This window comes from Pseudodonghicola sp., from assembly GCF_048268305.1.
Classification (GTDB): Bacteria; Pseudomonadota; Alphaproteobacteria; order Rhodobacterales; family Rhodobacteraceae; genus Pseudodonghicola.
This window is the reverse complement of record NZ_JBLWVT010000004.1, coordinates 166352-276010: the sequence shown is the minus strand read 5'-3', so window position 1 is coordinate 276010 and position 109659 is coordinate 166352. Positions and strand designations below refer to the sequence as shown.

Genomic DNA, 109659 nt, shown 5'->3' with positions numbered 1-109659 from the left:
TGGCGCCGCCCTCGAAGCCGAAGAAGGCCGACCGCGCCGAGGCGATCGTGACCGAATTCTACGACGCCGTGCTGGTCCATTCCGACGCCGCCGCCACCACGCTCGACCGAAGCTGGCCGGTGACGCCGGCGCTGGCGGCGAAACTGCGCTATACCGGCTATGTCGCGCCGCCCGCGCCGCTGCCCCATCCGGAGGGTGCAGGCACGGGGGAAATCCTGATCAGCGCCGGCGGTGGCGCGGTGGGCGATCCGATCTTTCACGCGGCGCTCGCCGCGGCGCGGCTGACCCCCGATCTGACCTGGCGCCTGCTGGTCGGCGGCCAGGATCCCGCGCGCCTCGCCGCCTTGCGGGCCAAGGCCCCGGCCAATGCAAGGGTTGAACCGGCGCGCCCCGATTTCCGCCAGATGTTGCTGCTGGCAGCGGCCTCGGTCAGCATGTGCGGCTATAACACCGCGATGGATCTGCTGCAGGCCGGAACGCCTTCGGTGCTGATCCCCTTCGACGCCGGCAAGGAGGTCGAACAGGGGCTCAGGGCCGCAAGCCTCGCCACCCTGCCCGGTGTTGCGGTGCTGCCCGCCGCCGAGCTGACGCCCGCGCGCCTGGCCGACACGCTCGCCACCGTCATCGCCGCCGGTCCGCGCCGCGACGCCGCGCTGCAATTTGACGGCGCCGCCCGATCCGTGGCACTCGCCCATCAGATGGCAAAGGCAAGCGCATGACCCCGGACTGGACCCCGCTCGATCAGGAACTCGACCGTTGGCGCGATCAGGGGCTGACCCTGCCGCTCTGGTGGCGCGACGACGACGCCATCGCCCCCACGCCGCAGCTCGACCAGCTCGCAGCCCTCGCGGCAGAGGTTGGCCTGCCGGTCCACCTCGCCGTGATCCCGGCCCGCGTCAGCCCGGCGCTGGCACAGGGTCTGCCGCCGCAGCTGGTCCCCGTGGTCCATGGCTGGGCGCATCAGAACCACGCCCCCGCGGGCGAGAAAAAGGCCGAATTCGGCGCCCACCGCCCGCTGTCCGACATGGCAATCGAGGCGCGCGACGGGCTCACCCGGCTGCAAGCCCTCTTCGGTCCCACCCTGCGGCCCCTCTTCGTGCCGCCCTGGAACCGCATCGCCCCCGAGATGACCGCAACCCTGCCGGCGCTCGGCTACCCTGTGATCTCCACCTTCACCCCGCGCAAGGCGCCCTTCGCCGCCCCGGGGCTCAGCCAGATCAACACTCATCTCGACCCGATCGACTGGCGCGGCAGCCGCTCGCTCGCCGCGCCAGAGCGGCTGATCGACCAGATCGCCCGCCAGCTTGCCGACCGCCGCGAGGGCCGCGCCGACGCGGCCGAGCCTTACGGAATTCTCACCCATCATCTGGTCCATGATACGGCCATCTGGGACTTCACCGCCGCGCTGCTGGCGCGACTGATGCAAGGACCGATCAGCCGCTGGACCGCCCCCAAAGACCCGGAGACCGAAGAATGAGCCGACTGGATTCCATGCTGCGCCGCCTTGCCGCGCAACGCGACGGGTTGAACTGGGCCGCCGAACAGATCGGCCCCCTGCCCGGCGATGTGGTCGATCTCGGCCTCGGCAACGGGCGCACCTATGATCACCTGCGCGAAATCCTGCCCGACCGCCGCATCTGGGTGGTCGACCGGGTGCTGCAATGTCACCCCTCCTGCACCCCGCCCGAGGCGGACTTCCTGCAGGGCGAGGCCGAACCGATGCTGCGCAAGCTCGTCGAGAGCGGCCACAAGATCGCGCTGGCGCATTACGACTTCGGCTTCGGCATCAAGGAAAAGGACGTGGCCGAGGCGGCGCGGCTGTCGCCGCTGATCGCGCAGATCATGACCCCCGGCGGGCTGATCGTCTCGGGCCAGCCGCTGGTGGGCTTCGATCCGCTTCAGGGCCCCGAAACCATCGCGCCCGATCGCTACATGTTCTATCGCGCCTGATCCCGAGCGTCGAACAGGCGGGGCGGTCAACAGGCTCCCCCCGCCCCTGCCTTTTTCTAGCTCAAAATATCCCCGCCGGAGGCACGCGCCCCGAAAGGGGCGCGTTCAGGTCACGCCACCCGACGCCCCTGCACCCAGACCGATTGCAGCGCCGGCACCTCGCCGCGCAGGCGGAAGCGGATCAGATCGGCCCGCTTGCCCTCCACCAGCTCGCCACGATCGTCCAGCCCGGCGGCCGCCGCTGGGGTGCGCGTCACCGTCGCGATCCCACGCGCCAGATCGCCCCAAAGGCTCCCCAACCGCACGGCAGACAGCAGCAGCGCCGCCGGCACGTAATCCGACGACACGATGTCCAGCAGCCCAAGCTCGGCCAGCTCGGCAGCCGCGACATTGCCGGAATGCGACCCGCCGCGCACCAGGTTCGGCGCCCCCATGATCACCTTGATACCGTGCTCATGGCAGGCCCGCGCCGCCTCCACCGTGGTGGGGAATTCCGCCAGACGGATACCATAGGAGGCCGAGGTCGCCACCTGCTCGGCCGTGGTGTCGTCGTGGCTCGCCAGCACCGCGCCGAACCGCGCCGCCTCGGCCACGACACCCTGCTCATGCGCCTCGCCCAGACGGTCGCGCAGCGCCTTGAGCTGGGCGACATGCTGAAGGAAGTCGTCATCGCTCATCGCGTGCTTGCCCTTCATGTATTGTTCCAGCTTGGAGATATCGCGGAACTGCCGCTGCCCCGGCGTGTGGTCCATCAGGCTGACCAGACGCACCCTGTCCGCCTCGCCGAATTCGGCCAACTCCTCCAGCAGGGTTTCCGAACAGACCTCGGAACGCAGGTGCAGAAAATGGCTGATCTTCAGCATATCGGCGGCGCGCAGCTCCATCAGCTCGGTCGCCAGCTGCCGGGCGTATTTCAGATAGCGCCCCTTGCCGTTGGGGATCGAGCCCACCCGCATCGCGTCAAAGACCGTGGTGATGCCGGTGCCGGCCAGTTCGGCATCATGCGCCAGCATCGCCGCCGCATGCGGCCAGTCGACCTTGGGGCGCGGCTGGATATGGCGTTCCAGGTTGTCGGTGTGCAGCTCGATCAAGCCGGGGGCGAGATAGTCGCCACCGCAATCCACCGCACCCGCGGGCACTGACGCACCGCTGTCGATGGCGGCGATCCGGCCATCGACCAGTTTCACGCTGCCCTGCACCACTTCGTCGGGCAGAACCAGCAAGGCATTGGCAAGATGTAATTCTTCTGTCATCTGATCATCGCATTCTCTGGGGACAGGACTGCCAGCCGAGGCCGACATGGAATTCAAACGTTACGCCATCTATTACGCTCCGCCCGCCGCGGCGGATTGGAGCCGCTTCGCCACCCGATGGCTGGGCTGGGATATGGAGACGGGCGCCGAGGCGGCGCATCCGCAGGTGGCGGGCCTGCCGCTGCCGGTGGCCGAAATCACCGCGACGCCGCGCAAATACGGGCTGCATGCCACCATCAAGCCGCCGTTCCGTCTGGCCGGGGGCATGACCCGCGCAGGGCTGGAAACCGCCTGCGCCGATCTCTGCGCCACCCTGGCGCCGCTGGATTTCGACGGGCTGGCGCTGTCGCGACTGGGCCGGTTCCTGGCGCTGCGCCCCACCGGCGATCAGATCGCGCTGAGCACCTTGGCCGCCCGCGCGGTCGAAGCGCTCGACCCCTTCCGCGCGCCGGCGCCCGAGGCGGAACTGGCCCGCCGCCGTGCCGCCGGCCTCAGCCCGGCGCAGGAAGACAACCTGCTGCGCTGGGGCTATCCTTATGTGATGGAGGAGTTCCGCTTTCACATCACCCTGACCGGCAAGCTCTCCAAGGATGATCTGCCGGCGGTCGAGGATGCGCTCGCGCGCGATCTGGGCCCGCTGCTGCCCATGCCCTTCGCGATCCCCGATCTGGCCCTGATGGGCGAGGATGACAGCGGCCGCTTCCATCTGATCCACCGCTACGCGCTCTCTGGCTGAAGCAGGGCCAGGGCGGCGGTGACCGTCGCCTCCAGCGCGCCGCTGTTGTCCAGCGTGATGACGCGCGGCAGCCCCCCGGGCAGCGGTGCCGCCGCCCGGGTCAGCCGGCGGGCGCGATCCTCGGCATCCTCGCGGCCACGCGCGGCCAGGCGCCGCGCCAAGACCTCGGGATCGGCGGTCAGCGACAGCACGATCAGCCCGGGAAACCGCGCCTGCGCCCCGGTCAGAACCCCACGCGACAGGTTCACCAGCACCCCACGCGCCCCGGCGCGCAAGGCTTCGATCTCTGCCGGGATGCCATAGGCCAGCCCATGGGCGCGCCAGCTCAGCGCGAAACCACCCGCCGCCTCCATCCGTTCGAAGGCCTCGAGAGCCACCCCGGTAAAGGCCTCGCCGCCCGCCTCCTCCGGTCGGGTGATCACCCGCCGCTGGATGCGATAGCCCGCCTCTCGCGCGACAAGCGCCTCCATCACGCTGTCCTTGCCGACCCCGGAGGGGCCGACGACCGCGATCACCGGCGCCGGGGCGAGCGTGTCGCTCATGCCGCCACCTTAGGGGTGAAGCCCGAGACATCGACCGCCCGGTCACAGACCCGCGCCCGCGCCTCGGCATCGTGGAAAATGCCGACAATGGCGGCGCCGCGCGCCTTGGCGGCCTCGATCAGCTCCAGCACCACTTCGCGGTTGACCGGGTCGAGGCTGGCGGTCGGCTCGTCCAGCAGCATCGCCGGATATTCATGCGCGAAGCCGCGCGCGATATTGACCCGCTGCTGCTCGCCGCCCGAAAAGGTCGTGGGGCTGAGCGCCCACAGCCGTTCGGGGATGTTCAGACGCGCCAAAAGCTCCGCCGCCCGCGCCCGCGCGCGATCCTCGGCCACCCCCAGCGCCAGCAGCGGTTCGGCCACCACATCCAGCGTCGGCACCCGCGGCACCACCCGCAGGAACTGGCTGACATAGCCCAAGACCTCGCGCCGCAGCTGGATGATCTCGCGCGGCTCGGCCCGGGCGACATCGACGCCACCCACCAGAATCTGCCCCTGGTTGGCACGGTAATTGCCATAGATCATCCGCATCAGGGTCGACTTCCCCGCCCCCGAGGCGCCGGTCAGCGCCACGCAGTCTCCGGGCAGAACCTCCAGCGCCGCGCCCTCCATCACCGGGATCACCGCGCTGCCCTGATTGTGCAGCACGAAACTCTTGCCGACGCCGGACAGCGCGATCATCGGGCTCTTCTTCTCTGCAAAAATACTCATCTCTCGCGCCTCACACCTGCAATACCGAGGAAACCAGAAGCTGCGTATAGGCATGCTGGGGATCGTCCAGCACCTGATCGGTCAGCCCGGTTTCCACGACATGCCCATCCTTCATCACCATGAGCCGGTCGGCCAGCAGCCGCACCACGGCGAGATCATGGGTGACGATCAGCGCGCTCAGCCCCATCTGCCGCACCAGCCCGCGCAGCAGATCCAGCAGCCGCGCCTGAACGCTCACATCCAGCCCGCCGGTGGGTTCGTCCATGAACACCAGCCGCGGATCGGTCACCAGATTGCGGGCGATCTGCAGCCGCTGCTGCATGCCGCCCGAAAAAGCGCTGGGGCGATCGTCCACCCGGGTCTCGGAAATCTCCACCCGGTCGAGCCAGTCGACGGCGCGGGCGCGGATATCGCCGTAATGCCGCGCACCGACCGCCATCAGCCGTTCGCCGATATTGCCGCCGGCACTCACGTTCATCCTGAGCCCGTCGCGGGCGTGCTGATGCACAAAGGCCCAGTCGGTGCGCCCCAGCATCCGCCGCGCCGGCTCCGACATGGTCACCGTATCGACCGGCCCGTCAGCGCGGGTGTCGAAGATCACCTGCCCCCGATCCGGCGCGATGTGCCCCGCCAGACAGTTCAGCAGCGTCGACTTGCCCGAGCCGCTTTCGCCGACGATCCCCATCACCTCGCCGGGATAGAGATCAAAGCTCACATCGGCGCAGCCGATGCGGGCGCCGTACATCTTGGCCACATCACGGACCTGCAACAAGGGCGTCATTCGAGTTCCTCCCCGACCATGGGGTTAGCGCCAAGAGTTTTCGAAAACTCTTGGCAAAATTCTTCGAAGAATTTTGCGTCTCCGCTCATGCCGCCGTCTCCACGCCCAGCCGGCCGACATGACCCGCCTCGCGGCGGCAACGGCAATAATCGGTGTCCGAACAGACGAACATCCGGTTGCCGGCGTCGTCCAGGATCACCTCGTCGAGATAGCTGTCCTCGGCGCCGCAAAGATCGCAGGCATGATCCGCCTTGGTCGCCTCGAAGGGGTAATCCTCGAAATCGAGGCTCACCACCCGGGTATGGGGCGGCACCGCATAGATGCGCTGTTCCCGCCCGGCGCCGAACAGTTGGATCGCCGCCATTTCCAGCTTCGGGTTATCGAACTTCGGGATCGGCGAGGGGTCCATCACATAGCGGTCGGCCACCTTCACCGGATAGGCATAGGCGGTCGCGATCGCCCCGTGCTGGCTGATGTCCTCATAGAGCTTTACATGCATCAGCCCGTATTCTTCCAGGCTGTGCATCTTGCGCGTCTCGGTCTCGCGCGGTTCCAGGAACCTCAGCGGCTCCGGGATCGGCACCTGATAGACCAGGATCTGATCCTCGGTCAGCTCGGCCTCGGGGATGCGGTGGCGGGTCTGGATGACGCTGGCCTTGCCAGTCTCCTCGGTCACCGCGACGCCGGCGGTCTTCTCGAAGAACTTGCGGATCGACACCGCGTTGGTGGTGTCGTCCGAACCCTGGTCGATCACCTTGAAGCAATCCTCGGGCGTCAGCACGGCGGCCGAAACCTGCACGCCGCCGGTGCCCCAGCCATAGGGCATCGGCATCTCGCGCGAGGCGAAGGGCACCTGATACCCTGGCACCGCCAACCCTTTCAGGATCGCGCGGCGGATCATCCGCTTGGTCTGCTCGTCCAGATAGGCGAAGTTGTAAGCTTGATCAGTCATAGAAATCCCCTCTCGACGAGGTCGCGTTCCAGCTCGTCCGCAGTGGTGAAATGATGCGCCGCCATCCCGACGGCGCGGGCGGCCTCGACATTGCGCGGGCTGTCGTCGATGAACAGGCAGTCCTCCGGCGCATAGCCATTGCGCGCGAGGAAGGTGTTGAAAATGCCGTGCTCGGGCTTTGCCACGCGCTCGACGCCGCTGATCACCACATCGCCGAACCGTGGCATGAACCCGTGCATTTCGGCGACCAGTTCAACCGTTCGTTCCGAAGCATTGGTGATCGCGAAAAGCGGCGTGCCGGCGGTGTGCAGCCGTTCCAACAGCGCGATGGTGCCGGCGATCGGCTCGCGATGCGCCGCGGCCAGCCCCTCGGCATAGGCGGCAAAGACATGCCCCTGCTCCGGATGCGCGGCGCGACCGGCGGCGACCCCGTCTTCCCAGCTGCGGCCACGGTCCTGTTCAAGGTTCCAGCCGGCGAAGTCGATCTCCGCCAGCACCCGGGCCATCTCCTCGGGGCTGTCGAACAGATGGCTCAGCGCCGCCTCGGGCTGCCAGCGGATCAGAACGTTGCCCAGATCGAAAACGACCGCCTTCATTCCGCCGCCTCGCGATGCTCTTCCACCCCGACCTCGCGGCGCAGCTTGCGCACCAACTCCATCTCGGACTGGAAATCGACGTAATGCGGCAGCTTGATGTGTTCCAGAAAGCCGCTGGCCTGGATGTTGTCGGAATGGCTCAGGACGAATTCCTCGTCCTGCGCGGCGGCGCCGAGGAAATCCTCGCCCAGCTCGCGCCAGCGCAGCGCCCGGTCGACCAGCGCCATCGAGATCGCCTTGCGTTCGGTCTGGCCGAAGACCAGCCCATAGCCGCGGGTGAACTGCGGCGGCTCGGTCTTCGATCCCTTGAACTGGTTCACCGTCTCGCATTCGGTCAGCTCGACCTCGCCGATCTCGATGGCGAAGCCCAGCTCGGGAATGTCCAGCTCGACCGCCACGGTGCCGATCCTGAGTTCGCCGACAAAGGCGTGGTTGCGGGCATAGCCGCGCTGGGTCGAATAGGCCATGCTCAGCACGAACCCCTCGTCGCCCCGCGTCAGCGATTGCAGCCGGATGTCGCGGCCGGCGGGAAAGGACAGCGGTTGCCGGGTCAGATCGCCCGGCGTCGCATCACTGTCCGGCTCCCGCTGGATGATATCCTCGCCCTGCAGGAATTCGGTGATATGCGGCGTCGCCTCGGTCCGCGGTTCGGCCCGGGGCGCCTCTTCCACCTCACCCTCGGCGGCCAGTTTGAAATCCAGCAGACGGTGAGTGTAATCGAAGGTCGGCCCCAGCACCTGGCCGCCCGGGGCATCCTTGAAGGTCGCCGAAATCCGCCGGTCGCAAGCCATCTTGCCGGTCTCGACCGGGCGGGTGGCGCCAAAGCGCGGCAGGGTGGTGCGATAGGCCCGGATCAGGAAGATCGCCTCGATCAGATCGCCGCGCGCCTGCTTGATCGCCAGCGCCGCCAGATCGGGATCGTAGAGCGAGCCTTCAGCCATCACCCGGTTCACCGCCAGGCTGAGCTGTTCGCGGATCTGGGCCACCGACAGTTCGGCGACCGAAGTGTCGCCGCGCCGTTCTTCCGCCAGCCAGGCGTGGGCATTCTCGATGGCGCGTTCGCCGCCCTTGACTGCAACATACATCGTTCAGCCCTCCGCCACTTGGGTGCTGCGCGGCAGCGCCGCCACACGGCCGCCGCAGGTAAAGAAGAAATCGAGCCCCAGGGGATAGAGCATCGCATTGCCCTGAAAGGCCGCGAGGTCAGGCAGTGACAGATGCGCGACCTCCTTGATCCCCGGGCCGCGCAGGGCGGCGCCCGCAGGGTCCAGCGCCGCCATCTCGACGATCAGCGTGGCGGAGCGGTCGGGATATTCCCCCTCGCCGATCCGGAAGCGGTCGATCGGCTGCAGATCATCCCAGGCGCCCACCGCGAAATCGGCCTCGGGGGCGGCAACCACCGGCGCGCCGGTGTGGAAGGCCAGCCAGCCGCGCACCTCTGCGGTATCGCAGGGACCGGCGAGGTAGACCCCCGTTTCCGGATCGCAGAGCGTCAGCAGCAGCGTGCCGGCCGCAGCCGACAGCGGCGCCGGCGGCACCGCGGTATCAAGCGCGCGAATCTCGCCTGGTTTCGCCATCACATTCATCGCCGCGCGAAAGGCGCGGGCGGCCTCGATCGCCGGATCGGCAAAACCGCCGCCAAAGGCGGTCTGTGCGGGTGCAGCCATCAATCCTCTCCCCGGACCATCGTGAAGAAATCCACCTTGGTGGCGGCCGATTTGGCGGCGCGGTCGCGCTTGGCCTCGGCCATCCCCTCGGCCAGCGGGTCAAGCACGGCGGCACGCAGCCCACCCGCCGCCGGCGTCTGCATCAGCGCGTCGATCAGCGCCGCGACCTCGGCCTTGGCCTTGTCGCGCCCCTGCACATAGGCATGTCCCACCGTGCCGTCCGCCAGCGCCAGTGAACAGCGGGTCACCGTCATCTCGCCCAGGTTGAACGGCGCGCCGGTCCCGCCCATGCGACCACGCACCATCACCGCGCCGACCTCGGGCCGCCGCAGCCAATCGAAGACGGGCCGCTGCCCATGGGCCTGCCACAGCTCTTTCAGCCGCGCCTCCGGCGCCTTGGACAGAAGCCCCATCCAGCCGCGCCGCGCTTCGGTCGCAGCCCCGTTTTTTTCATCATTCGCCATGAAAGCCTCTTGGCCCGGTTGTCTATCTGAACTATACAACTATACAAATATTAGACGTCGCCGCGCCAAGGCGCAATTCCTTCCATCATGAAGATTTGGTGACATGGCTCGCACCCCCCTGTGGAAATCCATCGCCCTCGCCCTGACCGCCGATATCGCCGAGGCGCGCTATCAGACCGGCGATCAGCTCCCGACCGAGGCGCAGCTTGCGGCGAAATTCGGCGTCAACCGCCACACCGTGCGCCGGGCCTTGGCCGAGATGGCCGACCAAGGGCTGGTGCACGCCCGTCGTGGCGCCGGCGTCTTCGTCGCCGCCCGCCCCACCGACTACCCGATCGGAAGGCGTGTGCGCTTTCACCAAAGCGTCGCCGCCAGCGGCCAGACGCCTACCAAGAGGTTGCTCGCGCTCGACACCCGCGCCGCCGATGCGCGCGAGGCCGAGGCGCTGGGGCTGCCCGCGGGCGCCCCGGTGCTGGTCTATGATGGGCTGTCTCTGGCCGATGGTGCCCCGATCGCCCTGTTTCGCAGCACCTTCCCGGCCGGGCGCTTCCCCGAGCTGCGCGCGGCGCTCAGCGAGACCCGCTCGGTCACCCAGGCGCTCGGGCGCTGCGGGCTGGCCGATTACACCCGTGCCACCACCAGGATCACCGCCAAGCTCGCCAATGCCACCCAGGCGCTGCACCTCAGGATCGCCGAGGGCGCGCCGATCCTGCGCACCGTCGGCATCAATATCGACGCCGAGGGCGCGCCGGTGGAATATGGCCGCACCTGGTTCGCCGGCGACCGGGTGACCCTGACGGTCGACGGGGTCTGAGACCGCCTCAGCCCTCGTATCTCTCCAGGAAAGCCTCGGCGCTGAGCCGGCGGAAATCCTCCAGCGTTTCGCGCAGCCGGTCGTGATCCCAATCCCACCAGGCCAGCGCGATCAGCCGCTCGGCGATCTCCGGCGGCTGGCGACGGCGCAGCGGCTGCGCCGGGATCCCGGTCACGATGGTATAGGGCTCCACGTCCTTGGTCACCACAGCGCCGGAGGCGATGACAGCGCCATGGCCAATGGTCACCTCGGGCTTGATCTGGGCGCCATGGCCGATCCAGGTGTCATGGCCGATATGGGCCACCCGCGCCGCGCGGGCGGCGAACCAGTCGGCGTCATGCTCGGCATCGGGCCAGTAATCGGCCGAGCGATACATGAAATGATGCAGGCTCGCCCGGTCCAGCGGGTGATCGGTGGCACCGATCCGCACGGCACTGGCGATATTGGCGAATTTGCCCACCTGCGCATTGGCGATATCGCAATCACGGTCGCAATAGGAATAATCCCCGATCGCCGAATTCGACACCCGCGTGCGGGCGCCGATCTCGACGAAACGGCCCAGATCGCTGTTGGAAATCACGCAATCCTCGTTCACCAGGGGTCCCCTGGCGCTCAGCTTCGGCCCAACCATGGCCTGTCCCTTCTTTTCTGTCCAAATGTTCCCGCCCGAGGCGGAACCGGGCGGCTCAGTGGCCGCCCTCGTCTCCTGCGATCAGCTTGCGCCGCACCCAGCCCGAAAACCAGTCCATCGCCATGACCATCAGCACGATCAGCACGATGTAATAGCTGACCTCCTCCCAGTCCTTCTGGGTGATGATTGCCTGGGTCAGCAGCAGACCGATCCCGCCGCCGGTGATGGCGCCGATGATGGTGGCGCTGCGGGTGTTCGATTCGAGGAAATAGAGAAGCTGGCTCAGCAGCACCGGGGTGATCTGCGGGATCACCCCGAAGCGATAGCGCTGCGCCGGCTTGGCCCCGGTCGAGGTGACCCCCTCGATCTGCTTCTCGTCGACATTCTCCAGCGTTTCCGAGAAGATCTTGCCGAAAGTGCCGCTGTCGGTCACCAGAATGGCAAGCGCACCGGTCAGCGGCCCTGGTCCGAAGGCGCGGGCCAAGACGATGGTCCAGATCAGCCCGTCGACTCCGCGCACGAAATCGAACAGCCGCCGCATCGCGAAGCGTACCCCGCGCAGCGGGGTGAAATTCCGCGCCGCCAGAAAGGCCAGCGGCAGCGCCACCACGGCAGCGCCGAAGGTGCCGAGAAAGGCCATCAGGATGGTCTCGAACAGTGCCCAGGCGACCTCGCTGTGGTGCCACATGTTATTATGCCAGAAGTCGTTCCAGATCGCCCCGGCCTGGCCATGCAGCGCACGGTTCAGCAGCGTCAGCGGCCCCATGCCGTAATAGGGGCTGTCGAGGGTGAACCAGAACAGCTCCCAGCCGGTGGAATAGCGGAACACCTCGGCCTTGGTGCGGGTGACGTTCAGCCGGCCCGCGTCGGTGGTCACCGCCAGGCGGCTTTTCGACGAGCTGATCCAGGCGGGCACCGGCCCGGCGGGCAGCGTGGTCTCCACCCCGCCGGCGCGGCTGGTGACCACATGGATGGTGCCATAGCCCGGCACGTCATATTCGACCACATTGCCAGGCAGGAAGCGCACCTCGTTTCCATGCCCCAGTTCGATCACCGAGGTGCCCCCGGGTTCCCCCAGCGCCACCCAGTCGGGCGACATGCCGGCGGGATAGGTGCCCTTGCGCTCTCCCTCGATGGCGATGGTGACGGCGCCATCGCGGCTATCGCGGGTCACATGGGTCTTGTAGCTGTAGCTGTCGGCGACCAGCGTCTTGGCGTGGTCCAGACTGGCGCGACCATAGAGCCCCGGCACGTCGAAGGCGAAGAAGACATAGATCAGATAGGCCAGCACCAGCGCCGGTAGGCCGAAGTTCAGCAGACGCTTGCGCTGGAACAGCCGGTCGGCCTGCGCCTTCAGCGCCGCGGTGCCATGGGCGCCGCCCAGATCGGTGGAAAAGGTGCTCATGCCCGGGCTCCATGGGTCAGCCGGTCGCGGAAGGATCCGGAAAGCTGGTCGACCAGCACGATGGTCAGGAACAGCAGGATGAAGATCGCGGCCGCCTCGTCATATCGCCCCTGCCCCCAGGACATGGCGTTGCGCAGGTCGTAGCCGATGCCGCCGGCGCCGACGAAGCCGAGGATGGCCGAGGCGCGGATATTGATCTCGAAGCGCAGCAGCGCATAGCTGACATAGTTCGGCCCGACCTGCGGGATCACCCCCAGGATCATCCGCTGCGCCCAGTTGGCGCCGACCGACTGCAACCCCTCGACCGGCTTCAGCGAGGCGTTCTCGTTCACCTCTGAAAACATCTTGCCAAGCGCGCCGACGGTATGCAGCGCGATGGCGATCATCGCCGGCACCGGCCCGCCGCCAAGGATGAAGATCAAGACCAGCGCGATCACGATCTCGGGGATGGCGCGCAGGATGTCCATCAACCGGCGAAACACCGGGATCAGCACCGGCCAGCGCGCCAAGCCGCGGGTCGACAGCAGCGACAGGAAAAGCCCGCCGATCGCCCCCAGCAGGGTCGAGGCGGCGGCGATGTTCAGCGTCTCGACCAGCGAGGGGAAGAAATGCACCAGATTGGCCGGCAGGCGAGAGGCCTTCTCGATCGCCTCGCTCAGCACCTCGGCCGGATAGTCGAAGACATGGGTGAACCCGTCGCGAAAACTGCCGGCATTGCGCATATCGGCGGTACGGAAGCCCGCCGCCATCAGCGCCACGAAAAGCGCCAGCAACATGCCGCCATAGACCCGCTTGCGCCGCGTCAGCGCGGCATAGGAATGCCGGATGTCATCAAGTCGGGCAGCGTCTGCGGAGGTCTCGGCCATGAAGGTCTTCCTTTCGGGCGAACGGGGCCCGGCCAAGGCCGGACCCCGTCGGATCGCGTCAAACAGATCAGTTGGATTGCAGCTTGCGCGCTTCGATGATGCTCAGATAGGCGTCATGGGTGATCGGATCGAAGCTCTTGGCCTCGCCCGAGGCGACGCCGTAGAAGCATTCCTTGTCCTTCTGGTCCAGCGTGTCCATCAGCGCGGTCATCTTCGCCTTGACCTCGGCCGGCAGCGCCTTGCGCAGCACCAGCGGGCCTTCCGGGATCGGCTTGGACTTCCAGATTTCGACCAGTTCGTTCATGTCGACCAGACCGGCATCGACCGCCTTGCGCAGCGCGCCCGAGTTATAGCCGTCTTCCCAGGCGCCCAGGCCGTCGGCCCAGGTCACGCCGGCGTCGATATCGCCGTTATAGACCGCAACGATGGTCTGCTCGTGGCCACCGGTGAACTTCACCTCGCCGAAGTACTTGCCGGACTCCATGGTGATGTCTTTGCTGATCTGCGGGATCTCGATCGAGGGGATCAGATAGCCCGAGGTCGAGTTCGGATCACCGAAACCGAAGGATTTGCCTTTCAGATCGGTGATCGAGGTGATGCCGCTGTCCTTGCGGGCGAAACCGATCGAGTAATAGCCGAAGCTGCCATCGGTGTTGACCTTGACCAGAACCGGCTCGACCGCCTCAGGGTCCGACAGATAGGTCTTGGCATAGCCCGAGGCGCCGAGGATCGCCATGTCGATGGTGCCGCCCAGCAGGCCCTGGATCACGCCGTTATAGTCGGCGGGCGCGAACAGCTTGGCCGGAACGCCGAGGGTTTCCTCGGTGTACTTGCGCAGGCATTCGTTGCTGTTCATGCGGTCCTGGGCGTTTTCGCCGCCGAGGATACCGATGCGGAATTCGGTGATGCTGTCTTGGGCCAGGACCGGGGCGGCCAGGGCGGTGGAGGCCACGAGGGCGGCAAGCAGGGTCTTCATTGTCAGTCTCTCCTGGGTTTCATCCGCCCCCGCACCCACGCGCCGGGGCATGAAGGGCTAGTGGATCAGAGCAGCGCCTCGCTCCGCATCATCTGCGGGGCATGCGCCATGGCATCGAGGGTTTCGATTGCGGTCGAGGTGGCGGCCTCGGAGAATTCCGCGCCGGCACCGTAGATTTCGCGCGCCACACCGGAGGTGAGCTGTTCCGGCAGACCGTCAAAGACGATGCGACCGTCGCGCATGCCGACCACCCGGTCGCAATAGCGCCGCGCGGTGTCCAGCGTGTGCAGGTTGGCGATGACGGTGCGGCCGTCTTCCTCATGGATGCGGCGCAGCGCCTCCATCACCGTCTGGGCATTCATCGGATCAAGCGAGGCGATCGGTTCGTCGGCCAGGATGATCTTGGGATCCTGCATCAGGGCGCGGGCGATGGCGACGCGCTGCTGCTGGCCACCCGACAGCGCCTCGGCCCGCTTGGGGGCGTGCTCGGCGATGCCGAGACGGTCGAGAATGTCGATGGCGCGATGGATGTCCTCCATCGGGAAGAGGTTGAACATCGTGGCAAAGGTCGAGCGGCGGTTCAACGTGCCGTGCAGCACGTTCGACACCACGTCCATCCGCGGCACCAGATTGAACTGCTGGAAGATCATCGCGCATTCGGATTGCCAGGCCCGCTTGGCCTTGCCGGTCAGCCGGGTGACGTCGCGCCCCTCGAAGACGATGCGCCCCTCGGTCGCGTCGGCCAGACGGTTGATCATCCTGAGCAAGGTCGACTTTCCGGCCCCCGACCGACCGATGATCCCGATCATCATCGGCTTGTCGATATCCAGATTGGCCGTCTCCACAGCCGTATTCGCGCCGAAGCGCTTAGTCAGTTTCTCGATGCGCAGCACAAGCGACCCCTATCCGTGTCCGCGCCGTGCTACTCCCGCTGTCCAAACGAGATGTGTCAGGGGAATGAAACTTTTGTAACGCGCCCGGCGCCGGGCCGGCGGCGATTTTCCCTAGGCGCGGCGGTCTCCCGCGCCTATATGCGGGGCAGACAATCCGGAGACACTGCCATGTCCTTTGACCGCACCATCAAGATCGCGCCCTCGATCCTCTCGGCCGATTTCGCCAACTTCGGCCAGGAAATCCAGGCGATCGAGGCGCAGGGCGCCGATTGGGTCCATGTCGACGTGATGGACGGGCACTTCGTGCCGAACCTCACCTTCGGCCCGGCCATGTGCAAGGCGATCCGGCCGCATATCAAGACGGTGATGGATGTGCATCTGATGATCGCGCCGGTCGATCCCTATATCGAGGCCTTCGCCGAGGCCGGCGCCGATGTGATCACCGCCCATATCGAGGCCGGCCCGCATATCCACCGCACCCTGCAGGCGATCCGCGCCAATGGCGCCAAGGCCGGGGTAGCGCTGAACCCTGGTACCCCGGCCTCGGCGGTGGAATATCTGCTGGATATGGTCGATCTGATCTGCGTGATGACGGTGAACCCCGGCTTCGGCGGGCAGAAGTTCATCCACTCGCAAGTGGAGAAGGTCAAGGAACTGAGCCGGATGATCGGATCGCGCCCGATCCATATCGAGATCGACGGCGGCATCGACCCGACCACCGCACCGCTGATGGCCGACGCCGGCGCCGATGTGCTGGTGGCGGGCTCTGCGGTGTTCAAGGGCGGCTCGGTCAGCGCGCCGGAAGTCTACGGCCAGAACATCCGCGCCATCCGCGAGGCGGCGAGCGGCGTTTACGCCTGAGCCGGCAAGAGGGGGCTCTGCCCCCGCCGCGCTGCGCGCGCCTCCCCCGGGATATTTGCAGCTAGAAAAAGGCAGTGGTCGTCATGACCACGCGGGGGCGCGTTTTTCCAGGAAAGCGGCGATGCCCTCGGCGGCGTCGGCACTGCCGGTGGCCCGGCCCATGGCATCGCGTTCGATATCGAGCTGCTCGGCTTCGGTGCTGTCATAGGCGCGCGCGACCATGGCGCGGATGATGCCCTGGGTGCTGCGCGGGCCCTTCGCCAGCACGTCGGCCAGCTCCATCGCGCCGGCCTCGGCACCGCCCTTGGGGGTGACCAGGTTGATCGCCCCCAGCGCCGCCATGCGGTCGGCGGTGACCGGGCGGCCCAGCAGGCAGATCTCCATCGCCAGGGGACGCGGCAGGATGCGCGCCAATGCGGCGGTCAGCCCGCCGTCGGGCACCAGCCCGGCCTTGACATAGGCGGCGGTGAACTTGGCATCCTCGGCCGCCACGATCATGTCGCAGGCCAGCGCGATGGAAAGGCCGGCACCCGCCGCGCCGCCTTCGATGGCGGCGATCACCGGCACCGGGCAGGCGCGAATCGCGCGGATGCGGGCGTGCAGCCGGTCGATCTGGGCGCGGCGTTCATCCTCGGCCATGCTCTGACGGGTGATCAGCACATTGAGATCGCCGCCGGCGCAGAAGAAGTCGCCCTCGGAACTCAGGATCACCGCCTTGATGCGCGGGGCGATGGCGCGCTCCGCCGCCTCGGTGATCGCCTCGAGGAACTCCGGCGTCAGCGCGCCGCGGCGGGCGGCGTTGCCGTTGACGACGACCAGCCGGTCGCCCCGATCATCGATACGTGTCATGGTCATCCTTTCCCGCTCATGCGCGGATACAGCGGAACACGCCCGAGGCGGTGGCCAGCAGGGTGCCGTCCTGGTCCAGAAGCTGGGCGCTGGCGAAGACCACCTTGCGGCCACCGCCGGTGACATGGCCGACCGCCGTGACCCGACGACCGCCGCGCGCCGGCGCGACGTAATTGGTATTGAGCGACACCGTCGCCACATTCGGCAATACCGGCCCGTCGCTGGCGCGGGAGACGGCGAAGCCGCTGGCGGCATCCAGCATCATCGCGACGATGCCGCCGTGCAGGCTGCCGTGGCGGTTCAGATGCCGATCGTCGATATCGAGGATGACCCGACCGGCGCCATCGGCGCCGGTCAGATCGAGGTGATAGCCGATCAGCGCCTGCGCCCCGCTGCCGTTCCGCTCCACCTCTTCGGCGGAGACGGGGGCGACGGGCGCGCGGTCAGGCTGCGGCGCTGAGGGCAATGAACCGCTCCAGATGATAATCGGTATCGCCGAAGCGATGGTCGGTCATCACGATGCGTTTGGCGATATGGGCCAGTTCATATTCCTGGGTCATGGCGATACCGCCATGCATCTGGATCGCCTCTTCGGCGACCAGACGGCCGGCACGGCCGATCAGGTTGCGCGTCGCCGCGATCTGGCGATCGCGTTCGCTCACCGGGTCGGCCAGGTGGCCGGCGGCATTGATCACCGCCGAACGGGCCTGTTCCAGTTCGATCAGCAGGTCGGAGAACCGATGCTGCAGCGCCTGGAACGTGCCGATCGGCCGGCCGAACTGCTGACGGGTCATCAGATAGCCGCGGGTCAGCTCGGTCGCGGTGACCATGGCGCCGAGCGCCTCGGCGGCAAGCGCCACATTGGCGGCGGCGACCGCATCGGAGATGGCGGCATAGCCCGCCCCCGCCGCGCCCAGACGGGCGGAGGCCGGCAGGCGCACCTCGTCCAGCGTCACCTCGGCGGCACGACCGCCGGCGAAGAGCGGATAGCCACGCAGGGTAACCCCCGAGGTGCCGGCCGGCACCAGGAAGAGGGAAATCCCCGCCTCGTCATCCACCGCGCCGCTTTCGCGGGCAGAGACGATCAGGTAACCGGCGGCTTCGGCATTGGCGACCACGGCCTTGCGGCCGGTCAGCAGGATGTCGTTGCCATCGGTCTTGGCGGTGGTGGCGACGCGGTTCAGGTCATAGCGGCTGGTCGGCTCGCCATGGGCGAAGGCCAGATGCAGGGCGCCGCCGATCACCTCTTCGATCAGCGCCTTCTGGCTGCCGTCGCCAAGCGCCGAGAGCAGCCGGCCACCAAGGACGGCGGTTTCCAGCATCGGTTCGACCACGCCGGCGCGGCCGAGTTCCTCGAACACCGTGGTGATGTCGAAACCGGCGCCGCCGAAGCCGCCTTCCTCTTCGGTGAAAAGCGCCCCGATCACGCCCAGTTCGGCGAGACCGGCCCAGATATCCGCGCTCATCCCCTCATCCGAGTCGAGGATCTTGTTGCGGGCGGCGGTGGTGTATTTGTCGGACAGATAACGGCGCAGGGTGTCCTGCAGCATCTGCCGTTCTTCGGTCAGGTTGAAATCCATTATCCTCAGCCTCCCATCTTCACTTTGGCGATGATGCCGCGCTGGATCTCGTTCGAGCCGCCGAAGATCGACAGTTTGCGGTTGTTGAAATAGTCCGCCGCTGTCGGCCCGGCATAGTCGGGACCGACCGGATCGTTGTTGCCTGCCAGAACCTCCGACGGGAAGGGCAGCGCATAGGGGCCCACGGCGCGGCGGGTCAGATCGTTGATCTCCTGCCGGATGATGGTGCCCTTGACCTTGAGCATCGAGCTTTCCACCCCCGGCGCCTGACCGGCGGCGGCCTGGGAGATGATCCGCAGGTTGGTGGTGGACATCGCCATCAGGTCGATTTCGACCTTGGCGATGCGGGCGGCGAAATGCGGATCCTCGATCAGCGGGCGGCCGCCCGACATCTCGACCTTGGCGATCCGCTTCAGCGCGTCGAGCCCGGCGCGCGAGAAACCGACGCCGGCGATATTGGTGCGCTCATGCGTCAGCAGGTACTTGGCGTAGGTCCAGCCCTTGTTCTCTTCACCGACCAGGTTCTCGGCAGGCACCTTGACGTTGTCGAAGAAGACCTCGTTCACCTCGGGCGTGCCGTCGAGCAGGATGATCGGGCGCACCTCGATGCCCGGCGTGTCCATGTCGATCAGCAGGAAGGAGATGCCCTCTTGCTGTTTCACGTCCGGGTTGGTGCGCACCAGGCAGAAGATCATGTTGGCGTGCTGGCCCAGCGTGGTCCAGGTCTTCTGGCCGTTGACGATGTAATGATCCCCCTCGCGCACCGCGCGGGTCTTGAGGCTGGCCAGATCCGAGCCGGCGCCCGGTTCGGAATAGCCCTGGCACCACCAGTCGTCACCATTCAGGATGCGCGGCAGGTAATAATCCTTCTGCGCCTGATTGCCGAATTTCATCAGCACCGGGGCCAGCATCGACAGGCCGAAGGGCACGATGCGCGGGGCATTCGCCTGCGCGGCCTCTTCTTCGAAGATATGGCGCTGCACCGCGTTCCATTCGGCGCCGCCGTATTCCTTCGGCCAGTTCGCCGCCAGCCAGCCGCGCCCGTTCAGAATCGCGTGCCACTGTTCGATATCGGCCTTGCCGAGTTCGGCGCCGGAGCGGACCTTGTCGGACAGATCCTTGGGAAGCTCGTCGCGCAGGAAGGCGCGAACCTCTTCCCGAAAGGCCTGCTCCTCGGGGGAGTAGCTCAGATCCATTTAGAAGAACCTCCTTAGTAAATCTCGAACAGGCCGGCTGCACCCATGCCGCCGCCGATGCACATGGTGACGACGCCCAGCTTGGCACCGCGCCGCTTGCCTTCGCGCAGGATATGGCCAATCTGGCGTGCCCCGGTCATGCCGAAGGGATGGCCGATGGCGATGGAGCCGCCGTTGACGTTGCATTTCTCGTCGTCGATACCGAGACGATCGCGGCAATAGAGCGCCTGGGAGGCGAAGGCCTCGTTCAGCTCCCAAATGTCGATGTCGTCGACGGTGAGCCCGTGACGTTCCAGCAGACGCGGCACGGCGAAGACCGGGCCGATGCCCATCTCGTCGGGCTCGCAACCGGCGACGGCAAAGCCCTTGAAGGCGCCCATCGGCTCAAGCCCGCGCTTCTCGGCCTCCTTGGCCTCCATCAGCACCACGGCGGCGGCGCCGTCGGACAGCTGGCTGGCGTTGCCGGCGGTGATGAAATGGCCCGCGCCCCGCACCGGTTCCAGCCCGGCCAGGCCTTCCAGCGTGGTGGTCGGACGGTTGCATTCGTCGCGGTCGACGGTGACCTCCTTGAAGGACACCTCGCCGGTCTCCTTGTCCTTGACCGCCATCATCGCCTGCATCGGCACGATCTCGTCATCGAAGTATCCGGCCTGCTGCGCGGCGGCGATCCGCTGCTGGCTGCGCAGACCGTAAGCGTCCTGCGCCTCGCGGCTGATGCCATAGCGGGCGGCGACGATATCGGCGGTCTCGATCATCGTCATATAGATCGCGGGCTTGTGCTCCTTGATCCAGGCCTCATGCGCCGGGCGGGCATGCGGCTGCACCATCGAGATGCTTTCCACCCCGCCGGCGACCATCGGGCCGGTATCGCCGGCGACGATGGCATTGGCGGCAAGCGCGACCGTCTGCAGCCCGGAGGAGCAGAAGCGGTTCACCGTCATCCCCGAAACCGTCACCGGCAGGCCGGCGCGGATGGCGATCTGGCGGGCGATATTGCTGCCGGTCTCGGCCTCGGGCGTGCCGCAGCCCATGATGCAATCCTCGATCTCCGACCCGTCAAGGCCGGCACGGGCGACGGCGGCCTGAACCGCATGGCCGCCCATGGTGGCGCCGTGGGTCGCGTTGAACGACCCACGGAAGGATTTGGCCAGCCCGGTGCGGGCCGCCGATACGATCACTGCTTGTTTCATCGGGACTTCTCCTCCTCAGTCCGATATGTCCGTCTTCGCTCTTCAGTCCTTGTTCAGGTCGTCGAAATTGCGACCCTCGGTGACGAGCTGCTCCAGAAGCGGCGCGGGCGCCCAGAAGTAAGGATCGTCCTCGGCCCAGGATTTGATGTCGTCCAGCAGCGCCGGCAGGCCCTGCATGTCGGCCCATTTCAGCGGGCCGCCGCGATAGCGCGGGAAGCCGTAGCCATAGAGCAGCGTCACATCGACATCGAGCGGCCGTTTCGCGATCCCCTCGCCCACCACCTTGGCGGCCTCGTTCACCATCGCGGCCATATAGCGGCGGATGATCTCCTCATCGGTGAAGGCGCGGGCGGTGATGCCCTGGGCGGCGCGGTCGGCCTCGATCAGCGGCATGACCTCGGGGTTCGGCACCCGGGATTTCGGCCCGGCCGAATAGTCGTAATAGCCCATGCCGGTCTTCTGGCCGAAATGCCCGTCTTCACACAGCTTGTCGGCATAGGTGAAATCGCGCGCCCGGGGGTCGACGCCCTCGGCCCGCTTGCGCTTGCGCACGGCCCAGCCGATATCGAGCCCGGCAAGGTCGGCCACCGCATAGGGGCCCATGGCGAAACCGAAATCCTCCAGCGCCTTGTCGATCTGATAGGGCGAGGCGCCGTCGAGGATCATGTAATCGGCGCAGGTGCGATAGGTGCTCAGGATCCGGTTGCCGATGAAGCCGTCGCAGACGCCGGCGCGCACCGAAACCTTGCCCATCTTGCCGCCCAGCGCGAAGCCGGTGGCGACCACATCCGGCGCGGTCTTGTCGGCGACCACGATCTCAAGCAGCTTCATCACATGCGCGGGCGAGAAGAAATGCAGCCCGATCACATCCGCCGGACGCGAGGTGACGGCGGCGATTTCGTTCACATTGAGATAGGAGGTGTTCGAGGCCAGCACCGCGCCCGGCTTGCAGATGGCGTCGAGCTTGGTGAAGACCTCCTTCTTCACGCTCATCTCTTCGAAGACCGCCTCGATCACCAGATCGGCGTCTTTCAGCGCCTCGTAATCGATGGCGAGCGTCAGCGCCTTTTCGGTCAGCTCCTCGAATTTCTCAGGGGAAATCTTGCCGCGTTTCAGCGCGCCCTGCAGGTTGCCGGCGATGCGGCCCTTGGCCGCCTCGGCAGCCTTGGGGCTCATCTCGATCAGGGTCACCTTCAGGCCCGACAGCAGCGCCGAGGTGGCGATGCCCGCGCCCATGGTGCCGCCACCGATCACGCCGATGGCGTTCAGCGGACGCGGCGCGACGCCTTCCAGCTCGGGCAGCTTGCCCACGGCGCGTTCGGCGAAGAAGGCGTGGATCAGCCCCTGGCGCTGATCGGTGTTCATCAGCTGGCCAAACAGCTCGCGCTCGCGCTTCATGCCCTCGGCAAAGGGCAGCTCGCAGCAGGCCTGGATGCCACGAACGGCGACCGCCGGGGCCAGCAGACCGCGGCCCTTCTTCAGGACGGCATCATAGAGCGCGTCGAAATCGACCGGCGCGGGGGCCGGCATCTCGCTAACCGGGCGACGCGGGGCATTGGCGTCGATCAGCTCCTGGGCATAGGCCAGACCGATCTCGCGCGGCTCGCCATCCGCGATCTTGTCGAGAATGCCCAGCTCCAGCGCCTCCTTGGCGCCGACCTGGCGGCCCGAGGTGATCACGTCGAGCGATTTGTCGATACCGATCAGACGCGGCAGGCGCTGGGTGCCGCCGGCGCCCGGCATGACGCCGATCAGAACCTCGGGCAGGCCCATGCGCGCCTTCGGCACGGCGATCCGGTAATGCGAGGCCAGCGCGATTTCCAGCCCGCCGCCCAGCGCGGTGCCGTGCAGGGCGGAAACGACGATCAGCGGCGAGGCTTCGATGCGGGTGCAGACGTCCGGCAGGAAAGGGCCGACCGGCGGCTTGCCGAATTCGCGGATGTCGGCACCGGCGAAGAAGGTGCGGCCTTCGCCATAGATCAGCACCGCCTTGGCGCCTTCCTTCTCGGCGCGCTCGATGCCCTCCACCAGGCCCTGGCGCACCGCCAGCCCCAGCGCGTTCACCGGCGGGTTGTTCGCCGCCAGAACCGCAATATCCCCAATTTTCTCATATACGATGGCTTCGGTCATCCGGCCTACCCCTCTGTCTGTCCGGTCAGGCCCTGGCTTGGACCTTGTACCGGTAAAGCTCCCAGTCTATCGGGGTTCTAATGGCCAGAACGGGTCAGGCGCAAACCTGCAAAGCGCAACATTGCGTCATTTCGGCTGCGTCTCCGGCGGTCTCCTCCCACGCGGCAATCGCGCCCGGCCAATATCCCCCTCAAGATTTCGCTGTGCGGAATGAAATTCCGCCAGGCTGGCGCACGATAGGCGCAAGCCGCAAGGAAGATCAAGAGCCAAGCCTCAGGACGCAAGATTATTACGGCAGAGCGGTAAAACCGGCGGAAACCGCGCGAAAGAAAGCCGCGACGCGGCACAGGCTTGCCGCGCCGACGCCGACGCGCTGCATAGGAAACAGGCGTCAGGGGCGTGGAATCACCCCGGCCTCGACCCAGGCATCGAAGAGCGCGAGGGTACGGGCGCAGAATTCGGCATCGTTGATATGGGCCGCCATCGGCTCAAGCCGGGCATTGGGTGGACAGGCCAACTCCATCGCCTCGCAAAAGGCGGCGAGCCCTTCGGCATCATGCAGATCGGCGCCGGGACGGTCCCATTCGTTGCAGCCCCCCTTGGGCAGCAGGATGACGACCGGGGCGGTGGCCGCCGCCAACTTGTCGCAGATCGCCCGCGCCACCCGGCGCCGCTCCTCCGCCGTCAGCACCGCCGAGGTCAGCAACCGATTATGGGCATGGGTGGGCCGGCCCGCCAACGCCGGGGGCGTGGCTTGCCAGCCGACGAAATCGACCAGATCATAGCAGCCCGGCGCGACGATCTGCGGGATGCCGGCGCGGCCGGCATTGGTCATCCGATCCTCGCCCGCGCTCAAGCCGCCGAAAAGGTGGTTCGAAACCTCCTGCGGGGCGAAATCCAGCACAGCGGCAAAGGCGCCCTCGGCCGCCAGCGATTCGAAGGCCCGCCCGCCCATGCCGGTGGCGTGGAACACCGCGACCTCGTAGCCGCGCCTCTCCAGCTCCGGTTTCAGCGTCACCATATAGCGCAACACCGTCTTGCCGAAGGAGGTCATGCCGATCAGCGGCCGGTCCCGCGTCGGTCTCTCCACCGCCCGCGCCGCTCCCAGCACCGCGCCGGCGGCCTGGCTGAGCGAGGCCTTGCAGACCGAGTTCAGCCCATAGAGCCCGCCGGCCCAGAGGATCATCTGCACATCCGCCGGGATCCGTTCGGGCGGCATCAGGGGCGAGAAGGAAACGGTCGAGACGATGTATTTCGGCACCCCCAAAGGCAGCGCGGCGCACAGATCCAGCGCCAGATCGGTGCCCATGGTGCCACCCAGCACGATCACCCCGTCGATCCGGCCATCGTCATAGAGCCGGCGCGCCAGGGCGGCGGCACCGCGCGCCATGATCTGCATGGCGATATTCTCGTCGCCGCTGTCGATCGCCATCCGAATGGAACTGCCGCCCGCCTCGGCCACCTGATGTTTGGTCAGATCGGTGGGTTGCGACGGATCGCCCAGCACCGAGACGTCCATGGTCAGCACCCCGCCGCCCTGCGCCCGGATGCGGGCGCAGAGGTAATTCAGTTCCTCCTCCTTGGTGTCGAAGGTGCCGGTGACGAGGATGGTCTTGTCGGTCATGGCGCGGTCCTCGGTCACAGCTGGATCCAGGCGGTTTTCAGATCGACGTATTTGTCGAGCGCATGCAGCGATTTGTCATGGCCGTTGCCGGACTGTTTGACGCCTCCGAGCGGCACCGTCATGTCGGCGCCGCCATAGGTGTTCACATGGACGACGCCGGCCCGGATGCCCGCCACCATCCGATGCGCCCGGCTGAGGTTGCCGGTCCAGACCGCCGCCGCCAGCCCGAAGTCGGTGGCATTGGCCAGCGCCAGCGCCTCGGCCTCGGTGTCGAAGGGGGTGACGGCCAGCACCGGCCCGAAGACCTCCCTCTGGAACAGCGTCGCCTCCGGCGTCACCCCGGTGACGATGGTGGGCGCCATATAGGTGCCGCCGGTTTCCTCAAGAATGCGGGCGCCGCCGGTCACGATCTGGCCGCCCTCGGCCATGGCCGTCTCCATGAACGACAGGTTGCGGGCCAGTTGGTCTTCGGAATTCACCGCGCCGACATGGGTGTTCAGATCGAGCGGATCGCCGACCCTGAGCGCCTCGGCCTCCGCCTGGAGAAGCGCCACGAACTCATCATGCACCGACCGTTCCACCAACAGACGCGAACCCGCCACGCAGACCTGGCCGGAGTTGCGGAAGATGCCGCTGGCCGAAACCTTCGCCGCCCGTTGCAGATCGGGGGCGTCGGCAAAGACGATATTGGGGGATTTGCCGCCAAGCTCCAGATAGACCCGCTTGAGGTTCGAGGCGGCAGAGGCCTGCAAGAGCCGCCGTCCGGTGGTGCCGGAGCCGGTGAAGGCCAGCACATCGACATCCATCGCATGGGCCAACGCCGAACCGGTCTCAACCCCGGTGCCGGTGACCACGTTCAGCACCCCGTCGGGCAAACCGCAGTCGGAACAGATCTCGGCCAGCCGCAGCAGGGTGAGCGAGGCGGTCTCGGCCGGTTTCAGCACCACCGAATTGCCCATGGCAAGCGCGGGGGCCAGTTTCCAGGCACCGATCATCAGCGGGAAGTTCCAGGGCACGATGGCGCCCACCACCCCCACCGGCATCCGGTGCACCAGCCCCAGCACGTCGGGCGCGGTCGGCGCGATCTCTCCGCCCACCTTGTCGAGCGCCTCGGCGTAATAGCGGAAGGTGCCCGCGGCGCTGCCCGGCTCGGCCTTGTAGGCCATGTTGAATTCGGTGCCGTTGTCGCGGATGCCGAGCACCGCCAGTTCCAGCGCCTCCGCCTCGATCCGGTCGGCGATGGCATGCAGCACGGTCTTGCGCGCGGCGGGCGCCAGACGCGACCAGCGACCATCCTCGAAGGCGCGGCGCGCCGAGGCGACAGCGCGGTCGACATCCGCAGCGCTCGCCCCTTCAAGGGTGGTCAGAACAGACCCGTCAATCGGCGAAACCACTCCAACCGGCGCGCCCGAACCAGCTTGCCACGTTCCGTCAAGAAAGAGCTTCTGCGGCGCAACAGCATGGCGCCGAAGCTTGTCGATCTGCGTTTGAATTGCCATTCGGCCTCCTTCACCTCGCGGCGCTCCAGCCAGATCCGGCGGACATGCATCACGAGGACTGCGACGATGATGAGAAACAGGATGAACGACACCGGACGGTCGATCATATCGAGCGGGGATTTCACCCGCGCCATGCCGGCGCGCAGCTTGACCTCCATGATGCCGCCCAGGACCATGCCCAGGATGATCGGCACGCTGGGCAGCGACAGCCGCTTGAGCACATAGCCCACCAGCCCGAAGACCGCCGCCAGCACGCAGTCGGTGGCGGAGTTGCGCAGCGAATAGACGCCGACGAAGCTGAGCGCGAGGATGCAGACCCCGAGGAACCGGTTGGGGATCTTGACGACCTGGATCAGCGACCTGGTGGCGAACAGAAGGAAGATCAGCACCAGCACATTGAGGATCAGAAGCGCCATATAGAGCGCCACGACGAAATCCATGTCGTTCTGGAACAGCGCCGGCCCCGGCACCACGTTGTGCACGTAAAAGACGCTGAGCATCATCGCCGTCAGCGCCTCGCCGGGGATGCCGAGCGCCAGCAGCGGCACCATGGCCGCCGCCGGCACCGCGTTGTTCGAGGTTTCCGCCGCGATCAGCCCCTCGGACGACCCGCGCCCGAAGTCCTGCGGCCGCTTCGAGGTGCGCTGCGCATAGGTATAGGACATGAATTGCGCGGTGAATTCGCCGACGCCAGGGATCATCCCCATCAGCACGCCGAAGCTGGCCGAAACGGTGGCGACGCGCGGATGCCGCGCCAATTCGCGCAGCCCCTGGAACAGCCCGCCGCCCCTGAGCTTGGTGGTGCGGATCTTCTCGTCCTCGGTGGTCAGCAGAACGAAGGCCTGGCTCAGCGCGAAGAGTCCCAGAACCACCACGATCAGATTGATGCCACTCTGCAGGAAGGGCTGATCGAAGGTGTAGCGCTGCGAATATTTCACCGGCTCCATGCCGATGGTCTGCAGGAAGATGCCGAAACAGGCCAGGGCGCCGGCGATCAGCGACTGGCCCCGGTGCGCCACGACGACCAGAACGATGCCCAGAAGCGCGGCCAGAAAGATCTCGCGGCTGCCGAACATCGGCGCCACCTTGGCCAGCACCGGGGCGAAGAGGATGAGGCAGAGCACCGAGAAGATGCCGCCGAAGAACGACGACGAATAGGCCAGGCTCAGCGCCCGCTTCGGCTCCCCCCGCGAGGTCATGGGATAGCCGTCGTAGGTGGTCAGCGCATTGACCGCAGTGCCCGGCGTATTGATCAGGATGGCGGGGATCGAGCCGCCGTACATCGAGCTGCCGTAGATGCCCAGAAGCACCGTCAGCCCGACGATCGGATCCATCGAGAAGGTGGCGGGCAGCAGGATGGCGATCGCCACCGCGGGACCGACGCCCGGGATGGCGCCGATCAGCACGCCGCCGACCGAGCCGACCAGCAGCGCCAGAGCCACGTCCCAGCGCATCAGGATGTCGAGTGCGGAAAGAAAGATGTCCATCAGAGATACAGGATGAAGAAGCCGCGCAGCGCGCCGGGAAGGTATTCGTAGATCATGCCGCCGGGGATCTTGACCGAAAGGAAGGTCTTGAACAGCACCACCACCGCCACCGCGAAGACCACGCTGGACCACAGGATCAACCGGCTGCGATAGCCCATGCGCCAGGTCAGCGCCGGCATGAAGATCAGCGTCGCCAGCAGATAGCCGATCACCGGCACCAGCAGCACATAGGCCATGAACCAGACGGCGTATTCCAGCACCTCGGCCCAGCGTCTCAACTCGACCCGGTCGCTGGAGGTGAACCGCTTCCACGGCAGGTGATACAGGTGCAGCCCGCCCAGAACCGCCATGCCGCCCAGCCCCACCGCCGGCCAGAACCTGGGCTGGGCGAAGAATTTGGTCTTGGCCGCCCAGACCGTCTGGTGACCGATCTGCGACAGCAGCAGGATCGACAGCGCCACGAAGACCAGCGCAAAGACCAACTGCCCCCGGCGCGGCGCGGCGAAACGGCGTTCGCGTTCAGTTGTCATGCGGATTGCCCCCGAAGAAACAGGGCCGGAGCGATGTGCCCCGGCCCCTGCCCGATCAATTCAGCAGCTCGCCAATGCGGGCCACGGTGTCGATATCCTTGGCGATGCGCGCCTCGCTCTCCTTGGCGTCCTGCCAATAGACCAGCGCGCCGGTCTCCTTGGCGACGGCCTGGGCGCGATCGCTCAGCATCGACGTCTTGGCCACCGCGATGATCTTGTCGCGCACGTCCTGCGGAGTGTCCTTGGTGACGAAAAGCCCATTCCACAGCGCGATGTCGAGGCTGGGCTCAAGCTCGCCGATGGTGGGCGTGTCGGGGATCAGAGGAATGCGTTGATCGGTGATCGAGACCAGCACCTTGACGCTGTCGAGGCAGGGCAGGATCAGTTGCAGCGTGGTGTTGATCACATCGGCATCTCCGCTCGCCAGCGTGTTGCAATCGAGCGCGTCGAAGGCGGCGTCAGAGGCGAATTCGAAGCCGGCGGTCTTGGCGAAGGCCTTGGTCACCTGCGTCGGCGTCAGCACGTCACCGAAATGGCCCAGCGCCACATCGTGATCCTTGGCATAGGCCGCCAGCTCTTCCATCGTCGAATAGGGCGCGTCGCCGCTGGTGGCGATCACGAAGGGATAGGTCAGAAAGATCCCCAGCGGATCGAATTTGGCGGGCGTCAGCGGCGGGATGTCGATCTGATGGCCAACCACCGGCACACCGATCACGAAGGAGCCGATGGTATAGCCATCCGCCGGGGCATTGGCGACCTCGATGGCGCCCGGAAAGGGGCCACCACCACCGCCCGGCTTGTTCACCACCGCCGCGGCGACGCCGTATGCCTTCTGGAAGTCCTCGGCGATCATCCGGGTCAGCACGTCTTCCAGATCGCCCGGCGGCCAGGGCACGATGAAATTGACGGGCTTTTCCGGATAGTCGGCCAGGGCCGCACCGGCCGTCGTCACGGCCACCGCAGCCGCGCCGATCAGGGCGTGGGTGAGTTTCATTCTGGACCTCCTTGTCGATCGGTTCATTATTCGAACCATTGGTTTGATTTAGATTGACAGCCCGTCTGCCGATCTGTCAAGAAAATTGCCGAATACCCCGCAGCGGATCGCCCAGCCGCCACGCCGCACGACCGGGGACGAAACAGGAAGACCCCATGGGAACAGTCACCAAAGCCTTGTCTCTGCTGACATTTTTCAACCAGACCCGAACCGAGATCGGGCTGAGCGATCTGACGCGGCTATCGGGGCTGAACAAGGCCACCGCCTATCGCCTGATGAGCGAGTTGCAGGAGGCGGGATTCGTCGAACAGGCCGGACCGGAGCGCGCCTATCGGCTGGGGCCGGAGGTTCTGCGCCTGGCCGCGCTGCGCGAGGTAGCGGTGCCGATTCTGAGCGTCTCGCGGCAGATGCTCGACAGGCTGAGCGCGGCGACCGGAGAGACCACCCATGTCTCGCTCGCCAAGGACGAGGTGCTGAACACCATCGCCCATGCCTATAGCCCGCGCCACGCCACCAAGGTGATGATGGAGGATGCCGAGGTCGTCACCTATCACGGCACCGCCTCCGGGCTGGCGGTGCTGGCCTTCGCCGATCCCGCCTTTGTCGACCGGGTTCTGGCCCGCCCGTTGGTTGCCCATACCGCCGACACGCTGACCGATCCCAAGGCGATCCGGACGCAGCTTGCGGCGATCCGCGCCGAGGGCATCGCGGAATCCATCGGCGGGTTCGAGGCCGATGTCCATTCCCATGCCGCCCCGATCTTCGGCCCCGATGGCAGGCCGCTGGGCGCCATCGCCGTCGCCGCCCCGGTCACCCGGATGACAGCGCAGGCCCGCGCCCTGATCCGGGCCGAACTGCGCCGCGCCGCGCTTGATCTGACGCAAGGCATCGGCGGGCTCTGCCCGGCCGATTACCCCCGGCAGGTGGCCGCATGAACCGCGCGCTGATCCTCGACTTCGGCGGCGTGATCACCCGCACGTTGTTCGAAACCCATGCGCTGAGCGAAGCGGCACTCGGGCTGGCCCCCGGCACGCTGACCTGGCAGGGGCCCTTCGCGCCCGAGACCGATGCGCTCTGGCGCGAGATGCAGGCGGGCGCGATCACCGAACGCGATTACTGGCAGGCCCGCGCGGCCGAGGTGGGCCGGCTGGTGGGAAAGGACTGGACCGAGATGAGCCAGTTCGTTCGCGCCGCCCGTGGCGCCGATCCCGAGGCGGTGATCCGCCCGGAATTCCGCGCCGCCATCGCGACGGTCAAGGCGGCGGGGCTGGGGCTTGCCATCCTGTCGAACGAGCTTGATCTGTTCTATGGCGCCGATTTTCGCGACCGGCTGCCGTTTCTGGCCGATTTCGACGTCATCGTCGACGCCACCCATACCGGCATCCTCAAGCCCGATCCGCGCGCCTATGCCGCCTGTCTCGACCAACTGGGCCTGCCCGCCGCGGCCTGCGTCTTCGTCGACGATCAGCGCCGCAATATCGCCGGCGCCGCGGCGGTCGGCCTGCCGCATGTCCATTTCGACGTCGCCGATCCGGCGACGAGCTATTCCCAGGCCCTGCAGATGCTCGGCCTCAGCAAGGAGCTGTGTTGATGAAAGACGCCAATTTCCTGAAAGAGCATAACGCCCGGTCGCTGTGGCATCCGATGGCGCATCCCGCCGACAGCCTGAAGAACCCGCCGACCATCGTCACCGGCGGCACCGGCGTGCGGATCACCGATGTCGACGGGCATGAGGTGGTCGATGGTGTCGGCGGGCTGTGGAACGTGAACCTCGGTTTCTCCTGCCAGCCGGTGAAGGATGCGATCACCGCCCAGCTCGACACCCTGCCCTATTATTCGATCTTTCGCGGCACCACCAATGATGCGGTGATCCAACTGTCGGAAGAGCTGCGCGATTTCTTCGCCCCCGACGGGCTGAGCCGCGCCTTCTATACCTCGGGCGGCGGCGATTCCGTCGAAACCGCGCTGCGGCTGGCGCGGCAGTATCACAAGATCCGGGGCGAGGCCGGGCGGATCAAGTACCTGTCGCTGAAGAAGGGTTATCACGGCACCCATTTCGGTGCCGCCTCGGTCAACGGCAACCAGAACTTCCGCGCGCCCTACGAGCCGCTGTTGCCCGGCTGTTTCCACATCCCGGCGCCCTATACCTATCGCAACCCGTTCAACGAAAGCGACCCGGCGAAGCTCGCGCAGCTCTGCCTTGCCGCGCTCGAGGACGAGATCGCCTTTCAGGGCGCGAACACCATCGCCGCCTTCATCATGGAACCTGTGCTGGGCGCCGGCGGGGTGATCCCGCCACATGAGAGCTTCATGCCGGGCGTGCGCGAGATCTGTTCGAAACACGGCATCCTGCTGATCGCCGACGAGGTGATCACCGCCTTCGGCCGCACCGGCTCCTGGACCGGGTCACGGCACTGGGGCGTGCGGCCCGACATGATGACCACGGCGAAGGCGATCACCAACGGCTATTTCCCCTTCGGCGCGGTGATGATCGCCGACCATGTGGCCGAGGTCTTCGAGACGGACGAGACCGGCCGCGCGTCGATCGGCCATGGCTATACCTATTCCGGCCACCCGGTGGGGGCGGCGGCGGCGCTGGCCTGTCTGGCCGAGACCAAGCGGCTCGATGTGGCGCAGAACGCGGCGGCGCGGGGTACCCAGATCCATCAGGGCCTGCTGGCGCTACAGGAGAAATACGACATCGTCGGCGACGTGCGCGGCGGCCACGGCCTGATGAGCGCGCTGGAGCTGGTCAGCGACCGCGCCAAGAAGACCCCGATCGCAAAGCCCGCGATCAACACCGTGCAGGAGGTCGCCTATGCGGCGGGCGCCATGGTGCGGGTCTCGGGCCCCAATGTCATCCTGTCGCCGGCCCTGGTGATCAGCGAAGCCGATATCGACGTGATCCTTGCCGCGCTCGACAAGGGGCTGGCGGCGGCGAGCTGAACCGCAGAGCAAGGCCCGCCTGTCGGCGGGCCGATGCGCCCGTTCCGGGCGCTGCCTCCGGCGGGGATATTTTCAGCTAGAAAAAGGCCCGGGCGCGCGGATTACGCCGCCGGGGCCGTTTCGCGCACGCAGGTCCAGACCGTGCGGGTGGACTTGTCGGCCACCCGTTCGAAGCCGGCCTCGCGCAGGACATTCTTGCATTCACGCATCCCGCTGACGCCATAGGCGTTGGGGTGGAATTCCAGCACCATGGCGCGGAACGGGCTGAGATCGGCATGCAGCAGGATATCGCGTTCGCCGCCCTCGATATCCATCACCAGGACCGTCGGCTTCAGATCGGCGCAGACCTCCTGGAAACTGGCGGTGGGCACTTCGACGGCACGGGTTTCGCGATTCTCCGGCTCGATCAGCGAGGAGCCGAGATAGCTGCTGTGAATATGAAAGGTCATGCTTTCGGGCCGCTCGGGCGCGCTGACCAGCACCTTGTTGTGCACCGAGATCCGATCGCCCAGCCCATTGGCGGCATAGAGCGCCTCGATCGCCGGGATCAGTTCGGGATTGGCCTCGAACGAGCGCACCAGGCGCGGTTTCGCATTGGCGGCGATCACCGCGCCGACCAGACCGATACCGGCGCCGATTTCCAGCACCACGTCGTCTTCGCCCACCACATGCAGGGCGCCGGCCATCTCCAGCCCCTCGTATTCGGCGGCATTGATCCGCTCGATCCGCTTGTCGTGCAGAAAGCGCGAGGCGGGCACTTTGACGCCAAGGCATTCGGCGGCGATATCGGGAATTTCAGTCTGCTGGGTCATGGGTTTACCACGGATCTCTCGTTACGCTCGGCGCATCCTGCGGGGCGGCGTGGGCGAAGGCAAGCCGGCAGCCACCGCTTTGCGTCCGAAAGCGCCTCAGTTGCATCACCCGCGACGGCTCAAATCTCCTCCGGCACCTCGAGCACCAGACCGTCCAACCGGGCGGCGGCGATGATCTGGCAGCTGAGCCGGCTGGAGGGGCGGCGCTCCCCCGCCACCATGTCGAGCATCACATCCTCGGTCTCGCCCGGGCCGCCGACGCGATCCGCCCAGTCTTCGGCCACGAAGACATGGCAGGTCGCGCAGCTGAGGCAGCCGCCGCATTCGCCGATCACCCCGGGCACGGAATTGGCGACGGCCGCCTCCATCAGGTTCAGCCCCTCGACCACCTCGGCGGCGATCTCTCCGCCGCCGGGCAGTTTCCAGATCACGTGCATCGCCGCCCCCTCAGATGAAATAGACGTAGAAATCGCGCAGCGCGTCGCCTTCGAGATCGCGGGTCTTGCGCGCCTCCTTCCGCTTCATGAAGACGTGGTTGGCGACCAGATCGGCACCGACCGCCGCCGTCAGCGCGACGTCCTTCTCGAGATCATCCACCGCGCCCTTCAGGTCGTTGGCGGCGCCGTCCCTGGCATCGGTCCTCTCGAACCCGTCGCCAGTTTCCATCGGTGGCAGGGCATAGCCGGTCTTCACCCCCAGAAGCGCGGCCTGCAACACGGCGGCGACGGCGGTATAGGGGTTGGCGCTGGCGTCCGCCATCCGGTGTTCCAGCCGCGCCTTCGACCCGCCTTCCGAAGAAATCCGGGTGGTCACGTTGCGATGATCGCCGCCCCAGTTCCTCCAATAGCCCGACAGCGACCCGGGCTGTAGCCTGAGATAGGAATTCGCGGTGGGGGCGATCAGCCCGGCCAACCCCTTGTGATGATGCAACAGCCCGGCCAGACAGTTCTTCGCCAGATCGTTCATATGCTCCGGCCCGCCCTTGGGCCCGGAGGAAAGCGCGTTGCCCCCCGCGTCATCCGCGAAGGAGAAATTGATGTGCATCCCCGACCCGCCGGCCTCGGCGATCGGCTTCGGCATGAAGGTCAGCACCACGCCATATTCCAGCGCCACCTCGCGCGCCATCAGGCGGAAGAGGACGATATCGTCGACCGCCTTGACCGCATCATCGAAGGTCAGCGTATATTCGAATTGCGGCGCGTCGAATTCCGCCGTGACCATGTCGAGCGAGAAGCCCAGACGATCGGCCATTTCCCAGATGCGGTCGTTGAACCGCAGCGGATCGGCGAAGGGGCCGGTGCCATAGACCACCCCGCCGGGGGTATCATAGGGTTCCAGCCGCCCGGCCTCATCCCCCTGCAGCGCATAGGCCTCAAGCTCGATCCCGACCTTGGGTTTCAACCCGATCTCGCCCCAGGCGGCGACGGCGCGTTTCAGCGCCCCACGGGGGCAGAGCGGTAGCGGTTCGCCGGCATCGTCATAGAGATCGCCCAGCACGATCTGGGTATTCTCGTCCCAACTGTCGCGGATGTCGTCATGGCGCCATTTCAGCTCCATGTCCGGCAGGCCCTGATAGACCATGGCGCCCGGCGCATTCAGCAGATCGCGGTCGTAATGGGTGCCGAAGACCGACCGGCAGAACCGGGTGCCGTCGTCGCCGATCTTGGACTGCGGCAGATACTTGCCGCGCATGATGCTGAGGTGATCGCAGAACAGGGCGCGCAGGCGGGGTTTCATCGGGCTCTCCTCAGGCCGGGGTGACGGTGACGGGCAATTCCTTGATCCCGCCGACGAAGTTCGACCGCAGGAACCTGTGCGGGCCTGCAGGTTCGATGGATTTCAACCGTCTGGCAAGCTCCTGGAACAGGACGCGCACCTCGAGCCGCGCCAGCCACATGCCGAGGCAGACATGCGGCCCACCCTGACCGAAGCTCATGTGCCGGTTGGGGGTGCGGAAAAGGTTCACCCGGAACGGATCATCGAACACCCTGTCGTCGCGATTGGCCGAGGCGAACCAATAGAGCACCTTGTCGCCCGCCTTGATGGTCTTGCCGTGCATCTCGTAATCACTGAGCGCGGTGCGGCGGAAATAGAGCGCCGGAGTGGCCCAGCGGATGATCTCGTCCGGCGCGGTGTCCCAGATGTCGCCGCCCGCCTGCATCTGGCCCAGAAGCTCGGGCTGATGGCAGAGCGCCTGAATGCCGGCGGCGATGGAATAGCGGGTGGTATCATTGCCGGCGGCCACCAGCAGGCAGAAGAAATTGCGAAACTCTGTCTCCGAGATCACCGAGCCGTCCTTCGCCGGCTGGCGGATCAGATGCAGCACCCTCTCGCTCTCGCCCGAGGCCGCCCTGGCTGCCATCAGATCCTTGGCATAGGCATAAAGCTCGGCCCCGGCAGGCGAATTGAACGGCATCATGCGGAATGCGTCGGTGTCCATCCTGTCGAGGACATGGGTGGTGAAATCGGGATCGGTATTGGCGATCAGCGCGTCGCCCTTTTCGACCAGCCAGGGCAGGTCCGCCTCGGGCAGGCCCAGCACCCGGCCCAACATCCGCATCGGCAGTTGCCGGGCGATGTCGCGGGTGGCGTCGAACGTCCCCTGCTCCAGCGCGGTGTCGAGGATCTCGTCGCAGAGCGCGCGGATATCCTCCTCGTATTGCGCCATGACCGGGCGCGAGAAGGCCCGCATCAGCAGCATGCGGGTCTGGCTGTGTTCCGGCGGATCGGTTTCCTGAAAGGTGCGACGGGCGAGGTATTCCTCATAGCTCTGATCCTCCATCCGGATACCGCGGGCCGAAGAGAACACGGCGGTGTTCTTGTTCATCTCGGCGATATCGGCGTGGCGGGTGACCGACCAGAAATCCTGCCCGTCCTTATATTCGGTCCAGTGCAGCGGATCGTCGCGCCGCAGGCGAGCAAAGGTAGTGTGCGGCGCCCCTTCGGCAAAGCTGTCGTGGCTGGTCAGATCGGCAAATCCGTCGTCGGTCGGCGTCCAGAGGGTCATCGGGGCTTTCCTGCGTCAGCGTCATATGTATATTATGAGGCTTCATAAATATGTAAACAAGAATTCCGGCGGGCGCCCATGCATCTGGCCATTCTGATGACGAACACGGATGAAAGCGCATTTGCCAGGCGCCACCCGGACGATGGCACGAAATTCACCGACCTGATCCACCTGGTGCGCCCAGGCTGGCGGACGACGGTGTTTCCGGTCAAGGACGGTGTCTTTCCCGAACAGATCGACCGCTTCGACGGGGCGCTGATCACCGGCAGCCCGGCCTCGACCCGCTCGGGCGCCGGCTGGACCTTGCGGCTGTTCGAGCTGATCCGGGACATGGCGACGCGCCGGCAACCGCTGGTGGGGATCTGCTTCGGCCATCAGGCGATCGCCCTGGCCCTGGGCGGTGCGGTCGGCGACAACCCCGGCGGCTGGGCGCATGGGCTGCTGCACGTCCGGATGCTGACCCGCCCCGACTGGGCCCGCGACCTGCCCGATGTGGTGCGGCTCTACGGCAGCCACAGCGAACAGGTAATCCGCGCCCCCGAGGGCGCCACCGTCCTTGCCTGCTCGGAAGGCTGCCCGATCGCCGGCCTCGCGCTGGGGCGCCACATCTACACCACCCAGCACCATCCGGAGATGGACCGCGAGTTCATCACCGACCTGACCGGCGAGATGGCCACAGAGCTGGGCCCCGACGTCACCGCCCGCGCGCTGGCCTCGCTCTCGGACCCTGCCGACACGGGCGCCTTCGCCGAGAGCATCGCGCGCTTCTTCGAAGGGGACCGCGCCCCTCAAGCCTGACAATCCCGACGGCCTTGCGCCCGCCGGGATGCCTGCGGCGCCCGTATTTGGAACGAGAAGAAGATGGGGGCGCCCCTGCTTCTTCTCGTTCCAAATACGGAAATCCGACAGATGCCCCAGGCGATGCGTCCGACAGTCGGGCGCTATCCCAGCACCACCAGCAGATCCATCACCGTGGCCTGATCGAATTCCATATGGGCGACCATCGCGGCCTCGGCCCTGTCGCGATCATGCGCCACGATCAGATCGGCGATCTCGCGGTGCTCCCGCGCCGAGGCGGCGATGGCACCGGGATAGCGGTATTGCGCCCGGTAATAGGCCATCAGCTTGCGCGCGTTGGTCTTGATCATCTCGACCAGGAAGGGGTTGCCCGAGGCCAGCGCCACCGCCTCGTGGAAGTGCAGGTTGAGCTGGTAGTAGCCATCCGGATCGCCATCGCCCTTGGCGAGGGCATGGGCCTCGCAGGCCCGTACCGCCGCGTCCAGCCTCGCGGCCTGGTCCGGCGTGCGCCGCCGCGCGGCGAGCCCGGCCGCCTGCCCCTCCAGCCGGACATGCACCTCGAGGATGCCGAGGAACTCCTCCAGCGTCGGCTTGAACAGCACCGCCCCCTTGCGCGGCAACCGGCGGATCAGCCCGGCGGTCTCAAGCTGGATGAAGGCCTCGCGCACCGGGGTGCGCGACACCGCATGCGTCTGCATCAGCGGCGCCTCTTCCAGCACGTCGCCGGGATTCAGCCGTCCGGCGTCGATATCCGCCAGAATCGCGCTGACGATTTGATCCGTCTGTCCCGCCATGCCTGCCCCGGTTGCTGCCGCGCCAAGGTAAGGCCCCGGCGCCGGCTGTGCAATCCGGGCGCATGGCCCCGCCGGGGCGGCGGTGCTAGCATCGCGGCCGACAGACAGAGGAGAGTTGCCATGGCCACCGTCAATTTGCTGAGCGATACCGAGGCCGCGCCCGAGGCGCGCGCCGTCTTCGACGAGATCCGCGCCGCCCGCGGCACCGATTACGTCAACAACTTCTGGCGGGCGCTGGCGCACGACCCCGCGCTTCTGCGCGCCACCTGGGACCGGCTGAAGGTGGTGATGGGGCCGGGGACGCTCGATCCGGTGGTCAAGGAAATGCTCTATGTCGCGGTCTCGATCGCCAATGGCTGTGAATATTGCGTCCATTCCCACAGCGCCGCCGCGCGCGCCAAGGGGATGACCGCGGAGATGTATGGCGAGCTGCTCGCCGTGGTCGGAATGGCGAGCCAGACCAATGCCCTGGCCACCGGGCTGCAGGTGCCGGTCGATCCGCAATTCCGCGCCGACTGAGACCCGGGGCGAGCGCGGGCCCCGGTCCGCGCCCGCCCTGCCCGCCCCGCACCAGTCACAGGCCAGTCATGCGCCCGGCGCAGACGGGATATGCCCTGGCCCCTCTGGCACATGATGCATGCGCAGCATAATTGATGATGCAACCGCAGAAACATCAGCCCATGAGGAGGTGCCAAATGGCCCATTCGACCACGCCGGCGGCCCTGTCCGCCCCCTTCCCCAGCCTCTATTCCATCCTGACCGAACTGTTCGGCAGCAGCGCCGAGACCCCGTCGCAAAGCCGTCAGGTTATCGAGATTTCCAAGCTCAGCGACGCCGAACTGGCCGATCGCGGGCTGAAACGGGCCGATATCGCCCGTTTCGTCATGCATGACTCGCTCTGGGCCTGAACCGGCCCAAGCGCGATTTCAGACGTCTCCCCTCGGCTTTGCCCGAATTGACCTGGCCCTGCCCCTCGGCGGGGCCTTTTTCCGTTCAAACATGCCGCGTCGATGCTGCATTGCAGAAACCGCAAGGCGGGCATGCGGGATTCCCCCCTACTCACGTCAGCACTATTGACCAAATATCAGGGCAAGGGAGCACCAATTCTGTAACGACTTTACGAGGGTCAAAAATGGCACATACGACCAGCCAACCGTCCGCCGGTTTCTCGATCTCGCGCCCCTTCGTGGCCTTTGGCCATGGGCTGTGGGCCTGGATGGAGCGCATCGCCGAAGCCAATTCGCGCCAGGATCAGATCAAGTATCTGCAATCGCTGAGCGACGCCGAACTGGCGCAACGCGGTATCAAGCGTGACCGCATCGTCTATCACGTCTTCGCCGACCGGATCGCCATCTGATCCGCCGGGCGGCCATCCGATATCGGACCAGGGCGCCTGAACGCGCCCGGTCCCGACCTTGACTAGCCGCCGATCAGGCGTCGCAGGACCGGTTCCAACTGGCTGCGGCGGGCCGGATCGGCGATCTGCTCTTGCAGAATCCGCTGCGCCTGCGGCCAGTCCCTGATCGCCGCGCGGGTCAAAGCGGCCAGCAGATCGGGCCAGGCCGGATCGCTGCAGGACGTGTTCGTCGCATCGGGCACCACCCAGACCACACCATCCCCCGCCCCGCCCAGCGTCTCGGCAAGACCGCAACGCCGCGAGGGCGGCGCATCGCGCCGGATCAGCGTGGCGATGTCGGTCAAGGCCGGCGCGCCGATCTGCGGGCGCAGCGGATCCCGCCCCCACCCCGAGATGTCGATACTGTCGACCCCGCCCTGGGTCAGCGTCACCGTGCCCCCGTCACCCGCGCGCAGCGCATCACCGTAAAGCTCCCGCGCGACCGACAGAGTCCGCGCCTGATCCGAGGCATAGAGCGTCAGCCGCAGCGCCAACGGGCGGATCTGGGGGGCGATTTCCTGAAACAGGCCGGCATCGACATCCGGGGCGGCCAGGATGATCTGACCGAAAAGCGGCCCCTGCCCCGGGTGCCCCGCCTGCATCAGCATCAGCGCCGCGAGCAGCGGGCGGGCGCCAAGCCCCTCGGCCAGCAGATGGATGCGACGAGCGCCGGCCCGCTGCCGCAGCGCCTCCAGAAACCGCGCCAGACGCGGACCGCTGAGATCGGCCGCCGCGGTGTCGCCGATGTAATCCACCACCGAACCGCCCGAAGCCCAGGAATAGAGCACCGGAAGCCCGTCGAAGCGCAGCGCGACGGCCAGGCCGGCGGCGCGGCGGGTGGCCTCTTCGAATCCCATGCCGGCGCCATGGACATAGACCAGCAGCTCGGGCGCTGCGCGACTGGCCAGGGCGCGGTCCAGCCTTGCGTAAAAGCCCGCCTCGGCCAGCGGATCGACCCGGCGCAAGACCGCATGGCCAAGCCCCACCGGATCGGGCAGCGACACCTCGGCCCTGCCGAACTCCGGATCACCGCGACCACCGCCATAGAAGCTTTGCGGCAGCCCCTCGTCATTGCGGGCGCGGTCAGTGGCAAAGAAGAGCGTCGCCTTCTGCAGCGCCGGCACCTGTGGCGGGGCCGGCAGATCAGGCGACCGACCGCCCAGCCCCGTCGCCACCCGGGCAAGCGCCGCGAGCGCCGGGGCGGTTTCCCCGGCACTGAGGCCGCTGGCCTGCTGTTCGCCCAGAAGGCTGAGCAGACTTTCGCGCGCCGCCTCGAGCTGGTCGGTATCCTCAAGCAGCGCCGCCGCCTGGGCATAGAGCGGGATCGGATCGCGGCCGACCTCCACCCGCAGCGCGGCGGCGAAATCGGCGAGCTGCGCCTTGACCTGCGCCGCCTGTGCCGCGCTGCCCCCTTCGATCATCAGATCGGCGGCCAGGGCATAGAGGTCGAAGATCACCCGCGCGTCGACGGCATCGTCCTTTTGCAGCACCGCCAACAGCGCCGCGATGCGATCAAGCGCCGCGTCGGGGTCGTTGGCGATATTGTAGCGCAGCGTGGCGAACCCCGGATCCGCCGGCAGCGTGGGCGCCTCATTGGCTGCCGCCTGCGGCGCAGCCTCTTCGGCGCGCGGGACGGTAGCGACCGCAAAGGTCAAAAACGCCGCCAGCGCCGCCCGGATCATGGTCTTTCCAGCCATCGTCACACCGTTTCACCACCCACCCGGACCCTCCGGGCCATTCGCTCCGATCTAGGCCCTTCGGAGGGGAATTGCATCAGCCCCCATGCAGTCGCGCATGGCTTTCATCTTGCCGAACCTCGCCGAAGGCCGCACAACTGACGCGGACCGGTCGAGGAGGAGCGGGCATGCGTTACCAGAATTCCAAAATGAATGGATTCTCGTTACATTTCTCTTGCTCCGAATCGCGTCAGGCCGTAATACCCGACCAATCGGTCGTCTTATGAATATGGAATGACTGGAGAGAAGAACGAATGGACGCCTTCATCTGCGATGCCCAGCGCACCCCGATCGGCCGTTACGGCGGGGCCCTGTCCCAGGTCCGCGCCGACGATCTGGCCGCGATCCCGATTGCCGCGCTGATGGCGCGCAACCCGCAGGTGGATTGGGCAAGCCTGGATGACGTGATCTTCGGCGACGCCAACCAGGCGGGCGAAGACAACCGCAACGTCGGCCGCATGGCCGCCCTGCTGGCCGGTCTGCCGGTCGAGGTGCCGGGGAGCACGATCAACCGCCTTTGCGCCTCTGGCATGGATGCCGTGGGCGCCGCCGCCCGGGCGATCCGCGCCGGCGATTACGACATGGCGATTGCCGGCGGCGTCGAAAGCATGTCGCGCGCGCCCTTCGTGATGCCGAAGGCGACCAGCGCCTTTTCGCGGTCGAACGCGGTCTATGACACCACCATCGGCTGGCGCTTCGTCAATCCCAAGATGAAGGCGCAATATGGCGTCGATTCGATGCCGGAGACCGCCGACAACGTCGCCGCCGACTATGACGTCAACCGCGCCGACCAGGATGCTTTCGCCGCCCGCAGCCAGGCCCGCTGGGCTGCGGCGCAGGCCGCCGGTGTGTTCAAGGAGGAGATCACACCGGTCGTTATTCCCCAGCGCAAGGGCGATCCGGTGACCGTCGATACCGACGAACACCCGCGCCCCGGCACCACCGCCGAACAGCTGGCCAAGCTGAAGGGCGTCAACGGCCCCGATCTGACGGTCACCGCCGGCAATGCCTCGGGCGTCAACGACGGCGCTGCGGCGCTTTTGCTGGCGAATGAGGCGGCGGCGGCCAAGAATGGCCTGACCCCGATCGCCCGCGTGGTGGCGATGTCCGCCGCCGGCGTCGCGCCGCGCGTCATGGGCATCGGCCCGGTGCCCGCGACCCGCAAGGTTCTGGCGCGCGCAGGGCTCACCATCGACCAGATGGATGTGATCGAACTGAACGAAGCCTTCGCCAGCCAGGGTCTTGCCACCCTGCGCGAACTGGGTGTGGCGGATGATGCCCCCCACGTGAACCCCAATGGCGGCGCGATCGCCATCGGCCACCCGCTCGGCATGTCGGGCGCGCGGCTGGTGATGACGGCGGCCTATCAGCTCCAACGCACCGGCGGGCGCTATGCGCTGTGCACCATGTGCGTGGGGGTTGGTCAGGGGGCTGCCCTGATAATCGAACGCGTCTGAGGAGAGACGCCCCAAACGGGAGGACTGCGACATGTATGCCCAGATGATCAAGACCGCCGGAACCGGCGTCAAATCCCCCGAGGAAATGACCGAGGAGGAGCGCCGGTTCCAGGCCCGCGTCGATGCGAACGAGAAGATCGAGCCCAAGGACTGGATGCCCGAGGACTATCGCAAGACGCTGATCCGTCAAATCGGGCAACATGCGCATTCCGAGATCGTCGGCCAGTTGCCGGAAGGCAACTGGATCACCCGCGCCCCTACGCTGGAGCGCAAGGCGATCCTGCTGGCCAAGGTCCAGGATGAGGCCGGCCACGGCCTCTACCTCTATTGCGCCGCCGAAACGCTGGGGGTCAGCCGCGACGAGCTGACCGAACAGCTTTTGTCGGGCAAGATGAAATACAGCTCCATCTTCAACTATCCGACGCTGACCTGGGCCGACATGGGCGCCGTGGGCTGGCTGGTCGATGGCGCCGCCATCATGAACCAGGTGCCGTTGCAGCGGACATCCTTTGGCCCCTACTCCCGCGCGATGATCCGCATCTGCAAGGAGGAAAGCTTTCACCAGCGGCAGGGCTACGACATCATGATGAAGATGGCGCAGGGCACCCCGGCGCAGAAGAAGATGGCGCAGGATGCGCTCAATCGCTTCTGGTATCCCTCGCTGATGATGTTCGGGCCCTCCGACAAGGACTCGGTCCATTCCACCCAGTCGATGGCCTGGAAGATCAAGATGAACACCAACGACGAGCTGCGCCAGAAGTTCGTCGACCAGACCGTGCCGCAGGCGGAATATCTGGGCCTGACCGTTCCCGACGAACACCTGACCTGGAACGAGGAGCGCGGGCATTACGATTTCTCGGAACCCGACTGGTCCGAATTCTATGACGTGCTGAAGGGCAATGGCCCCTGCAACACCGACCGGCTGACCGCCCGGCGCGAGGCCTGGGCCGAAGGCCAATGGGTGCGCGACGCCATGCTGGCCCATGCCCGCAAGAAAGCGGCCGCGAAGGTCGCGGCGGAATAATCCGGTGACGGGCCATCCGGCCCAACCCTGAGCCATCACCCGGCGCCTGCGCGCGTCCGGGGCTAGGAGGAGTTTGACCCATGAAAAACGAATGGCCCCTTTGGGAAGTCTTCATTCGCGGCCAGCACGGCATGAGCCACCGCCATGTCGGCAGCCTGCACGCGCCCGACGCCGAAATGGCGATCAAGAACGCCCGTGACGTCTATACCCGCCGCAATGAGGGCGTGAGCATCTGGGTGGTCGAGGCGCGCCATATCGCGGCCTCCTCGCCCAGCGACAAGGGCCCGCTCTACGAGCCGAGCGAGTCGAAGGTCTATCGCCACCCGACCTTCTTCGACATCCCCGACGAAGTGGGGGCGATGTGATGACGCGGGACGAGGCCTTTTTCGAATTTCTCTGCCGGATGGGGGACAATACCCTGATCCTCGGCCATCGGGTCAGCGAATGGTGCGGTCACGCGCCGGTCCTGGAGGAGGACATCGCGCTGGCCAATACCGCGCTCGACCTGATCGGCCAGACCCAGCTCTGGCTCGGGCTCGCCGGTGAGATCGAGGGAGAGGCGCGCGACGCCGACAAGCTCGCCTTTCACCGCGACGCCTGGGATTTCCGCAACCTGCTGCTGGTCGAGATGCCGAACGGCGATTTCGGCCGCACCCTGATGCGGCAGTTCCTGTTCGACGCCTGGCACACGATCCTGCTGGGCCGGCTGATGAAATCCTCGGACACCCGCGTCGCAGAGATCGCCGAGAAGGCCAGCAAGGAGGCCGCCTATCACCTGGAACGCTCTGCCGACACCGTGGTGTCGCTGGGCGACGGGACCGAGGAGAGCCATGCCCGCATGCAGGCGGCGCTGGATTACCTTTGGCCTTACGTGGGCGAGATGTTCGTGGTCGACGCGGTGGATCAGGCGATGGCGGAAGAGGGCATCGCCCCCGATCCGGCCAGCCTGCGCGCGGAATACGACGCGCTGGTGGGTCGCGTGCTGGAGGAGGCGACGCTCACCATTCCCGACAGCCGTTTCGCCCATAAGGGCGGCCGCGACGGGCGGATGCACAGCGAACATCTGGGCCATCTGCTGACCCAGATGCAGTGGTTGCAGCGCGCCTATCCCAACGCCCGCTGGTAACGCCGGTTCATTCGGAACACTCTGCGCCCCGCACCAAGGCGGGGGCGGAAACGGCAGGTGGGGCAAAGGCCCCGCCGCAGGAGGAGACCCCCATGCGCCAAACGCAGGACCGCCCCAGCGTTCAGCAGATCTGGGACTGGCTGGGCCAGGTGCCCGACCCCGAGATCCCGGTGATCTCGCTGACCGATCTGGGCATCATCCGCGACGTGGACTGGCAGGGTGACACGCTGGTCGTCACCGTCACGCCCACCTATTCCGGTTGCCCGGCGACCACGATCATCAACCTCGACATCGAAACCGCCCTGCGCGGCCACGGGATCGAGAAGATCGAGCTGAAACGCCAGCTCTCCCCCGCCTGGACCACCGATTGGCTGACCGAGGCGGGCCGTGCCAAGCTGGAGGCATACGGCATCGCCCCGCCCCAGCCCGCCGGCGGCCCTGACCGCTGCCCGCATTGCGGATCGACCCATGTGGAGAAGGTCAGCCAGTTCGGCTCGACCCCCTGCAAGGCGACCTGGCGCTGCCGGGACTGCCTGGAACCCTTCGACTATTTCAAGTGCATCTGAGGAGAAGCAGATGGCGCGTTTCCACGACCTGACCGTCACCGATATTCACAAGACCATCCGCGATGCGGTGGTCGTCACGCTGAAACCGCAGGCCGGCGACGAGGCCGCCTTTGACTTCATCCAGGGCCAATATCTGACCTTCCGCCACGATTTCGACGGCGAGGAATTGCGGCGCAGCTATTCCATCTGCGCCGGCAAGGACGAAGGCGTTCTGCAGGTCGGCATCAAGCGGGTCGACGGCGGCGCCTTTTCGACCTGGGCCAATGAGGATCTGAAGGTCGGCGACATGCTGCAAGCGATGTCGCCGATGGGCAGCTTCCACACCCCCTTGGACGCAGGCGCCGGGCGGCAGTACCTGGGCTTCGCCGGCGGCTCCGGCATCACGCCGGTGCTGTCGATCCTGAAAACCGTGCTGGCGCGCGAACCGAAATCCGCCTTCACGCTGGTCTATGCCAACAAGGGCGTGAACACGATCATGTTCCGCGAGGAGCTGGAGGATCTGAAGAACCTCTACATGGGGCGGCTGAACGTCATTCATGTCCTCGAGAGCGACGCGCAGGAGATCGACCTCTTCACCGGGCGGGTGACGCAGGAGAAATGCGGCGAGCTGTTCAAGCACTGGATCGATATCGAGAATGTGGATACCGCCTTTATCTGCGGGCCGGAGCCGATGATGCTGGGCATCGCCGCGGCGCTGCGCGACCACGGGCTGAGCGACGCGCAGATCAAGTTCGAGCTGTTCGCCTCGGCCCAGCCGGGCCGGCTGGCGCGCAAGGCCGTCAGCAAGGACGCCGCCAACAGCGCCAATCAGACCACGGCGGCGATCACGCTGGACGGCGCCACCCAGACGGTGACCATGAGCAAGGACACCTCGATCCTCGACGCCGCGCTGCAGAACGCGATGGACGCCCCCTATGCCTGCAAGGCCGGGGTCTGCTCCACCTGCCGCTGCCGGGTGCTGGAGGGCGAGGTGGAGATGATCGCCAACCACGCGCTGGAAGATTACGAGGTTGAGAAGGGCTATGTCCTGTCCTGCCAATCCTACCCGCTGACCGACCGCGTCGTGGTCGATTACGACCAGTAACCCCACCCTGAGGGAGGAAAGACCATGACCGAAGACATGCGGATCGAGGATTACCTGGCCCAAGGCGGGGTGCTGAGCAATCCCACCAATGTGCCGCCGCGCTATCGCGCCGAGCTGATGAAGCTGATGGCAAGCTTTGTCGACAGCGAGTTGGCGGGGGCCGCCGGCTTCGCCGACATCATCAACCAGGGCCCCGGCATCAAGGAACGGATCGCGGCGGCCAAGATCGTGCTGGAAAAGACCGATCATGCCGACAAGGTGCTGCGGATCATGGGCGATTTCGGCGCCGATACCGACCGTTACGCCACCCATCACCCCTGGACCGCAAGGTTGGCGCGCGAGGCCGACATCGGCGCGACGCGCGGCGAACACGACATGCGGCTGGCGGTCTTCAACTATCCGCTGATGGGCTGGACCGATGCGGTCACCATGAACCTGCTGATGGGCCGCGCCGCCTGTGTGCAGATGACGGATTTCGCGCTGGTCTCCTATCAGCCGCTGGCCGAGGCCTTCCGCGCCATCGCTCCGATCGAGGCGCGCCATGCCGAGCTGGCCGAGGAAGGGATCGCCAAGCTGATCGCCAATGGCGAGACCCCGGCGATCGAGGCGAGCCTGGCCTATTGGTGGCCCCGCGTCGCGGCCAGCTTCGGCGCCACCGCCTCGGCCAAGGCCGACAGCCTCAAGGCGATGGGGCTGCGCCATATCCCCAATGCCGAGCTGAAAACGCGCTGGGAGGCCGAGACCCGCACCGTGCTGGCCCGGCTGGGGCTGAACGCACCGGCCTGAATGACGGGCAACCGACACGATGACGCCCGGCCCCAATGCGATAGCGGAGGCCGGGCGAGCGATCCCCCTTGCCCCCGCCCCGCTGGCTTCTAAGGTTCCCCCGAACCAGACCACAGGCGAGGGCCATTCCCATGATCATCAGCACCCCCCATAGCTATTCCGACGGCGACACCCAGTTCATCGGCCGGCTCGTCTATGACGAGGACGGCAGCGGCCAGCGGCCCGGCATTCTGGTCATCCCCGCCTTCGGGGGTCTTGGAAATTTCGAAATCGAACGCGCCGAAGAGCTTGCCGCGCTTGGCTATATCGTGCTGGCGGTGGACTATTACGGCGAGGGCGCCCAGGCCAGCGGACCGGAGCAGGCAAGCGAGTGGATGCGAGCGCTGAACGCCGACCGGCCGCTGATCGCCCAGCGCATCACCGCCGCCTTTGACGAGATCAGGAGCCTGCCGATGGTCGATCCGGCCCGGATCGGCTGCATGGGCTATTGCTTCGGCGGCAAGATCAGCCTCGATCTGGCCCGCACCGGTGCCGATCTTTGCGCCGCCGTATCGCTGCACGGGTTGTTCGACGCGCCGCCGATGCCGCGCCAAAAGATGAAGGCCGCAGTGCTGGCCTGCCACGGCTGGGACGATCCGCTGGCCACGCCCGAGGCGGTGGTGACCTTCGCCGCCGAGATGACCGAGATTTGCCCCGACTGGCAATTGCTGGCCTTCGGCCACACCGGCCACGCCTTCACCAATCCGGCCGCCAATGCCCCCGGCATGGCCTTCAGCGAGGCCGCAAACCGCCGGTCGTGGGAAAACCTGACCCGCTTCTTCGCCGACAAGCTGGGCAAGTGATCTGGCGGGCATGAAAAAGGCGGCTCCGGGATCCGGGGCCGCCTGATGAATGATCGGAAGAACCGGATCAGCCGAGGATTTCGGCGGTCAGTTGCTCAAGGCTCTTGCTGGCGATGTCCAGCATCTCCTTCACCTCAGCCTCGGTGATGATCATCGGCGGGCAGAAGGCCAGCGCGTCGCCCATGGCGCGGGAGATCAGGCCGTTTTCCAGCATATAGCCCGCCATCTTGGCGCCAAGCTGGCCGGCGGGGATCTCCATGCCCTCGGGCGCGACCAGTTCCAAAGCGGCGATCAGGCCAACGCCGCGGGATTCGCCCACCAGCGGGCTGCCGGTCAGATCGTCCAGCCCCTTGCGCATGATCGCCCCCATGGCGGCGGCATTGCCGACCAGGTCACGTTCTTCGATGATCTTGAGGTTTTCCAGCGCGATGGCGGCCCCAACCGGGTGCGCGGCGCCGGTATAGCCATGCCCCAGCACGCCGATCTTGTCGCTTTCGTCCGCGATCGGCTGATAGACGCGATCGTTCATCATGAAGGCCGAGAACGGGAAATAGGACGAGGTGATCTGCTTGGACATGGTCATGATGTCCGGCTTGATCCCAAAGGTTTCAGAGCCGAACATCTTGCCGGTCCGGCCGAAACCGCAGATCACCTCGTCGGCGATCAGCAGGATGTCGTATTTCGCCAGAACCTCCTGGATCTTCTCCCAATAGGTCGCCGGCGGCACCACGACGCCACCCGCGCCCATCACCGGCTCGCCGATGAAGGCGGCGACGGTATCGGGACCTTCGGCCAGGATCATCGCCTCCAGATCGGCGGCACAGCGGCTGGCGAACTGTTCCTCGGTCTCGCCCTCCTGACCCTCTTTCCAGTAGTGCGGGCAGGTGGTGTGCAGGATGCCCGGGAACGGCAGGTCAAAGGACCGGTGGTTGTTCACCAGACCGGTCAGCGAGGCCGACAGCGCGGTCACGCCGTGATAGCCGCGGTTGCGCGAGATGATCTTTTTCTTCTTGGGCAGACCCAGCGCGTTCGACCGATACCAGATCAGCTTGACGATAGTGTCATTGGCTTCCGAGCCCGAGTTGGTGAAGAACACCTTGCTCATCGGCACCGGCGCCATGCTGACCAGCTTTTCGGCCAGGTCGATGACCGGCCCGTGCGAGCGGGCGCTGAAGTTGTGATAATAGGGCAGCTTGCTCATCTGCGCGGCGGCCACATCGACCAGACGCTTTTCGTTGAAACCGACGCCAACGCTCCACAGACCGGCCATGCCCTCGATATAGGTCTTGCCGTTGTTGTCGGTGACGCGAATGCCTTCACCGCTCTCCAGAACCAGGGGGCCGTCCTTTTCCAGCGCACGCGCATTGGTATAGCTGTGCATGTGATAGGCGGCGTCGCGCGCTTCGGGCGAATTCGGTCTGAGGGTCATGGGGGGAGCCTTTCTTCAAGCTTTGTGCGGGCCTCACGGGTCCGGTCGGAATCGACCGTTTCGGTCTGGAATAGACGATACGCACTCTGCGTCAAAAAAAGCGAGAGGGAACCAGCCATTCGCCCGGTTCCCGCCCTGAACTTTATATCAAATTGCCCGATGCGCAGCCACCCGGCGCCACCCCAAGGAGCGTTTGCCGGATCAGAGCCCGGGCACCCCCCGCAATGTCAGGTTACAGACCAGGTCGGCGTAATCGTCCCTTTCATGTGCTTCAGCCCCGGAATTCCACATGAAATACCAGTTCAGCATGCCATAGACCGACATCGTGGCCCCCCGCAGTTTCCCCGGGTGGGCAGCGAAAACCTCCGGTGCAAGGTCATGCAGACATTGCCCCATGAATTTGACCATATCCCGCTGATAGGCGCGCATCTGGTCCTGCTGATCCTCTGGCAGCGCCGACAGGGCGCTGATCTGGACCTGATGTTCGTGATCGGCCCCCTGATAGGCGCGCAGGATCTCTCTCAGCACCCGCCGCAGCCTGTCGGCGGGGCTCAGCCCCTCGGTATCGACGGCGAGAATGCGATCCCTGAGACTGGAGAGATAGCTGTCCAGAATGTCGTAAAGGATCGCATCCTTGCTGTCATAGTAGTGATAGATATTGGCCTTGGAGATGCCGCATTCCTTCGCCAGCTTGGTCATCGACGCGCGGTCGAAGCCCTCCTCGGCAAAGACCTTGGCGGCCGCCGTCAGGATCTGGGCGCGTTTGTGATCGTGGTCTTTGGCGATGGTCCGGGCCAAGGGTCACTCCTTCGGGCGATTATCGACGACCCGTACCGCTTTCCCCTGGGATCGTTCAACCTCGCCCGGGTCAAGCACGTCGATTTCGGTGGAAATCCCGACCACGTCCTTGATCCGTTTGTAGAGCATGCGGGCGGCGGCGGTTTTCGACATCTCGTCGGTGCTGTCCGCCGAGGCCTCGACAAAGACCCGCATCGCATCCATCCGGCCGGAGCGGTAGAGTTCGATCTGGAAGTGGTTGGACAGCCCGCCGGTGGCGATCACCTGCTCCTCGATCTGGGTGGGAAAGACGTTGACGCCGCGCAGGATCATCATGTCATCCGACCGGCCGGTGATCTTGGCCATGCGCCGCATCGACCGCGCGGTGCCCGGCAGCAGCCGGGTCAGGTCGCGGGTGCGATAGCGAATCATCGGCAGGCCTTCCTTGGTCAGCGTGGTGAAGACCAGCTCGCCCATCTCGCCGTCCGCCACCGGCTCGCCGGTCTCGGGGTTGATGATCTCGGGATAGAAGTGATCCTCCCAGATCACCGGGCCATCCTTGGTCTCGACGCATTCATTGGCAACACCCGGCCCCATGATCTCGGACAGGCCATAGATATCGACCGCATGCATGTCGAAGGCCTCCTCGACCTCCTTGCGCATGGCGTCGGTCCAGGGTTCGGCGCCGAAGACACCGACCGAGAGCGAGCTTTCGCGCGGATCGAGCCCGACCTTGTGGAACTGCTCGAGGATATTGAGCATGTAGGAGGGTGTCACCATGATGCCGTCGGGCCGGAAGTCATTGATCAGGCTCACCTGCTTTTCGGTCTGCCCGCCGCTCATCGGCACCACGGTGGCCCCGAGCCGTTCGATGCCGTAATGCGCCCCGAGCCCGCCGGTGAACAGCCCATAGCCATAGGCGTTATGCACCACATTGCCGCGCCGGAGTCCCGAGGCGCGCAGGCTGCGCGCCACCAGATCGGCCCAATTGTCGATATCGCGCTGGGTATAGCCCACCACCGTCGGCTTGCCCGTGGTGCCGGACGAAGCGTGCAACCGCACGATCTGCTCCCGCGGCACCGCGAAGAGGCCGAAGGGATAGTTGTCGCGCAGGTCGTTCTTGTAGGTGAAAGGGAACTTGGCCAGATCGGAGAGCTGCTTCAGATCGTCCGGGTGCACCCCGGCGGCATCGAAGCGGGCGCGATACATCGGCACATTGTCATAAGCATGGCGCAGCGACCATTTCAGCCGCTCGAGCTGCAACGCCTCGATTTCATCGCGCGAGGCGATTTCGATCGGGTCCAGATCGGCTTTGTTGGGGGTTAGATCCTTCATGGCATCCTCCTCGCCTGAAATCTTGTCTTGCTGTCCCGCCGGCTCCTCTGCCGGCGGGGCGGTCAGCTCTCGGCGTCCTCGTCGAAAAGCTGACCCTTGATCGCGCGCGAGATGCCGCGGAATTCGGCGATCACCTGCCCGGTCTGGGTGGCGACCCTCACGTCATAGATGCCGCTGCGACCGGTCTGGCTGATCTCGGTCGCGGTGGCGGTCAACCGATCGCCCAGCCGTCCGGGGGCGAGAAAGCTGATCAGGTTGTGCTGCGCCACGGTCGACTGGTTGCGACTGTTGCAGGCATAGGCAAAGGCGGTGTCGGCCAGCATGAAGGTGACACCGCCATGGCAGATGCTGTGACCGTTGCAATGGTGTGCCTCGACCGTCAGCGACAGGCTGGCGCGGCCCTCTCCAACCTGGTCGATCTCCATCCCGGCCCAGCGGGCGGCATGGTCGTTCTCCCACATCGCGGCGGCAGAGCGTTTGGCGCGATCCTCGGGCGTCATGGTCATTCCCCCCGGAAGACGGGCGCGCGTTTTTCCAGAAACGCGGCGACCCCCTCGGCGTAATCGGCGCTTTCGCCGCAGGTCTTCATCGCGTCGGCCTCAAGCTCAAGATGCTGGCTCAGCGTGTCGACCGCGGCGGCCTGGATGCACTGCTTGGTCAGGCCCAGCCCCAGCGTCGGACCATTGGCGAAGCGCTCGGCCAGCGCGCGGGCCTCTGCCATCAGCTGATCGTCAGGCAGCGCCTTCCAGATCAGCCCCCAATCCTCGGCCTTCTGTGCGCTCAGCGGCTGGGCGGTAAAGGCCAGCCCCTTGGCGCGCGCCTCGCCCAGCAGACGGGGCAGATGCCAGCTTCCGCCGGTATCGGGGATCAGCCCGACCTTGGAAAAGGACTGGATGAACTTGGCGCTTTCTGCGGCCAGCACCATGTCGCAGGCCAATGCCAGATTGGCACCGGCACCGGCGGCGACACCGTTGACCGCACAGATCACCGGGAAATTCAGCGACCGGATCAGATTGACCAGCGGCGCATAGAAGGTCCTCACGGTATGGCCCAGATCGGGCGACCCATCCATCTTGCGCGGATCGCGGTCGCCCAGATCCTGGCCAGCGCAAAATCCGCGCCCTGCCCCGGTCAGCAGCACCGCCCGCTTGCCACCGTCCCGCGCAGATTCCAGCGCGGCGCGCAGGGCATGGTGCATCTCTTCGGTAAAGCTGTTCAGCCGCTCCGGCCGGTTCAGCGTGATCTCGACCCAAGCGCCGTGATCCGTGGTCAGAATCGTGTCTGACATCCTCTCCTCGCCCTTTATTTCTCCCGAAGCGCGAACCACCCGAACCGGATGCGGCGCTTCTCCCCGGACAAATTCCTTGCATAAACCGACCGGACGGTCAATATATTGAATCGAGGGATCGCCGCCTTGTGAAGCGCGGCGCAGAGGGACGACAACGGGAGGTTCGTCATGAGCATTCAACAGATCGCCAGCTTTGCCGCCGGTGAATGGGTGGCGCCTGGCGCCGGCGCGCGGAAGATCGCCAGCGCCATCACCGGCGCGGTGATCGCCGAGGCCGGCAACGACACGCTCGACGTGCGGGCGATGCTGGATTACGCCCGCGGCAAGGGCGGCCCGGCGCTGCGAGCGATGACCTTTCATCAGCGCGCCCGCATGCTGAAGGCGCTGGGACAATATCTGAACAGCCACAAGCAGGCGCTTTACGATATCTCATTCGACACCGGTGCCACCCAATCCGACCACCTGATCGACATCGATGGCGGCATCGGCACGCTTTATGTCTTCGCCTCGAAGGGCCGGCGCGAGATGCCGGACGATACCATCTATCTCGATGGCGGGGTCGAGGTGCTGGGCCGCACGGGCCAGTTCCTGGGGCAGCATGTCTGCACCTCGCTGCAGGGCGTGGCGGTGCATATCAACGCCTTCAACTTCCCGGTCTGGGGCATGCTGGAAAAGCTCGCCCCCACCCTGCTGGCGGGTGTACCGGCGATCGTGAAACCCGCGACCAACAGCTGCTATGTCACCGAACTGGCGGTGCGGCTGATGCTGGAAAGCGGTCTTCTGCCCGAGGGCGCGCTGCAGCTCGTCACCGGGGGCCTGGGCGATATGCTCGACTGCCTGGGCATGCAGGATGTGGTCAGCTTCACCGGCTCAGCCGAAACCGCGCTGATGCTGCGATCGAACAGGAACATCCTTGAAAACTCTGTCCGATTCGTCGCCGAACAGGACAGTCTGAACGCCTCGATCCTCGGCCCCGACGCGGTGCCGGGCACGCCGGAATTCGATCTGTTCATCAAGGAGGTCAGCCACGAGATGACCGCCAAGGCGGGGCAGAAATGCACCGCGATCCGCCGCATCCTGGCGCCCGAGGCGCAGGTCGGCGCGGTGATCGAGGCGCTGCGCGAGCGGCTGTCGAAAGTGGTGATCGGCGATCCCCGGCTGGAGGGCACCCGCATGGGCGCGCTGGTCTCGGCCGGGCAGAAGGCCGACGTGCTGGCCAAGGTCGCCCTGATCGGGGCGGAGGCCGAGCGGGTGTTCGGCGATCCGGAAAACTTCACCGTCGAGGGGGCAGAGGCCGATGCCGGCGCCTTCCTGCCGCCGATGCTGTTCCATTGCGCCGATCCCGACCGGGCCGAGCGCGTGCACGATACCGAGGCCTTTGGCCCGGTGTCGACCATCATGGGCTATCGCGATCTCGACCATGCCATCGACATCGCCAAACGCGGCCAGGGGTCGCTGGTCGCCTCGCTGATCACCCATGACCCGACCGTCGCGCGGCAGGTGGTGCTGGGGGCGGCGGCCTATCACGGGCGCATCTATATCAACGACCGGGTGTCGATGAAGGAATCGACCGGCCACGGCTCTCCCCTGCCCCATATGATCCATGGCGGCCCCGGCCGCGCCGGCGGCGGTGAGGAGATGGGCGGTATTCGCGGCGTCATGCATTACATGCAGCGCACCGCGATCCAGGGCTCTCCCGACATGATCACGGCGATCGGCAACAAATGGGTCCCTGGCGCGACCGAGATCAAGGGGCCGGCGCATCCCTTCACCCGCCATTATGGCGAGCTTGCCATCGGCGAGACACTGCACAGCGCCGCGCGGGTGGTCAGCCTGGAGGACATCGAGCATTTCGCCGAATTCACCGGTGACACCTTCTATGCCCACATGGACGACGAGGCGGCGAAGCGGAACCCGTTCTTCCCGGGTCGGGTGGCGCATGGCTATCTGCTGCTCAGCTTCGCGGCCGGGCTGTTCGTCGAGCCGACCGAAGGGCCGGTGCTGGCCAATACCGGGCTCGATTCCCTGCGGTTCATGAAACCGGTGGTGGCCGGCGACAGCATCAAGGTGCGGCTGACGGTGAAGCAGAAGACGCCGCGCACCGAAGAGTATGGCGAGGTGCGCTGGACCGTGACACTGACCAATCAGAACGACGAACAGGTCGCGGAATACGAGTTGCTGACCATGAACGCCTTCTGAGGCGGGGCCCGCGAAGCGGGCGATTTCAGGATGGTGGCGGCGCGGCGGCGCCGCTACTCTGTCCGGCATGAAAGACACACCCGACAGTTGGTTCGACACCGCCGCCCAAACCCTGACCGATCCGCAGAACCAGCGGGTCTGGTCGATCATCGTCTCGCTGTTCGGCGATCTGGCGCAGGCGCCCGGCGACCGGCTGAGCGGCAGCGCGCTGTCGCGGATCATCATCCCCGCCGGCATCAAGCCCGAGGCGATCCGGGTGGCGCTGCACCGGCTGCGCAAGGACGGCTGGATCGACAGCGCCCGCCAGGGGCGCGCCAGCGAACATTTCCTCACCGATTTCGGCCGCGCCCGCAGCGCCGAGGTCAGCCCGCGCATCTATCCCCCCGCCACGCCCGAGCCGCAGACCTGGCACCTGCTGATCGCCGAAGAGGGCCCGGGGCAAAGCGCGCTGGATGATCTGCTGCTGACGCGGGACTATTTCAGCCTGAGCCGTACGGTGGCGCTGGGATCGGGGCCGCTGCCCGAGGCCTGCGAGGATCTGCTGGTGCTCGACGTCGATGCCCGCGCAGTGCCCGACTGGGTCCGCGCCCGCGCCTGCCCGGCGGAGCTGTCGGAAGCGGCGAACAGCCTGCTCGACGCGTTGACGCAGACCGAAGCGCTGCTCCCCGAGGATCCGGCCGAGATCACGCCGCTGCAGATCGCCACGCTCAGGATGCTGATCGTCCACCGCTGGCGCCGGGTGGTGCTGCGCCAGCCCGATCTGCCGGCCGCCTTCTTCCCACCCGACTGGCCCGGCCCGACCTGCCGCGCCGCAGTGCTGCGCCTGTTCGACCGGCTGCCGCGCCCGGCGTTGGCGGATCTGGAGGCCGAATAGGGCGGCGTCGCGTCGCAGCCACGCGATCTCGCTTCCCAGAGCCGGAATTATCGGTAAGGTTGTGGAGAACAAAGGGAAAGCAACCCCCGATGACAGATATCCACCACAGTGACATCCTGATCGTCGGCGCCGGATTTTCCGGCCTGATCATGGCGCTGGAGGCACGCCGGCGCGGGCTGAGCAATATCGTCATCCTCGAGAAGGCCGGAGATATCGGCGGCACCTGGCGCGACAATACCTATCCCGGGGTGGCCTGCGACATCCCCTCGCATCTCTACTCCATCGCCTCGCACCCCAATCCGGACTGGAGCCGCAGCTATGCCCCGGGCGCGGAGATCTGGGCCTATATGCGCAATGTCGCGCACAGGGAGGGGCTTTATCACTATTGCCGCTTCGGGCAGGAGCTGGCGGCGGCGCATTGGAATGGCGCCGGCTGGCAGGTCGAGACCGCGCGGGGCGACCGCTTTGCCGCTCCGGTGCTCGTGCTTGCGACCGGCGCCCTGCACCAGCCACTGCTGCCCCCGATCGAGGGGCTGAACAGCTTTCCCGGCCCAGCCTTCCACTCTGCCCGCTGGGATCACGACGCCGACATCGACGGCAAGCGGGTGGCGGTGGTGGGCAGCGGCGCCTCGGCGGTGCAGATCGTGCCCGAGCTGGCCAGGCGCGCCGCCCATCTGACCGTATTCCAACGCACCCCACCCTATGTGCTGCCGCGCGTCGATCGCTCCATCGGCGCGGGCATGCGGGCGCTGCACCGAAGGTTGCCGATCACCCGATCACTGCGGCGCTGGTGGCTCTATCGCACCTATGAGGCGCGGCACATGCTGTTCCGGGGCCGGCCCGTCGCGGTACGACAGGCCATGAAGCTGTGGCGCCGGACGATGGAAAAGGCGATCGCCGACCCTGCGCTCAGAACCGCCCTGACACCGCCCTATCGCATCGGCTGCAAACGCATCCTCAGCTCCAGCGACTGGTATCCGACCCTGGCGCGCGACAATGTCACCACCATCGCCTCGGGGCTCGACCGGATCGAAGGCAACCGGCTGATCGCCGCCAACGGCCAGATGGCCGAGGCCGATGTGCTGATCTGGGCCACCGGCTTTCGCGTCACCGACGCGCTGCGGGGGACGAAGGTCACCGGCGTCGGCGGGCGCAGCCTGGCCCGCCGCTGGCTTCGGCGGATCGAGGCGCACCTGGGCCTGGCGGTCTCGGGCTTTCCCAACCTGTTCTTCCTGCTCGGCCCCCACAGCGGGCTCGGGCATAATTCGGTGCTGCTGATGATCGAGGCACAGGCGAACCATATCGGCCGCCTGCTGGACGAGATGCGCCACAACGCGCTTTTGGCGGTTGACCCCGACCCCGAGGCGCAGCAGGCCTTCGAGGCAGAGATGGACACCCGCCTTAAGGCCACCGTCTGGCAGGCGGGCGGCTGCGAGTCCTGGTATCAGGACGGCCGCGGCCGCAATACCACGCTCTGGCCCGGGACCGCCGGGGAATACCGCAGACGTCTGGCCCGGGCGGGGCTGGAACACTATCGCGCCGAAAGGAACGTCTGATCCCATGTCCATTCTTCTTAGCATCCTGCTGATTCCGCTGGTGATGATCGCGCTGCTGCTGATCGGCGCCGCGCTTTGGACCGCGGCGCTCAGCCGCAAGGCCGAAATTCTGGTGCCGCGGGCAGGACAGATGCAGAAGGTCCGCGGCGGCGCGATCCATTACCTCGATCTCGGCCCGCGCGATGCGCCCGCAGTGGTGCTGATCCACGGGCTGTCGGGGCAATTGCAGCACTTCACCTATGGCATCGCCCCGCTGCTGGAGACGGATTATCGCGTGATCGTGCTGGACCGGCCCGGCTGCGGTTATTCCGAGCGTGACAGCGACAGCCTTGCCGCCCTGCCCGAACAGGCGCGGATGATCCACCAATGTCTCGATGCGCTGGGGGTGCGAAACCCCGTGCTGGTCGGTCATTCTCTGGGCGGCGCAGTGGCGCTGGCGATGGCGATGGCGCGACCGCAGCAGACCCGCGCGCTGGCGCTGATCAGTCCGCTGACCCATACCCAGCCCGACGAGATGGACGCCTTTCGCGGCCTCGATGTGGCCTCGCCGCTGCTGCGGCGCCTGATCGGTCACACCATCGCCGCGCCGATGGCCCAGCGCACCGCCATGACCGTGCTGACCGAGGTGTTCCGCCCCGAGACCTGGCCCGATGACTTTCTGGCCCGTGGCGGTGGCGCATTGGGGCTGCGACCGAAGGGCTTCATCTCGGCCTCGGCCGATTACATGGAGGCGATGGGCGGCATCCGCTCTCAGCAGGACCGCTATGCCGACGCGCTGAAGACCCCCGGCGGCGTGCTCTTCGGTGCCAAGGACAATCTGTTGCCGCCCGATGGCCAGGGTCAGAAGATGCGGGCCTTCGGCCTGCATTTCGAATCCGTTCCCGAACGTGGCCACATGCTGCCGATCACCGCGCCGGGGCTTTGCGCCGACTTCATCCGGCGCGTGGCAGAGGCCCACGGCGAAGCCGCCTGAGAGCCGCGCGACGAGAAAGGGGAAAACATTGCCCACGGGGCGAAATTCCCGCTTGACCCGCTCTGCCGTCTCCCCTAAATCGCCTGCACCCATGGCGGAGTAGCTCAGTTGGTTAGAGCAGCGGAATCATAATCCGCGTGTCGGGGGTTCGAGTCCCTCCTCCGCTACCATTCCCCTCAAAGCACATGAAATTTCGCCGCAGGGCGACCGGGATGTTTCCCGACCGATGGCATCATTCGGCCTCGGACGGGATGTCGCGACGGGCTGCGCTCCAGGCCTTGTCGCAGGCTGAAGCGACACGGCCTTGCCTCCGCCTGATCCGCGACAGTGACTTATTTCGCCAGCCGTCGCATCGACTGGCGGCAGCGCCCCCTCGGGCAACACTAGGAGGGCGACAGGGCGCGAGGCCTTCCCGTCACGCCCGCCCTTGCCAATAGGGGGCGCGCAGATCGCGTTTCAGCACCTTGCCGATCTCGCTGCGCGGCAGCGCCTCCATCAGCACCACATCGGACAGCCGCTGGGTCTTGCCCAGTCGCGCATTGGCCCAGTCGCGCAGCTCCGCCGCCGTCACCGTCGCGCCTTCGGCCAAGACCACGACCCCCAGGGGCGTTTCCCCCCAGGCCTCGCTCGGCACCGCGATGACCGCGGCATCGGCCACCTCCGGGTGCTGGCGCAACGCCGCCTCAAGATCGGCGGCATAGATATTGAAGCCGCCAGAGATGATCATGTCCTTCTTGCGATCCATCAGGTGGATGAAGCCATCCTCGTCGATCCGGCCCATGTCACCGGAGCGGATGAAATGACGGCCCTCGGCATCCTGCCAGAAAAGCTCTGCCGTCTTGTCCGGCAGGTTGTGATAGGCCGGCATCATCGACGGACCGCGCCCGACCAGCTCCCCAAAGGCGCCCTGGGGCAGCTCCTGCCCGGCCTCGTCGATCACCCGCATGTCCACCCCCTCGCCGGGGCGGCCGACGGTATCCCACTTGTCAGGGAAGGCCGCGCAGTTCAGCGCGGAGGAAATCCCGCCCTCGGTCATGCCATAGACCTCGATCAGATTGCCGGGCCAGCGCGCCATGATCTGGGCGATCAGCCTGCCCGGCAGCGGTGCCGAGGTGGAGAATTTGCACTCATAGCTGGACAGGTCGTAATCGCCGAATGTCGGCTCCGCCATCAGGCGCATGTATTGCACCGGCACCAGGATCGCATGGGTGACCCTGTGGTCCTGCGACAGGCGCAGGAATTCCACCGTGTTGAACTTGGGCATCACCACCAGCGTCGCCCCGAGCATCAGCGTCGGCAGCATCCCGAACAGCGTTGTGTTGGAATAGATCGGCGTCGAGATGATCAGCCGCGAGGTTTCGTTCAACCCGAAGCGGGTGACCCGCGACAATTGCCGCGACCGGAACCGGTGGTCGTGCAAGATCCCCTTGGGCAACCCGGTGGTGCCGGAGGAGTAGATGATGTTGAAAAGATCCTCCGGCGCGATCCCGGCCGCTGGGATCGGATCGGTCGCCGCCGCCCAGTCGAGAAGCGTCGCGAGGTCCAGCACCTGCGGCGCCCCCAGCCCCTCGGCCACCGCCCGCTGCGCGGGCGAGGCGAAGAGCAGCGCCGCGCGGCTGTCAGCGACCATCCGGACAAGCGCCTCGGGTGTGGCAGAGAACGGCAGGGGCACGATGCAGGCCCCGACCGCCAGCGTGGCGCAATAGATCACCACGTTTTCCAGCGAATTCTCGGCCAGGGTCGCGACGAAGCTGCCCCGGCCGATGCCTTCTTTGGCGAGCCTGCCCGCGACCCGGGCCACCAGGGCGCCGAATTCGGCCCAGGTGACCTGACGGTCGGGCAGGATCACCGCCGGCTTATCGGCGAAGCGTACCGCGTTCTCGGCCAGCGCTGCACCGAAATTGATGAACTGTTCGTTCTCGACCGCGGGGGGAGTGAAACGGATCATGTCAGGTCCCTCAATACATCGATGTCGGCAGGAAGAGCGATATCGCCGGCACCAGGATCAGCAGCGCGAGCACCACCAGATCGATCCCGAGGAACCGCCAGAGACCCGCGAAAATCTTGCCGATCTCGACCTTTTCCTCAAGCACCGAGGCCAGCACGAAGACGTTCAGCCCGACCGGCGGGGTGATCAGCCCGATCTCGAGCAGCTTCACCACCACGACGCCGAACCAGATCAGGTTCATGTCGTAATTCTCGACCATCGGGATCATCAGCGGCAGGGTCAGCACGATGATCCCCACCGGGTCGAGAAACATCCCCAGCACCAGATAGATCACGCAGACCATCAGGATGAACGACCCCGGGCCGACGTTGGCGGCGTTCAGCAACCCGACAAGGCTGTTCGACAGGCCGGTCAGCGCGATCAGCGCAACGAAGATCTTGGCGCAGGCGGCGATCAGGAAGATCGCGCCGGTGGTGCCCATGGTCTCGCGGATCAGCGGGATCACATCCGTCACCCGGATCTTGCGGCGCGCGATCCCCAGAAGCGTCGCGAACATCAGCGACAGAGCCGCCGCCTCAGTCGCGGTGAAGAAGCCGCCATAGATGCCGCCCAGCACCAGAATGAACAGCAGGACCGCCGGCCAGGCCGCGACGGCGGCGGCAAGCTTCTGCCGGGTGCTGAACACCTCGGTCGGAACCGGCGCGATCTCGGGCGAGCGGCGCACCCAGAGGATGATCACCAGCGCATAGCCCAGAAGCGACAGGATGCCCGGCAGGAAGCCCGCCAGGAACAGCTGGCTGATCGAGCTTTCGGTGAAGATGCCGTAGATGATGAACAGCACCGACGGCGGGATCAACGAGCCCAGCGTGCCCCCTGCCGCGACCGAGGCGGTCGCCAGCCGGGGATCATAGTTCAGCCGCAGCATCTCGGGCGTGCAGATCCGTCCCATGGTCGAGGCGCAGGCGATGGACGACCCCGAGATCGCCGAGAACCCGCCGCAGCCCGCGACCGAGGCGATGGCGACGCCGCCGGGCAGACGCACCAGCCAGACCCGCGCGGCCTCGTAAATCTCGGTGGTGATCCCCGCCCTATAGGCGACATGGCCCAGGGCGATGAACAGCGGGATCATCGACAGATCATAGGAATGGACCAGATCGAAGGCCGAGGAGAAGGCCAGCGACAGGGTGGTGCGGATCGCACGCTCCGGCATGAAGGTGCCGGTGCGAAAGGCGAAGACGATAAAGATCGCGGCCACCGCCACCCCGCCGATGGCGAAGGCGATCGGCACCCGGATGGCGAGCAGAAAGATGACGAGGGCGCAGGCGATATAGCCCACAGTTGCCATGTCCATGATGCGGTTCCTTCCGTCAGATTTGGCTGGGCGCGGGAACGCCGGTGACGGCCGCCTTGAGATCGACCCACAGCAGTTGCAGCAGACGCAGTTCGAACAGGCCGATGGCCAGGACAAACATCAGCCGGCTCGGCCATTTGGGCAGTTGGAAATCACCCGAGTAATGGGCACCGGATTTCCAGGTGCGAACGAGTTCTTCCCAGCCAGCCCAGAGCAGCACGGTGGCCACCAGAAGGCCGAACAGGATCGCCAGGACCGCGATCCAGCGGTTCAGCGCGGCGGGAAAATGCTGGGCGATGACATCGATCGCCACATGGGCCCGCGACGACGTGGCCGAGGCCAGCGGGAAGAGGATCGCGGGAACCATGAGTTCGCGCACGAGAATGATGACGTCGGGAATACCGCGGTGCAGGAATTGCCGGCCGAACACATTGGCGACGATCAACAGGCACAGCAGTAGGATCGCGACAGCCGCCGCGGTATTGAGCCACCGCTCAATCAATCGGGTCATTGGATCAAGCCTTCCGAATTGGAGCACACCCCGGCCCGCGCGGCCGGGGGCGAGATCTCGCGGGGCAGCCGCCCCGGGGCTGGGTCAGCTCCGATCCCAGGGATAGCCTTCGGATTTCACTACGGCGTTGTACTTGTCGATCAGCGTCCGGAACTCGCCCAACAGCGTATCGGCGTCAAAGCCCTTGGCGGTGGCGTCGACCTTCCAGCGGGTGATCATCGGCTCTGCCGCCTTGTCCATCCGGGCGTAATCCTCGGGCGACAGTTCGTAGACAGGAATACCCTTCTGATCGCGCATCACCGCCCAGGCATTCGCATCGGCCGCGAACATCTGTTCGGAATAGAAGTTGATCACGTCCAGATCGAGAGAGGTGACAACCTTCTGCTGCTCGGGGGTGAGCGTCTCGAAGGTCAGCTTGTTGATGAAGGTGCCCAGGCTGGTCGAGCCGTTGAAATTCATCGGCGTGATACTGTCGAGCATATCGTCGAGCTTGGTGGCCACCGCGAAATAGGGATAGGTCAGCGTGCATTCCAGCAGGCCGGTCTCCATCCCCTGGAAGGCATCATAGATCGACATGTCGACCATATTCGCGTCCAGGTTCGAGTAGATCTCGCCATAGGCGCCGGCATAGCGCATCTTGACGCCCTTGAAGTCATCGGCGGATTTGATCGCCTTGTCCTGGCAGCCGAGGATCCCCTGCGAGGTGCCAAAGGGGGCGACATAGACCAGGCTCAGCTCGTCCAGCCGTTCCTGGATGCGCGGATTGGTATGGAACAGCTCGTTCATCGCCATCATCATGACCCAGGGGTCGGCGGTGGCCACCGGCAGATCGCCGATCGCCAGTTCGGGAAATTCGGATTGCGCATAGGCGCCGATGATCAGCCCGATGTCGGCGACGCCGGTGGACATCGACTCCAGTGCGGCATTGATCTTGAACAGGGCACCACCCCAGTTCTGCTCGATCCGGATCTCCCCCCCGGTGCGCTCATTGATCTGCTGGCCGATGTATTCCACGGCCTTGGCCCGGACCCCGCGGTTCGGCCCCGGTTCGTTGGCGATCAGCGTGATCTCTGCATGTGCGCTCAGCACCAGGACAGAAACAGACGCCGCGATCAGGCCGGTTCTGACGAGTGAATTCATGGTCTTCCTCCCTTTTCCCATCCGGGTTATGCACCCGGTCCTCCTGGAAATTTTGATAGCATGATAATAATTATCTAGCAATCTAATCTTGCGGCAGTCTCCCTTTCAGCGTGGGTTTGCAAGGCTCAGATCCCGGCCAAGCGAAGCCCAAGACGCGCCCGTGCCGCCTGGAATTCCCGTTCGAGACGATCGACCAGCGCTGCCGTCGGCACGGTCTCTCGGATCGCGCCGATGCCTTGACCGGCGCCCCATATCTCTTTCCAGCTCTTCGGCTTTTCCCGGGTCTCGGCGAAGCTCATCTTCGACGGATCGGACCGCTCCAATGCCTCCGGATCCATCCCGGCAGCGGCGATCGAGGGTTTCAGATAATTGCCCCAGACCCCGGTGAAGAGGTTGGAATAGATGATATCCTCGGCCCCGTGCTCTGCGATCATCCGCTTGTAGGCCGCGACCGCATTCGCCTCCTCCGTGGCGATGAACGCGGTGCCGGCATAGCCACCGTCCGCCCCCATCGCCAGCGCCGCCAACAGCGAATCGCCGCGCGCGATGGCCCCGGACAGGAACAGCGGCCCATCGAACCAGTCACGGATTTCCTGGACCAGGGCGAAGGGGGATTGCGCCCCGGCATGGCCCCCAGCCCCGGCCGCCACGGCGATCAGCCCATCGGCGCCCTTGTCGATGGCCTTGTGGGCGAAGCGGTTGTTGATGACGTCGTGCAGCACGATCGCCCCCACCGAATGCGCCGCCTCATAGACCCATTCCTGCGCCCCGAGCGAGGTGATCCAGACCGGCACCCGGTGTTTCACGCAAAGCTCCACATCCCGCTCCAGCCGCGCATTCGACCGATGCACGATCTGATTGACCGCGAAGGGCGCCGCCGGGCGGTCGGGATGCGCCGCGTCATGCTCTGCCAGCGCCGCCTTGATGCGCAGGATCCACTCCTCCAGCGACTGGCCATCCTTCTCGCGCGCGTTCAATGCCGGGAAGGATCCCACGATCCCCGCGCGACATTGGGCGATGACCAGATCGGGGGTCGAGATGATGAAAAGCGGGCTGCCGATCAATGGCAGGCGCAGCGACTTCAATCTGTCCGGCAAAGTCATATGGGTCTCCTCCCCAATACTGCCCTCAGGTCATGGCGTCAGGTCACGGTGCCGTCGCGGAAATACTCCTCGATCTCCGCCATCGAGAATCCCGCCGCCTCCAGCACCATGCGGCTGTGGGCCCCGGGCACCGGGGCGGCATCGGGCAAGGGCGTCGGCGCCCGGCTGAACCGGGGCGCCGGCATCGGTTGCACGGGGGCATCGGAAAAGATGCCGCGCGCCCGGTTGTGCGCATGTTCCACCGCCTCTGCCGGGCTGAGCACCGGGGCGAAACAGGCGTCGCTGTCCTGCAAGAGCGCCACCCAGTGATCGCGCGGCTGCGACCGGAAGATGGCGGCGAGCCGCGCGCGCATGGCGGGCCAGGTGCCGGGTTCCTTGCGGTCGCCCAGCTCGGCCTCGGTCAGCCCCAGCTTGTCGAGCAGAACCGCCCAGAACTGCGGCTCGAGCGCGCCAATGGTGATCCAGCCACCGTCCGCGCAATCATAGACCCCGTACCAGGGCACCCCGCCGTCCAGCGCGTTCGAGGCCCGCTCATCCCGCCAGAGCCCCATCGCCCGGCGACTGTGGAGCATCGCCATCAGCGCGGCGGTGCCGTCGACGATGGCCGCATCGACCACATCGCCGCGCCCGGTCCGCGCCGCCTGCAAAAGGCCGGTGACCATGCCGAAGGCCAGAAACATGCCGCCGCCGCCGAAATCGCCCAAAAGGTTCAGCGGAAAGCTGGGCGCGCGATCCTTTTCTCCGCTGGCCCAGAGCGCCCCGGTCAAGGCGATATAGTTCAGATCGTGGCCGGCAGTCTGGGCGATCGGCCCCTCCTGCCCCCAGCCCGTCATCCGGCCATAGACCAGCCGGTCGTTGCGCGCGAGACAAACCTCCGGCCCCAGCCCCAGCCGTTCCATCACCCCGGGGCGAAACCCCTCGATCACCCCATCGGCACCCGCGATCAGCCGCAGCGCCAGGTCGACCGCGCCTGGCGCCTTGAGATTCAGCGCCAGCGATTTGCGCCCACGTGCCAGGAAATCCAGCGCCGGATCGCCCTGCCCGGTGGGAGAGCTGGCGCCAGGCCGCTCGATCCGGATGATCTCCGCCCCCATGTCGGCCAGCATCATCCCGGCGAAGGGGCCGGGGCCGATACCGGAGAATTCGATGATACGCAGCCCATGCAAGGGCGGCGCGGATGCCGGTGTCAGCATCGCGGTATCCTTTCGTTGAAATCCCCTTTTGCGGGGAACCGGCCGCTCAGCGGTTGTCGAGCGCTGCCCTGAGGTTCTTGCGCATCCGGGCCAGCACGCGGCGCGTGACCTCAAGGTCGGCGACCTCGATCCCCTCGTTGGCGATCTTGTCGACCTCGAAAATCGTCTTGGTCATCACCTTGACCAGATGCGTCGCCTGTGGCGTGGCATAGACCCGGTTCGACCGGCGGTCCTCGGGATCGGTGCGGCGCTCGACATAGCCGCGCGCCTCAAGCCGGTCGATCAGCTTCGAGGTGGTGACGGTGGCAACGTCCAGCCTGTCGGCCAGTTCCGATTGCCTCAGCCCGTTCTCGCGCACGAGGTGCACCAGAACCCAGCCCTGGGACATCGTCATGTCGTGAGGTTTCAGCATCGCGTCGAACAGGATGGCCCGAAACCGCGCGATATCCTGATAGATCGGATTGTTGTCCTCTCCCAGAGATATCGCCACCTGTTTTTCCTGCTTTGTGTCGCTCACGATTCAATTGCCCTTTCGATCACCACCGCCCAACCTGGCGGCCAGTTTATTTTTTCCGACCTCTCAGCGCGAGAGGTTTAGATCGGATCCCAGGTAAACACGTCGCCCGAACGTTCGAGGTCGAAGAAGTTCGCCCGCATCGCCGGGATTGCATGATCCCGCACCGTTTCCGGAGTCCAGCCTTCCGAGCGATGCACCGACCGGATCGGGCGCGGCTGCGACATCAGGAAGATCTCGTTGTTGCGCACGCAAAAGATCTGGCCGGTCACATCCGAGGCCGGATCGGCCAGCGCCACGCAGAGGGGGGCGATCTTGGCCGGCGTCATTTCCTTGATCCGCTCGACCCGGGCCTTCTCGGCCTCGGTCTTGGCCGGGATGGTGCCGATCAGCCGCGACCAGGCGAAGGGCGCGATGCAGTTCGACCGCACGTTGAACCGTGCCATGTCCAGCGCCAGCGATTTCGACAGCCCGATGATGCCCATCTTCGCCGCCGAATAATTCGCCTGACCGAAGTTGCCGATCAGCCCGGAGGTCGAGGTGAAGTTGATGAAGCAGCCCGAGGCCTGCATCTTGAACTGCTGCGCCACGGCATGCGCCATGTTGAAGCTGCCCTTCAGGTGCACGGCGATGACGCTGTCCCAATCGTCTTCCGTCATCTTGTGGAAGATGACGTCGCGCAGGATGCCGGCATTGTTGACGATGACGTCGATGCCGTCGAATTCATCCATCGCCTGCTCGACCATCGCCTTGGCGTCCCCGGGCTTGGCCACATTGCCGAAGTTGGCCACCGCCTCGCCGCCGGCGGCGCGAATTTCGTTGACCACCTCCTGCGCCGGGGTGGCATCGGCCCCCGCCCCGTCGGGCGCGCCGCCCAGATCGTTGACCACGACCCTGGCGCCCTTCGACGCCATCATCAGCGCGATATCGCGGCCGATCCCCCGGCCGGCGCCGGTCACGATCACTGTTTTCCCTTCGAGCATCTCTCGATCTCCTCCTCATCAGGTTGATCCAGATGTAATTAGCTTGATAAAAGTTTGCAAGCTAATTATGAACGGGCGAGGGTATCGGTCGTCGCCGATACGGAGGAGAGAGGGAGGAGCGACGCATGTTCAAGCGTTCCATATTCAATGAAGACCACGAGATGTTTCGCGATCAGGTCCGCCGCTTCGTGGCAGAGGAGATCACCCCGAACCACGCCCAGTGGGAAAAGGACGGTCGCGTCAGCCGCGAGGCCTGGCGCAAGGCGGGCGAGAACGGGCTGCTCTGTGCCGCAATGCCCGAGGCATATGGCGGCGCCGGCGCGGATTTCCTGTTCTCGATGGTGGTGATGGAGGAACTGGCCGCAGCCGGTGCCATGGGGCCCGGGTTTTCGCTGCATTCCGATATCGTCGCCCCCTATATCCTGCATTACGGCTCGGAAGCTTTGAAACAGGAATGGTTGCCACGGATGGCGCGGGGCGAGGCGATCGGCGCCATCGCCATGACCGAGCCTGCCGCGGGGTCGGACGTGCAGGGCATCAAGACCACCGCGATCCGCGACGGCGACGATTTCGTCATCAACGGCCAGAAGGTCTTTATCACCAACGGCGGCAATTGCGACATTCTGGTGCTGGCCTGCAAGACCGACCCGACGCTGGGGGCCAAGGGCACCTCGCTGATCCTGGTGCCGACGGATACGCCCGGCTTTCGCAAGGGCAACAAGCTGTTGGAAAAGGTCGGCTGGAAGGCGCAGGACACCGCCGAGCTGTTCTTCGACAACGTCCGGGTGCCCGCCGCCAACCTGTTGGGGGCCGAGGGGCGCGGCTTCTATCAACTGATGGAACAGCTACCGCAGGAACGGCTGCTGCAATGCGTCCGCGCCACCGCCGCGCTCGAGGCCGCGCTGGACTGGACCGTCGCCCATGTGACCGAGCGGCGGGCCTTCGGCCAGACCATCGGCGATTTCCAGAACACCCGCTTCAAGATCGCCGAGATCAAGGCGCAGGCGGTGCTGATGCGCGTCTTCACCGACAAATGCCTGGAGATGCATGTCGCAGGCGAACTTGATGCGGTGGACGCCGCCATGGGCAAGATGCTGACCTCGGAAACCCTGTGCCGCTGCCTCGACGACATGCTGCAGATGTTTGGCGGCTATGGCTACATGTGGGAATACCCGGTCGCCCGCGCCTGGGCGGATGCCCGCGTCGGTCGAATCGCCGGCGGCACCGGCGAGGTGATGCGCGAGATCATCGGCCGTTCGGTGCTCGGGGGGCGGAAATGATCCGCTATCCCGACCTGATCCGGAAATACGCCTTCAGGACTCCGAACAAGAAGGCGACCCATTTCGAAGGCCGCGATTTCACCTGGGCCGAGTTTCGCGACCGCATCCAGGGCATCGGCAAGGCATTGGTCGATCTCGGGCTGAGGCCCGGCGACCGGGTCGCCTATCTCGGGCAGAACTCGCACTGGCTGGTCGAGATGTACTATGCCCCCTGCACCGTCGGCGGCATTCTGGTGCCGCTGAACTATCGCCTCTCGGAAGAGGAGATGGCCGAGGTCATCGCCGATTGCACGCCCGAGATTCTGGTGGTCGACCGGCATTTCATCAACCGCGCGGCGGCGCTGATGGCGCGCTGCCCATCGCTGTGCCATCTGATCTTTGCCGATTGGGACAGCACCGCCCCCGGCGTGCCAGACGCCACGCTGTGCTATGACGCGCTGATCGCCGCCGCGGGTCCCGTCACCGACGATGCCTTCGACGACCGCGCCAGCCGATCGGACGACACGATGATCATCTTCTATACCTCCGGCACCACCGGCGTGCCGAAGGGGGTGATGCTGTCGCATTCCAACCTGCTGGTGAACGCCACCGGTTCGGGCCACCTTTACGGCTATCGGGAAACCGATGTGCTGCTGCTCTCCGGGCCGCTCTTCCACCTCGGCACCGGCAGCCGGGTCTATACCGCCGTGGCCTATGGCACCACGATGGTGATCCAGCCCCGCTTCGAGGTCGAGGAGACCATGCAGATCATCCAGGATCAGCGGATCACCACGATGACGCTGGTGCCGACCATGCTGCGCATGATCATGGACCACCCACGGTTTTCCGATTTCGACTTCTCGTCGATCCGCTGCCTGACCTATGGCGCCGCGCCGATGCCGCTGTCGCTGATGGAACGCGCGATCGAGGCGATCCCCGGCGTCACCTTCTGCCAGGGCTACGGGATGACGGAAACATCGCCGGTGCTCTCGGTGCTGACGCCCGAGGATCACGTGCCCGGCAATCCGATGATCGGCAAGCTCGGCTCGGTCGGACGGCCGATGATCTATTCCGATCTGCGCATCGTCGACGAGAACGACCAGCCGGTGCCCGTCGGCCAACCGGGCGAGATCATCCTGCGCGGGCCGCAGGTGATGAACGGCTATTGGAACCGGCCGGAGGAGACCGCACAGGCGATGCGCGGCGGCTTCTATCACACCGGCGACGCCGGCTATCTGGACGAGGACGGATATCTGACGCTGGTCGGGCGCACCAAGGAGATGATCATCTCAGGCGGCGAGAACGTCTATCCGATCGAGACCGAGAATGCGCTGTCCAAGCATCCGGCCGTGGCCCAGGCGGCGGTGATCGGCATCCCGCACGAGAAATGGGGCGAGATGGTCCATGCCGTGGTCGCCCTGCACGAGGGCCAGAGCGCCGAGGAGCACGACCTGATCGCCTTCTGCCGGTCGCGGATCGCCGATTTCAAATCCCCCCGTGGCGTCACCATCTGGGACGGCGCGCTGCCGCTGTCGCCCACCAACAAGATCGACAAGAAGACCATCCGCGCGATGGTCCTCTCCGCCCGCGAGGAAGGGGGTCAGGCATGAGCGATCCGCTGCGCATCACCCGCACCGGGGGCACCGTCCAGATCGAGATGATGGAACCCGCCAGCCGCAATGCGCTGTCCGACGCGATGCGGCAGGGGTTTCACGACACCCTCCAGGCGCTGTCGACCGACGACACGCTGCAGGCGCTGATCCTCACCGGGTCGGATGGCGTCTTCTGCGCCGGCGGCGATCTGAAGAAGATGCTGGCCAATCACAAGGCCGGGCTGGTCTCCGGGGCGGAGGATATCACGCCCCGGATGAAACACCTGCACCGCTGGTTGCGTCTGCTGCGCGACCTGCCGGTGCCGGTGATCGTCGCGGTGGACGGGCCGGCCTATGGCGCCGGGCTGGGGCTGGCGCTGACCGGGGACATCATCCTCGCCTCGACGCGGGCGTCGTTCAACGCGTCGTTCTGCAAGGTGGGGGCGGTGCCGGACGGCAACCTGTTCTTCACCCTGCCCCGGATGGTCGGCCTGCAGCGCGCGCGCGAGCTGTTCTATACCGGCCGCACCCTGAAGGCCGAGGAGGCCCGGCAGATCGGCATCTGCATGGAGGTGCACCCGCCCGAGGCGCTGCTGCCCCGGGCGCAGGCGATCGCGGCTCAGATGACCGAAGCTTCGCGCACCGCCTTCGGGCTGACCAAGGCGATCTCGGCCCGATCGCTGGAACTCGACAGCGACACCCTGCTGCAGATGGAGGCGCAGGCACAGTCGATCTGCCTGACCAGCGACTATCACAAGGAGGCGATCGACCGGTTTACCCGCAAGCTGCCGCCCCGGTTCGATTTCAAGTGACCCCCGCCCGGGGCACGCGGCCGTCGCGTGGCGCGCCCCGGAAAGCAGGCGCGAAAACAGAGCCGAAAACGGACAGGGGCCGATGATCCATCGGCCCCTGCTTTTATTCCGGCATTCGATTTGAGTGACAGACCTCACCCATCGAGGAATTTCGCCATCCGCGTCGGCGTCGGGTTCAGCGTGGTGCCGCCATCGACCGGGATGATCGTCCCGGTGATATAGCTGGCCCGGTCCGAGGCGAGAAAGGCGCAAAGCTCTGCCACATCCTCCAGTGTGCCCATCCGCTTGAGTGGGATGGCGTTCACCCGTTCCTCCACCGCCGCCGGATCGGGCACCAGCCGCCTCTGGCCCTCGGTATCCGCGATCGGCCCCGGCGAGACCGAGTTCACCCGGATCCCCAGCGGCCCCCATTCCAGCGCCAGCGTGCGCGTCAGCATGTCGATCCCGGCCTTGGCGGCGCAGACATGCGACTGGCCGACCATGGCGACGCTGGCCTGCGGTGCCGACAGGTTCAGGATGCAGGCGCCGGGCTTTTTCAGATGCGGGAAGGCCGCGTGCATGACGTGATGGGTGCCGAGCACGTCGATCTCCATCACCGCGCGAAAGCCGTTCGAGCTGATCTTCTCGGCCCGGGCAAGGAAATTCCCCGCCGCGCCGGAAACGAGAATGTCGATCTCTCCGAACAGCTCGGCACAGCGCGCGACGGCGGCCTCGACCTGATCGGCCTGGCGCACGTCGGCGGATTGTCCTGCCGCCTCGGCGCCGAGGGCGCGCAGCCCCTCGACCGCCGTCTCGACCTTCTGCGGATCGCGGGAGATGACAAAGACCTTCGCCCCCGCCGCCGCGAAATGCCGCACGATCCCCAGATTGATGCCGCTGGTTCCGCCCGAGACGAAGACGGTCTTGCCGGCGAAACCGCTCACCATTGATCCTCCGTCGTCAGCACGGCCGTCGCGGCGGCGCTGAACATGCCACCGACGCCGTGGACGACCGACAGTTTCGCACCCTCGACCTGGGCCGGAGAGACGCCGCGCATCTGCCGCACGCCCTCTTGCAGGGCGTACATGCCGTACATGCCCGAATGCATATAGCTGAGCCCGCCGCCATTGGTGTTCAGCGGCAGCTTGCCGCCGGGCCGGGTGTTGCCCTCGGCGATGAAGGCACCGCCCTCGCCCGGTTTGACAAATCCCAGGTCCTCGAGCCCATAGATCGGCAGATGCGCGAAGGCGTCATAGATCATCAGGTGATCCACATCCGCATGGCTGATCCCGGCGCTGTCGAAGGCGGCCTTGCCCGAGACGCGGAACGCCTTGGACGAGGTGAAGCTTTCCATCTGGCTGATCATCGGCCCCTCGGCGCTTTCGCCGCCCATGCCGCGCAGATAGACCGGCTTGGTCGGAAAATCCTTGGCCCGCTCGGCCGAGGTCAGGATCAGCGCGCCGCCGCCGTCCGAGACCAGGCAGCACATCATCAGCCGGAACGGATAGGCGATCATCTTCGAGTTCAGCACGTCGTCGACGGTGATCGGGTCGCGCATCGTGGCGCGGGGGTGGAACGCCGCCCATTCGCGCTGCACCACCGCGACCATGGCAAGCTGTTCCTCGGTCAACCCGTCGTCCTTCATCTTGCGCATCACCGGCAGGGTGAACCGCGACGGCGGGAACAGCGGGCCATAGATCGATTCGAATTCCTGCTGCTGCATCGAGGGGAAGATCGGGCGATGGTTGCGGTTGTTCGACCGGCCGCTTTCACCATGGGTGATCAGCACCGTGGTGCAAAGCCCGGTCTCGATCGCCGCCGCCGCGTGGCGCACCAGGGTGATGAAGGAACAGCCGCCGACCGAAGTGCCGTCATACCAGGTCGGCGTGATCCCGAGGTACTGGACGATCTCGGCCACGTCATGCCCGCCGGTGGCGACGCCGTCGATATCGGCGGGGGTCAGGCCGCAATCGGCCATAGCGTTCAGCGCGGCATCGGCATGCAGGCCGGTCTGGCTCAGCTCGGGCACCTTGCCCATGCGGGCGGTCTCGGCGGCGCCGACGATGGCGATACGGGCGCGGCTCATGCGGCATCTCCTGCGGGTCTGAACTGGGGAAGGGCGATCTCGCCGCGCGGCTCGAAGGTCACTTCCAGCGGCATGTCGAGCACCAGCGCCTCGGGCTCCGGCGGGCAATCGAGGATATTGGCCACCATCTTCACCCCCTCGTCCAGCATCACCACCGCCACGGTGAAAGGCGGCTCATAGCCGGGGGCCGGCAGATGGTTGATGATATAGGAATAAAGCCGCCCCTTGCCCGAGGCCTCGATCACGCCGACATCGCGCGATCCGCAGGCGGGGCAAAAGGGACGCGGCGGGAAATAGGCTTTGCCGCCACAGGCATTGCAGGCATTCAGCAGCAGCTTTCCCTGCTTGGCCCCGTCCCAGTAGAACCGGGTTTCGGGATAGATTGTCGGCACGGGCCGGTCGGTCATTCTGTCTCTCCTCCGATGATGACTTCGGCTCAGCCCAGGCGGGCCAGCCCGTTGTTCAGAACCACGACGTCACGTTCGACCACGCGGGCACGGAACCGCACCTCGGCACCGTCGCGCCACATTTCCGTGCGCACCGTCTCGCCCGGGTAGACCGGCGAGGTGAAGCGCAGCTCAAGATGCTTGAGCGCGGCGAAATCACCCGCCGCCAGCGCCTGGGTGATCGACCAGGAGGCGACGCCCAGCGTGCAGAGCCCGTGCAGGATCGGCCGCTTGAACCCGGCCTGGGCCGCCACGGCGGGATCGGCGTGCAGCGGGTTGAAGTCGCCCGACAGGCGATAGATCAGCGCCGCTCCCTCGGGCGTGCGGAAATCGTAACTGACCTCTGGTTCGCCTTCAGGCATCGGCTGAACCGACTTGACCGGCCCCGAGGGGCCACCGAAACCGCCGTCACCCCGCGCGAAGGAGGTCGAGGACACCGTGGCGATCAAGGTGCCGGTGGCCTGATCGGTCATGGCGCGTTCAGAATAGATCAGCGCGCCCTTGCCTTCGCCCTTGTCGATGATCCCGGTGATCTTCGTCTGGCTGACCAGCGTGCCTTCCGCCGGCAGCGGCGCGTGCAGCGTCAGGCTCTGTTCCCCGTGCAGGATCTTCTGCCAGGTCAACCCGGTGTCGGGCTGTATCGCCCAGAACCCGGGATAGCCGATCACATTGACCATCGCCGGCAGGGCGCCAAAGCCCTCTGCCCGCTCATAGGTCACGCGCAGATGCGCGGGGTTGAGCGGATCTGTTCCCAGCCCGAGACCCAGCGCATAAAGAATGGTATCCTTGATGGTATAGCTGTGCGCGATGACGGGAAATTCACGCGCCATCAGCTCGTCATAATTGATCATGACCTCTCCTCCTGCCCTCAAATTTACATAGCTTGATAACATTTTGCAAGCTAATTAAATGTCGGCAAAGAGGTCACCCCGCGGAGACCGACCGGCAAAAGCCGGTCCGCCGCGGGCGACTGCCACGCCGGGCAATGACCCGGCCGCGCCTCAGTCCTGCTCCAGATGCTCCAGGAAGGTGGTGCCGGAATAGGCGCTGCGGAACAGCCCCGCCTCGGCCAGACGCGGGATCAACTCGCCCAGTGTCAGGTCGAGCGAGGAGGGCGCGCCGCCCAGCACGGCGACGAAGCCATCGACGGCGCCGGCCTCGAACCAGCGGGTGATCTCGGAAACCGCATCCTCGACCGTGCCGATCACCTGCCAGTGCAGCGAGGCGAGCACCTCGGGCCGGGCCAGTAGATCATCGACCCGGGGCGTCTCCCGCCGGATCGCGGCCGCCAGCGCTGCCGCCTGGGTGGGACTACGCGCGGCGGGCGGCGTATCGGGCAAATCCGCGGCCGTAATCCGCCGGTCGCCCTCCCAGCCGGTCAGGTCCAGCCCCGTCGCCGCCTTCACCCGGGCGATGCGCTGCGCCCGGTCGACGCGAGCGTGGGTGGACAGAAAGAGATCGCGCGCCTCGGCCCGCGTGCGGCCCAGATACAGGCTGAGCCCCGGCAACAGCCGCAGATCGCGGGGGGCGCGGCCATGCGCCCTGGCCCGCGCAGACAGTTCCTGCCGCATCGCCAGCGCGGCGGCCATGTCGGGGGTCTGGGCAAAGACCATGTCAGCGACCGATCCGGCGAAATCCATTCCCGTGACCGAGCCGCCCGCCTGCATCAGCGGCAAGCGGGGCCCGGGAAATTCCGGCAGGTTCAGCGGCCCCTTGACCGCGAAGTCGGCGCCCTTGTGGTCGATCGGATGGATCAAAGTGGTGTCGGCATATTGCCCCGCCGCCCGGTCGATCCGCAGCGCCTCGGCCGGGAAGCTGGACCAGAGCGCGCGCATCACCTGAATGAACTCCGCCGCCCGGGCATAGCGCTGGTTGGAGGTGGGCATTTCCGGCAGGCCGAAATTCTCGTTCCCCGACAGGGCGGTGACCAGATTGCAGCCAGCCCGTCCCCGGCTGAGCCAATGCAGCGACATCAATTGCCGCGCCGCCATGTAAGGCGCGCTGAAGGTGGTGGAGATCGTGGTCAGCAGCCCGATGCGCGACGTTTCCCGCGCGATTGCGGCCATCATCAGGGTCGCATCGAGACTGGAAAAGCCGAAGGACTGCTCCAACGGCTCCAGCGGCAGATAATAGGTATCGGGTCGAAAGACGAAATCCAGATGCGCCGCCTCGGCCCGGCGGGCGATCTCCAGCGCGAAATCGCTAGAATAGAGCCCCTCGATACCGCTGTCGGGCCGCCGCCACCCCTCGCCACTGAGCCAGGTGGGCGCCAGCGACATGCCGATGCAGAGTTTCGCGCGCAGTTTCATGAATGTCCTTCCGTGGATCGGGGCGCCAGACAGGCCGGCGCGCGCCGTGATGTTCTGCGATCAGAACGTGCCGCGAATGCCGATGCCGATCATCCGCGGGCTGGTCATGCTGGCCGAGGTGAAGACGCTGGTGCCGCGCGCGGCCTGCAGGGCCAGCGGCTTGCGCTCGTCGAAGATGTTGTTGACGAAGCCATAAAGCTCCAGCCCGTCGCGCAGGGTATAGCTCGCCTCCAGATCGACCAGCGTATAGCCGTCCACCGCATAGGCGGCGGTGTTGCTGGTGTCGGAATAATAGCCGTCGACATAGCGCACCCGCCCGCCCAGGTTCAGCCGGTCGGTGGCATCCCAGCTTGCGCTGACGTTAAAGGTCTGACCCGGCGCCTTGGGGAATTCGTTGCCCTCATAGGCGGTATTGCTCGACACCTCCTGCAGGTCGGTGTGCAACAGCCCCGCGCTCGCCCGCAGGCGCAGCGCCTCGGTCACCTGATAGTCGACTGCCAGCTCCGCCCCATAGGACTGCGCCTTCTCGGCGTTGATCGTATAGGTGTAATAGACCGAATCCACCAAGACCGGGATGTTGAACTGCCCGTTCTTGTAATCCATCAGGAACAGGTTCCCGCTCAGGAACAGCCGATCATCCAGCAGCGAGGCGCGGGTGAAGATCTCGTAGTTCCAGATCTTCTCCTCCTCGAATTCGATCCATTCGCCATTGCTGAAGTTCAGCGACACGCCACCCGGGTTATAGCCACGGCTGACCATCGCCCCCACGGTCCAGTCCGGAGAGATGTCATAGGCGACGCTCAACTTCGGCAACATGGCAGAGAAGGTGTTGTCGTAATCCACCTGGGTCGGTGAATAGGTCGAATAGCCCGACCGCTGGATCTGATCGCGCTGAAACCTGAGCCCGCCGATCACCGTCCAGCGGTCGGCCGGATGCCAGCTCAGTTCGCCATAGATCCCGAGGTTCTTCTTGTGATCCTCAAAGGTCGAGCTGTAGCTGTCGACATAAGAATAGCGGCCGCTGAGATCGAGATATTCACTCTGGTCGGTATCGGCATAGTAGAGCCCGAAGAAACCGCTCAGCGGATCGTCCTCGGTTCCATAGCTCAGGCGGAATTCGTTCGACACATTGTCCTGCGACACATCCGCGTCGCCGCCATGGGTGATCCCGGTGCGCCGCTTGACGTTGCTGTGGGAATATTGCGTCTGGTTGAACAGCCGCCAGCCATTGAAGAAATCATAATTGACATCAATGACAGCGGTATCGGTCTGTTGCCGCCAGCTCGGCATCGAGGCATGGATGCTGTCGAGCTGCTCGTAAGGCTCTGACGCCGCCTCCTGCGACGGCCGGTCGCTGGCGGAATGCGACAGCGTCAGCTTGGCCTCAAGGCCGGGGATGTCGACCGGCGCCCACAACAGTTTGAACCGCGCGGTGCGCGATTTGAAGTTCTGACCGTATTCGTTCTGGATAAAGCTCGGGTTGGTGTAGTCGATGAAGGTGTCGCGGCCCGAGGAATCGAGCGCCAGGCGCACTGCGACTTGTTCGCTGAGCGGACCGGACCATGCCATCGAGGCGCGCTTCTGGCCGTAGTTGCCGATCTCGAACCGATAGGCGCCCTCAGGGGTGAAGGTCGGATCCTTGGTATTGACCACGATCGCCCCGGCGATCGCATTGGCGCCCTGAGATGTCGTCTGCGGCCCCCGGAACACCTCGACCGACTGCACATCCCAGACCGAGGTCGCGCCAAAGTAGAATTCGTTATAGCTCAGGTAATGGCCATCGAGATTGATGGTCGCGCGCGGCACGGTGCCGGCGAAGAAGGCCACTGCACCATTGTGCGGCCCCTGGGCATCCTGTCCCCGGATCACCGGCGTACCGACGGAATCACTGAACACCAGGTTCGGCGTATCGGCGATCACGCTGTTCACATCCGATTTCCCCGGGTATTCCTCTTCCAGCTCCTTGCCCGAGATCACGCTGACCGAAGACGCGGTGTGCTTCTGGTCACGATCCACTTTCTCGCCCGTCACCGTGATCGGTTCCAACGCGAAAATCTCGTCTTCCCTGCCCTCTGCCGCCGCCGGCGCCGCGGCCATTGCCGCCAGCGCGGCCACAAGCGAAAGGCGGCTGACGCCTTGCGCCAGCGAGCCGCCGTCTGTCTTCTGCATGGTTTTCCCCAGTCTGTCCCTGAATGTCACGCTGGCTGGGGCGCTGATGGCTGGCGATGCGCGTAATGTTCCGCATTGCATAACGCATACCGCATGTCAATCGCCCCACCCGCCCTTTACGACCCTGACCCCAAGACGATACTCTCCGCAGGCTTCGGCCGATCCGGCCCGGGCGCCGGAGGCGGCGAGAAAGGACCAACCAGATGATGGAATTCGAGCCGTTTGCCGATGACGAAGCCAAGGCGCCGCAACCGAAACGCTCCTCCACCATCCAGTCGATCAGCATCGCGGCACGTTTCCTGACCATCATGGCGATGGCGAATCGCGCCCTGCCGCTGGCGGAACTGGCGCAACGGGCCGGCACCGGACGGTCGACCGCGCATCGCTATATGCAGAGCCTGGTAAAGGAGGGCCTTGCCAGCCAGGATCCGATCAGCAGCCATTACGATCTGGGACCGGCAGCGCTGGGGATCGGCATGGCTGCGCTGAACCGCGTCGACGCAGTCGAGATCGCCGGTCAGCAGATGAAGCTCTTGGCCGAGACCCGGGCGATGAGCGGCGGCGTCGCGATCTGGACCGAACGCGGCCCGACGCTGGTGCGCTGGTATCGCAGCGCCGGCTTTGCGATCACGCCGCTGGGGCTGGGGGATATCCTGCCGGTCGACAACACCGCCTGCGGGCTGGTCTGCCAGGCCTTCCTGCCCGCCGCGCAGATCGACGTCGCCCGCGGCAACCAGCCACCGCATTTCCGCGGCCCGCGCCCCGAGCCCGCCCTGATCGCCCGTACCCGGGCCGAGGCCTGGGCCGAGATGACCAATCACCTGCTGTCGAATGTCACCGGCCAGGCCGCCCCCATCCTCGACGCGCAGGGGGAACTGGTCTGCGTCGTCACCACCGTCACCGATCTGGGCCGGCTGGAAACCGAAGACGAACGGCTGGCGCTGCGCGCCGTGGCCCGGCAGATCAACCAGGCCACCGGCGGTCAGAGCGCGCTGGCCGGCTGATCGCCCGTTCCGGCCCGGCCGCGCGGGATCACCATCGGCCGCCCCGAAACCGGATCGGGCTGGATCAGCGCCGACAGGCCGAAGACCTCGTCTATCAACGCCTCGGTGACGATCTCCTGCGGCGCGCCCTCGGCCACCACCCGCCCGTCGCGCATCGCCACCAGATGGCTGGCATAGCGGAAGGCCAGGTTCAGCTCGTGCAGTACCGCCACCACGGTGCGGCCTTGGGCGTTCAACGCGGCCAGCAGCTCCAACAGCTCCACCTGATGCGAGAGATCCAGATAGGTGGTGGGTTCATCCAGCAGCAGGATCGGCGTTTCCTGCGCCAGCGCCATGGCGATCCAGACCCGTTGCCGCTGCCCGCCGGACAGATCGGAAACAGGCCGATCGGCCAGATCAGACACCCCGGTCGCCGCCATCGCCCCGGCGACGGCGACCTCATCCTCGGGCGACCATTGCCGCAGAAAGCTCTGATGCGGAAACCGGCCGCGCGCCACCAGATCGGCAACCGTGATCCCGTCCGGCGCCAAGGGCGCCTGCGGTAACAAACCCAGCCGCCGTGCCACATCGCGCGGCGCGCGGGCGGCGATATCCTGGCCGTCAAGGATCACCTGCCCCTCGCGCGGGGCCAACAACCGTGACAGCGCGCGCAGCAAGGTGGACTTGCCGCAGGCGTTCGGCCCGACGATCGCGGTGAAGGCGCCGTCGGGGATCGCCAAGCTCAGGTCTTGGCTGACCAGCCGGTCCTGATAGCGCAATGTCACCCGCTCGGCCTTCAGTCGATCTGCCATCACCGGTCCCCCGTGCTGATCCAATCCCTGCTTCACCGTATTGCATTGCGGAATGCAGTCTGCAATATGAGACAAGCCACTTCGGCAGCCGCCCCCGGCGCTGCACCGGAAGCCATCCGTCAAAACAACCTCGCGACAAGACCCTGCGGCCCGGCCGCGGGACGGAAAGGATCCCCCATGGCTTCTCTCACCCCCGATGTGGTCGAAGACCCCGAAAACCTTCTCGAACAGGAAGACCACATGCGCGACATGGAGCCTGTGGAAATGGAGGTCATCGCGATCACCTACCCCTCGCCCTCGATCGGTCGGGTCACCGGCCGCATCTTCGCCGCCAGGCCCGAGGCCTGGGCGCCCGCGAACCTCGCCGTCCGGATCGAGGTGGAGACGCCGGAGGGTCAGCGCCCGATCACCCGCATCTATACCATCCGCAGCTTCGACCCGGTGCGGGAGGTGGCCGAGATCGACTTCGTCCTGCACCCCGACGACACCCCGGCGATGCGCTGGCTGCAGGCGGCGCGGCCGGGCACCCGGGTGTCGATGATCGGGCCGCGCCAGCATTTCACCCCCAACCTCGACAGCGGCAAGCGCGCTGCCATCTTCGCCGACGACACCGCGATCCCGGCGGTCTACGCCATTCTCAAGGCCTGGCCCGAAGGCGCCCGAGGCAATGTTTGGATCGACACCGACGACCGCGCCGCCTTCGACGCGCTGCCCGCCGTCCCGGGCGTTGGCCTGCACCTGCTGCTGCGCGGCCCCGACCAGCCGGCCGGGACCACCGGCCAGCTTTTCGCCACCGCCAAGGCGGACCTCACCGATCCCGCGGGCTGGACCATCTGGGCCGCCGGCGAGCGGCAGGAGATGCGCGACATCCGCGCCCATTTCCGCGCCCTGGGCTATGGCCGCGACGATCTGCGCATCTTCGGATACTGGAAGCGCGGCACCAGCAGTTCCGACATCGACCGCCAGCGCCTGCGGGCCTATTCCAACCTGCGCAAGCGCGGCCTGACCATGGAGGCGCTGGATGATGACGACCTGGCCGTCTGATCGGCGCCCCAGCCGGCGCGCGGTTCTGGCCGGGGGGCTGGCGGGCGGATTGGCCGCCGCCCTGCCCCCGCGTCTCGTCCATGCAACCGGAGAGAACGGCTGGCCCCGGCGCATTCCGCACGAGACCGGAGAGCTGTTGCTGCCCGCGCCGCCCCGGCGCATCCTGTCGACCGCCCCCAGCCTGACCGGCATCCTGCTGGCCATCGGCGCGCCGCTGGTCGCCAGCGCCGCCGCCGCGGTGGGTCGACTGACCGATGACAGCGGGTTCTTCCGTCAATGGGCCAAGGTCGCCCATGATCGCGGGGTCGAGGTGCTCTATCCCAATCTCGCCTTCGATATCGAGGGGCTGATCGTGCAGGCGCCCGATCTGGTGATCGCCTCAGCCACCGGCGGCGACAGCGTGCTGCCCTATCTGCCGCTGATCGAGGAACAAGGGCTTCCGGTCATGGTGCTGGATTACTCCAGCCACGGCTGGGAGGAGCTGGCCGAAACCCTGGGCCGGGCCAGCGGGCAGGACGAGGGCACGCAGCGCGTGATCCGGGATTTCGCCGATCGCGCCACCCGGGTCGGCGCCGGGCTGACCCGCCCACCCGGGCAGGTCAGCATCGTTTCCCACAATCTGGCGGGCACCTATGCGGTCGGCAAACCCAGCAGCCCGCAGGCCAAGGTTGCCGCCGCGCTGGGATTCGATGTGGTGGGTCTACCCGACGCTCTGCAGGGCGCGGTGGCGCGGTCCTCCGATTTCGACTTCATCTCGCACGAGAACCTGCCGGCAGCGATCACCGGCGACAGCGTCTTTCTGATGAGCGGCAGCGCGGAAAGCGTGCAGGTCTTCTGCGCCGATCCGGTCCTGGCGAACCTGCCGGCGGTCGCCAAGGGCCAGGTCTATCCGATGGGGCCGAGTTCCTTTCGCATCGATTATTACTCCGGTCTGGAGATGATCGAGACGCTGAGGCCCTATTTCACCAGATGAGGAACGGCCCGCCGATGACCCCCAGCCGCCGCAGCGCGCGGCGCGGGCTGTGGCTGGCTGCCCTGGTGGTGGCGGGGCTGAGCCTTGCGAGCCTGACCATCGGATCGCGACCGGTGCCGCCGGCGCAGGTGCTGGCGGCGCTTTGGCACTTCGATCCCGGCAACGACCTGCATCTGGTGGTGCGCGAGCTGCGGCTGCCGCGCACCCTGCTGGCAATCTCGGCCGGGGCGGCGTTGGGACTGGCGGGCGCGGTGATCCAGGCGGTCACCCGCAACCCGTTGGCCGAACCGGGGCTTTTGGGCATCAACGCCGGCGCCGCCGTGGCGGTGGTGCTGGGCGCCTCGACCTTCGGGCTGACGGCAACGGCCGATTACATCTGGTTCAGCATTCTCGGCGCCGGGCTCGCCGGTGTCGCGGTTTTCCTGCTGGGCCGCGCGCATGAGACCGGCACCGATCCGATACGGCTGGTGCTGGCGGGGGCCGGCCTGTCGATGGTGCTGGGGGCCGCCACCGGCATCGTCCTGCTGAACGCGGCACTCGACGTGCTCGACGTCTTCCGCAGCTGGGGCGCCGGCGCGCTCGAAGGGCGCGGGCTGGCCGCCGCCCTGACCATGTGGGGCGCGCTGATCGCCGGCGGTGGTCTGGCGCTGGCACTCGGCCCCAGCCTGAACGCCTTGGCGATGGGCCGCGACATGGGGCAGGCCCTGGGGCTGAGCCCGGCGCGGATCTGGGCGCTCGCCTGTCTTTCGGTCATGGTGCTGGCCGGATCGGCCACCGCCACCGCCGGCCCGATCGCCTTCGTCGGGCTGGTCGCGCCCCATGCCGCCCGCGCCTTTACAGGGCCGGACGCCCGCGCCACCCTGCCGCTGGCGGCGCTGATGGCCGCGGCGATGCTGCTGCTGGCCGATATCCTCGGCCGCGTCGTCGCCGCCCCGGAGGAGGTCGCCGCCGGCATCCTCGCCACCCTCCTGGGCGGGCCCTTCTTCATCCTCGCGGTGCGCCGTTTCCGGATGGCGCGGCTGTGAGCGCGGGGAAAAGACATCTGCGCTGCGGCCGGCTGTCGATCGGCTGGAGACCGCGCGCGGTGCTGCTGGCGCTGGGGCTGGTCGCGATCGGCCTGGCGCTGGCCGTGCTGCTCATGGGGACCGGGACCATCGCGCTTTCCCCCGCCGAGGTATTGGCCAGCCTGACCGGGACGGGAGACGATCCGATGGCCGCGCGGGTGGTCCAGCGCATCCGGCTGCCCCGGGTGGCGACGGCGGCGCTGGTCGGCGCCTCGCTGGGGATGGCCGGCGCGGTGTTCCAGTCGCTGTCGCGCAATGCGCTGGGGTCGCCCGATGTCATCGGCTTCACCACCGGGGCGGCGACCGGCGCCATCGCACAGATCATCCTCTTCAACGCCGGCGCCGCCCAGACCGCCACCGCGGCGGTGGCAAGCGGGCTGATGACGGCGGCCATCGTGATGCTGCTGGCGCGCAAGGATGGCAGCACCGGCGGCTATCGGCTGATCCTGATCGGCATCGGCGTCGGCGCCATCCTGACCGGGTTGAACACGCTGCTGATGGTGAAGGGCGATCTCGATCAGGCGATCTCGGCCCAGATCTGGCTGGCCGGATCACTGTCGGCGCGCAGCTGGGCCCATGCGCTGCCGGTGCTGGTGGGGCTGATCCTGTTTGCGCCGCTGGTGATCCTGAACGCCCGACGCCTTGCGATGCTGGAGATGGGCGACGATCTGGCCAGCCAGCTCGGCATCCGGCCGGAGCGGACGCGGCTGCTGCTGGTGCTGGCGGCGGTCGGGCTGACGGCGGTGGCCCCCGCCGCCACCGGCCCGATCGCCTTTGTCGCCTTGGCGGCACCGCAACTGGCCCGCCGGCTGAGCCGCGCGCCCGAAATCCCCATTGTCACCGGCGCGCTTGCCGGTGCGGTGCTCCTGCTGGCGGCCGACCTGCTGAGCCAACGGGCGCCCATGAACCTGATGTTGCCCATCGGGCTGACCACCGGCGCGCTCGGCGGCGCCTATCTGGTCTGGATGCTGACGCGCGCGCCCGGCACGGGCGGACGATAGCACGGGCGGCCCATGTGGCACGCTCCGCGCCACCTGCCGGGGGGAAACCAGGGAAACCGGGGCGTCAGTCGTTTCACGCCCCCCCCGTTCAGGCGGACCGGCACGAGGCTTACACCACCTTCGCCGCCCGCAGCGCGTCGAGCCGGTCCTGAGTGACGCCAGCGGCGCGCAGCACTGCCTCGGTATCGGCGCCCAGCGGGCGGGGCGGCAGATCGGTCGTGCCGTTCTCGCCATTGGCCTTGAAGCTCAGGGTCGGGATATGGATCGGCCCGTCATGGCCCTCGACCCGGATCTCGCGGGTCAGGCCGCGGGCGGCGATCTGCGGCTCGGCCAGCATTTCGTCCATGCCGCGGATGCGGCCGGCAGGTACCGCGGCGGCCGCCAGGATTTGCTCCCAGTCCGCCGCCGGCCTGCTGCGGAAGGTGTCTTCCAGCGTCTCGCGCAGGCTTTGCCAGTTCTTGTGCCGCTCGGGAACGCTGTCCCAGCGGGCGTCCCGCAGGATGTCGTTACGGCCGATTGCGCGGCACAGGTGGCGGAACTGGATGTCGTGGTTCGCCGCCAGCATCAGAATGCCGTCGGCGGTGTCGAAGGCGCCGGACGAGGGGCTGGCGCTCCAGGCCTCGTTTCCATTCTGAACGGGTTTCCAACCGGTGGTCAGATGCATGCTCATCAGCGAGGCCATCAGCATCAGCGCGGTATCGAGCATCGCCACATCCACCTGCACGGCGGCGCCGGTGCGCTCGACCTCGCGCAGCCCGGCCATGATCGCCATGGCGGCGTTCATGCCGGTGGCATAGTCGACATAGGGCGCGCCCACCTTGACCGGCCCGTCGCCCGGCTTGCCGGTGGTCAGCATGATGCCGCACATGCCCTGGATGACGTGATCATAGGCCGGACGGTCGCGAAAGGGGCCGTCCTGACCGAAGGCGGAGATCGAACAATAGACCAGCTTCGGATTGATCTCGCGCAGCGCCTCGAACCCCAGGCCCAGCCGCTCGGCAACCCCGGGCTTGAAGTTCTCGACGAAGATATCGGCGCCGGCGACCAGCTCGCGCGCGAGCGCGACGCCCTCGGGTGATTTCAGATCGAGGGTGACGGATTTCTTGCCGGCGTTATGGCCGAGGAACCCCAGCGCCATGCCGCGTTCGGCCAGCCCGGGCAGCGGGCCGCCCTGCCGGGTCCAGTCGCCCTCACCTGGTTTTTCGATCTTGATCACCTCGGCCCCCATCAGGGCGAGCTGATAGGTTGCATAGGGTCCGGCCAGAACCTGGCTCAGATCAATCACGCGAAGGCCTTCAAGCGGCTGGAACATGGTCTGCCTCACACTCGGGATGACAATTGGGGAGTCTCTGGGAGCGGCGGACCGGGCTGACCGGTCTGCCGACCCCTCAGGCGCGGGGGCGCGGGGTCACTGCGGCGTGACCCCGGCGGCCTCGAAGATCGCCTTGTTGGTGACGTAGCTGTTTGCGATCTCGGCGGCGGCCTGATCCAGATCCCTGTACATGATCGGGATATCGGCGGCAGCGACCACCTTGGCGAAATCGGCATCGGTCTCCGCCGCCTTCAACGCGGTGCTGAGCCGTTCAAGCGCGGCGCGCGGGGTGCCCTTCGGCAGGATCAGCGTGGTGCGCGAATCCATGCCCAGCGGATAACCGGCCTCGTTGATGGTCTCGACATCGGGGGCGGAGGGATGGCGGAAGGTGGTCAGCGCCGCGATCGACTTGAGCTGATCGGGGTATTTGTAATGGATGCCGCCGGACATGACCAAGGCCACCTGATTGCCCAGAAGCGCATTCAGCATGTCGCCACCGCCCTTGAGCGGCACGATGTTCACATCAAGCCCCTCCTGCTTGGCGATCACTTCCATGGTCATCCGCGCCGTCGGGCTGAGCGAACCATAGCTGAACCCCGGATGCGCCTTGGCCCAGGTGACGAATTCGGCCAGGTTGTCATAGGGCGCGTCCTTCTGCGTCGCGAGCGCGACCTGATAGGCGGTGATCATGCCGGCATAGTCGAAATCATCCGGCTTGAAATCCACCCGCGCCATCACGAAGGGCTCGGTATTGATCACGCTGCTGGAGTGCAGCAGGATGGTATAGCCGTCGGGCTTGGCCTTGCGCAGCTCGTGCGCGGCGAGAATGCCGCCGCCACCGGGCTTGTTCACCACATTGACCGGCACGCCGAGCTGTTCGGCCAACACCTTGGCCACGCCGCGCCCGACCAGATCGGTCTGGCCGCCGGCCTTGTAGCCCACCAGCATGGTGATCGGGCGATCCGGGTAATCGCCGGCGGTGGCGGTGGATGGCTCCAGCCCGGCGAGCGCCAAGAGCGCCGCCGTCGCGACCGCCAAGAGCTGTCTTCTGTTGGTCTTGCGCATCTGTTTTCCTCCCAGTGTTCAGATATGCGAATGTTCGGTGGTCGCCGTCGTCTCGGCCCGGGCCGCCTGCCGCCTGGCAAGCCGGCTGTTGCTGCGGTTGATCATGGCGACCGTCGCGATGGTCAGCAGACCGAAGACAAGCGCGATCGGGTGGCCCAGCAGGCGCAACGGGTCGTGGTTCAGGATCTGCAGCGATTGGCGGAAGGTCAGCTCCAGATTGGGGCCGATCACGAAGCCGATCAGAAAGGTGACGAAAGAGAACTCCAGCTTGCGGGCGAAAAAGCCCAGCACGGCGAAGGCCAGCATCAGATAGATCGAGAACAGGCTGTTGGTCTCCATATAGGCGCCGATGCAGCACAGCAGCAGCACCACCGGGATGATCAGCCGCACCGGCACCCGGATGATCTGGGCAAAGATGCGCTGGCCGGCATAGCCGACGGCCAGCAGGATCGCGCTGGCGCAGAGCATCGCGGCATAGAGATCGGCCACCAGTTGCGGCTGTTCGACGAACATCATCGGCCCCGGCGTCAGCCCGTGGAGCGTGAGCGCGGCGATCAGGATGGCGGCGATCACGCTGCCGGGGATCCCCAGCGCGAACAGCGGCACGAAGCTGGACGGCACCACCGCATTGTCGGCACTTTCGGCCGCGGCGATACCTTCGATCATGCCAGTGCCGAATTTCTCGGGTGTCTTCGAGGCGCGCTGGGTGGCGCCATAGGACAGGAACGACCCGACGCTGGCGCCCAGTCCGGGCAGGATGCCGACGATCGAGCCGATCAGCGTGCCGCGCGCGATCACCGGCAGACAGCGGCGCCATTCGTCCCGGGTCACCCGCCGGTCGTCGGGTGAGGTGCCGTCGCCGATCTCGGTCGCCTCGCGGTCGATCGCATGAGCATTGCCGGCCTGGATCACCATCTCGGCGACCGCCAACATGCCGATTGCCATCGGCACCAGCGAAATCCCGTCGTCCAGCTCCATCATGCCGAAGGTCAATCGCGGGATAAAGGTCTCGGTCTCGATCCCGATGGTGGCGAAGAAGACGCCGAAGGCGGCGGCGATCAGCCCCTTGAGCATCGACCGCCCGGCGAGCCCGCCGATGAAGGTCAGCGAGAACAGCAGGATGGCGCAGAGTTCGACCGGGCCGATCAGCAGCGCATAATGCGCCAGCGGCGCCGCCAGCACGATCAATACGATGGTCGACAGGAAATCGCCGATGACCGAGGCGAAAAGCCCCATCTTGAGCGCCTTCTGCGCCTTGCCCTGCCGCGCCAGCGGATAGCCGTCAAGCGCGGTGGGCGCCGAGGACGGCTCGCCCGGGGTGTTCAGCAGGATCGCCGAAACCGCGCTGCCCGCCGCGCTGCCCTTGGCGATGCCGATCAGCATGGCGATGGCCGCGACCGGGGACAGATAGAAGGTCATCGGGATCGCCACCGCGATTCCGGTGGCCTTGCCCAGCCCCGGCAGCGCCCCCAGCACATAGCCCAGCGTCACCCCCACGGTGACCCAGAACAGGGTCGAGGGCGTCAGCACGTTCTGAAAGCCGGTGATCAGATGGTCCATGACGCGCTCACACGATCGGGCTGCCGAGCAGCTTGTAGAACAGCGCCCAGATCGCCAGCAGCAACGCCGCCGGCATCAGGATAAGGATCAGCGGACGACGCTCGCCCAACAGCAGCAGCGTACCGGCGACCAGGACGATCCCGGCGACCAGCGGCGAGCCGAACAGGAAGGCCGCGAGGCTGACGGCGAAGACGGCACCGATCTTCAGCAGGGCGATCATCTCGCCGCGCGAAAACACGGTGGCTGGCGCCCAGGCGCTGTCCCCGCTCGGACGCAGGTTTTTCACCACTAGGAGCAGCGACAGCCCGGTGACGAGGATCATCGCCAGATTGGGCACCAGGCGCGGCGAAACGAAGCCGTCGGGCGCGGTTTCGATCTGTGCGGGGATGACGACGATCAGCATCAGCAGACCGAACGCCGCAAGTATCGCCCCCGAAATGAGGTCGGCTCGTTTCATGACTGTCCTCCCATGTGACAGCGGGCGCGGGTCAACTGGTCGACAGGGTGCGCACCCTCTGTTCCTCCGCCTCCGGGGCTTGCTCCGGTCGCGGTCTCTCCTCTCTCTCAGGGGTAGCGAGCCAGGGTGAAAAGGAGTAGTCGGAACTTTCTTGAATGTGATAGATATTTCTTATGCCTTCGATCTCGCCGCATCTCGATCACCTGCGTCTGCGCCAACTCCGGCTGCTGGAGCTGATCGACCGTCACCGGTCGTTGCGCGCGGTGGGCGAGGCGATGAACCTGACCCAACCGGCGGTATCGCAGATGCTGAAGGACCTGGAATATGCCTTCGGCGTGACGCTGGTCGATCGCTCTGTCCGCGGGGCGGCGCTGACGCCGCTCGGGCGGGTGGCCTTGCAGCGGGCGCGGGCCGGTCTGGCGGTCTTCGATCACCTCGCCGCCGATCTGGCCACGGATCTGCCGTCGGTGGTGCGGGTCGGCACCAATCCGGCAAGCCTGTTCCGGCTCTTGCCCGCGGCGCTGCGCCAGCTCGAGGCGCATCGTGCCGGTATCCGGTTCCGGCTGGAGGCAGGCACCGTCGACAACATGATGTCACGTCTGCTCGACGGAGAGCTGGATTGCTATGTCGGGCGGGTGGACTGGGCGGCGATGCCGGCTGAGGTGGCCGATCTGCTGCGCTATGAGCCTTTGACCGAAACCGACCTGGTGGTGGCATGTTCGGTCGATCATCCGCTCGCCCAGCGCGCCGAGGTATTGGCGACCGAGCTGACGCAATGGCCCTGGGCGCTGCCCTCGGGCGACACCAACAACCGGGGCACCATCGAGACCGCCTTTCGCAATTGCGGTGTTTCGGCGCCGCTGCCGGTGGTCGAAGTCTCGGCCGATCCGACATCGCAACTGATCCTGGCCCAGGAGATCGAACTGCTGATCTGTGTGCCGCGCGTCGTGTTGGATTCACAGATTGCCGGGGGCAGGATCGTGCCGTTGGTGACCCCGGATCTCTTTCTGCCGCCGATCCGGATCTGCGCGGTCACCCTGAAGGAAATCGACGATCTGCCGGCGCTGCATCTGCTGCGCGATGCCTTGCTGCAGGTCTGCCGCTAAGGCCGGCGCGGGCGGCGCGACATCTAGTCCGCAAGCAGCTTCTCCGGCGCGATGCCGCGCTTTTCGGCGCTGGCGCGCACTGCCTCCTGCAGCATCGGGCTGCCTTGCAGCAGACGGCGGAACCGCTGTTCGTCGAGCACAAGCAGCGTGGTCGGCGCGATCGCCTTCGCCTCGACCCGGCGCGGTCTGTTCATCAGGATCGCCATCTGGCCGAACATCTCGCCACGGCCAAGGCGCCAGGTCTGCCCGGCGTTTTGCAATTCGATCGCGCCCGAGGCGATGAAGAAGACGCTGCGCGCCGGCCCGTCCCGGCGGATCACCGTCTCGCCGGCGCCGACATAGCGCGTGCTGAGCCCCTTGGCGAGCTTGGCCAGCGCCTCTTCATCGAGATCGGCGAACAGGGGGAACTGCCGGACCAGTTCGGTCCGCTGCATCGTCAGGTCAAGCTTGGGCCGGTCTTCGGCGGCGGCGCGGCGGTCGGCAATGCTTTGCATCAGCGCGGTGTGCAACTCCGATCCGATCAGCCCGTCGGCGCGCATGATGGCATATTCCCGCTCCTCCAGCCGCAGGGCGGTGCGGCGGATGAAGCGGCGCTCCAGCTCTTCGGCATAGCCCGGATATTGCAGGCGCAGCCCATCGAGCGCGGTTTTCACCGCCTCGGTCCGGCGGCCAAGCAGCTCGTGCAGCAGGTCGGACACCCGGCGGCCATGGATGCGGCGGATGCGGCCGTCGATGAAACTGTCCAGGTCGCGCAGGATCAGTTGCTGCGACAGCAGCAGCTCGAAACGGTCGGCGGTGAGCCGGGCCAGCGGCCGCGAGATGCCGAGGCGGTTGTGCAGCATCACCGCGAGCCGGAAGGTCCGGCCATAGCCGATGCTTTCGCGCGCCGCCTTGCGATAGCCGGTGCGCCCGCCGGAATGGGTGGCCTCGATCAACCCGTCGGCATCCGACAGCAGCTGTTCCGCCAGCCGGGCCGAGATCGTGTGTTCGCGCACCCGGGCGATGATGGTGTCGCGCTCCGCCCCGGCCAGCGCCAGCAGGCCCAGCGTGACCCGATCGCGGTCGAGGATCTCGGTACTGTCCTCGGCCTCTTTCACCGCGCTCTCCAGACGGTCACCGAACCGCTTGGCCTCGGCCCGCACGATGTCGTGGCCCAGTTCATAGTTCTCGGTCGTCCTGGCGACATCCTCGCGCACCGTCTGCAGCGCGACGGCGACGACCTGCTTTGACAGCGCCTGATCGACCGGCGACAGCCGGTCAAGCCCGAGCCAGCGGATCACGCTGCGCAGGGTGACCCCCTGGACGATCAGGGTGAAAAGCGTGAAGCCGGTCGCCAGAATGCCGACCAGACGTTTCACATCGGCCGGCACCCGGAAGCTCTCGGTCACCGCCAGGGCCAGCGCCAGCGTCACCGCCCCGCGCAGACCACCCCAGAGGATCGCGACGCGATAGGGGCGTTCGACCGCCGGCGAGGCGCGCAGGGCGGTCAGCAGCGGCAACAGGCCGAACAGGATCGCCGCCCGCGCCACCATGGCGGCCAGCACCACCACGCCGATCAGCGCGAAATCGGAAAGCCGCAGCTCTTCCAGCAGGCGCGGGATCAGCAGCGCCGCGAGGATAAAGATCAGCGCCCCGGCCCAATGGGCCAGCAGGCCCCAGATCTCGCGCAGATTGCCCCAGGCCTGCGGCGGCAGCCGCCCCGGCCCGGCCAGGTTGAGCGTCAGCCCCGCCGCCACCACCGCGATCACGCCCGAGGCGCCGATGCTCTGTTCCGCGACGATATAGGCGAGATAGGGCAGCGAGACCGAGACCGACATCAGCGCCAGCTCATAGCGCCCGAACAGGCTCATCAGCCAGATCGAGACGCGCGCGATGATCCAGCCGGTGATCGCGCCGCCGCCGATCAGGATCGGAAACCGGGTCAGCGCGTCGCGCAGGGTCGGATCCGGCAGGCCCAGCATGACGAAGCCCATGAAGAACCCGAACAGCGCGATGGCGGCGGCGTCGTTCAGCAGGCTCTCCCCCTCGATGATCCGCGCCAGCCGCTTGGGCGCCGACAGCGACCGGAAGATCGAGATCACCGCCGAGGGGTCGGTGGTCGAGACGATGGCCCCCACCAGCAGGCAGGCGACCAGCGGCAGCGAGCTGGTCCAGGACAGGGCAAAGCCCACCGACAGCGTGGCGACCACCACGGCAACCACCGCCATCACCAGGATGGGCACCCAGTCGTCCAGCATCCGCCGCAGATCCATCCCGATCGTCGCCTGAAACAGCAGGGTCGGCAGGAAGACATAGAGGAAGACGTTCGAACGGATCGGCAGGTTCAGGATCGCCTCGGCCACCGGGTTCAGCGCATCGGTCAGCGGGGTCCGCAGAAAGAAGATCGCCCCCGAGGCGATGAGAATCCCGAGCGCGGCGAGGATCACGCTATAGGGCACCCGCAACCGCGCGGCCAATGGCTCGGCCAGCCCGATGACAAGGAACAACGACGCGATGACGGTGGTGACGACGATGATGTCCATAGTCTTGGAATAAAGCGAAAAAAGCACATCTTTAAAGGAACAATCGTCACCTTCGGCACTATTCTGCAGGGCGCCGCGGGCTCAAGGGCCCGAGAGGGCGCAATCGGCGCCCTTTCGCCAGCGGGTGGGCGCACCCATGCCGGTCTATTCTGGACGGAGCCGCGCTCAGGCCCGGCGACGCCTTGCCCAGGTGTCGGCGAAACTGGCGCCTGCTCGCTGTCGGCGCGGGCAAAGAGCATGGGCACCGACCCCCGAAGGGGCCGGCGACGGGATCAGAGGTTGCGCAGCAGTCCACCGTCGACCCGGATCATCGACCCGGTGATATAGCTGGCCCGGATCGAAGCCAGGAAGGCGACGGCGGCGGCAAATTCCGCCGGATCGCCATAGCGACCGGCCGGGATGGTGGCCTTGGAGGCCGCGACCACCGCCTCGACCGGCTGACCGCTCTTGGCGGCCTTGCCGGCGTCCAGCTCGCGCACCCGGTCGGTGCCGATGCGGCCCGGCAGCACCATGTTGACGGTGACGCCCTGCGCCGCGACCTCGGCCGCCAGCGTCTTGGACCAGCCAGCGATGGCGCCGCGCACGCCGTTGGACAGCGCCAGGCCGGGGATCGGTGCGACGATGCCGGAGGATCCGATGGTGACGACCCGCCCGAAGCCGCGCGCGATCATCCCCGGTAGCAGCGCGTCGGTCAGCGCGAAGACCGGCAGCGCCATCGCCTCATAGGCGGCGAGCCAGGCGGCCCGGCTCTGGCCCTCGGCGGGGCCGGCGACGGGGCCGCCGCAATTGTTCACCAGGATGTCGATGCCGGCCTCGGCCATGGTCTCGCCCAGCGCCGCCACCGCCCCCGCGTCGGTGAGGTCGAGCGCGACCGGAGTGACCTTGCCGGCCAGCCCCGCCGCCGCCGCCCAATCGGTGATCGCGGCAGGAGTGCGGGCGGCGGCGAAGACCTCCGCCCCCTCCAGCGCCAGTTCCCTCGCCGATGCGGCGCCCAGCCCCCGGCTCGCCCCCAGCACCAGCGCGCGTTTGCCGGTCAGCCCCAGATCCATCAGTTCAGCTCCTTCAGTCGTTGCTCCAGCCGGGTCATCATCAGATCGACCTCGGCCACCGAGAGGGGATCGAGCCCGGCGCCCGGTCGCCTGAGCGCCGGCGAGGCGATGGCGCCGCGTCGCGCCAGCACGTGCTTGCGCACCGCCAGCCCCAGCCCGGGCTGGGATTCATAGCGGATCAGCGGCAGATAAGCGTCGAAGAGATCGCGGGCGCGCGTTTCCTCTCCCCTGCCCATCAGATCGACCACCTGCACCATCATCTCGGGATAGCCGAAGCCGGTCATCGCCCCGTCGGCACCGCGCCCCATCTCCTCGACCAGGAAACCGCCACCATTGCCGCAGAGGATGGAGATCCGCCGCCGCCCCGCCGCCTCGGCCGCGCGGAGGCGGGTGATCTTGCCGAGCCCCGGCCAATCCTCGTGCTTGAGCATCTTGATCGAAGGGTAATCCTCGATGATCCGGCCAAGGATGTCGTCGCTGATATGCACCCCGGTGCTCAGCGGGAAATCCTGCAGCACCACCGGGATATCGGCCCCCAGCGTGTCAGTGACCTGACCGTAATAGCCATGGATCTGCGGGTCGGTCTTCAGGCTGCCGGGCGGCGCCACCATGACGCCCGCCGCCCCCATGTCCATCGCCGCCACCGACAGATCGCGCAGTGCCGCGAGCCCCGGGGCCGAGACGCCCACCACCACCGGCCGGCCTTCGGCGCGGGTGATGATGCGGCGGCTGAGCTCGATCGATTCGGCCTGCGTCATCTTCGGCGCCTCGCCCATCATGCCCAGGATGGTGAGCCCGTCGGCACCGGTCTCGAAATAGAAATCGGTCACCCGGTCGAGGCTCTGCCAGTCGATGCTGCCATCGAGGTGGAACGGGGTCACCGAGATGACGAAGACCCCGCGCGTGGTTTCACTGATCATGGCCATCTGCGGCCCTCCCTCGGAAATGATGCGCCTCAGCTGGCGGTGACGAACAATTGGCGGTCGAAATTGGTCAGCCGCTCCGCCCCCTCGGCGGTGACGCGGATGGTTTCGGACATGCCGAAGCCCCGGGCGAGCACATAGGTGTGGAACACCATGTTCTCCTCAAAGGCCCAGGTGGCGGCGGGATGCGCCTCGAGCGGTTCGCCACCGTTCGGCTGCAGCAACAGCCCCACCGAATAGAAGGTCTTGTTGGTATAGGTCTCCCGCAGCCCCGCCGAGAGGACCCCGTCACGGTAAATTGCGTCGGGCAGTGTCGCCGGCACGCCGGGACGCACCGCGGCGATGGCGGCGTCCTGAATCCCGATCAGCTTCTCGGCCAGGGCGACATCGGCATCGCTCGCCTCCGCCACCCGGATCGGGCGCATGAAGCGGGCGTGATAGTGGTGATTGTTCGGCGTCACCTCGAGCTGGATGATATCGCCGCGCTGCATCACCCGGTCGGAATAGCCGCCGTGCAGGTGAAAGGCCCGCTCGCCCGAGGAGAGCACCCCCGGCCCCGGCAGGTCGGACCCCGCGCGGATCATCGCGGCGCAGATCTCCGCCGCCATCTCGCGTTCGCTGACGCCGGTGCCGGCGGTGTCGATCCCGGCGCGCATGCCAGCTTCGGCGGCGCGGGCGGCAACGCGCTGATAGGCGATCTCGGCCTCGGACTTGATCTTGCGCATATCGGCCACGAGGTCGGAGGTATCCTCGATCCGCGCGCCGGGCAGGGCCGCCGCGATCGCCTCCCAGCGGGCGGCGTTCAGCACCCAGGCGCCCTTTTCGACCCCGATCGCCGCGGCCTTGCCCACCCGCGAGGTCACCGCCCCGACGGCGACCGCCAGCCGATCATCGCTATCCGTCCACAGCACCCGGTCGGGAAAGACGCAGGTGCTGTCGAGATAATAGGCCTCGACATCGCGGGCAAAGAGCGTCGGCTCTCCCTCGGCCGGGATGATGGCGAACTGGAAGGTGCCATAGGCGCGGGTGAAATAGCCGGTCACCCAGGTGACGGTCTCGGGCAGGAAGGCCAGCATGGCATCCAGCCCCCGCGCCCTGAGCGCGGCCTGCACCCGGACCAGCCGGGCGCGATATTCCGCAGGATCGAACCAATAGGCGGTCTGGACCATGTCTCAGCCTTTCTTCACGAGTTCTGCAAATCGGGTGATCATGGATTTCGCCTCGAGCGCCGGATCGGCCTGGGCGATGAAAGCGTCGACGTCACCGCCGTCGCGCGTCATCCGCGCGCGGTTGTCCTCGAACCAGATCGGCGCCTGGGCGCGGGTCACCTCCGGATGGCCCTGAACACCCCAGGCGCGATGGCTGCGGTGGCGCCAGACGTGATTGGGGCAGATCGCGCTGCGGGCCAGGATCACCATGTCGGGATGATCGCCGCGCACCTCGTCATTGTGCCAGACGAACATGCGCACGCGGTCACCCCAATCCTGCGCCAGGGCATCGTCGCGGGCGGCCTCGGTGACGCTCAGGTCCTCATAGCCGATCTCGCAGGAATCGCGGCGGAACACCTGATCCCTGCCGCAGAGGGCCGAGGCCAGGATCTGATGGCCGAAGCAGATGCCGAACATCGGGATATCCCGGTCTGCCGCCGCGCGGATCAGGTCGTGTTCGCGGTCGATCCAGTCGATCGCCTCATAGGCACCATGCGGGCTGCCGGACAGGAAGATGCCATCATAGCCGTCGAGACTGTCGGGAAAATCGCCGCCGAAGGCCCAGCGGCGGTCGACCGAAAGGCCCCAGCCCTCGAATCGATCGTCGAGCTTGGCGACCGACTGCAATTGCCGGCCATTGCCAAGATAGAGCAGGCGTTTGTGGGACATCGGGCCTCCTTCAGCGTCGCGGGCGGCCGGCCGGGCCGGCCGGTGTTGCTCATTTGTGCGCCATTGGTATACCATCGAGAGACCGATTGACAATCAAGCAAATGCGCCGACAGTCTCGGGCCGGACACGGAAGGGTAGAGAGGATGATATCACTCGATCTGAATGCCGATCTCGGCGAGGGATTCGGCCCCTGGGCGATGGGCGACGACGCCGCGATGCTGAAGATCGTCAGCACCGCCAATATCGCCTGTGGCGCCCATGCCGGCGATCCGCAGACCATGCGCGCCACCCTTGTTGCCGCACGCGACCATGGCGTCGCGGTGGGGGCGCATCCGGGCTATGCCGATCTGGCGGGCTTCGGTCGACGGCCGGTGCCGGGGATCACGGTGGCCGAGGTCGAGAATCTGGTCGCCTATCAGATCGGCGCCTTTGCCGGCATGGCGGCGCTGGTCGGTCACCGGCCGACCCATGTAAAGACCCATGGCGCACTGGGAAACGCCTGTGCCGATGACGACGATCTGGCGCTGGCGGTGGGCCGCGCGATCCGCGCGGTCGACCCCTCGCTCGCCTTCATGGTGATGCCGGGCACCGCCACGGCGCGGGCGGCGGAGGCGCTGGGGCTGCGCCCGATCAACGAGATCTATGCCGATCGCAGCTATGCCCCCGGGTTCAACCTGACCCCGCGCAGCCAGCCGGGCGCGATGATCCACGACCCGGAGGAAGCGCTGGCGCGGATCGTCGAGATGGTCGAGAGCAAACAGCTGACCGCGACCGACGGCTCGCATCTGGCAGTGGAGATCGACAGCATCTGCGTGCATGGCGACAGCCCGCATGCGGTCAGCATGGCGCGCCTGCTGCGTGAGGGGCTGACGGCGGCTGGCTATGCCATCCGCTCATCGCTCTGTCAGGGCTCCTCTCAGGGCTGACCGCCCCAGACCCCGCTGATCAGGTTTTCGCGCAGCAGCCGGGCGGTATCGGGGGACCGAAAGGCCGGCCCCGGGCGCAGTGCGGCAATCCGGGCGCGGGCGGTGCGCAGCGCCTCCAGCGCCTGATCGCGGCTCACCACCGCAAAGTGCAGCCCCTGCCCCGGACCGATCTGCGCCAGCCGGTCGAGATCGGCGCTGATGACGGTGGCGATCTTGGGATAGCCGCCGGTGGTCTGGCAGTCGCGCATCAGAACGATCGGCGCGCCCGCCGGCGGCACCTGGATGCTGCCGGGCATCACCCCGTCGGTGACCATCGACTCCGCCCGCGTCGCCAATGCGCCGCCCTCAAGGAACAGCCCCATCCGGTCGGACCGCGGCGCCACCCGCCAATCGGTGGCGCAGAGCCGCGCCAGCGCCTCCGCCCCGAACCAATCGTCCTGCGGCCCGGCCATCACCCGGATCGGGCCCGGTTCGTGGTCGGGTAAGCGGTCGAAGGACAATGGCTGCGCCCCCGGCGGCGTGCCGCACAGCGGCAAGAGGTCGCCCACCGCGATGGGCGCCGCACCGACGCCGGACCGGCGGTGGGTCGACAGGCTGCCCATCTGCCCGGCCAGATCGACCCCGCCGGCGATGGCGAGATAGCCATAGACCCCGCCCCGGGGTGGGACGAGGGTGATCAGCGCGCCCGGCGCGGCCTCGGCTGACTGGCCGGCAGGAATGACGCGGCTGTCGATGATGAGCGTCACCCCGGGACCGGCGGCTGCGACCAGCACCGACCGCTCCCCCACCCGCAGCCGGCAGCCACCAAGCGCGGCCTCGATCCCGGCCATGTCCGGCGCATTGCCGACCAGCGCATTGGCCGTGGCCAGCGCCAGCCGGTCCATCGCCCCGGCGGTGGAGATGCCATGGCGGCGCCAGCCGAAGCGGCCGAAATCCTGCAGCGTCACCCCGCCAGAGGCGGCCTCGACCCGGAGCGAGGTCATGTCCCGGCCTCCCCGGCACGGATCACCGGCGCGCCCTGGCGGGCGGCCTCGGCCAGCCGGTCCCAATCTTCTGCCGGGATCGGCTCGAAGCGGATTTCGTCGCCGGCGTCGAACAGGAACAGCGGGTCGCGCCCCGGCAGGAAGGGCAAGGCGGGGGTGCGGCCCAGCAGGTGCCAGCCGCTCGGCCCCGCGACACTGCCGATGGCGGCCTGGGCGCCGCCGATGCTGACCGATCCGGCGGGAATGCGCGGCCGGGGCACCGCGCGCCGCGGCCGCGCCATCGCCTCGGGCAGGCCGGCGAGATAGGCGAAACCGGGCATGAAGCCGATCATCATCACCTGGAAAGTCTCGGCAACGAAGGCCTCGACATAGCCCGCCTCACTCAGCCCCAGCAGATCGGCGCAATCCGCCAGATCCTCGCCCCAGGGCCCGCCGAAAACCACCGGCACCCGCCAGCGGCGCGGCGACCGATCGGCAGCCCCGGCGGTCTGCCGGATCAGCCCCCAAAGCTCGGCCACCAGATCGTCATAGGCGATCGCCAAGGGGTCGAAATACACGGTCAGCGCGCGATAGCTCGGCACCGCCTCGATCACCCCCGACAGGGCGGTGGCAGTCAGGGCGGCGTCGAGCGCATGGACCCGGCGGTTGACGGGGAGCGAAATCAGATTGCCGAAATCCACGCTCAGCGCGCTGTCGCCACAGGGCAGGATGCGCGGATCGGGCAGCGGCGACATCGCCCCTAGCCCTGCCCCCGCAGCGCCGCCAGAACGCCGCGCGCCACCGTGCTGGCGGTGCGGATCAACGCCGCCTCGGTGCTGCCGCCGACATGCGGGGTCATGATCAGCCGAGGGCAATCATAAAGCGGGCTGTCGTCGGGCAGCGGTTCGCGGGTGAAGACATCGAGCCCGGCGCCGAAAATCCGGCCCGCGCGCAACGCCTCGGCCAGCGCCGCCTCATCGACCAGGGCACCGCGGCCGGTATTGACCAGAATGGCGCCCGGGCGCATCGCCGCGATCTCGGCCGGACCCAGCACCGGAATTGGCCCCGGACGACCATGCAACGACAGCACGTCCGACCGCGCCAGCAGGTCGCCCACGTCGCGGGCCATCTCATACCCCTCCGCCGCCAGCGCGGCTGGATCGGCATGGGTGGACTGGACCAGCACCCGCATCCCAAGGGCGCGGGCCATCGGCGCGAACAACTGCGAGATCTTGCCCCAGCCCCAAAGCCCAAGGCAGAGCCCAGACAACTCGACGCCGCGGAACCTTTCGCGAAAGTCGTAATCCCCCGCCTGCATGGCCCGGTCCGAGACCGGGATGCCGCGCGCCACCGCCAACATCAGCCCCAGCGCATGTTCCGCCACGCTCTGCGCGTTGGCGCCGGGGGTAGTGACCACCGGGATGCCGCGCGCGCGGGCGATATCCATCGCCACCCGGTCAGTCCCGGTGCCATGCACGCCCAGCACCCGCAGGGCGGGCGCCAGATCGAAAGCCGCAGGCGGGAAACCCCAGTTGCGGGTAATCGCGGCCTCGGCCCCGGCAAGCAGCGGCGCCAGCACCTCCAGATCGGTCGAGGGCGCCAAGACCGGCTCCACCCCGCCCTCGGTCAGGATATCGAGGCCACGCCGGTCGATCGGTTGCAGGATCACGCATTTCATCGGTTGGTCTCCGGACCTTCGGCGCAGAAGACCGAGAGCAGGCGCGCAGCCTCGGCGAAATCCTCGATCTCCATCGCCTCGAAAGGGTTATGGCTGCCGTTGCGGTTACGGATGAAGAGCATGGCCGTTGCCACCCCATGCTGGGCGAAGACGGCGGCGTCATGGCCGGCGCCGCAGGCCATCGGCCGGGCGTCGATTTCCTGCTCGGCGGCGATGCGGGCGAATTGGGCGATCAGCCCCCGATCCATCCGCGCCGGTTGGCTCGACGTCTCCGGCCCCAGATGAAAATGCACGTCGCATTCCGCCTCGACCTCGGCCACGGCGCGGGCCAGTTCGCCACGCATCAGGTCGAGCGTATCCGGCTCTTCGCTGCGAATGTCGACCGAGAAATCGACCCGCCCCGCGACCTTGGAAAAGGCCGCCTGATCGCGGTCGGTGCCGATCTGACCGAAGGTCACCGCCAGATCACGCCCCGCGGCGGCAAGCCGTTTCCAGGCCTCGTCCAGCGCGACGACCAGCCGGGCGGTGGCCAGGACCGCATCCTGCCGGTGGCTGCGCGGGGTGGCGCCGGAGTGGGAATAGCTGCCCTCGCACCAGGCCTGGCGATGGCGGAAGCTGCCACGGATGCCGGTGACCAGACCAAGGGCGCGCCCTTCCTCCGCCAGCACCCGCCCCTGTTCGATATGCGGCTCGACAAAGGCGGCGATCATGGTCGGATCGAGATAGCCCTGCCCGGCGCGCAGGCGGTCGGTATCGCCCCCGGCCGAGGCGATGGCCGCCCCCAGCGGGATGCCGTCGCCGGCGCGGCGCACACTATCCAGCTCCTCGCCCCGAAGCGCACCGAAGGCGGCGCGGCTCCCGATATAGGAGGCACCGAACCAGGTGCTTTCCTCGGCCCGGATCGCCACGACCACCAGATCGCGCGCCGGCCGCAACCCCGCCTTGACGAAGCCCGAGGCCACCGCGAGCCCCGCCAAGACCCCGGCGGCGCCGTCGAAATTGCCCCCCGAGGGCACCGAATCCAGATGCGAGCCGACCATCACCGCCGGCCCCTCCTGCTGCCCCTTGAGCGTCATATAGAGGTTACAGCCCGCGTCGATCTCGCAGCTCATCCCGAGCCGGCGCGCCTCGCGCTGAACCATCTCATGGGCGATCTGCTCGCCCAGCCCATAGGAGGCGCGGGTGATGCCGCGTTCCGGGCGGCCACCGCCGGTGCGGACCCTGAGTTCGTCGAACAGCCGGACCGCAAGCGCGATATCGGGCATCGGCGCCGTTGCCGACAGCGGCGCGGCGCCCGGCGCATCCTGCGCCCGGGTCAGGTTCTGCATCGGGGCGGTGGTCATCTGCGCGTCAATCTCTTGATGATACTGTCCTGCACGCGTCCCAGATGCTCGGCCATCGCCGCCTCGGCGGCCGCGCCATCGCCAGCCTCGATCGCCGCCAGAACCTTGAGGTGTTCACGACAGGTGTCCTCCAGCCGCTCGGGCATGGCACGCAGGTCGAACATCTGGGTCTGCCGTCGTACCGTCTGGATGATATGGGCCAGTTGCGGATTGCCCACCGCCCGCGCCAGTCCACCGTGCAGGTTTTCGTCCAGATCCCGCACCACGGCGCGGTCGGCCTGCCCCTGGCCGGCGGCGAGAAGCGCCTCCAACTCGGCACGCAGAGCGTCGATTTCGGCCTGCGGCACCTTGCCCGCCGCCATCCGCGCCACCGGCGGTTCCAGCAGCAGGCGGATCTGCAGCGCATCCATGTATTCCTCGATCCGCATCTGCTTGACCTGCAGGCCACGGCTGCCCTGACGAATCAACAGCCCCTCGCCTTCGAGCATCAGCAGCGCATCGCGCACCGGCGTGCGCGACATCGACAACCGGTCAGCCAGCCGCCGTTCGGTCACCAGGTCGCCGGGACGCGCATCGCCATCCTCAATCAGCTTGAGGATGGCCTCATAGGCCTGCAGAGCAAGCCGTTTATCGGGCGAGTTCAGCATCACGCTCCCTTTATCCGCCGCGGGTCTCAGCCCCCCAAAGGGAAGCACAGGCACCCGGAACCTCGGCGTCCATCCTTGTCGTTCCAATCGCCCGGAACGCTAAACAGTTCCCCCCGATTAGCCCAGTCCCGGCATAACATGCAAATAGAATTCCATTGGTTGACTAGTGGTATACCACTTTCTAAGGTCGCCCCATAAACCGAGTCGCACGGCGGGTAACGTCGGCGCCATCACAGGAGAGGATCTGGATTTGGCCTTTGCCCCCCAGAGCATGCTGCCCTTCGCGCGCAGCGAGCTGGACGCGCGTCAGGCGCGGCTGCGCAAGACGCTGGCCGATCGCGGGCTGGACGCGATGCTGGTGTTCTCGCAGGAAAGCCTGTTCTGGCTGACCGGCTATGACAGCGGCGGTTTCGTCTTCTTCCAATGCGCGCTGGTCACCGCCGACGACCGGCCCATCGTGCTGCTGACGCGGCGGCCCGACCTGATCCAGGCGCGGATGACCTCGACCATCGAGGATATCCGCATCTGGTGGGACGCCGACGACGCCAATCCGGCCGAGGACCTCAAGGCGATCCTGGACGAACATGGGCTGAAGGGCGCCCGGGTGGCGATCGAGCTGAACACCCACGGGCTGACCGGCTGGAACCTCTGGCGCTGCCAGCAGAGCTTTGGCGACTGGTGCCGGCTGGAGGATGACGACCAGCTGATCCGCAAGCTGCGGGTGGTGAAATCCCCGGCCGAGATCGAGATCATGCGCCAGGCCGGCAAGATCTGCGACCGCGCGCTGAGCCGGGTGATCGCAGCGGCCCGCCCCGGCATTCTCGACAGCGATCTGAAGGCGGAATACCTCGCCTCGATCCTGGGCGACGGGGCCGACATGCCGCCGAACGCGCCGCTTTTCAACTCCGGCGAACGCGCGGTCTTCGGGCGCGGCGTCACCAATCCGCGCCGGCTTGAGGCCAACGACCAGATCCTGGTCGAATATCCGGTGCCGCTGAAGCATTACAACGTCAAGACCGAATGGCTGATCGTGCTGGGCCGGCTCAACGACGAACAGCGCCGCATGTATGACGTCGCCCGCGAGGCGCTGGCGCGGATGACCGACCTCGCCCGCCCGGGCACCTCGCTGGGCGAGATCTTCGACTGCTATGCCGATCACCTCGACCGCGCCGGCTTCGCCGCCTCGCGCTATGGCGCCACCGGCTATTCGGTCGGCATCTCCTATGCGCCCACCTCGATGGACGTGCCGCCGATGATCTATTCCGGCAGCGCCACGCTCTGCGAACCCGGCATGACGCTGTTCTATCACGTGATGAACGGCAATCAGGACAGCGGCCTTGCCATGGGCGTGGGCCATACCCTGCTTGTCACCGAAGGCGCGCCCGAGCGCCTCACCGATCTGCCCGACGACCTGACCGTCATCGCGTAGCGCCGCAAGGCCAATAAGACCGGGCCGCCAAAGTGCCCATCTGCCCCCCTCCCCCCGGGGCCCAACCTGACAGGAGAGTATCCCGTGAACCACCTGACCTTGAAACGCCGCCATGTGCTGATGGGGCTTGCCGCCACCACCGCGTTGCCTTCGATGTCCTTCGGGCAGACCGCTCCCAAACCCGGCGGAACGCTGAAGATCAGCCACTCCACCCGCATCGCCACGCTGAACCCGCTGACCCTGTCGGGACCGGCGGAATATCCCTGCATCGACATGCTCTATTCCCGGCTGACGCGGATCGGGCTCGACAGCCAGCCGCATCCCGATCTGGCGGAAAGCTGGGATGCCTCGGCGGATGCGACCGAATTCACCTATCACCTGCGCGCCGGTGTGACCTTTCACGATGGCTCGCCGCTCACCGCCGACGATGTGGTCGCCACCTATGAGGCGATCCTGAACCCGGACATCCCGGCCTCGGCCACCTCGGTGCTGAAGATGGTGGAGAAGGTCGAGGCACTGAACGATCTGACCGTGCGCTTCACCCTGTCGGCGCCCTTCGCCGACCTGCCGTTCTCGACCGCGCATGCCAATGCCTGCATCCTGTCGCGCAAGGCACTGGAGGGCGATCTGACGGCGCTGGAAACCAGCGTGAACGGCACCGGCCCCTTCAAGCTGGAGACTTATGACAGCGCTCGCATGGTGCGCATGGTCAAGCACGCGGCCTATTATATTCCCGGCAAGCCTTATCTCGACGCGGTCGAGATGATGCTCTTCCCCGATCTGACGGCCGAGACCGCGAACTTCCTGTCCGGCGCCACCGACGTGATGCTGACCGTGCAGCAGGCCGATTTCCAGCGCATCGCCGCCAGCGCCGGGATCGACGCCAAGCGGGTGAACTCGGGTCGCTATGTCTGCATCGTGATGCGTCAGGATGCCGAGCCCTGGTCCGACATCCGGATACGCAAGGCATTGGCCAAGGCGGTCGACCGTGACCTGCTGGTCGATATCATCCTCGAAGGTCTGGGCCGCCCCGCCTATGACAGCCTCGTACCGCCCGAGCTGCAATATGCCACCGAAAAGCCGGTGATCGATTATGACCCAGAGGGCGCCCGCGCGCTGCTGGCCGAGGCCGGCTATCCCAACGGGATCGAGGTGACGCTGGTGGCCTCGGACCGGCCGGCGATCCGCACCCAGACCGCCATCGCGCTGCAGCAGACCGCCGCCGCCGCCGGTTTCACCATCAAGATCGAGACGATGCCGCATGACACCTATCTGGCCAACGTCTGGATGAAGGGGCCGTTCTATATCGGCTATTGGGGCATGCAGCCGACCATCGACGCCACCTATAATCTGCTGCTGACCTCGGACGCCTCCTATCAGGACACCGAGTGGAAGAATGTCGAGTTCGACTCGCTGATCGCCAAGGGCCGGTCGATCACCGATCCGACGGAACGCGCCAAGATCTATGCCGAGGCGCAGGCGATGGAGCTGCGCGATACCCCCTATATCGTGCCCTTCTTCGAAGACGTGCTGACCGCCAGCCGCGACAGCACCCACGACTGGGAGGTGGCGCCGATTTCACGCTATTTCTTCGTCGAGAACGTCTGGCTCGACCAGTAAGACCGGGGAAACGAACGCGTGAGCCTCAGCTATCTGATCCGGCGCCTGGGCGCGGTGATTGTCGTCCTGGCCATTGTCACACTCGCGGTCTTCGCGATCACCAATGTGCTGCCCGGCAACGCCGCGCTGATGATCCTGGGCGAAAATGCGACCCCTGAAAACCTCGCCGCGCTCGAACGCCAGCTCGGCCTCGATCAGCCGCTCCACCTGCAATATCTTCATTGGATCGGCGGGGTGCTGCAGGGGAATTTCGGCATGTCGCTGCGGCTGGGACTGCCGGTCTCGGATGTTGTGGGCGGCGCCTTCGTGAACTCCCTCTGGCTGGCCGGCATCGCGCTGGCCACCGTCACCGTGATCGCGATCCCGCTTGGCGCCCTCGCGGCGATCAAGCGGGGCACGATCGTCGACACCGTGATCGGTCTCTTCTCCTATGTCGGCACCGCCCTGCCCGAGTTCGTCACCGCGACGCTCCTGCTGGTGGTCTTTGCCCGGCCGGAGAACCCGATCTTCCCGGCTGGCGGCTTTACCCCGCCGACCGAGGATCTGCCCTCGTTCCTCGATCACGCGGTGCTGCCGGCGATGACGCTGGGGCTGATCCTGATGGCCCATATCTCGCGCCAGGTGCGGTCCGAGATGTCCGAGGTGCTGTCGTCGGACTATGTCCGCGCCGCCCGGCTCAAGGGGTTGAGCGAAGGCCGGGTGATCTGGCGCCATGCTTTGCCCAATTCGCTGGCCCCGGCGGTGGCGGTGATCTCGCTCGACATCGGCTATCTGCTGGGCGGCATCATCGTGGTCGAGGAGATCTTCGCCTGGCCCGGGCTGGGCCGGTTGCTGATCTATGCGCTGCAGAACCGCGACCTGCCGGTGATCCAGGCGATCACCCTCCTGCTCGCCGTGGTCTATGCGCTATCGAACCTGCTGGCCGATCTGATCATCGCCAAACTCGACCCGAGAGTGCGCTATGCGTAAGATCCTCTCCTCTCCCAACGGGATCGCCGGCACGCTCCTGCTGATCATCGTGCTGTCCATCGCCCTGTTCGGCCCCTGGCTCGCCCCCTTCGACCCGCAGCAGTTCCACCCCCGCAACCGGCTTGAGGCGCCGAGCCTGCAATTCCTGCTGGGCACCGACCAATATGGTCGCGATATCCTGTCCCGCATCCTGACCGGCGCCCCCTCCACCGTCTTCTTCGGGCTGGGAGCCACCGCGCTCGGCGTCGGCGTCGGCTCGGTCATCGGGGTGATCGCCGGGGTCGCCGGCGGCCGCACCGACAGCCTGATCATGCGGTTGCTCGATGGCCTTCTGGCGATGCCGGAGCTGCTGTTCACCCTGCTGATCGTCACCTTCCTGGGCGGCGGCACCGGCCAGGCGCTGCTGGCGGTGGCCGTTACCTTCACCCCCGGCATGGCCCGCGTCGCGCGATCCTCGGTCCTGTCGGTGCGCACACGGGAATATGTGCTGGCCGCCATCGCCCGCGGCGAATCCCGCACCTGGATCGTCTTCCGCGAGGTGCTGCCAAACGCCCTGGGGCCAATCATCGTGGAAGCCACCATCCGGGTCAGTTTCGCCATCATGATCGGCGCCACGCTCGGCTTTCTCGGCCTCGGCGCCCAGCCGCCCTCGACCGAATGGGGGCTGATGGTCTCGGAAGCGCGGCAGTTCATGTTCCGCAATCCCTGGTGCGTCGCCATCCCCGGCATCGCCATCGCCATGACGGCGATGGGCTTCAACCTGTTCGGTGACGCCCTGCGCGACGCCTTCGACCCGAAACGGAGCCGCTGATGTCCGTATCCCCGAAGCCTCGCCCGGTGCTCGATGTCTGGGAGTATTCGCTCGGCTATGACACCGAGGACGGCCGGGTCGACGCCCTGAAGAAGGTCACCCTGCGCATCGCCCCGGGTGAAACCCACGCCATCGTCGGCGAAAGCGGCTCGGGCAAGTCGACGCTGGCCTGGGCGATCACCCGCGCCCTGCCGGGCAACGCCCGCGAGTTGGGCGGCGCCATCCTGCTCGATGGCGAGGACATGCTGAGCAAGAGCCCGCGCGCCCTGTCGGATCTGCGCGGCAAGCGCGTCTCGATGGTCTTCCAAGATCCGAGCGCGGCGCTCAACCCCTCGATGCGGCTCGGCGATCAGGTGACCGAGGTGCTGATCCGCCACCGCGGCATGACGCCGAAGGAGGCCCGACACGAGGCCGAAGCAGCACTGACCCGCACCGGCATCCGCAATCCGGCGCAACTGATGCGGCGCTATCCGCACGAGGCCTCGGGCGGGGAAAAGCAGCGCGTCATCATCGCCACCGCCTTCGCCTGCGCGCCCGAGCTGATCATCTTCGACGAGCCGACCACCGCGCTCGACATCCTCACCGCGCAGCAGATCCTGGAACTCTTCGTCAAGCTGCGCGAGGAAACCGGGGTGGCGGCGCTTTATATCTCGCACGATCTGGGGCTGGTGTCGCGGATCGCCGATACCGTCTCGGTGCTCTATCAGGGCGAGGTGGTGGAGGCCGGCGATGTTGAGACCGTGTTCAACCGGCCCGAACACCCCTATACTCGCCGCCTGCTGGAGGCGCTGCCGCGGCCGCAGGACCGCATCGCGGTGGCCGAGCCCAAGATCGAGACGCCGCTGCTGAGGCTCGACAAGATCAGCGTGCGCTATAACGACCCGGGCTGGCTGACCCGGCTGCTCGACCCCAAGGCCAAGGCGCATCTGGGCGCCAGGGAGATGTCCTTCGACCTGCGCGCCGGCGAACTGCTCGGCGTGGTCGGCGAAAGCGGGTCGGGCAAATCGACCATCGCAAAGGCCGCGACCGGGCTGACCCCCTTCGAGGGGCGAATCACCTTCGACGGCCGCCACTTCGACCGGCGCGAGGATTTCGACCGCGCCTATCGCCGTGACGTGCAGATCGTGTTTCAGCACCCCGACGCCAGCCTCAACCCGCGCGAAACCATCGGCCGCATCCTGTCGCGCCCACTCAGGCTCTATGACATCGTGCCGGCGGCGCAGGTGAAGGCGCGGGTGGCCAAGCTTCTCGAGATGGTGCTGCTGCCGCCCGAATTCGCCAGCCGCTATCCGCATCAGCTGTCCGGCGGACAGAAACAGCGCGTCGCCATCGCCCGCGCCTTTGCCGCCGAACCCAAGCTGGTGATCTGCGACGAGATCACCGCCGCGCTCGACGTCTCGGTGCAGGCGGCGGTGGCCCGGCTGCTGGTCGATCTTCAGGCCAAGAGCGGCGCCGCCTGTCTTTTCATCACCCATGACCTGAACCTGATCCGCCAATTGGCCCATCGTATCGTGGTGATGCGCCAGGGCGAGCTGGTCGACAGTTTCGCCGCCGCCGATGCCGAGCGGCCCGAACGCGCCGATTACACCCGCGCGCTGCTGAACGCGGTGCCGGTGGCCCATGCCCTCTCTCCCCTGCCCGAGGTTCCCGTAAAATGACCGATCCCCTTGCCCTAGCCCGTTCGATTGACGAAGAGGCCTGCCTCGCGACCCTTTCCGAGATGGTCCGGCACAAATCCTATACCGAGACCCCCGGCGAACGGGTGCTGGCCGAACATATGGTCAGGCTGATGCAGGACATGGGCCTGGATGAGGCCTATCTGATGCCAGTCGAGGGGGAGCGGGTGAACGCCATCGGCATCTGGCGCGGCACCGGCGGCGGCAAGAGCCTGCTGTTCAACGGCCATCTCGACACCAACCCGGCGACCGAGGGCTGGACAGTCGATCCCTGGGGCGGGCTGGTGGACGACACCTTCATCTATGGCATCGGCGTGTCGAACATGAAGGCGGGCGATGCCGCCTATCTCTGCGCCCTGCGCAGCCTGATCGAACGGGGCGTGCGGCTGAAGGGCGATGTCATCCTGACCTTCGTGATCGGCGAGCTGCAGGGCGGCGTCGGCACCTATGCGGCGGTGAAGAGCGGGCTGCGCGCCGATTATTTCATCAACTCGGAGCCTTCGGACCTGCAGGCGATCACCATGCACGCCGAGGCCTTCACCTTCGTCATCGAGCTGGAGGGCGTGACCCGGCATCTGTCGAAACGCGAGGAGGCGGTGGATGCCATCCTCGCCGCCTGCGAGCTGGTGCCGGAGCTGAGCGATCTGACCTTTTCCGACGCGCCGAGCGAGGAACACCGATCGATCAACCGGGTCCATGTCGGGGTGATGCACGGGGCGCTGGGGCGCGATCTGCACGAATGGCGCCCGCCGCAGGTGGCCGATTTCGTCCGCCTCAAGGGATCGGGCCGCTATGGTCCCGGGCAGACGCAGGACAACGCGCTGGCCGATATCCGCAAGGTGCTGGATGGGCTTTGCGCCCGCCACCCCGGGCTGAAGGCCGAGGTCCGGGCCGAGGCGCGCGCGGATCGCCCGATCATGCCCGCCTTCGAGGTCGCCAAGGACAGCCCGATCGTCACCGCGCTGAATGCCGCCTACAAGGCGGTGCGGGGCACGGATCAGCCGACCGGCGCCATCACCCCGCCGGGCTTTTTCGGCACTGATGCCGGCCATCTGTTCAAGCACGGCGGCATGACCGGCGTGGTCTGCGGCCCCGGCGGGCGATACAATACCATGCCGGATGAGCGGGTCGACATCGCCGATTATCTCGATTGCATCCGCATCTATCTTCTCACCCTCTGTCACATCTGCGAGGTCGCATGATCGCCCTGGATCAGGAATACCCCGGCCGCACCGGCAGCGGTCGCAGCGTCGCGCTGCGCTTTCCCGAGACCGAATATCGCGCCCGACTGGCCCGCACCCGCGCCCGGCTGGCGGCCGAGGGGCTCGACGCGCTGCTGATCTTCGCGCAGGAGAGCCATTATTACCTGACCGGCTTCGACACCGCCGGGTATGTCTTCTTTCAGGTCGGCGTGATCACTGCCAGTGACGACAAGACCGTGGTGCTGACCCGCACCCCGGACAAGCGCCAAGCCGAGGTTGCCTCGCTCTATGACGAGGTGCGCATCTGGCTGAACGCCGAGGACGCCGACCCCGCGGCAGAACTGCGCGAGATCCTCGCCGAGCTGGGCGTGACCGGCGGCAAGGTCGGGGTCGAGATGGACAGCCACGGGCTGACCGCCGCCAACTGGCAGCGGGTGGAGGCCAATCTTGCCGGCTTCGTCACCCTGTCGGACGCCTCGCATGTGGTGCGCCGGCTGCGGCTGGTGAAATCGCCGGCCGAACTGGAGATGACCCGCGCCGCCGGCCATCTGGCCGATATCGCCGTCATTGCCGCCTTCGATGCGGCAAAACCCGGCGTCTTCGACACCACAATGTCGGGCGCCGCCATCACGGCCCAGCTCGCCGCCGGGGCCGACATGCCCTCGGGCGGGCCGCTGCTGAACGTCGGCCCCCGCGCCCTGTTCGGGCGCGGCATGGGGGGCCCGCGCCGGCTGGAGGAGAATGACCAGATCCTGATCGAGCTTGCCGGCTCCGCCTGCCGCTATCATGTGGTGATCGAACATACCGCGGTGACCGGGCGGGTCGATCCGCGCCAGCAGACCCAGATGGATGTGGCGATCGACGCGCTCACCCAGATCAAGGAAGCAGCGGTTCCTGGCGCGCGGCTCGGCACGCTGGACGACATCCACCGCCGGGTACTGGACGCCGCCGGCTATGCCAAGGCGCGCTATGCCGCCTGCGGCTATGCGCTGGGGTGCACCTTCAAGCCGACCTGGATGGATGTGCCGCCGATGATCTATACCGGCAATCCGCTGGTGCTGGAGCCGGGGATGGTCTTCTTCGTCCATATCATGATCCCCGACGCCACCACCGGGCTGACCGCCGGCATCGGCCAGACCTTCGCCATCGGTGAGGACGGCCAGGGGGCCGAGACCTTCAGCGACCTGCCGCTGCAACTCTGGAACCTGTGACCAAGGCGGCGCGGACCGCCTGCCGCGGAATGGCGGCGGAGGGAGCCAAGTGCCGCCCCAT

Annotated in this window: 108 protein-coding genes and 1 tRNA gene (2 of these 109 only partly in view); 43 read left to right on the top strand and 66 right to left on the bottom strand. The window is 66.6% G+C overall.

Annotated elements, in window-relative coordinates:
* The 3 genes in view from ACN0V4_RS09480 to ACN0V4_RS09470 are tightly spaced (each overlapping or abutting the next) and all read left to right on the top strand, a layout consistent with a single transcriptional unit that may run on beyond the window.
* Window positions 1–719, top strand: partial view of a glycosyltransferase family protein gene (locus tag ACN0V4_RS09480; RefSeq protein WP_417675377.1) — the 3' portion only. 418 nt of this gene lie to the left of the window's left edge; only the last 719 of its 1137 coding nucleotides appear in the window; its start codon lies beyond the left edge, outside the window; it ends in the stop codon at window positions 717–719.
* Window positions 716–1477 (top strand): polysaccharide deacetylase family protein, encoded by a 762-nt coding sequence (locus tag ACN0V4_RS09475; RefSeq protein ID WP_417675375.1) that lies wholly within the window; start codon window positions 716–718, stop codon window positions 1475–1477. The genes ACN0V4_RS09480 and ACN0V4_RS09475 overlap by 4 nt, the downstream gene beginning before the upstream one ends.
* Window positions 1474–1950, top strand: a complete 477-nt coding sequence (locus ACN0V4_RS09470; RefSeq protein WP_417675373.1) for a class I SAM-dependent methyltransferase — start codon at window positions 1474–1476, stop codon at window positions 1948–1950. The genes ACN0V4_RS09475 and ACN0V4_RS09470 overlap by 4 nt, the downstream gene beginning before the upstream one ends.
* Before the next feature lie 110 nt (window positions 1951–2060).
* On the opposite strand, the gene ACN0V4_RS09465 is transcribed toward ACN0V4_RS09470, so the two are convergent.
* On the bottom strand, window positions 2061–3203 hold the full coding sequence (locus ACN0V4_RS09465; protein ID WP_417675371.1) for an alpha-D-ribose 1-methylphosphonate 5-triphosphate diphosphatase: 1143 nt from the start codon (window positions 3201–3203) through the stop codon (window positions 2061–2063).
* Window positions 3204–3249: 46 nt separating this feature from the next.
* On the opposite strand from ACN0V4_RS09465, the gene ACN0V4_RS09460 reads away from it, so the two are divergent.
* A complete protein-coding gene (locus tag ACN0V4_RS09460) occupies window positions 3250–3939 on the top strand; it encodes a DUF1045 domain-containing protein (protein WP_417675369.1) in 690 nt (229 codons plus the stop codon).
* Here ACN0V4_RS09460 and phnN read toward each other — a convergent pair.
* The 8 genes from phnN to phnG form a co-directional block, all read right to left on the bottom strand.
* Window positions 3921–4481, bottom strand: coding sequence for a phosphonate metabolism protein/1,5-bisphosphokinase (PRPP-forming) PhnN (gene phnN / locus ACN0V4_RS09455; RefSeq protein WP_417675367.1), 561 nt, complete (start codon window positions 4479–4481; stop codon window positions 3921–3923). The two genes, ACN0V4_RS09460 and phnN, sit on opposite strands and share 19 nt — an antisense overlap.
* Window positions 4478–5161 (bottom strand): phosphonate C-P lyase system protein PhnL, encoded by a 684-nt coding sequence (gene phnL, locus ACN0V4_RS09450; protein ID WP_417675692.1) that lies wholly within the window; start codon window positions 5159–5161, stop codon window positions 4478–4480. Before phnL ends, phnN begins: the two co-directional genes overlap by 4 nt.
* A gap of 40 nt (window positions 5162–5201) precedes the next feature.
* On the bottom strand, window positions 5202–5972 hold the full coding sequence (gene phnK / locus ACN0V4_RS09445) for a phosphonate C-P lyase system protein PhnK (RefSeq protein ID WP_417675365.1): 771 nt from the start codon (window positions 5970–5972) through the stop codon (window positions 5202–5204).
* Window positions 5973–6057: 85 nt separating this feature from the next.
* Window positions 6058–6924 (bottom strand): alpha-D-ribose 1-methylphosphonate 5-phosphate C-P-lyase PhnJ, encoded by an 867-nt coding sequence (locus ACN0V4_RS09440; RefSeq protein ID WP_417675363.1) that lies wholly within the window; start codon window positions 6922–6924, stop codon window positions 6058–6060.
* Window positions 6921–7520, bottom strand: a complete 600-nt coding sequence (locus ACN0V4_RS09435) for an HAD family hydrolase (protein ID WP_417675361.1) — start codon at window positions 7518–7520, stop codon at window positions 6921–6923. Before ACN0V4_RS09435 ends, ACN0V4_RS09440 begins: the two co-directional genes overlap by 4 nt.
* Window positions 7517–8605 (bottom strand): carbon-phosphorus lyase complex subunit PhnI, encoded by a 1089-nt coding sequence (locus ACN0V4_RS09430; protein ID WP_417675359.1) that lies wholly within the window; start codon window positions 8603–8605, stop codon window positions 7517–7519. The genes ACN0V4_RS09435 and ACN0V4_RS09430 overlap by 4 nt, the downstream gene beginning before the upstream one ends.
* 3 nt (window positions 8606–8608) lie before the next feature.
* Window positions 8609–9187, bottom strand: coding sequence for a phosphonate C-P lyase system protein PhnH (gene phnH, locus ACN0V4_RS09425; protein WP_417675357.1), 579 nt, complete (start codon window positions 9185–9187; stop codon window positions 8609–8611).
* The gene (phnG, locus tag ACN0V4_RS09420) at window positions 9187–9651 is read right to left on the bottom strand and encodes a phosphonate C-P lyase system protein PhnG (protein ID WP_417675355.1); all 465 of its coding nucleotides are present in this window, start codon (window positions 9649–9651) and stop codon (window positions 9187–9189) included. Before phnG ends, phnH begins: the two co-directional genes overlap by 1 nt.
* Before the next feature lie 103 nt (window positions 9652–9754).
* On the opposite strand from phnG, the gene phnF reads away from it, so the two are divergent.
* A complete protein-coding gene (phnF, locus tag ACN0V4_RS09415; RefSeq protein ID WP_417675353.1) occupies window positions 9755–10465 on the top strand; it encodes a phosphonate metabolism transcriptional regulator PhnF in 711 nt (236 codons plus the stop codon).
* A 7-nt stretch (window positions 10466–10472) separates the two neighbouring features.
* Here phnF and ACN0V4_RS09410 read toward each other — a convergent pair whose 3' ends face one another.
* The 5 genes from ACN0V4_RS09410 to phnC form a co-directional block, all read right to left on the bottom strand.
* Window positions 10473–11096 carry a chloramphenicol acetyltransferase gene (locus ACN0V4_RS09410; RefSeq protein ID WP_417675351.1) on the bottom strand — a complete coding sequence of 208 codons (624 nt, stop codon included), beginning with the start codon at window positions 11094–11096 and terminating at the stop codon, window positions 10473–10475.
* Window positions 11097–11151: 55 nt separating this feature from the next.
* On the bottom strand, window positions 11152–12501 hold the full coding sequence (gene phnE, locus ACN0V4_RS09405; protein WP_417675349.1) for a phosphonate ABC transporter, permease protein PhnE: 1350 nt from the start codon (window positions 12499–12501) through the stop codon (window positions 11152–11154).
* Window positions 12498–13367 (bottom strand): phosphonate ABC transporter, permease protein PhnE, encoded by an 870-nt coding sequence (gene phnE / locus ACN0V4_RS09400; protein WP_417675347.1) that lies wholly within the window; start codon window positions 13365–13367, stop codon window positions 12498–12500. The genes phnE (ACN0V4_RS09405) and phnE (ACN0V4_RS09400) overlap by 4 nt, the downstream gene beginning before the upstream one ends.
* 67 nt (window positions 13368–13434) lie before the next feature.
* Window positions 13435–14343: a phosphonate ABC transporter substrate-binding protein gene (gene phnD, locus ACN0V4_RS09395; protein ID WP_417675345.1), complete on the bottom strand. Its 909-nt coding sequence runs from the start codon at window positions 14341–14343 to the stop codon at window positions 13435–13437.
* A gap of 65 nt (window positions 14344–14408) precedes the next feature.
* Complete coding sequence (gene phnC, locus ACN0V4_RS09390; protein ID WP_417675343.1) at window positions 14409–15236, bottom strand: phosphonate ABC transporter ATP-binding protein; 828 nt, start codon at window positions 15234–15236, stop codon at window positions 14409–14411.
* A gap of 168 nt (window positions 15237–15404) precedes the next feature.
* Between phnC and rpe the strand changes: the two genes are divergently transcribed.
* Window positions 15405–16097 carry a ribulose-phosphate 3-epimerase gene (rpe, locus tag ACN0V4_RS09385; protein WP_417675341.1) on the top strand — a complete coding sequence of 231 codons (693 nt, stop codon included), beginning with the start codon at window positions 15405–15407 and terminating at the stop codon, window positions 16095–16097.
* Between the two features lie 81 nt (window positions 16098–16178).
* Here the strand turns inward: rpe and ACN0V4_RS09380 are convergent, their stop codons facing one another.
* From ACN0V4_RS09380 to ACN0V4_RS09330, 11 genes are all read right to left on the bottom strand, one after another.
* Window positions 16179–16952 carry an oxepin-CoA hydrolase, alternative type gene (locus ACN0V4_RS09380; RefSeq protein ID WP_417675339.1) on the bottom strand — a complete coding sequence of 258 codons (774 nt, stop codon included), beginning with the start codon at window positions 16950–16952 and terminating at the stop codon, window positions 16179–16181.
* A 10-nt stretch (window positions 16953–16962) separates the two neighbouring features.
* The gene (locus tag ACN0V4_RS09375) at window positions 16963–17412 is read right to left on the bottom strand and encodes a PaaI family thioesterase (RefSeq protein ID WP_417675337.1); all 450 of its coding nucleotides are present in this window, start codon (window positions 17410–17412) and stop codon (window positions 16963–16965) included.
* On the bottom strand, window positions 17390–18526 hold the full coding sequence (locus ACN0V4_RS09370) for an acyl-CoA dehydrogenase family protein (protein WP_417675335.1): 1137 nt from the start codon (window positions 18524–18526) through the stop codon (window positions 17390–17392). The genes ACN0V4_RS09375 and ACN0V4_RS09370 overlap by 23 nt, the downstream gene beginning before the upstream one ends.
* Window positions 18527–18531: 5 nt before the next feature.
* Window positions 18532–19722: an acyl-CoA dehydrogenase family protein gene (locus ACN0V4_RS09365; protein ID WP_417675333.1), complete on the bottom strand. Its 1191-nt coding sequence runs from the start codon at window positions 19720–19722 to the stop codon at window positions 18532–18534.
* 14 nt (window positions 19723–19736) lie between these two features.
* Complete coding sequence (locus ACN0V4_RS09360) at window positions 19737–20912, bottom strand: acetyl-CoA C-acyltransferase (RefSeq protein ID WP_417675331.1); 1176 nt, start codon at window positions 20910–20912, stop codon at window positions 19737–19739.
* Between the two features lie 42 nt (window positions 20913–20954).
* Window positions 20955–23042 carry an FAD-dependent oxidoreductase gene (locus ACN0V4_RS09355; RefSeq protein ID WP_417675329.1) on the bottom strand — a complete coding sequence of 696 codons (2088 nt, stop codon included), beginning with the start codon at window positions 23040–23042 and terminating at the stop codon, window positions 20955–20957.
* 391 nt (window positions 23043–23433) lie between these two features.
* Window positions 23434–24666, bottom strand: coding sequence for a Tm-1-like ATP-binding domain-containing protein (locus ACN0V4_RS09350; protein WP_417675327.1), 1233 nt, complete (start codon window positions 24664–24666; stop codon window positions 23434–23436).
* A gap of 14 nt (window positions 24667–24680) precedes the next feature.
* On the bottom strand, window positions 24681–26060 hold the full coding sequence (locus tag ACN0V4_RS09345) for an aldehyde dehydrogenase family protein (protein WP_417675325.1): 1380 nt from the start codon (window positions 26058–26060) through the stop codon (window positions 24681–24683).
* Entirely contained in the window at window positions 26030–27652 is a 1623-nt protein-coding gene (locus ACN0V4_RS09340) for a tripartite tricarboxylate transporter permease (RefSeq protein WP_417675323.1), read from the bottom strand. Before ACN0V4_RS09340 ends, ACN0V4_RS09345 begins: the two co-directional genes overlap by 31 nt.
* Window positions 27652–28182 (bottom strand): tripartite tricarboxylate transporter TctB family protein, encoded by a 531-nt coding sequence (locus ACN0V4_RS09335; RefSeq protein WP_417675321.1) that lies wholly within the window; start codon window positions 28180–28182, stop codon window positions 27652–27654. Before ACN0V4_RS09335 ends, ACN0V4_RS09340 begins: the two co-directional genes overlap by 1 nt.
* Before the next feature lie 55 nt (window positions 28183–28237).
* On the bottom strand, window positions 28238–29176 hold the full coding sequence (locus ACN0V4_RS09330; protein WP_417675319.1) for a tripartite tricarboxylate transporter substrate binding protein: 939 nt from the start codon (window positions 29174–29176) through the stop codon (window positions 28238–28240).
* Window positions 29177–29331: 155 nt separating this feature from the next.
* On the opposite strand from ACN0V4_RS09330, the gene ACN0V4_RS09325 reads away from it, so the two are divergent.
* From ACN0V4_RS09325 to ACN0V4_RS09315, 3 genes are read left to right on the top strand one after another with little or no spacing between them, the layout of a single operon-like run.
* Window positions 29332–30111, top strand: a complete 780-nt coding sequence (locus ACN0V4_RS09325; protein WP_417675317.1) for an IclR family transcriptional regulator — start codon at window positions 29332–29334, stop codon at window positions 30109–30111.
* The gene (locus ACN0V4_RS09320) at window positions 30108–30767 is read left to right on the top strand and encodes an HAD-IA family hydrolase (RefSeq protein WP_417675315.1); all 660 of its coding nucleotides are present in this window, start codon (window positions 30108–30110) and stop codon (window positions 30765–30767) included. The genes ACN0V4_RS09325 and ACN0V4_RS09320 overlap by 4 nt, the downstream gene beginning before the upstream one ends.
* Window positions 30767–32122, top strand: coding sequence for an aminotransferase class III-fold pyridoxal phosphate-dependent enzyme (locus tag ACN0V4_RS09315; protein WP_417675313.1), 1356 nt, complete (start codon window positions 30767–30769; stop codon window positions 32120–32122). The genes ACN0V4_RS09320 and ACN0V4_RS09315 overlap by 1 nt, the downstream gene beginning before the upstream one ends.
* Window positions 32123–32223: 101 nt before the next feature.
* Here ACN0V4_RS09315 and ACN0V4_RS09310 read toward each other — a convergent pair whose 3' ends face one another.
* The 4 genes from ACN0V4_RS09310 to ACN0V4_RS09295 form a co-directional block, all read right to left on the bottom strand.
* Window positions 32224–32934, bottom strand: a complete 711-nt coding sequence (locus ACN0V4_RS09310; protein WP_417675311.1) for an FkbM family methyltransferase — start codon at window positions 32932–32934, stop codon at window positions 32224–32226.
* 119 nt (window positions 32935–33053) lie between these two features.
* A complete protein-coding gene (locus tag ACN0V4_RS09305) occupies window positions 33054–33371 on the bottom strand; it encodes a 2Fe-2S iron-sulfur cluster-binding protein (RefSeq protein ID WP_417675309.1) in 318 nt (105 codons plus the stop codon).
* A 10-nt stretch (window positions 33372–33381) separates the two neighbouring features.
* Window positions 33382–34671, bottom strand: a complete 1290-nt coding sequence (locus tag ACN0V4_RS09300; protein WP_417675307.1) for a glutamine synthetase — start codon at window positions 34669–34671, stop codon at window positions 33382–33384.
* A gap of 10 nt (window positions 34672–34681) precedes the next feature.
* On the bottom strand, window positions 34682–35941 hold the full coding sequence (locus ACN0V4_RS09295) for a cytochrome P450 (RefSeq protein ID WP_417675305.1): 1260 nt from the start codon (window positions 35939–35941) through the stop codon (window positions 34682–34684).
* Window positions 35942–36037: 96 nt separating this feature from the next.
* Here ACN0V4_RS09295 and ACN0V4_RS09290 point away from each other — a divergent pair, with 96 nt between their 5' ends.
* Window positions 36038–36739 (top strand): type 1 glutamine amidotransferase, encoded by a 702-nt coding sequence (locus ACN0V4_RS09290; protein WP_417675303.1) that lies wholly within the window; start codon window positions 36038–36040, stop codon window positions 36737–36739.
* Between the two features lie 143 nt (window positions 36740–36882).
* On the opposite strand, the gene ACN0V4_RS09285 is transcribed toward ACN0V4_RS09290, so the two are convergent.
* Entirely contained in the window at window positions 36883–37533 is a 651-nt protein-coding gene (locus ACN0V4_RS09285; protein ID WP_417675301.1) for a GntR family transcriptional regulator, read from the bottom strand.
* 120 nt (window positions 37534–37653) lie between these two features.
* Here ACN0V4_RS09285 and ACN0V4_RS09280 point away from each other — a divergent pair, with 120 nt between their 5' ends.
* The 3 genes from ACN0V4_RS09280 (at window position 37654) to ACN0V4_RS09270 (ending at window position 38890) form a co-directional block, all read left to right on the top strand.
* Window positions 37654–38052, top strand: a complete 399-nt coding sequence (locus ACN0V4_RS09280) for a carboxymuconolactone decarboxylase family protein (protein WP_417675299.1) — start codon at window positions 37654–37656, stop codon at window positions 38050–38052.
* A gap of 176 nt (window positions 38053–38228) precedes the next feature.
* Window positions 38229–38441, top strand: a complete 213-nt coding sequence (locus ACN0V4_RS09275) for a DUF1127 domain-containing protein (RefSeq protein ID WP_417675297.1) — start codon at window positions 38229–38231, stop codon at window positions 38439–38441.
* 224 nt (window positions 38442–38665) lie between these two features.
* Window positions 38666–38890 (top strand): hypothetical protein, encoded by a 225-nt coding sequence (locus ACN0V4_RS09270; RefSeq protein WP_417675295.1) that lies wholly within the window; start codon window positions 38666–38668, stop codon window positions 38888–38890.
* A 62-nt stretch (window positions 38891–38952) separates the two neighbouring features.
* Here the strand turns inward: ACN0V4_RS09270 and ACN0V4_RS09265 are convergent, their stop codons facing one another.
* The gene (locus ACN0V4_RS09265) at window positions 38953–40626 is read right to left on the bottom strand and encodes an alpha/beta hydrolase (protein WP_417675293.1); all 1674 of its coding nucleotides are present in this window, start codon (window positions 40624–40626) and stop codon (window positions 38953–38955) included.
* 293 nt (window positions 40627–40919) lie between these two features.
* Between ACN0V4_RS09265 and pcaF the strand changes: the two genes are divergently transcribed.
* The 8 genes from pcaF to ACN0V4_RS09225 all read left to right on the top strand — a co-directional run bounded on the left by pcaF (window position 40920) and on the right by ACN0V4_RS09225 (window position 47550).
* On the top strand, window positions 40920–42122 hold the full coding sequence (gene pcaF, locus ACN0V4_RS09260) for a 3-oxoadipyl-CoA thiolase (protein WP_417675291.1): 1203 nt from the start codon (window positions 40920–40922) through the stop codon (window positions 42120–42122).
* Window positions 42123–42153: 31 nt separating this feature from the next.
* Window positions 42154–43146 (top strand): 1,2-phenylacetyl-CoA epoxidase subunit PaaA, encoded by a 993-nt coding sequence (paaA, locus tag ACN0V4_RS09255; protein WP_417675289.1) that lies wholly within the window; start codon window positions 42154–42156, stop codon window positions 43144–43146.
* Between the two features lie 80 nt (window positions 43147–43226).
* Window positions 43227–43511, top strand: coding sequence for a 1,2-phenylacetyl-CoA epoxidase subunit PaaB (gene paaB / locus ACN0V4_RS09250; protein WP_093027842.1), 285 nt, complete (start codon window positions 43227–43229; stop codon window positions 43509–43511).
* A complete protein-coding gene (paaC, locus tag ACN0V4_RS09245; RefSeq protein WP_417675287.1) occupies window positions 43511–44272 on the top strand; it encodes a 1,2-phenylacetyl-CoA epoxidase subunit PaaC in 762 nt (253 codons plus the stop codon). The genes paaB and paaC overlap by 1 nt, the downstream gene beginning before the upstream one ends.
* Before the next feature lie 92 nt (window positions 44273–44364).
* The gene (gene paaD / locus ACN0V4_RS09240) at window positions 44365–44838 is read left to right on the top strand and encodes a 1,2-phenylacetyl-CoA epoxidase subunit PaaD (protein WP_417675285.1); all 474 of its coding nucleotides are present in this window, start codon (window positions 44365–44367) and stop codon (window positions 44836–44838) included.
* A gap of 10 nt (window positions 44839–44848) precedes the next feature.
* Window positions 44849–45922: a 1,2-phenylacetyl-CoA epoxidase subunit PaaE gene (gene paaE, locus ACN0V4_RS09235; protein ID WP_417675283.1), complete on the top strand. Its 1074-nt coding sequence runs from the start codon at window positions 44849–44851 to the stop codon at window positions 45920–45922.
* A gap of 24 nt (window positions 45923–45946) precedes the next feature.
* The gene (locus tag ACN0V4_RS09230; protein ID WP_417675281.1) at window positions 45947–46708 is read left to right on the top strand and encodes a Phenylacetic acid catabolic protein; all 762 of its coding nucleotides are present in this window, start codon (window positions 45947–45949) and stop codon (window positions 46706–46708) included.
* A 131-nt stretch (window positions 46709–46839) separates the two neighbouring features.
* On the top strand, window positions 46840–47550 hold the full coding sequence (locus tag ACN0V4_RS09225; protein WP_417675279.1) for a dienelactone hydrolase family protein: 711 nt from the start codon (window positions 46840–46842) through the stop codon (window positions 47548–47550).
* A gap of 67 nt (window positions 47551–47617) precedes the next feature.
* Here the strand turns inward: ACN0V4_RS09225 and ACN0V4_RS09220 are convergent, their stop codons facing one another.
* The 5 genes from ACN0V4_RS09220 to paaG all read right to left on the bottom strand — a co-directional run bounded on the left by ACN0V4_RS09220 (window position 47618) and on the right by paaG (window position 52379).
* Complete coding sequence (locus ACN0V4_RS09220) at window positions 47618–48979, bottom strand: aspartate aminotransferase family protein (RefSeq protein WP_417675277.1); 1362 nt, start codon at window positions 48977–48979, stop codon at window positions 47618–47620.
* A 201-nt stretch (window positions 48980–49180) separates the two neighbouring features.
* Entirely contained in the window at window positions 49181–49777 is a 597-nt protein-coding gene (locus tag ACN0V4_RS09215; RefSeq protein WP_417675275.1) for a TetR/AcrR family transcriptional regulator, read from the bottom strand.
* Window positions 49778–49780: 3 nt separating this feature from the next.
* Window positions 49781–51091 (bottom strand): phenylacetate--CoA ligase PaaK, encoded by a 1311-nt coding sequence (gene paaK, locus ACN0V4_RS09210; protein ID WP_417675273.1) that lies wholly within the window; start codon window positions 51089–51091, stop codon window positions 49781–49783.
* A gap of 62 nt (window positions 51092–51153) precedes the next feature.
* Window positions 51154–51591: a hydroxyphenylacetyl-CoA thioesterase PaaI gene (paaI, locus tag ACN0V4_RS09205; RefSeq protein ID WP_417675690.1), complete on the bottom strand. Its 438-nt coding sequence runs from the start codon at window positions 51589–51591 to the stop codon at window positions 51154–51156.
* A 2-nt stretch (window positions 51592–51593) separates the two neighbouring features.
* Window positions 51594–52379, bottom strand: a complete 786-nt coding sequence (gene paaG, locus ACN0V4_RS09200; protein WP_417675271.1) for a 2-(1,2-epoxy-1,2-dihydrophenyl)acetyl-CoA isomerase PaaG — start codon at window positions 52377–52379, stop codon at window positions 51594–51596.
* Window positions 52380–52547: 168 nt separating this feature from the next.
* Between paaG and paaZ the strand changes: the two genes are divergently transcribed.
* The 5 genes from paaZ to ACN0V4_RS09175 all read left to right on the top strand — a co-directional run bounded on the left by paaZ (window position 52548) and on the right by ACN0V4_RS09175 (window position 58151).
* Window positions 52548–54578, top strand: coding sequence for a phenylacetic acid degradation bifunctional protein PaaZ (gene paaZ / locus ACN0V4_RS09195; RefSeq protein ID WP_417675269.1), 2031 nt, complete (start codon window positions 52548–52550; stop codon window positions 54576–54578).
* A gap of 67 nt (window positions 54579–54645) precedes the next feature.
* Entirely contained in the window at window positions 54646–55452 is an 807-nt protein-coding gene (locus ACN0V4_RS09190; RefSeq protein ID WP_417675267.1) for a PaaX family transcriptional regulator C-terminal domain-containing protein, read from the top strand.
* An 89-nt stretch (window positions 55453–55541) separates the two neighbouring features.
* Window positions 55542–57008, top strand: a complete 1467-nt coding sequence (locus tag ACN0V4_RS09185; RefSeq protein WP_417675265.1) for a flavin-containing monooxygenase — start codon at window positions 55542–55544, stop codon at window positions 57006–57008.
* 4 nt (window positions 57009–57012) lie between these two features.
* Window positions 57013–57981, top strand: a complete 969-nt coding sequence (locus ACN0V4_RS09180) for an alpha/beta fold hydrolase (protein ID WP_417675263.1) — start codon at window positions 57013–57015, stop codon at window positions 57979–57981.
* A 93-nt stretch (window positions 57982–58074) separates the two neighbouring features.
* Window positions 58075–58151 (top strand) — tRNA-Met (locus ACN0V4_RS09175).
* Between the two features lie 245 nt (window positions 58152–58396).
* On the opposite strand, the gene ACN0V4_RS09170 is transcribed toward ACN0V4_RS09175, so the two are convergent.
* The 8 genes from ACN0V4_RS09170 to ACN0V4_RS09135 all read right to left on the bottom strand — a co-directional run bounded on the left by ACN0V4_RS09170 (window position 58397) and on the right by ACN0V4_RS09135 (window position 66724).
* Window positions 58397–59929 carry a class I adenylate-forming enzyme family protein gene (locus tag ACN0V4_RS09170; protein WP_417675261.1) on the bottom strand — a complete coding sequence of 511 codons (1533 nt, stop codon included), beginning with the start codon at window positions 59927–59929 and terminating at the stop codon, window positions 58397–58399.
* A gap of 10 nt (window positions 59930–59939) precedes the next feature.
* Entirely contained in the window at window positions 59940–61280 is a 1341-nt protein-coding gene (locus tag ACN0V4_RS09165) for a TRAP transporter large permease (RefSeq protein ID WP_417675259.1), read from the bottom strand.
* A 16-nt stretch (window positions 61281–61296) separates the two neighbouring features.
* On the bottom strand, window positions 61297–61791 hold the full coding sequence (locus ACN0V4_RS09160) for a TRAP transporter small permease subunit (RefSeq protein WP_417675257.1): 495 nt from the start codon (window positions 61789–61791) through the stop codon (window positions 61297–61299).
* An 84-nt stretch (window positions 61792–61875) separates the two neighbouring features.
* The gene (gene dctP, locus ACN0V4_RS09155) at window positions 61876–62931 is read right to left on the bottom strand and encodes a TRAP transporter substrate-binding protein DctP (protein ID WP_417675255.1); all 1056 of its coding nucleotides are present in this window, start codon (window positions 62929–62931) and stop codon (window positions 61876–61878) included.
* A 125-nt stretch (window positions 62932–63056) separates the two neighbouring features.
* Window positions 63057–64034: an NAD(P)H-dependent flavin oxidoreductase gene (locus ACN0V4_RS09150; RefSeq protein WP_417675253.1), complete on the bottom strand. Its 978-nt coding sequence runs from the start codon at window positions 64032–64034 to the stop codon at window positions 63057–63059.
* A 38-nt stretch (window positions 64035–64072) separates the two neighbouring features.
* Complete coding sequence (locus ACN0V4_RS09145) at window positions 64073–65227, bottom strand: CaiB/BaiF CoA transferase family protein (protein WP_417675251.1); 1155 nt, start codon at window positions 65225–65227, stop codon at window positions 64073–64075.
* Window positions 65228–65273: 46 nt separating this feature from the next.
* Complete coding sequence (locus ACN0V4_RS09140) at window positions 65274–65744, bottom strand: MarR family winged helix-turn-helix transcriptional regulator (protein WP_417675249.1); 471 nt, start codon at window positions 65742–65744, stop codon at window positions 65274–65276.
* Between the two features lie 77 nt (window positions 65745–65821).
* Window positions 65822–66724: an SDR family NAD(P)-dependent oxidoreductase gene (locus tag ACN0V4_RS09135; protein WP_417675247.1), complete on the bottom strand. Its 903-nt coding sequence runs from the start codon at window positions 66722–66724 to the stop codon at window positions 65822–65824.
* Window positions 66725–66849: 125 nt separating this feature from the next.
* Between ACN0V4_RS09135 and ACN0V4_RS09130 the strand changes: the two genes are divergently transcribed.
* The 3 genes from ACN0V4_RS09130 to ACN0V4_RS09120 are packed head-to-tail and all read left to right on the top strand — an operon-like array spanning window position 66850 to window position 70387.
* Window positions 66850–68004: an acyl-CoA dehydrogenase family protein gene (locus ACN0V4_RS09130; RefSeq protein ID WP_417675245.1), complete on the top strand. Its 1155-nt coding sequence runs from the start codon at window positions 66850–66852 to the stop codon at window positions 68002–68004.
* Window positions 68001–69593 (top strand): long-chain-fatty-acid--CoA ligase, encoded by a 1593-nt coding sequence (locus tag ACN0V4_RS09125; protein ID WP_417675243.1) that lies wholly within the window; start codon window positions 68001–68003, stop codon window positions 69591–69593. Before ACN0V4_RS09130 ends, ACN0V4_RS09125 begins: the two co-directional genes overlap by 4 nt.
* Entirely contained in the window at window positions 69590–70387 is a 798-nt protein-coding gene (locus ACN0V4_RS09120; RefSeq protein ID WP_417675241.1) for an enoyl-CoA hydratase/isomerase family protein, read from the top strand. The genes ACN0V4_RS09125 and ACN0V4_RS09120 overlap by 4 nt, the downstream gene beginning before the upstream one ends.
* 134 nt (window positions 70388–70521) lie before the next feature.
* Here the strand turns inward: ACN0V4_RS09120 and ACN0V4_RS09115 are convergent, their stop codons facing one another.
* From ACN0V4_RS09115 to ACN0V4_RS09090, 6 genes are all read right to left on the bottom strand, one after another.
* Entirely contained in the window at window positions 70522–71310 is a 789-nt protein-coding gene (locus tag ACN0V4_RS09115) for an SDR family oxidoreductase (protein WP_417675239.1), read from the bottom strand.
* The gene (locus tag ACN0V4_RS09110; protein WP_417675237.1) at window positions 71307–72452 is read right to left on the bottom strand and encodes a thiolase C-terminal domain-containing protein; all 1146 of its coding nucleotides are present in this window, start codon (window positions 72450–72452) and stop codon (window positions 71307–71309) included. The genes ACN0V4_RS09115 and ACN0V4_RS09110 overlap by 4 nt, the downstream gene beginning before the upstream one ends.
* Complete coding sequence (locus tag ACN0V4_RS09105; RefSeq protein ID WP_417675235.1) at window positions 72449–72859, bottom strand: Zn-ribbon domain-containing OB-fold protein; 411 nt, start codon at window positions 72857–72859, stop codon at window positions 72449–72451. The genes ACN0V4_RS09110 and ACN0V4_RS09105 overlap by 4 nt, the downstream gene beginning before the upstream one ends.
* 29 nt (window positions 72860–72888) lie before the next feature.
* Complete coding sequence (locus ACN0V4_RS09100) at window positions 72889–73749, bottom strand: MaoC/PaaZ C-terminal domain-containing protein (protein WP_417675233.1); 861 nt, start codon at window positions 73747–73749, stop codon at window positions 72889–72891.
* Between the two features lie 150 nt (window positions 73750–73899).
* The gene (locus ACN0V4_RS09095; protein ID WP_417675231.1) at window positions 73900–75207 is read right to left on the bottom strand and encodes an NtaA/DmoA family FMN-dependent monooxygenase; all 1308 of its coding nucleotides are present in this window, start codon (window positions 75205–75207) and stop codon (window positions 73900–73902) included.
* A 60-nt stretch (window positions 75208–75267) separates the two neighbouring features.
* Window positions 75268–77376 (bottom strand): TonB-dependent receptor, encoded by a 2109-nt coding sequence (locus ACN0V4_RS09090; protein ID WP_417675229.1) that lies wholly within the window; start codon window positions 77374–77376, stop codon window positions 75268–75270.
* A gap of 203 nt (window positions 77377–77579) precedes the next feature.
* Between ACN0V4_RS09090 and ACN0V4_RS09085 the strand changes: the two genes are divergently transcribed.
* Entirely contained in the window at window positions 77580–78380 is an 801-nt protein-coding gene (locus ACN0V4_RS09085) for an IclR family transcriptional regulator (RefSeq protein WP_417675227.1), read from the top strand.
* Here ACN0V4_RS09085 and ACN0V4_RS09080 read toward each other — a convergent pair.
* Window positions 78359–79171, bottom strand: a complete 813-nt coding sequence (locus tag ACN0V4_RS09080; protein WP_417675225.1) for an ABC transporter ATP-binding protein — start codon at window positions 79169–79171, stop codon at window positions 78359–78361. The genes ACN0V4_RS09085 and ACN0V4_RS09080 overlap by 22 nt on opposite strands.
* Before the next feature lie 177 nt (window positions 79172–79348).
* On the opposite strand from ACN0V4_RS09080, the gene ACN0V4_RS09075 reads away from it, so the two are divergent.
* Genes ACN0V4_RS09075 through ACN0V4_RS09060 form a run of 4 tightly spaced genes read left to right on the top strand, consistent with a single transcriptional unit; the run spans window position 79349 to window position 83253 of the window.
* Entirely contained in the window at window positions 79349–80215 is an 867-nt protein-coding gene (locus ACN0V4_RS09075) for a siderophore-interacting protein (RefSeq protein ID WP_417675223.1), read from the top strand.
* Window positions 80196–81188 (top strand): Fe2+-enterobactin ABC transporter substrate-binding protein, encoded by a 993-nt coding sequence (gene fepB / locus ACN0V4_RS09070; RefSeq protein WP_417675221.1) that lies wholly within the window; start codon window positions 80196–80198, stop codon window positions 81186–81188. Before ACN0V4_RS09075 ends, fepB begins: the two co-directional genes overlap by 20 nt.
* 14 nt (window positions 81189–81202) lie before the next feature.
* The gene (locus ACN0V4_RS09065; protein WP_417675219.1) at window positions 81203–82213 is read left to right on the top strand and encodes a FecCD family ABC transporter permease; all 1011 of its coding nucleotides are present in this window, start codon (window positions 81203–81205) and stop codon (window positions 82211–82213) included.
* Window positions 82210–83253 carry a FecCD family ABC transporter permease gene (locus ACN0V4_RS09060; RefSeq protein ID WP_417675217.1) on the top strand — a complete coding sequence of 348 codons (1044 nt, stop codon included), beginning with the start codon at window positions 82210–82212 and terminating at the stop codon, window positions 83251–83253. Before ACN0V4_RS09065 ends, ACN0V4_RS09060 begins: the two co-directional genes overlap by 4 nt.
* Before the next feature lie 109 nt (window positions 83254–83362).
* Here ACN0V4_RS09060 and ACN0V4_RS09055 read toward each other — a convergent pair whose 3' ends face one another.
* The 4 genes from ACN0V4_RS09055 to ACN0V4_RS09040 form a co-directional block, all read right to left on the bottom strand.
* Complete coding sequence (locus tag ACN0V4_RS09055; protein WP_417675215.1) at window positions 83363–84565, bottom strand: CaiB/BaiF CoA transferase family protein; 1203 nt, start codon at window positions 84563–84565, stop codon at window positions 83363–83365.
* A 96-nt stretch (window positions 84566–84661) separates the two neighbouring features.
* Window positions 84662–85630: a Bug family tripartite tricarboxylate transporter substrate binding protein gene (locus ACN0V4_RS09050; RefSeq protein WP_417675213.1), complete on the bottom strand. Its 969-nt coding sequence runs from the start codon at window positions 85628–85630 to the stop codon at window positions 84662–84664.
* 18 nt (window positions 85631–85648) lie between these two features.
* Window positions 85649–87190 (bottom strand): tripartite tricarboxylate transporter permease, encoded by a 1542-nt coding sequence (locus ACN0V4_RS09045; protein WP_417675211.1) that lies wholly within the window; start codon window positions 87188–87190, stop codon window positions 85649–85651.
* A 7-nt stretch (window positions 87191–87197) separates the two neighbouring features.
* Window positions 87198–87647, bottom strand: coding sequence for a tripartite tricarboxylate transporter TctB family protein (locus tag ACN0V4_RS09040; RefSeq protein ID WP_417675209.1), 450 nt, complete (start codon window positions 87645–87647; stop codon window positions 87198–87200).
* A gap of 173 nt (window positions 87648–87820) precedes the next feature.
* On the opposite strand from ACN0V4_RS09040, the gene ACN0V4_RS09035 reads away from it, so the two are divergent.
* Window positions 87821–88753 (top strand): LysR family transcriptional regulator, encoded by a 933-nt coding sequence (locus ACN0V4_RS09035; RefSeq protein ID WP_417675207.1) that lies wholly within the window; start codon window positions 87821–87823, stop codon window positions 88751–88753.
* Between the two features lie 23 nt (window positions 88754–88776).
* On the opposite strand, the gene ACN0V4_RS09030 is transcribed toward ACN0V4_RS09035, so the two are convergent.
* From ACN0V4_RS09030 to ACN0V4_RS09010, 5 genes are all read right to left on the bottom strand, one after another.
* A complete protein-coding gene (locus ACN0V4_RS09030; protein WP_417675688.1) occupies window positions 88777–91275 on the bottom strand; it encodes a cation:proton antiporter in 2499 nt (832 codons plus the stop codon).
* Between the two features lie 272 nt (window positions 91276–91547).
* Complete coding sequence (locus ACN0V4_RS09025; protein ID WP_417675205.1) at window positions 91548–92324, bottom strand: SDR family oxidoreductase; 777 nt, start codon at window positions 92322–92324, stop codon at window positions 91548–91550.
* On the bottom strand, window positions 92324–93244 hold the full coding sequence (locus ACN0V4_RS09020; RefSeq protein ID WP_417675686.1) for a dihydrodipicolinate synthase family protein: 921 nt from the start codon (window positions 93242–93244) through the stop codon (window positions 92324–92326). Before ACN0V4_RS09020 ends, ACN0V4_RS09025 begins: the two co-directional genes overlap by 1 nt.
* 35 nt (window positions 93245–93279) lie before the next feature.
* Window positions 93280–94416: a M24 family metallopeptidase gene (locus ACN0V4_RS09015; protein ID WP_417675203.1), complete on the bottom strand. Its 1137-nt coding sequence runs from the start codon at window positions 94414–94416 to the stop codon at window positions 93280–93282.
* A 3-nt stretch (window positions 94417–94419) separates the two neighbouring features.
* On the bottom strand, window positions 94420–95124 hold the full coding sequence (locus ACN0V4_RS09010; RefSeq protein ID WP_417675201.1) for a type 1 glutamine amidotransferase: 705 nt from the start codon (window positions 95122–95124) through the stop codon (window positions 94420–94422).
* Between the two features lie 143 nt (window positions 95125–95267).
* On the opposite strand from ACN0V4_RS09010, the gene ACN0V4_RS09005 reads away from it, so the two are divergent.
* Entirely contained in the window at window positions 95268–96050 is a 783-nt protein-coding gene (locus ACN0V4_RS09005) for a LamB/YcsF family protein (RefSeq protein WP_417675199.1), read from the top strand.
* Here the strand turns inward: ACN0V4_RS09005 and ACN0V4_RS09000 are convergent.
* Genes ACN0V4_RS09000 through ACN0V4_RS08980 form a run of 5 tightly spaced genes read right to left on the bottom strand, consistent with a single transcriptional unit; the run spans window position 96041 to window position 100680 of the window.
* Window positions 96041–97033, bottom strand: a complete 993-nt coding sequence (locus ACN0V4_RS09000) for a biotin-dependent carboxyltransferase family protein (RefSeq protein WP_417675197.1) — start codon at window positions 97031–97033, stop codon at window positions 96041–96043. The two genes, ACN0V4_RS09005 and ACN0V4_RS09000, sit on opposite strands and share 10 nt — an antisense overlap.
* On the bottom strand, window positions 97030–97767 hold the full coding sequence (pxpB, locus tag ACN0V4_RS08995; RefSeq protein WP_417675195.1) for a 5-oxoprolinase subunit PxpB: 738 nt from the start codon (window positions 97765–97767) through the stop codon (window positions 97030–97032). Before pxpB ends, ACN0V4_RS09000 begins: the two co-directional genes overlap by 4 nt.
* A gap of 5 nt (window positions 97768–97772) precedes the next feature.
* Window positions 97773–98690 (bottom strand): NAD(P)-dependent oxidoreductase, encoded by a 918-nt coding sequence (locus ACN0V4_RS08990; protein WP_417675193.1) that lies wholly within the window; start codon window positions 98688–98690, stop codon window positions 97773–97775.
* Window positions 98687–100033, bottom strand: a complete 1347-nt coding sequence (locus ACN0V4_RS08985) for a hydantoinase/carbamoylase family amidase (RefSeq protein WP_417675192.1) — start codon at window positions 100031–100033, stop codon at window positions 98687–98689. The genes ACN0V4_RS08990 and ACN0V4_RS08985 overlap by 4 nt, the downstream gene beginning before the upstream one ends.
* The gene (locus tag ACN0V4_RS08980; RefSeq protein WP_417675190.1) at window positions 100030–100680 is read right to left on the bottom strand and encodes a GntR family transcriptional regulator; all 651 of its coding nucleotides are present in this window, start codon (window positions 100678–100680) and stop codon (window positions 100030–100032) included. Before ACN0V4_RS08980 ends, ACN0V4_RS08985 begins: the two co-directional genes overlap by 4 nt.
* Window positions 100681–100930: 250 nt before the next feature.
* On the opposite strand from ACN0V4_RS08980, the gene ACN0V4_RS08975 reads away from it, so the two are divergent.
* From ACN0V4_RS08975 to ACN0V4_RS08945, 7 genes are all read left to right on the top strand, one after another.
* On the top strand, window positions 100931–102109 hold the full coding sequence (locus tag ACN0V4_RS08975) for a M24 family metallopeptidase (RefSeq protein ID WP_417675188.1): 1179 nt from the start codon (window positions 100931–100933) through the stop codon (window positions 102107–102109).
* 84 nt (window positions 102110–102193) lie between these two features.
* Window positions 102194–103729 carry an ABC transporter substrate-binding protein gene (locus tag ACN0V4_RS08970; RefSeq protein WP_417675186.1) on the top strand — a complete coding sequence of 512 codons (1536 nt, stop codon included), beginning with the start codon at window positions 102194–102196 and terminating at the stop codon, window positions 103727–103729.
* Between the two features lie 18 nt (window positions 103730–103747).
* Window positions 103748–104698 (top strand): ABC transporter permease, encoded by a 951-nt coding sequence (locus ACN0V4_RS08965; protein WP_417675184.1) that lies wholly within the window; start codon window positions 103748–103750, stop codon window positions 104696–104698.
* Window positions 104691–105509 carry an ABC transporter permease gene (locus ACN0V4_RS08960; RefSeq protein WP_417675182.1) on the top strand — a complete coding sequence of 273 codons (819 nt, stop codon included), beginning with the start codon at window positions 104691–104693 and terminating at the stop codon, window positions 105507–105509. Before ACN0V4_RS08965 ends, ACN0V4_RS08960 begins: the two co-directional genes overlap by 8 nt.
* Window positions 105509–107167, top strand: a complete 1659-nt coding sequence (locus ACN0V4_RS08955; RefSeq protein WP_417675180.1) for a dipeptide ABC transporter ATP-binding protein — start codon at window positions 105509–105511, stop codon at window positions 107165–107167. The genes ACN0V4_RS08960 and ACN0V4_RS08955 overlap by 1 nt, the downstream gene beginning before the upstream one ends.
* Window positions 107164–108387: a M20 family metallopeptidase gene (locus ACN0V4_RS08950; RefSeq protein WP_417675178.1), complete on the top strand. Its 1224-nt coding sequence runs from the start codon at window positions 107164–107166 to the stop codon at window positions 108385–108387. Before ACN0V4_RS08955 ends, ACN0V4_RS08950 begins: the two co-directional genes overlap by 4 nt.
* Window positions 108384–109598: a M24 family metallopeptidase gene (locus tag ACN0V4_RS08945; RefSeq protein WP_417675176.1), complete on the top strand. Its 1215-nt coding sequence runs from the start codon at window positions 108384–108386 to the stop codon at window positions 109596–109598. The genes ACN0V4_RS08950 and ACN0V4_RS08945 overlap by 4 nt, the downstream gene beginning before the upstream one ends.
* Before the next feature lie 60 nt (window positions 109599–109658).
* Here the strand turns inward: ACN0V4_RS08945 and ACN0V4_RS08940 are convergent, their stop codons facing one another.
* Window position 109659: a 1-nt sliver of a LacI family DNA-binding transcriptional regulator gene (locus tag ACN0V4_RS08940; RefSeq protein WP_417675174.1), read on the bottom strand. The gene runs 971 nt beyond the window's last position; just 1 of its 972 coding nucleotides falls inside the window; the start codon falls outside the window, past its right edge; only part of the stop codon is in view: it crosses the right edge, with 1 base visible at window position 109659.

What these genes read in the sequence shown, in the direction of transcription:
- ACN0V4_RS09475 (WP_417675375.1), top strand. Translation starts at nt 716, where the DNA reads ATGACCCCGGACTGGACCCCGCTCGATCAGGAACTCGACCGTTGGCGC.
- ACN0V4_RS09470 (WP_417675373.1), top strand. Translation starts at nt 1,474, where the DNA reads ATGAGCCGACTGGATTCCATGCTGCGCCGCCTTGCCGCGCAACGCGAC.
- ACN0V4_RS09465 (WP_417675371.1), bottom strand. Translation starts at nt 3,203, where the DNA reads ATGACAGAAGAATTACATCTTGCCAATGCCTTGCTGGTTCTGCCCGAC.
- ACN0V4_RS09460 (WP_417675369.1), top strand. Translation starts at nt 3,250, where the DNA reads ATGGAATTCAAACGTTACGCCATCTATTACGCTCCGCCCGCCGCGGCG.
- phnN (WP_417675367.1), bottom strand. Translation starts at nt 4,481, where the DNA reads ATGAGCGACACGCTCGCCCCGGCGCCGGTGATCGCGGTCGTCGGCCCC.
- phnL (WP_417675692.1), bottom strand. Translation starts at nt 5,161, where the DNA reads ATGATCGCGCTGTCCGGCGTCGGCAAGAGTTTCGTGCTGCACAATCAG.
- phnK (WP_417675365.1), bottom strand. Translation starts at nt 5,972, where the DNA reads ATGACGCCCTTGTTGCAGGTCCGTGATGTGGCCAAGATGTACGGCGCC.
- ACN0V4_RS09440 (WP_417675363.1), bottom strand. Translation starts at nt 6,924, where the DNA reads ATGACTGATCAAGCTTACAACTTCGCCTATCTGGACGAGCAGACCAAG.
- ACN0V4_RS09435 (WP_417675361.1), bottom strand. Translation starts at nt 7,520, where the DNA reads ATGAAGGCGGTCGTTTTCGATCTGGGCAACGTTCTGATCCGCTGGCAG.
- ACN0V4_RS09430 (WP_417675359.1), bottom strand. Translation starts at nt 8,605, where the DNA reads ATGTATGTTGCAGTCAAGGGCGGCGAACGCGCCATCGAGAATGCCCAC.
- phnH (WP_417675357.1), bottom strand. Translation starts at nt 9,187, where the DNA reads ATGGCTGCACCCGCACAGACCGCCTTTGGCGGCGGTTTTGCCGATCCG.
- phnG (WP_417675355.1), bottom strand. Translation starts at nt 9,651, where the DNA reads ATGGCGAATGATGAAAAAAACGGGGCTGCGACCGAAGCGCGGCGCGGC.
- phnF (WP_417675353.1), top strand. Translation starts at nt 9,755, where the DNA reads ATGGCTCGCACCCCCCTGTGGAAATCCATCGCCCTCGCCCTGACCGCC.
- ACN0V4_RS09410 (WP_417675351.1), bottom strand. Translation starts at nt 11,096, where the DNA reads ATGGTTGGGCCGAAGCTGAGCGCCAGGGGACCCCTGGTGAACGAGGAT.
- phnE (WP_417675349.1), bottom strand. Translation starts at nt 12,501, where the DNA reads ATGAGCACCTTTTCCACCGATCTGGGCGGCGCCCATGGCACCGCGGCG.
- phnE (WP_417675347.1), bottom strand. Translation starts at nt 13,367, where the DNA reads ATGGCCGAGACCTCCGCAGACGCTGCCCGACTTGATGACATCCGGCAT.
- phnD (WP_417675345.1), bottom strand. Translation starts at nt 14,343, where the DNA reads ATGAAGACCCTGCTTGCCGCCCTCGTGGCCTCCACCGCCCTGGCCGCC.
- rpe (WP_417675341.1), top strand. Translation starts at nt 15,405, where the DNA reads ATGTCCTTTGACCGCACCATCAAGATCGCGCCCTCGATCCTCTCGGCC.
- ACN0V4_RS09380 (WP_417675339.1), bottom strand. Translation starts at nt 16,952, where the DNA reads ATGACCATGACACGTATCGATGATCGGGGCGACCGGCTGGTCGTCGTC.
- ACN0V4_RS09370 (WP_417675335.1), bottom strand. Translation starts at nt 18,526, where the DNA reads ATGGATTTCAACCTGACCGAAGAACGGCAGATGCTGCAGGACACCCTG.
- ACN0V4_RS09365 (WP_417675333.1), bottom strand. Translation starts at nt 19,722, where the DNA reads ATGGATCTGAGCTACTCCCCCGAGGAGCAGGCCTTTCGGGAAGAGGTT.
- ACN0V4_RS09360 (WP_417675331.1), bottom strand. Translation starts at nt 20,912, where the DNA reads ATGAAACAAGCAGTGATCGTATCGGCGGCCCGCACCGGGCTGGCCAAA.
- ACN0V4_RS09355 (WP_417675329.1), bottom strand. Translation starts at nt 23,042, where the DNA reads ATGACCGAAGCCATCGTATATGAGAAAATTGGGGATATTGCGGTTCTG.
- ACN0V4_RS09350 (WP_417675327.1), bottom strand. Translation starts at nt 24,666, where the DNA reads ATGACCGACAAGACCATCCTCGTCACCGGCACCTTCGACACCAAGGAG.
- ACN0V4_RS09340 (WP_417675323.1), bottom strand. Translation starts at nt 27,652, where the DNA reads ATGGACATCTTTCTTTCCGCACTCGACATCCTGATGCGCTGGGACGTG.
- ACN0V4_RS09335 (WP_417675321.1), bottom strand. Translation starts at nt 28,182, where the DNA reads ATGACAACTGAACGCGAACGCCGTTTCGCCGCGCCGCGCCGGGGGCAG.
- ACN0V4_RS09330 (WP_417675319.1), bottom strand. Translation starts at nt 29,176, where the DNA reads ATGAAACTCACCCACGCCCTGATCGGCGCGGCTGCGGTGGCCGTGACG.
- ACN0V4_RS09325 (WP_417675317.1), top strand. Translation starts at nt 29,332, where the DNA reads ATGGGAACAGTCACCAAAGCCTTGTCTCTGCTGACATTTTTCAACCAG.
- ACN0V4_RS09320 (WP_417675315.1), top strand. Translation starts at nt 30,108, where the DNA reads ATGAACCGCGCGCTGATCCTCGACTTCGGCGGCGTGATCACCCGCACG.
- ACN0V4_RS09315 (WP_417675313.1), top strand. Translation starts at nt 30,767, where the DNA reads ATGAAAGACGCCAATTTCCTGAAAGAGCATAACGCCCGGTCGCTGTGG.
- ACN0V4_RS09310 (WP_417675311.1), bottom strand. Translation starts at nt 32,934, where the DNA reads ATGACCCAGCAGACTGAAATTCCCGATATCGCCGCCGAATGCCTTGGC.
- ACN0V4_RS09305 (WP_417675309.1), bottom strand. Translation starts at nt 33,371, where the DNA reads ATGCACGTGATCTGGAAACTGCCCGGCGGCGGAGAGATCGCCGCCGAG.
- ACN0V4_RS09300 (WP_417675307.1), bottom strand. Translation starts at nt 34,671, where the DNA reads ATGAAACCCCGCCTGCGCGCCCTGTTCTGCGATCACCTCAGCATCATG.
- ACN0V4_RS09295 (WP_417675305.1), bottom strand. Translation starts at nt 35,941, where the DNA reads ATGACCCTCTGGACGCCGACCGACGACGGATTTGCCGATCTGACCAGC.
- ACN0V4_RS09290 (WP_417675303.1), top strand. Translation starts at nt 36,038, where the DNA reads ATGACGAACACGGATGAAAGCGCATTTGCCAGGCGCCACCCGGACGAT.
- ACN0V4_RS09285 (WP_417675301.1), bottom strand. Translation starts at nt 37,533, where the DNA reads ATGGCGGGACAGACGGATCAAATCGTCAGCGCGATTCTGGCGGATATC.
- ACN0V4_RS09280 (WP_417675299.1), top strand. Translation starts at nt 37,654, where the DNA reads ATGGCCACCGTCAATTTGCTGAGCGATACCGAGGCCGCGCCCGAGGCG.
- ACN0V4_RS09275 (WP_417675297.1), top strand. Translation starts at nt 38,229, where the DNA reads ATGGCCCATTCGACCACGCCGGCGGCCCTGTCCGCCCCCTTCCCCAGC.
- ACN0V4_RS09270 (WP_417675295.1), top strand. Translation starts at nt 38,666, where the DNA reads ATGGCACATACGACCAGCCAACCGTCCGCCGGTTTCTCGATCTCGCGC.
- ACN0V4_RS09265 (WP_417675293.1), bottom strand. Translation starts at nt 40,626, where the DNA reads ATGGCTGGAAAGACCATGATCCGGGCGGCGCTGGCGGCGTTTTTGACC.
- pcaF (WP_417675291.1), top strand. Translation starts at nt 40,920, where the DNA reads ATGGACGCCTTCATCTGCGATGCCCAGCGCACCCCGATCGGCCGTTAC.
- paaA (WP_417675289.1), top strand. Translation starts at nt 42,154, where the DNA reads ATGTATGCCCAGATGATCAAGACCGCCGGAACCGGCGTCAAATCCCCC.
- paaB (WP_093027842.1), top strand. Translation starts at nt 43,227, where the DNA reads ATGAAAAACGAATGGCCCCTTTGGGAAGTCTTCATTCGCGGCCAGCAC.
- paaC (WP_417675287.1), top strand. Translation starts at nt 43,511, where the DNA reads ATGACGCGGGACGAGGCCTTTTTCGAATTTCTCTGCCGGATGGGGGAC.
- paaD (WP_417675285.1), top strand. Translation starts at nt 44,365, where the DNA reads ATGCGCCAAACGCAGGACCGCCCCAGCGTTCAGCAGATCTGGGACTGG.
- paaE (WP_417675283.1), top strand. Translation starts at nt 44,849, where the DNA reads ATGGCGCGTTTCCACGACCTGACCGTCACCGATATTCACAAGACCATC.
- ACN0V4_RS09230 (WP_417675281.1), top strand. Translation starts at nt 45,947, where the DNA reads ATGACCGAAGACATGCGGATCGAGGATTACCTGGCCCAAGGCGGGGTG.
- ACN0V4_RS09225 (WP_417675279.1), top strand. Translation starts at nt 46,840, where the DNA reads ATGATCATCAGCACCCCCCATAGCTATTCCGACGGCGACACCCAGTTC.
- ACN0V4_RS09220 (WP_417675277.1), bottom strand. Translation starts at nt 48,979, where the DNA reads ATGACCCTCAGACCGAATTCGCCCGAAGCGCGCGACGCCGCCTATCAC.
- paaK (WP_417675273.1), bottom strand. Translation starts at nt 51,091, where the DNA reads ATGAAGGATCTAACCCCCAACAAAGCCGATCTGGACCCGATCGAAATC.
- paaI (WP_417675690.1), bottom strand. Translation starts at nt 51,591, where the DNA reads ATGACGCCCGAGGATCGCGCCAAACGCTCTGCCGCCGCGATGTGGGAG.
- paaG (WP_417675271.1), bottom strand. Translation starts at nt 52,379, where the DNA reads ATGTCAGACACGATTCTGACCACGGATCACGGCGCTTGGGTCGAGATC.
- paaZ (WP_417675269.1), top strand. Translation starts at nt 52,548, where the DNA reads ATGAGCATTCAACAGATCGCCAGCTTTGCCGCCGGTGAATGGGTGGCG.
- ACN0V4_RS09190 (WP_417675267.1), top strand. Translation starts at nt 54,646, where the DNA reads ATGAAAGACACACCCGACAGTTGGTTCGACACCGCCGCCCAAACCCTG.
- ACN0V4_RS09185 (WP_417675265.1), top strand. Translation starts at nt 55,542, where the DNA reads ATGACAGATATCCACCACAGTGACATCCTGATCGTCGGCGCCGGATTT.
- ACN0V4_RS09180 (WP_417675263.1), top strand. Translation starts at nt 57,013, where the DNA reads ATGTCCATTCTTCTTAGCATCCTGCTGATTCCGCTGGTGATGATCGCG.
- ACN0V4_RS09170 (WP_417675261.1), bottom strand. Translation starts at nt 59,929, where the DNA reads ATGATCCGTTTCACTCCCCCCGCGGTCGAGAACGAACAGTTCATCAAT.
- ACN0V4_RS09165 (WP_417675259.1), bottom strand. Translation starts at nt 61,280, where the DNA reads ATGGACATGGCAACTGTGGGCTATATCGCCTGCGCCCTCGTCATCTTT.
- ACN0V4_RS09160 (WP_417675257.1), bottom strand. Translation starts at nt 61,791, where the DNA reads ATGACCCGATTGATTGAGCGGTGGCTCAATACCGCGGCGGCTGTCGCG.
- dctP (WP_417675255.1), bottom strand. Translation starts at nt 62,931, where the DNA reads ATGAATTCACTCGTCAGAACCGGCCTGATCGCGGCGTCTGTTTCTGTC.
- ACN0V4_RS09150 (WP_417675253.1), bottom strand. Translation starts at nt 64,034, where the DNA reads ATGACTTTGCCGGACAGATTGAAGTCGCTGCGCCTGCCATTGATCGGC.
- ACN0V4_RS09145 (WP_417675251.1), bottom strand. Translation starts at nt 65,227, where the DNA reads ATGCTGACACCGGCATCCGCGCCGCCCTTGCATGGGCTGCGTATCATC.
- ACN0V4_RS09135 (WP_417675247.1), bottom strand. Translation starts at nt 66,724, where the DNA reads ATGCTCGAAGGGAAAACAGTGATCGTGACCGGCGCCGGCCGGGGGATC.
- ACN0V4_RS09130 (WP_417675245.1), top strand. Translation starts at nt 66,850, where the DNA reads ATGTTCAAGCGTTCCATATTCAATGAAGACCACGAGATGTTTCGCGAT.
- ACN0V4_RS09125 (WP_417675243.1), top strand. Translation starts at nt 68,001, where the DNA reads ATGATCCGCTATCCCGACCTGATCCGGAAATACGCCTTCAGGACTCCG.
- ACN0V4_RS09120 (WP_417675241.1), top strand. Translation starts at nt 69,590, where the DNA reads ATGAGCGATCCGCTGCGCATCACCCGCACCGGGGGCACCGTCCAGATC.
- ACN0V4_RS09110 (WP_417675237.1), bottom strand. Translation starts at nt 72,452, where the DNA reads ATGAGCCGCGCCCGTATCGCCATCGTCGGCGCCGCCGAGACCGCCCGC.
- ACN0V4_RS09105 (WP_417675235.1), bottom strand. Translation starts at nt 72,859, where the DNA reads ATGACCGACCGGCCCGTGCCGACAATCTATCCCGAAACCCGGTTCTAC.
- ACN0V4_RS09100 (WP_417675233.1), bottom strand. Translation starts at nt 73,749, where the DNA reads ATGATCAATTATGACGAGCTGATGGCGCGTGAATTTCCCGTCATCGCG.
- ACN0V4_RS09095 (WP_417675231.1), bottom strand. Translation starts at nt 75,207, where the DNA reads ATGAAACTGCGCGCGAAACTCTGCATCGGCATGTCGCTGGCGCCCACC.
- ACN0V4_RS09090 (WP_417675229.1), bottom strand. Translation starts at nt 77,376, where the DNA reads ATGCAGAAGACAGACGGCGGCTCGCTGGCGCAAGGCGTCAGCCGCCTT.
- ACN0V4_RS09085 (WP_417675227.1), top strand. Translation starts at nt 77,580, where the DNA reads ATGATGGAATTCGAGCCGTTTGCCGATGACGAAGCCAAGGCGCCGCAA.
- ACN0V4_RS09080 (WP_417675225.1), bottom strand. Translation starts at nt 79,171, where the DNA reads ATGGCAGATCGACTGAAGGCCGAGCGGGTGACATTGCGCTATCAGGAC.
- ACN0V4_RS09075 (WP_417675223.1), top strand. Translation starts at nt 79,349, where the DNA reads ATGGCTTCTCTCACCCCCGATGTGGTCGAAGACCCCGAAAACCTTCTC.
- fepB (WP_417675221.1), top strand. Translation starts at nt 80,196, where the DNA reads ATGACGACCTGGCCGTCTGATCGGCGCCCCAGCCGGCGCGCGGTTCTG.
- ACN0V4_RS09065 (WP_417675219.1), top strand. Translation starts at nt 81,203, where the DNA reads ATGACCCCCAGCCGCCGCAGCGCGCGGCGCGGGCTGTGGCTGGCTGCC.
- ACN0V4_RS09055 (WP_417675215.1), bottom strand. Translation starts at nt 84,565, where the DNA reads ATGTTCCAGCCGCTTGAAGGCCTTCGCGTGATTGATCTGAGCCAGGTT.
- ACN0V4_RS09050 (WP_417675213.1), bottom strand. Translation starts at nt 85,630, where the DNA reads ATGCGCAAGACCAACAGAAGACAGCTCTTGGCGGTCGCGACGGCGGCG.
- ACN0V4_RS09045 (WP_417675211.1), bottom strand. Translation starts at nt 87,190, where the DNA reads ATGGACCATCTGATCACCGGCTTTCAGAACGTGCTGACGCCCTCGACC.
- ACN0V4_RS09040 (WP_417675209.1), bottom strand. Translation starts at nt 87,647, where the DNA reads ATGAAACGAGCCGACCTCATTTCGGGGGCGATACTTGCGGCGTTCGGT.
- ACN0V4_RS09035 (WP_417675207.1), top strand. Translation starts at nt 87,821, where the DNA reads ATGCCTTCGATCTCGCCGCATCTCGATCACCTGCGTCTGCGCCAACTC.
- ACN0V4_RS09030 (WP_417675688.1), bottom strand. Translation starts at nt 91,275, where the DNA reads ATGGACATCATCGTCGTCACCACCGTCATCGCGTCGTTGTTCCTTGTC.
- ACN0V4_RS09025 (WP_417675205.1), bottom strand. Translation starts at nt 92,324, where the DNA reads ATGGATCTGGGGCTGACCGGCAAACGCGCGCTGGTGCTGGGGGCGAGC.
- ACN0V4_RS09020 (WP_417675686.1), bottom strand. Translation starts at nt 93,244, where the DNA reads ATGATCAGTGAAACCACGCGCGGGGTCTTCGTCATCTCGGTGACCCCG.
- ACN0V4_RS09015 (WP_417675203.1), bottom strand. Translation starts at nt 94,416, where the DNA reads ATGGTCCAGACCGCCTATTGGTTCGATCCTGCGGAATATCGCGCCCGG.
- ACN0V4_RS09010 (WP_417675201.1), bottom strand. Translation starts at nt 95,124, where the DNA reads ATGTCCCACAAACGCCTGCTCTATCTTGGCAATGGCCGGCAATTGCAG.
- ACN0V4_RS09005 (WP_417675199.1), top strand. Translation starts at nt 95,268, where the DNA reads ATGATATCACTCGATCTGAATGCCGATCTCGGCGAGGGATTCGGCCCC.
- ACN0V4_RS09000 (WP_417675197.1), bottom strand. Translation starts at nt 97,033, where the DNA reads ATGACCTCGCTCCGGGTCGAGGCCGCCTCTGGCGGGGTGACGCTGCAG.
- pxpB (WP_417675195.1), bottom strand. Translation starts at nt 97,767, where the DNA reads ATGTCGCCGCTGCCCGATCCGCGCATCCTGCCCTGTGGCGACAGCGCG.
- ACN0V4_RS08990 (WP_417675193.1), bottom strand. Translation starts at nt 98,690, where the DNA reads ATGAAATGCGTGATCCTGCAACCGATCGACCGGCGTGGCCTCGATATC.
- ACN0V4_RS08985 (WP_417675192.1), bottom strand. Translation starts at nt 100,033, where the DNA reads ATGACCACCGCCCCGATGCAGAACCTGACCCGGGCGCAGGATGCGCCG.
- ACN0V4_RS08980 (WP_417675190.1), bottom strand. Translation starts at nt 100,680, where the DNA reads ATGCTGAACTCGCCCGATAAACGGCTTGCTCTGCAGGCCTATGAGGCC.
- ACN0V4_RS08960 (WP_417675182.1), top strand. Translation starts at nt 104,691, where the DNA reads ATGCGTAAGATCCTCTCCTCTCCCAACGGGATCGCCGGCACGCTCCTG.
- ACN0V4_RS08955 (WP_417675180.1), top strand. Translation starts at nt 105,509, where the DNA reads ATGTCCGTATCCCCGAAGCCTCGCCCGGTGCTCGATGTCTGGGAGTAT.
- ACN0V4_RS08950 (WP_417675178.1), top strand. Translation starts at nt 107,164, where the DNA reads ATGACCGATCCCCTTGCCCTAGCCCGTTCGATTGACGAAGAGGCCTGC.
- ACN0V4_RS08945 (WP_417675176.1), top strand. Translation starts at nt 108,384, where the DNA reads ATGATCGCCCTGGATCAGGAATACCCCGGCCGCACCGGCAGCGGTCGC.